This window comes from Aliiroseovarius sp. PrR006 (genome assembly GCF_010500215.1).
In the GTDB taxonomy this organism is placed as follows: domain Bacteria; phylum Pseudomonadota; class Alphaproteobacteria; order Rhodobacterales; family Rhodobacteraceae; genus Aliiroseovarius.
This window is the reverse complement of sequence record NZ_JAAGOY010000007.1, coordinates 765,771-879,945: the sequence shown is the minus strand read 5'-3', so window position 1 is coordinate 879,945 and position 114,175 is coordinate 765,771. Positions and strand designations below refer to the sequence as shown.

Sequence of the window (114,175 nt, the reverse complement as noted above, 5' to 3'; positions counted from 1 at the left end):
TCTGTTGCCGGGTCTGCTGCTAACAGGTGTGATGGTGGTCTATTCCTTGTGGAGGAACCGGAACATCGAGCTGCAACCGCAACAGGGTAAATCCCTTGGACAAGCGATTAAGGTCGGCGGACCCGCGCTGTTCATGCCGATCCTGCTGTTGGGCGGTATTTATTCGGGCTTCTTCACCCCTACGGAATCCGCCGCCGTTGCACTGGCTTACGCGCTCGTTATCGAGGCCTTCGTTCATCGCGAGATCGGGTTTCGTGATCTGTACAACATTGTTCAGGAAACCCTTGCCCTTCTCGGAAGCCTGATCCCGATCATCGCGATTGCCGTCAGCGTGAATATCTTCCTTGCCGCCGAAGGCGTGCCAACAGCGATCTCTGACTGGATGCAGGCAAACATGAACAACGTGATTTTGTTCATCCTCTGCCTCAACATCTTGCTGTTGTTTGTGGGCACAATCATGGACACAATTTCGGCTTTGCTGATCCTTGGTCCGCTTTTGTTGCCGATTGCGAACTCGTTCGGGATCGATCCAGTTCATCTGGGTATCATCATGGTTCTCAACCTTGAGATCGGTCTGCTGACCCCACCGATGGGGCTCAATCTTCTGGTTGCTTCGGGCGCATTCAAAGAGTCATTCGGCGCCGTCGCAAAATCGGTGCTGCCGTTTATCGCCCTGATGATTGCCGTGTTGATGATTGTCAGCTTTGTCCCGTGGCTGTCGCTGGCATTCTTGTAGGGAATGGAAGTCTTATGAACAGAAAAGGCGCGTATGCTAGTCGTCCGCGCCTTCAACATAGGGTGACCACTGGATCTCGGCCCGTTCTAAGTGAAGCCTCATCGCGGCTTCGGCGTCGTCAGGCGAACGATGGCGAATGGCGTCCAACACTGCCTTATGCCCTTCTAGACTGCGCTTGTTAAACTCTTCTCGGTCACCCTCTACGATGCGACGCACTACGACCCATTCGACAAGTGCTTCGTGAACCGCAAGGTAAATCGGATTATTGGGAATCTCGGCGAGATGACGATGGAACGCTATGTCAAGCTTGCGGAACTTCGCGACGTTTGCCGAAGCTTGAGCGCTGAGGTCAAGAATGCCTTGCATAGCTTCGATATCATCGTTGCTGGCAGTTTCTGCCGCTGTTCGCGCAAGTGCACACTCGAAGAGCAGCCGCGCTTCGTTAAAGTGCCGGACGCCCTGAGGTTTGTTCAGTAGGCTTTGTGCGACTTGGCTTAGGCTTTTGAAAAGAACGACTGGATCCTGTTCGATGACGCGTGGTCGGTCGCCGCGCCCCAGTTGGACCAACCCCATACGTTCGAGAGAAAAAAGCGCCTCGCGGATCGAGGGGCGCCCCACGTCAAACAAGTCCATAAGATCACGCTCTGAAGGAAGCCGATCACCAGGCGCGTATTCTCCGCTTGTGATCATGCGGACCAGTTCATCTTCCACAAGTTCCGAGAGCCGTTTTCTTGCAAGTGTCTTCAACGCATCACCCCTTCAGCATGTCTTGCCATTCAAAGCTCTGGATTTTCCCAGTATCCCATGTCGGTTGACGGAGCTTTACCCCAAATGTCTAGGGCCGGGAAAACCTTTCTGTTGACAAATTGGTATAATAACTAAAAAAGAATACCAGTATTGCAAGCTCTGTCCAGTCTGGAGGCATCGGAAAGCCGTTCATGTTGCGGTCCTGGCCTTGCAAGCAAACTCTGGTTCCCACACTCGCATCTTTTGGAAACTCTCATGAACGCATTATATCCCGACTTCACATCGCCGGGCTTCCTCAACGATCACATCTCGCAGACACTTGCGTTCTACGAAGATCGCGCTGTGGATCCCGCGGGTGGCTTTTTCCACTGCTTTGAAGATGACGGGCGAATTTACGATCGAGACTTGCGCCATCTGGTCAGTTCATGCCGATTTGTGTTCGACTATGCGCTTGCATATCGAGAACGTGGCGCGCCCCAGCATCGCCAGAAAGCCAAACACGGACTTGCCTTTCTAGAGCAGGCCCATCGGCAGTCCAATGGCGCGTATGCTTGGCAATTGCACAAGGGCACAGTGATCGACGGTCAGGTGATGGCCTATGGTCATGCCTTCGTATTGATTGCTTCAAGCTTCGCCTTGGAGGCTGGGATCGAAGAGGCCAGAGCAACGCTCGAACACGTGTGGGCGTTCATGGAGACTCATTTCTGGGACCCCAAACACAACGCTTATGCCGACGAGTTTAACGCCGACATGAGCATTCTAAGTCCCTATCGCGGCCAGAACGCCAACATGCACAGTTGCGAAGGATGCATCGCTGCGTACCGCGCCACAGGTGAAGCCCGCTTTTTGGAGCGGGCAGAGCTTCTGGCTCGAAAATTCGCGCGCGAGCTCGCCGATAAGACACATGGCCTAATCTGGGAACACTACGATACGGACTGGAACCCGGACTACGACTATCACCGCGACAAGCCCAATGACCTTTTCAAGCCATGGGGTATTCAGCCGGGCCATCTGGTCGAATGGGCGCGTCTCTTGCTGACGCTTGATGCGATCCGACCGCAATCTTGGTACTTGCAGCGCGCCGTGGATCTCTACGGTGCCGCGGTAAAGTTTGGACGAGACCAAGAGCATGGCGGGTTGGTCTATGGCTTTGCGCCAGATGGGGCCGTGTGCGCGCGCGAAAAATACTACTGGGTGCACAGTGAAACCGCAGCGACCGCTTGGCGTCTTTACAAGCGCACAGGTGATAACACCTACCTTGAGGATTACTTGGACTGTTGGCGCTATGCTTGGGATCATCTGATTGACCACGAGCATGGTGCATGGTTCCGGGTCCTGACGCCCGATGGCAAGAAGATCGACAACCAGAAATCCCCGCCCGGCAAGACCGACTACCATACGCTTGGCGTGTGCTGGGATATTCTGTCTGTATCCGACGCTGATTAGAAGGTGACTGCTAGATGACGATCCTATGTTGTGGAGAGGCACTTATCGACATGATCCCTACGCCGTCGGTCGAGGGTCGAGATGGCTTTGTCCCACATTCAGGTGGCGCGGTATTCAACACCGCCGTTGCGCTGGGCAGGCTAGGAGCCGGGGCAGGGCTGCTTACGGGTCTTTCAACTGACATGTTCGGTCAACAACTGAAAGCCAGCCTCGAGGCCAGCCATGTTGACACCTCCAAGATCATCACATCATCGCGCCCATCGACGCTTGCTTTCGTGCAGCTAACGGATGGACACGCGTCGTATTCGTTCTTTGACGAGAATTCTGCGGGACGAATGCTGACGCTTAAGGAAATGCCAAAGCTTTCGCCTGAAGTGACAGCGCTATATTTCGGAGGGATCAGTCTGGCGTGCGAACCGGGCGCTGATGCCTATGCCGACTTCTTGGAGCAAGAAGGCCAGACGCGTGCGGTCATGCTTGATCCAAACATCCGGACCGGCTTCATCCAGGACGAAGCTCGTTACCGGGCGCGACTGGACAAGATGATCGCGCGATCGGACATTCTTAAAGTCTCGGACGAGGATCTGAACTGGATGATCCCGAAGCCCCTGTCGCTACACGAGAAAGTCGACCTTATTCTTACAAAAGGCCCATCATTCGTCATTTTGACGCGCGGCGGGCAGGGCGCCACGGGCTTTTTCGCGGATGGTAGATCGGTCAATGTCCCGGCGCGCAGGGTCGAGGTCGTCGATACCGTTGGCGCAGGTGATACATTCAATGCGGGCGTCATGGCAAAACTGTCGGAATTGGGGCTGCTGACCAAGTCGGCGATCAGGGATATGACCGTAGAGGCAGCGACAGACAGTTTAGCCCATGGAGCCGCTGTCGCTGCTGTGACTGTGTCGCGTGCTGGTGCCAATCCCCCTTGGGCGGACGAACTTCCGAGCACACTCTAAGACGCTAGCTCAAGATGACACCTATATTGAGAAACGTAGACGGCTCTACGCGTCGACTAGCCACGGGCGCACCTCTGGCCCGGACAAGAAAGCGCTTAGCCGTTCTTCAGCGTCACTTACTTTCTCAACCAGCGGGGCTCGGGCGTAACCTGCATCTACTCCCAACGATCTAAGCGCAGCTTTCACTCCGGGCATGACACCGGTCTCAAGCAGGACTTCAACAAACTTTTGAGATGTTTGTTGGAGTTGTTGCGCGGTTTCCAGATCAGATGCCTGAACGCTCTTGTTCAGCTGTGTATAGAGGCGCCCCAATACGTTGTATGTGGTGCCAATGCCGCCATCACATCCCATCGCGGCTGCACCCGTGAACACTTCATCAAACCCAAAGAAGAAGATCTTGTCGGGACGGCTTCTTTGTAGCATCGACAGTTTGAACAGGTCGGTGGACGTGAATTTCAGGCCGGCCACGTTCGGGATGTCAAGAATGCGTACAAGCAGCTCAACGGGCAATGGGCGCCCCGTCCGAATGGGAACCTCGTAGACAATAAGCGGCAGATCCGTCGCAGCGGCCAATCCAACATAGTATTGGTAGATCTCCTCGTCCGAGAATGGATAGGAATGGGGCGGCAGGGCAGAAAGAGCTTCGAACCCGAGAGCTTTTGCTTGCTTTGCTAACGCAATCGAATCGCGCAGGTTCGGCTGTCCAACATGCGCAATGACGCGGGATTGTTGGGCCGACGGCAGTTCTGCGATGACACGCTGCTGCTCAAGCAGTTCATCAGTAGACATCAGCCCAGATTCGCCACTGCTCCCTCCGATATAGATGCCGTCCAGCCCTTGGCGAAGGACATAGTCTGTGATCGCGATCTGGCGACTCGGGTCAAATGCTCCATCATCTGAGAACCCAGTCAATAACGCTGCGTACATTCCTGAAAGTGATTTTGCCATTGATTCCTCATGTTCTTTTGGGGGTTGGCGCGATGTTGCAGGTAGGTATGCACGTCAGCCATTCCCCATAATGCTAAGTCAAATCTTCGGTTTGGTAAAGTATGGTTTGACAACTTTTTAATTTGGATATACCAAAACTGAGGAGATGATAGATCATCTGGACCTCACGATGCCGTTTGGTAAGGTTTTTCAGAAGATCATCAGCAGGAGGAGGGCACACATGACGCCCGAAAATGTAACGACCAACGAAGAGCCCAAGCGCGTCTCTGACAAGATTGCGGATGCTTTGGTTGGCCAAATCAAAAGCGGAGCTTTGAGCGCCGGCGATGCCATGCCGACCGAACGTGAGCTTTGTGAGCAGTTTTCAACGTCGCGGCCAACGGTGCGCGAGGCGCTCTCTCAACTCCAGTTGCGTGGATACGTCGCGACGGGTGGCGGAAAGCGCCCAAGGGTGACGGCGCCGTCCATTGAGAATGTTCTGTTATCTGCGGCAGATCACATCCGCGAAATCCTTGGGAACGCAGAAAGTGCCGCGCATCTTGAGCAGATGCGCCAGTTCATCGAGGCCGGTGCAGTTCGTGTTGCGGCCGAGCATTCAAGCAACATTCAAGTTGCGAAAATGCAAACGGCGCTTGAAGCAAATCTGGCTGCCATCGGCACCGAGGATTTCCCAGCAACGGACATTGCCTTTCACCGTTCGATCGTAGCGGTCGTTGGCAACCCGATCATCCTTAAGCTTCACGACATGTTTGTAAGCACAATGCTTGCTCAACGGCCTGACGTTAGCAACCGGAAGCCCCACGACGAGCTGGTCTACGAAGAACATAGGGCCATCTACGAGGCGGTTCTGGGCGGAGACGTTGTGGCAGCGACAAACCTTATCGACGGCCATCTTGAGCGGTCATACCGATCTCGACTTGCGGCACCTAAGTCGCTCAACGCGAGTTCAATCCCAGTTGGGGAAACCTGACACAACGCGGATTTGGGACCGCACCATAACAGCACGGAGGAAAATTGATGCTGAAGAAACTTGTAACCGGGACAGTGGTTTCCCTGATGTTGTCGAGTGCGGCCTACGCTGAAAGAACACTTACGTTTGGCATGCAGGACAACGAAGTCTCCAATATCTACAAGGGTGCACAAGCATTCGCCGAAAAACTGAACGAGATTTCCGGCGGAGAGATGAGTGTTGAGCTGTTCCCCTCGTCCTCGCTGGGCGACTTCAAGGCAATGGTGGCTCAAGTTCAAGCTGGTGAACTTGACATGGTCATGACCGGTTACCCGGACATGTCTTACATCATCCCCGAGCTGAAGCTGGTCGGTGCCCCCTATGTTGTGGACGATTTCGCGCATCTGCAAGAAATCGTTGCAGGTCCGTGGGGGCAGGAAATGGCCGCCAAGATGAACGAGCAGAATGTCCATCTGCTGGACGTCTGGTACTACGGCACACGCCAGACCACGTCGAACCGCGCCATCAATTCCTTGGATGACATGGCAGGGCTTCGCCTGCGCACTCCGAACGTTCCCTTCCTGATTGCCTTCGCTGAAAACACAGGTGCGACTCCTGCCCCGGTGGCTTTTGCAGAAGTGTATCTGGCCCTGCAAACCAACCAGGTTGACGCCGAAGAGAACCCGCTTCCGACGATCGAAGCGATGAAGTTCTACGAAGTTCAAAGCCACATCGCGATGACGAACCACTTCATCGCGTCTGGCGCGATGCAGATTGGTACATCGACCTGGGGCTCGTTGTCTGACGAGGAAAAAGGCTGGATTCAGGAAGCAATCGCCCATGGTGGTGATGTTTCGGATGGCCTGACCTTTGACGCAGAAGCCGCACTGGTGGACACTTTCAAAGGACGTGGCCTGACCATCACCGAGCCGGACACTGGACCGTTCCGTGAGGCGATGAAGCCTTACTATGACGAACTCGAAGCAGAGTTTGGCGAAGGCGCGATCGCAAAGGTCCGCGGCCGCTGATGAAACAACTCGGAGGGGTATCGCACCCCTCCGAGTATTGCGTCTTGGGAGGGATCTGCAATGAACAAGAAATACGGCTTTGAAGCCTCAATCGCTTCAGTTCTATTCATCATACTTTTCTTCGTGATGGTTTTGCAGATTTTCGGGCGCACTCCCCTAATTTCGGGACCTATTTGGACGGAAGAGCTTGCGCGCTGGATTTGGGTCTGGATGGCGCTGATCGGGATTGGCACGGTCGAACGCGACAGGGCCCATCTGAGCATGGGATTTCTTGTCGAGTACCTTCCTAGCAGTGTTCAGAAGATCTGGGCCGTGATTGTGGACCTAGTTTACATCGCGATTGCATGCCACCTCGTTTGGATTGCCTACAAGTCCATCCTTAGAACGTGGAACAACGAGACCGTCACGCTGCCGACGACCGACGCCGTTCTGTATGCGTCAGCATTTGTAGCGATGATTTTGATCGTCCACCGCGTTGCAAGACGTCTTGTCGAAAACATCTCTAATCTTACCGGAACGAGGGCGTAATCATGGAACTCCTGTTTGTCGTCGTCGGATGGCTCCTTCTGGTCCTCATGAACGTTCCCATTGGTATCGGCATGATCTTGGTGTCGATGGGATATTTTTACTATTCGGGTTTGGGTTTGTCCTTCGCGACCCAGCGCATGGTAGATGGGCTTAACAGCTTTCCCATGTTGGCGGTTCCCCTGTTCATTCTTGCCGCTGCAATCTTGAATTCAGCCGGAATCACACACCATCTGTTTGGATTTGCGCGCGCGTTGGTCGGTCATATCACTGGTGGCCTTGGACACGTTAACGTCCTTGCATCACTGTTCTTTTCAGGAATGTCTGGTTCAGCCATGGCTGACGCTGGTGGTCTTGGAAAGATGGAGATCGAGGCCATGCGCGAGGCTGGCTATGATGATGAATTTGCCGGTTCCGTAACGGCTGCATCGTCGATGATCGGCCCCTTGGTTCCGCCCTCCATCACCATGGTGCTTTATGGCGTCATCTCGAACACGTCGATTGGGCAATTGTTCCTTGGAGGAATTATTCCAGGTGTTCTTTGCGCTGTCGCGCTTATGTGCATGGTCTATTTCATTGCGCGGAAACGCGAGTATCCGAAAGACGAACTAACTCCCGCTGGCGAAATCGCTGGGTTGTTTGTGAAGTCCCTCCCAGCTTTGCTGACGCCCGTGGTTATCGTCGGCGGTATTTTTTCGGGTTTCTTCTCTCCGACCGAAGCTGCAGCGATTACGGTCCTCTATGCGATCATTATCGACCTTGTGTTCTATCGCGAGCTCACCTTCCGGCGCCTTTGGGACGCGATCTATGAAACGGTCGTAACCTCATCTGCAATCGCCACGATCATTGCCGGTGTCGGTCTTCTTGGCTGGGTCTTGGCGCGCGAGCAGGCTCCGCAACAGATCGCCAACCTCTTCCTTGCGATCGCAGATGACAAGCTGACGTTCTTGATCGCGGTCAATCTGATGATCTTTGTGCTTGGGGCCTTTATCGAGTCCCTCGTCATTCTGCTGGTTGTGGTGCCGATCTTGGTTCCCGTCGCATTAGGGTTCGGGGTCGATCCAGTGCACTTTGGTATTATCGTGGTGCTCAACCTGATGATCTCGATCCTAACGCCTCCAATGGGCATGGCGTTGTTCGTGGTTGCGCAAGTCGGCGATATTCCGTTCCAGCGTCTGGCGAAAGCCATTCTTCCTTGGCTTGTGCCGCCTCTTGTTGTCCTCGTTCTAGTTTGCACCTTCCCGATCCTGGCAACAGGGCTGCCCAGCCTAATGAGATAGAGGAAAGCATCCACATGCTTGAAGTGTTACGCAATGGTTTGGTGGTGTCCTGCCAGCCTGTTGACGATGGTCCGATGGACCGCCCCGACATAATCACCGCGATGGCACAAGCCGCGATCGCGGGGGGTGCGGATGGGGTTCGCATTCAGGGAGCCGACAACCTGCGGCATGCGCGAAAATCCATAACCGTTCCGATTGTCGGCATCGTAAAGCGCGACCTTCCAGATAGCCCGGTTCGGATCACTCCTTTTTTGGATGACGTGGCCGCACTGGCCCAAGCCGGTGCCGACATCATTGCTTACGATGCCACTTCACGCGCAAGGCCGGTCCCTTACGCCGCGATCGTTGAGGAAATTGCGAAGCATGGGTGCCTCGCTATGGCTGACTGTTCTAATATGGATGACGCAAAAAGCGCTGTACAAGATGGCGCGCAGATCGTTGGTTCAACACTGTCCGGATATACGGATGAGACCGTGCATCTGGGTCCGGAACCGGACCTTGAATTCGTCAAAGAGCTTTCCGGCCTAGGGGCGTTCGTGATGGCCGAGGGAAGATATGCAAGTCCAAGCCTTGCCAAAGCCGCGATCAAAGCAGGCGCAGATTGCGTAACGGTTGGCACACCTCTGACCCGACTAGAGGTGAACACTGCTGCCTTTCGGAATGCCATTTCACAAGTGACTTAAGAACATGTCGACACATACGATTGATGAACTGACCGGATTTGCCGTTGATCTTGGCGGTACAAAAATTGCGGCTGCGGCGATTGAAAATGGCAAAGTGGCGGACGTCCTTGTCCGTCGCACGGATGGAAATGCCGGGCCCCTGAAACTGGTCGCTGAACTTGCGGATATTGCACGGCAGATCGGTTTCAAGGATGGTGACCCGATCGGTGTTGCTGTTGCAGGAAGATTGGATTCAGAGGGCTTATGGTCTGCCGTCAACACGAGCATTCTTGCCGATCTGAATGAACAACCGCTTGCAAGTGAGCTTGGCAAATACTTGGGATCCGGAGTTGTCGCTCTTAACGATACGCGGGCCGCTGTGATTGGTGAGTACAGGTTTGGGGCAGCACAGAACACGGGTGCAGCCGCGTATCTGACCGTGTCGACAGGCGTATCTGCGGGTATCGTCCTGAACGGTGTCCCGCTGCAGTCACCTAATGGGCTGCTCGGTCATGTTGGTTTCATGACAAGCAGACACGGCACCCGCAGCTGCGGGTCGGGTCGCACGGGGACTTTCGAAAGCATCGCGTCGGGTCGTGCGATCGAGGCGAAAGCAACTGAACTGGGGTTCGGGGGTACAACCTGTGAGCAGGTGTTCGATCACGCCGCTTCAGGAGAGAAATGGGCCCAACAGCTCATTCAGGACTCAAGCGCGGCGATCGCCGAGCTTTGCGCAAATCTTGCAGCCAGTTTGGGCATTGAGCGTGTCGTTATTGGAGGCGGTGTTGGGCTTGCCCCCGGCTACCTCGACCGGGTCAAGACACACCTTCTTGACGAGCCGGAACTGTTCCGCCCCGAGATCGTTGGATCAAGCCTCGGAAAACATAGCGCGCTTTTTGGCGCGCTCTCGGTGGCTGTCGAAAGGAAAGCGAAACAATGAAAGTGCTGATCTTTGAAACCGAAGAAGAAGCAAAACGGAATGCCGCGAGCCGCCTGCTGAGACAAGTCCAGCTTTCTCCATCAAGCGTTCTGGGCCTTGCGACCGGCGGAACGATGGAGGCGGTTTATGCCCATCTCATCCAGATGTCGTTGGACCAGTCCGTATCGTGGTCTGGCGTGGCGACGTTCAACCTTGATGAATACTGGGGGGTGCCAGCCGACAGCCCCGCATCCTACCGCACCTATATGAATGCGCATCTGTTCGATCATATTGATATCGTTCGCAGCGCGACGCACGTGCCTGCTTCTGATGGGCGCGATCCGCGTGATGCGGCGCAGCTTTATGAAGATGCCATTTCGGCCGCTGGGGGCATCGATCTGCAGTTGCTCGGGATCGGCAAAAACGGGCATATCGGCTTTAACGAACCGACATCCAGCCTGTCGTCGACCACCAGGATCAAGACCCTGACAGACGATACGCGTCGCGCCAATCGGCGATACTTCGATCGGCTGGAAGATGTTCCGAAATATGCATTGACCGTCGGTATTGGAACCATTCTGGCTTCAAAGGAATGTCTGATTGTCGGGACGGGTCAAGACAAGGCTGCAGCAGTCAAAGCGATGATCGAAGGGCCGGTATCTGCGGTTTGTCCTGCCAGCGCTCTGCAAATGCACCGGAATGTGACTGTTGTGATCGACGAGCAGGCCGCGCGCGACCTCGAACTCATCGACTATTACCAGCACGTACATCCTGCGGGCCAAGAAGCGGACCTTTTTGATGTCTGAAGTGGTTGTGTCACAGATCTATGCAGATGTGCTCTATGACGGCGAGGCGACTTACCCGAGATACAATGCTCTGATTTCCGTAGAGGCTGGGACCATAGCCTCTATTGCCGACGGGATTGATCCCAAGGATCTTCCGACAGGAACGATCCGTGTGCCTGTCGCTACGCCGGGCCTTATTGATCTTCAGATCAACGGAGCAGGTGACGTTCAGTTCAACTTCGACCTCTCTCAATCGGGTCTTCAGACGATGGTTGATGCGTCTGCACGAGGTGGAGCCGCCTACATCTTCCCCACGTTCACCACAGCGCCCGGAAGCGACTATCGCGAGGCTGTCGAAGTTGTACGGTCCGCAGTTGCGAATGGCGTGAAGGGCATTGCCGGTATTCATTTGGAGGGGCCGTTCATCTCGGACGAGCGGCCGGGAATTCATCGGCCCGAGTTTATTCGACCGTTGAACGAAGATGACGTTCAGTATCTTTGCAACGCGGCGAAGGATATCACGATCATTCTGACCATTGCGCCAGAGAAGCAAGATCAGGACTGTCTGCGGCGCTTAAATGCCAGCGGTGTCATTCTTTTTGCAGGTCATAGCAATGCAGATATTGGTGACATGAAAACCGCAGCCCGTAGCGGAGTGAGGGGGGTCACACATCTGTTTAATGCGATGAGCCAAACAACCGGCAGGCAACCGGGTGTCGTTGGTGCAGTTTTGGGGGACGGCGATTTCTATGCAGGCATCATCGCTGACGGCTACCATGTTCACCCGACGAACCTTTCTGCCGCAGCTCGCGCAATTCCAGATCGGCTTTGTCTGGTCACAGATGCTATGCAAACCATGAATGGCAATACCACATCCTTCGACCTCTATGGCAAACGGATTTCGCTTCGGGACGGTATGCTGACCGGCGAAGACGGCACTCTTGGGGGCGCTCACCTGTCCATGGACGAGGCGATACAAAACATGAGCGGTCTGACGCATGTGTCCATCGGCGAAGCAATCAGAATGGCGAGCAAAAACCCGGCCAACGCGGTCGGATTGGGCGAACAACTTGGGACATTGGACGAAGGCAAAGAGGCCGCACTGTCATTCTTTGACAATGATCTGAACTGCATCGGGATCGTCAGGGAAGGAGCGCATATCGCATTTTAGCCACTAGCCAGGAAAACGACTTCTTCTTGCTTTCGGACTGAAGTCTCAATCCCGATCAGTAGGTCTTCTGGCCAGTAGATCTGCACGCTTTGTCCGCATGGCTCTGTGATCTCCAGTCTCACCACATCAGGTTTCTGGTGTTCTTTCCAAGTGATCAGAAACGGCGCGAAGCGCTTGATCCAAGTCGCGTGTCGCAATCGCAGGCACTACCTCTTTCCACCACTCATTCCCCGACGTTCCTTTCGTCGAATTGCGAACATCATGACGTTTTAAACATCTCCGATGAGGAGAAGAAAACAATACCCGCTCAGTGAAACAGGGCATGTTGCACGCGATTCTGAGCGTCAAGAGCGTGAGGGTGCAGAATTTCATCAGGGCGGAAATCCGTCAGTCGCTGCAACCCAAGGAGGTTGTGTGAGGACTTCAATACATGGGTTTTTGCCTTAGCCTAGTTTAGCTGCTTTCGGTCTAAACGCATCGCATAGTGCAGGGTCGGTTTCGATCCGAGCGGCGCCAATAAGGTCAAGACAGTAGGGAACCGCCGCGAAGACAGAGGTCAGACACGTCGCGATTGCCGAAGGTTTGCCCGGCAAGGTGATTATCAATGTCTGGCCGCGAACACCTGCATCCTGTCGTGACAGGATTGCCGTCGGGACCTCCTTCAGGCTGGCCAGCCGCATAGCCTCGCCAAAGCCGGGTAAGCGCTTGTCGATCACGTCATCCAAGGCTTCCGGCGTTTGGTCGCGTGGCGCCGGTCCTGTGCCACCTGTCACTAGGATCAGGTCAGCCTTGTCCACATCTGAAAGTTCGCGCAGGGCCGTTGCAACGGTTTCGCGCCCGTCTGAAACGATCTGACGCTTATAGGCAAGCTTTGTGGTCACGACTTTACGCAGCCAGTCCTCGGCTGCGGGACCACCCAGATCTTCATATTCCCCGCGCGAGGCCCGATCCGAGGCCACAAGGATTGCAATCAAAGGCGCGTCAATCGACATCGTGTTTCTCCTGTTTGTCAGGGGCGTCATATCGGCCTGATTTGCCGCCCTCTTTGCTGAGAAGACGCAGCCCGGTAATAGACATACCCTTCTCGGCCGCCTTGAGCATGTCATAAATTGTAAGTGCTGTGACTGAGGCTGCGGTCAGGGCCTCCATTTCGACCCCAGTCTGTCCCGAGGTGCCGACGGTGGCGCAGATATGAATGCGGGCGTTTTTCGGGTCAGGTGTCAGTTCCACAGCGACGCGTGTCAGCGCCAGCGGATGACAGAGGGGTATAAGATCAGAGGTGCGCTTTGCCGCCATGATCCCCGCGATCCGCGCCACCCCCAGAACGTCACCCTTTGCTGCACTTCCGGCCAGCACGAGGTCCAGTGTTTCAGGGCACATATTCACATAGGCTTCAGCCGAGGCCACTCGATGGCTGTCAGGCTTGCCCGATACATCCACCATATGCGCATGTCCTGAAGCGTCGAAATGGGTCAGCATTCAGCAGCCCTCCTGATGGATGCCGCCACACACGGGGCAGGCGGGATCTTTTGCAACGTTCAGCAGCCGCTGTTCGTTCCACAATGTATCAATCAACAGCAGCTTCCCCTGCAGAGAGGCACCTGCGCCGGTGATGTGCTTGATCGCGTTCAACGCCATTGTTGCGCCGACCACGCCGGGTAGCGCACCGACCACACCCTTGTTCTGAAGCGGTCGTTCTTCAGCTGCTTCGGGGAATACGCATGCAAAACATGGTCCCCCTTGCGCGGGGCTATACAGCCCGACATGGCCCTCCCATCCGGAAATCGCACCGGATAGCAGAGGGACGCGGGCCTTTACGCAGGCGTGGTTCAGAACATAACGGCCGTCCAGATTGTCGGTGCAGTCAATGACAAGGTCATGCTGACCAACAAGCGACACGGCTTCGTCATCCCCAATCCGAATGGGATAGGCCTCGATCTCGATTTCAGGATTAAGGTCGCGCAATCGCGCCAGCGCGGATTGCGTCTTGGGTTGGTCCAGCCAGCTTGTCGAATGCAACACCTGTCGTTGCAGATTAGACAGCGAAACGACATCGTCATCGGCGATGCTGATATGGCCAATCCCCGCGGCAGCAAGGTACAGCAGAACAGGCGCGCCCAGCCCGCCCGCGCCGACGACTAGAACGCGGGCTGCGCCAAGGCGGTCCTGTCCCTCGTGCCCGATCTCGGGGAGGATGTGATGGCGCGCGTAGCGGTCTTCGGAAACGGGGGCGTCCAGCATCTCAACCTCCCGTCATCGGGGGGAAAAGCGCCACCTCGCGCACGCCTTCGAGCGGGGCATCAAATTGTGCAAGATCCTGGTCTAGCGCGACACGAATGGCCGAAAGATCTGAGAAGGCCGCGGCATAGCGGGGTTCGCGCGCAGAAAGCTCGGTGATCAGGTCTGATACGTTCTGCGCTGTGCTCTCAACTTTTTCGCTTGGCAGGCCGATCCGTTCGCGAACCCACGCAAAGTATACAACATCATAAACGGCCATCTTAGCCTCCTGTGTGGTTCATGCCGCGCGAGACACCGCCCGAGACTTCATCCGCGCCATAAGAAAAATTGTGGCCCTTTGGTTTGCACGACAGGGCACCGCGGATCGCCCGGTGGACGTCCGACACATCATTAGACTCGCGTAGCGCAGGCCGCAGATCGCAGGATCCTTCGCGGCCGAGGCAGGTGAACAGCTCTCCGCGGCAGTTCACCCGAATCCGGTTGCAGCTTGCACAGAAATTGTGGCTCATTGGTGTGATGAAACCGATGCGTTGCTGGGTGCCAAGCACATCGCAATAACGCGAGGGTCCGCCGGTGCTGAAGGGGGTGTCGCGCAGGGTGAAACGTTCCTCAAGCACCGAGCGCAGCTCGCCAAGGGGCCAGTATTGTCCCAGCCGGCCTTCGGTGTCGACATCGCCCATTGGCATCACTTCGATGAAGGACACGTCGCAGCCACGTTCCAATGCCCAGTCAACAAGATCCGGGATCTCGGTGTCGTTGAAGCCACGCAGCGCCATCGTGTTGAGCTTGACGTGAAGCCCTGATGCGCGGGCGGCCTCGATCCCTTGCAGAACTTGATGCAGACGGCCACGGCGCGTGACCTGAGCAAACTTTTCAGGGTCGAGCGTATCAAGCGAGACATTGATCCGGCGCACGCCGTTGGCCGCAAGCGCCGGCGCAAACCGTGATAGCTGCGTTCCATTGGTCGTCAGTGTCAGTTCCCCCAACCGACCCGTTGCCACCTCTTGGCCCAGCGTTTCGATCAGCGACATGATCCCGTGACGGACAAGCGGTTCGCCACCGGTTAGCCGCACTTTGCGCACGCCAAGATCGATGAATGCGCCCACCAGTTTTTCAAGCTCTTCAATCGAAAGAAGCTCGCGTTTGGGAAGGAACGTCATGCGTTCCGCCATGCAATAGGTGCACCGCAGATCGCAGCGATCCGTCACCGAAAGACGTAGGTAGTTTACCTTGCGTCCGAAGCTATCGGACAGGGTTTGAGGGGGGCGGGCATCAAGCGGCATGGCGGGCCCCAATCACGTGGTCGAACCACGTCAAAACGGTGCTTTGATCCATCGGAAGGTCACAGGACAGACCTTCGCCGAACGCACGCCATTCGTCTTCATATGTCGGGCGCACTGCGGTCAACACGGGCACACCCCGCATCATGGCCTGACCGATCAGATCACGAAACCCACGGCCTTCGCTTTCACCGCGCCCGAACCGGTTGAGGATCAGAAGATCCGTACCGAAATCCATTTCCGTTTCCAAATAGGCGGCGCATTCGGCAAGCGCGCCGGGGTGTAGTCGGCATCCGTGCGAACCGTTGCCAAGAGGTTGCGAGATTCGGAACGTCCGTAACTGTCCGATGGCATGCAGATCCATATCTGCACAGTGGCATTCACCACGCATCTCGCCGCGCGATTGCAGCACGCCTCGCACGCGGTAGCCATCATTTAACAGGGCCGCTGCGATGTCAGACAGAAGGCCGTCAATATCGCCCGTTTCAAAACGGATTGCGGCAAGCATGGGATAGGTCATTGGACATCTCCTGCAGAACAGATTGGTTGCCAGTACAGGCAATCCCCCGGCGCGACGCTGTCGGTTTCAGCAGGGACGATTGCCAAACCGTCAGCGTCGGCCAGGGGAAAGAGCGTGGCCGATACGCTGGCGCCAAGGCGCTTTAGGATCGGCAGTCCTTCGGGACTGTGTTTCGTGAGTTTCACAGGAAAGACTTCTGCACGCCCTGCTTTGCGCGCCCACCCAAAGCCCGAGCTGGCGCGATTGGTTGCGAATTTTGCGGGTGTTACACCTGAAAGCCGGGCAATCTGAGGTGCCGCAAACAGATGGAAGCCCACAAAGCTCGCGAAGGGGTTGCCGGGCAGGCCGGTGACAATGGTGTGCCCCAGTCGCCCGAAAGCAATGGGTTTGCCCGGTTTGATCGCCACACGCCAGCCGTCCAGCGTACCGCCAGCTGCGATAAGCGCCTCGCGGATGTGGTCACGTCCGCCGATCGAAACTGCACCCGAAGTCAGTACAAGGTCGAACTTGTCTCGGATGCTCTCGAAAGCGTCGGTGGTTTTTTCCAGATCATCGGGCAAGGTTCCAAGATCTGTCACCTCGGCGCCCATCTGCGCACAAAGAGACATCAGCATCGGCCGGTTCGCGTCGTGGATCTGACCCGGACGGCGCTTGCGCGTTGCCAGTTCGTCACCTGTTGAGAAGACGCCAACCCGGATGCGCCTGCGCACCGTACAGGTGTCGATGCCATTGGCGGCAAGCAATCCAACATGACGCGCGGCGATGCGCTGACCCGGGTGCAACAGAACGGCCCCTACAGGCTGGTCGCTTCCGGCGCGGCGAATGTTGTCGCCATCGCGTGGGGCGATGGAAAATTCTACGGCTTCACCAGTCACGGTGGACATTTCGAACATGACTACGGCATTCGCCCCGGATGGGATCGGCGCGCCGGTGTAGATACGTGCGGCGGTGCCGGGTGTCAGATCGGAGGGTGCATCGCCTGCTGCAATCTCGGACGAGATCGGCAGGCGGCTTGAAATCAAAAGATCCGCTGTATTGACGGCAAAGCCATCCATGGCGGAGTTGTCGAAGAAGGGCATCGCCTCGGCTGCCACCACTGTGTCAGCGGCAACGCGCCCGGCGCAATGGAAGATGGTCACGTCCTCGGTTTCGGCAACAGATGTAATCCCTTCGACGGCCAGCGAAATCGCGGTATAAAGCGGCATGAGGCGTTGCTTGATGCTGTCGCATCCACACCCCGTATCTTGCATCTTGTCCAGCATCGCTTCCTCCGGCGCTTTCAATCTCATTCTGCTCTTGGCAGGTGTAGGAATGAGAGGGCGGCAGGGCCGCCCTCTCGGGGTTCGTTACTTGGCATCCGACGCGTTCAGCATCAGGTATTCCATGACAAGCTCGCGTTCGCTGTCTTCCAGACCGGCGCGTTCGAACATCGAGGGCACGATGCCTTTCCACTGCTGCTGGGTGTAGTGGGTGACTTCACGCGGAGCGTGGCAGACCGTGCAGCGTTCGAAGAACATCTTCTCACCCGGTGTCATGTCGGCATAAAGCGCAGCCGTCAGGTCTTCGAGACGTTCAAGGCCAAGCTTGTCGTCATCAATCGCGGCGATTTCCATGTCATCGATGGTTGCTGGCGGGTGATACGCCATGTTCGGACCTTCGGGGTCTTCACATTTGCGCATCTCGATCAGCGTGGTGTTCGCCGTGGTTGCTTCCGACAGGCCCGAGGCACGCTGGGTCGAAGTCAGGAAGTTTGCCAGACCCGAGTTGTCGCGACCTTTGCTGTCCAGTTGCGGCCAGCCACCTTCATAGATCGAGACCACGCCCGGCATAATGTCTTCCGACACAACCGCGCCTGCGATGACCGTGCCGCGCTTGTTGTAAAGCTCGACCAGATCGCCATCTGCGATGCCACGTTTGGCGGCGTCTTCCGCGTTGATCCGCACCGGTTCACGACCCTGGACCATGTAGAGGTCACGCAGCCGTTCCGAGTTCGCCATCTGGCTGTGCAGACGGAACCACGGGTGGGGCGACACGACGTGCAGTTGGCCTTCCTTGGCGTTGCCCAGGAACTCATGTTTTTCCATCCACATCGGCATGCCGGGACAGTCTTCCAGCTCGAAGTCTGCGATGGTGTTGCAGAACATCTCGATCTTGCCGGACGAGGTGTGCAGCGGGTTTGCCTCCGGGTCTTCGAAGAAGGCGCCGTGGCGGGTCCACTTGCGGGCCTCAGTAGGCACCGGCATGCGGGCATAGCCTTTTTCCCAGAACTCTTCGAAGGGGACTTCTTTCGCGGCACCGGATGCTTCGTAGGCAAGCTTGATGTGGTACATCTTGTCTTCGCCGTCGGTGAACTGTGCCCAAAGTCCCAGCTTGTCGGCCAGACCTTCGAAGATCTCGTAGTCCGGTTTACTGTCTGCGACCGGTTCGATCACCTTCTTCATCGCATAGACGCGGTCGTTCGAATACGTCCCACCCGAGGTGATGTCGTCCTGTTCCAGCGTCGAAGATGCCGGGAACACGATGTCGGCCCAACGGGTTGCGGCGGTCCACCAGACGTCCACGCAGACGATGGTTTCAACCTTTTGCAGTGCACGGATCAGCCGGTTGGTATCCTGCTGGTGCGACATGAAGTTGTTGCCGGCGTTGAAGATCATCTTGATGTCGGGGTAGACGTTGTTCTGTCCGTTATAGAAGAACTCCATTCCCGGGTTTTCAAGCGCTTCGGTGATACGCGATGCCGGAACAATCTTCTTCACGAAGTTGCGGCCCTGGCTCATGCCAACCGGAGTCGAGTTGCCACCTTGGGGCATACCGCCGTTACCATAGTGCCAGCTGAAGCCAACGCCTTGACCCGGCTTACCGATTTTACCTAGCAGTGCCTGGAAGTTGACGATCGACCAGTATGCCATTTCACCGTGCTGTGCACGTTGGATGGCCCACGAACCCGCAATAGCGGTTTTCGATGTGGCGATGAGTTCGCACAGATCCTTGATCTGCTGTTCTTCAATGCCAGTGATCTTCGAGGCCCAAGCAGGTGTCTTCGGCGTGCCGTCGGTTTCACCTTTCACATAGGCAATCCACTTGTCGGCACCGACGGTGTATTTGGCCATGTACTCTTTATCATCCCAGCCGTTTTCCAGCGCGTGATAGGCCATAGCCAGGAACAGTGCAGTGTCGGTGTTCGGGATAATCCGGGTCAGCTCGGCGCCCAGATATTCGTCCGACGCGGTGCGCTGCGGGTTGATCGAGATGAATTTCACGCCGTTGTCGCGGATTTCTTCCCAGTGGGCATACATGCCGTGATCCGCAACGCGGTATTCGATCCGGTTGTTCTTGATCGGGTCACAGCCGACCAGCACGAAGACTTCGGTGTTGTCGCGGATGGTTTCCCATGCGGACTGTGCAGAGTAGACCTCCATGTCACCGATAATGTGCGGCATGACAACCTGACCGGCACCGGCCGACCAGTCACCAGCGGTGTTGGTACAGCCGCCCATCAAGTTGATCAGGCGACCCTGAAGCACGTTGGGGCGGAACACGCCCGCATTCGACCAGCCGCCATAGGACGAGCTGAAGATGGCTTCGTTGCCGTGGTTGGTCGCGGTGTCCAGAAGTGCCTTGGCCGCAAGCGACCATGCGGTATCCCAGTCGACGCGGACCCATTCTTCTTTGCCGCGAAGCTCAGGCTTGATATCGCCGGTTTCCCAGCCTTCCAGATAGGATTTACGCACCATGGGATAGTTGACGCGGGTCTTGTCATAGGTCCGGTCCATGACGCCATAGGTCAGCATCTCGGTCGGACGGGCATCCAACTCCATCATGGTGTTGATGCCAACAAGTTTTCCGTCACGCACGACGGCCTCGAACGGGCCATAGTGGCTGGCGTGGAATGTACGACCCGAGAACGAGTTCGGGTCAATCGATGCAAGCGCGGTGGTTCCGAACAGGGATGTCGCGCCGAATGCAGCAGCGCCCCCTTGAAGGAACGCACGGCGGGTTGGGTTCTGGAGTGTCATTGGGTTTCCTCCTTGGACAATCTCGGGATGACATTGCGCTCAAGAAGGTTCCGTCACGTTGACTCCACGCAATTTGCTTTGTGCAAATTTGTAAATGAATGTAACTTGGGTGCATGACTCAGCACATCGTCATTGTCGAAGACGACCGGGTGTCGCGAATGAGGTTGGCAGGATATCTGCGCCAGCTGGGCTATCGCGTATCCGAAACCGAAGACGCAGAGCAGATGGAGCACCTGCTGGAATACGATCCGGCCGAGCTGCTGCTGGTGGATATCAATCTGGATGGCAAAGATGGGTTGACGATCACCCGCGAGCAACGCGCCTTGTCCAAGGTTGGCATCATCCTTTTGACCGCGCGCGACGATCAGGTCGACAAGATCGTTGGCCTAGAGATGGGCGCGGATGACTATGTTACCAAGCCTTTCGATAAGCGCGAGCTTGCGGCGCGCGTTAAAAATCTGCTGATCCGGATCGGTGATATCGGACAGGCGCCCGAGGGTGCGCCGCCGATCGACACGTTCGGGCCTTGGCGGTTTGATCGCATTCGCCGCCGCCTGATCAGTCAGTCCCGCACCGAGACGTTGACCGGGATCGAGTTCGGCGTCTTGAAGGCGCTCACCGACAACCCAGGTGTCACCCTCAGCCGGGTTCGCATCGACGAACTGCTCGGTCGTCAGCATACACGCGCCAGCGACCGGACCATTGATGTGGTGGTTGGTCGACTGCGTAAGAAGATAGAAGAAGACCCGACCAATCCCGATTGGCTTCTAACCGTCCACGGGAAAGGTTATCGCTTCGTCGACCCCGAAGCTGTCTGAACGCCAGCCTGTTCCATCGCGGCGCTCAGTACATCTTCCGCATCCTTCGCGGTTTGACACAGGCGCTCCCACTGTTCGGACGAGATGTCGCCTTCGGTGTTTTCGAGGTCAGCAAGCGCATCGCGAAGTGCCTCTAGCCGATAGTTGGACACGGCGCCCTTCAGACGGTGCGCCAACCTTTTCTTCTCGTCTGTCTCCGCCGCTGCAATCTGGTCGATGGCGCGCGGGATGTCGGCCTGAAGTTCCGACAACACCTGCGTTGTCGTTTCAATTCCAAGGTCGGAGATATCGTCCAGAATGCTTTTCAATACCGCGTCGAACATGGCGCCCCCGGCGTTTTCAGCTTCTGGTTCCCGCGGCAGTAACTCGATCAAATCCACCAGTCGTCGTGGAGAGATTGGTTTTGCCAGAATGCGGCGCACGCCCAGCCGGTTGCGTTCAGTGGGGCTGTCGTCAATGACATGGGCCGTCAACGCAGCCACCACTGTTGCCTCAGGAAGCGGACCAAACCGCTTGATAACCTCTTCGCCGCTGATGTCGGGCAAACCCAAGTCCACGAGGATCAGGTCAAACTGATTTTCCTTTACAGCAGCAAGAGCGGCCCGTCCGGTTTCGGCCTCGGTTACATGACATCCCAAACGCTCTAGATAGCCGCGCGCAACGATCCGATTGACCGGGTGATCCTCGATCACCAGAACTGACTTTCCGATATCACTCGCGGGCAGATGCGCATGTTTCTCGATCTTGTCGGGATCCCCCACCTCGACGGGCAGGCTAAGAGTGAAGCGGCTTCCGACACCGGGTTCGCTTTCCACCCGCAGGGCGCCCCCCATCGCTTCCGTCAGGTTGCGCGAAATCGGCAGTCCCAGTCCGGCACCTTCGGTCCAGCTGCTTTTGGCTTCGTCGGTGCGCGCATAGGGATCAAAAGCCCGCATCAGGAAATCCTTGGACATGCCGACGCCTGTATCCTGCAATACAAAGGACAGAAGCATCTGACCATCATCCCCCGTCGGCACACATTCGATCGACAGCGAGATTGCCCCTTCGTTTGTGTACTTAACCGCGTTGGAGATCAGATTGGTCAGGACCTGCCTGATCTTAACAACGTCACCGAACAGAACCGGCGGACCATCGGCTGAAAGATCAACCGAGGCAGCAAGGCCTTTGGCTTTCGCATCCCCGGTCAAGTGGTGGCTAAGCTGCCCCGCGAAGTCACGTAGGTTGAAGTGAACCGGGCTTGTGCGGGCAGCCAACGGTTCGCTTCCGGAATAGACCAGAATGTCATTGCTAAGTTCCAAAAGCTCGCGTGCCGACACAAGCGCGGTGTTGATACGCGCTTTCTGCGCTTCGTCATCCACCTCGCCCAAGAGCAAATCCAGCATCCCGATCACGCCGTTAAGCGGTGTGCGAATTTCATGGCTCATCCGTGCCAGGAACTCGGACTTTCCACGGTTTGCTGACTCGGCCTCGGTGCGGGCCGCGTCCGAGGCCTTCATCTCTTGAACCACTTCCCCGGTGCGGGCCAGTACGGCCTCTTCCAGCGAACTGCGCAGTTCAGCGGCCTGCATCGTGCGACGGCGCAACACGTTGATGGCTTTTTCCATGCGCCCAATCTCGTCATGCCGGGTGATTTCAATCGGCGCGTCGAAACGCTCGCGCGCAAGATCGATCACGCGATTGGCGACCAAGCGCAGGCGCGTGACCAGCTCGCGCCGTGCATAACCCCAGCCTAGCGCAGCCACCAACCCGGACAGCAGCACCAGAACCAAAAGCCCATTGGCCAGACGTGCCGTAAGCGTATTGCTGTGTTTGATCCTTTGATGGCTTGCGGCTTGCACATCACTTCGGACGATTTGCGCGTGCCGCGAGAGGTCATCGACTGCATCGAGCAAACGTGTGCTCTCGGTTTCGACCGTCGCACGCAGGTTTAGCCGACGTGTCGAAAGATCAAGCAACCCACCGGCTTCAAGCACGTCACTTTGCATCTGCAATAGCCGGCGCGCTTCTTCGCGGCCCCCTTTCGTTGGAAGGAAGGGAATGCGGCGCAAGAAAAGCGCTTGGTTTTGTCTGACGAGATTGCCAGCTTCGATAACATCCACAGGAGTGTTCAGAAGCGGAACTTCCTGCAATGTAAGGCGTGTTGCTTCCGATGCTCGCAAGAGCTCGGTCATTCTGTCAAACGCGAAGAATTCCCGATCTGCCAATCGATCAAGTTCGGCGCGCCCATCCACTTGATCTGCGGAATACAGATCGGTGATTGTGGCGGTGATTTTTAGCCGTGCAAGATCAAGCTCGGTCTCCAGCAAAGCGGCAAGTTCCTGCCCCGTTTGGCCAGACGTCGCCGTGATCTCTTGAACCAAAGTGCTCAACTCAAGCGCTTCGCGTGCATTTCGCGCCATACTGTCAACGATTGCGACGATATCGGGCCGTTCCCCAGCTGGCGACGGTTTTGTGACGATGGTTTCTAACGAGCGCATCCCATCTTGGATGCGCACGACCGTTTGTCGCAGCGCATCGGCAAGCTCTTCCTGTGTCGCTTGTGTGTCTGCCTGCACGAATGACGACGCAAGCGAGCGTACAAGGCCAGCCTCGGCTGCGACCCTGCCGGAAAGCTCCATCACCGGTCCATTCTCTTCAATGAGACGGGTGTTGGATTGAATAAGATAGCGGTTGACGCCTACAGCCGCGATGCCCACCATGACGGCCAGAAAGCCCATGAGCGAGAAAACGAGCATTAATTTCTTGTCAAAAGACTGGCGTCGCATAGCGCGACCCTACGCGCGGCGGATTGCAACTGCAATCGTCGGCCTCTTCTTTGCGGCCAACCTGTATGTTGAGGATGCTCAAGCTCAGGCCGGTGATACGGGTCTTTCAATTTGCGTGCTGGTCCCGCATTTCAAGGACGAATACTGGCTTAGTGTGGGCTATGGGCTTGAGCATGAAGCGCAAGGTCACACGCTGGATTTGCTGTTCTACGAAGCGGGTGGGTATCAATCTCTGGACAGCCAGATCTCGCAGCTGAACGAATGTGCCGCGCGGCAGGTCGATGCCATTCTCATCGGCGCTGTTTCCTCTGACCATCCAGATTTGCTGTCTGCAATCCATGATGTTTCTGAGAAGTTACCTGTCTTCGGATTGGTGAACGAATTGCATAGTAAAGATCTCTCGGGACGGATTGGTGTAGATTGGCGGCAAATGGGTCAGGTTCTGGGTGATTACCTGGCTTCCAAGCACCCCACTGGCTCGGCGCCGAAACGCGCCGTCTTGATCTCGGGTCCAGTGGAATCGGGATGGGCCCCTCCGCTTGAGCTGGGACTGCGCGCAGGACTGTCGGACAGCAGCATCGAGATTGTCGGTGTGTTCAGTGCAGATACAGGCCTGCGTCAGCAGCTCAAAGCGGTAGAGGACGCCTTCGCAACCATTCCTGACATTGGCCTGTTGATTGGCAGCGCTCCAGCGGTAGAGGCAACAATAGGATTAAGCGACGTCACGGATCTGGGCGACGGTGTGGACTTGGTCTCGACTTATATCAGCCACACAATCAAACGTAGCATAATGAATGGAAGTGTATTGGCGGTTCCATTTGACGACCCTGTACAACAGGGAGAGCTTGCTCTTAAGCAGGCCCTAAGGTTCCTGCGAACTGGTCACAAAGGTGGTCTCGATGGGCCGAAGATTGCACTTTATAGCCACCAGGAAAGCAGTGACCGTTCAGTCCAACTTTCTCCATCGGGCTATTTTCCGGAAATTCAGTAAGTGCTGAGCAAGCTGGAGCTTGCTCGGATGCTCGATCTACAAGTCAGCAAGTGTTTTCAGGACTCCACGGCTTATTGGTAAGCGCTGCCCCGATCACAGGATTGGTTGATAATCCCACGGCATGGGCTTGTCGATCTGGGATTGTTTAAAGGACACAGGCGTAGAGTGCGGATTTGTCCGTGAATAGTCCATCAAAACAGGATCAACAAAAGCCTCAGCGGATTGCTGAAGCTTGTAACCTATCGATTTTAAGGAGGTTCAGTGGTGAGCCGTGAAGGATTCGAACCTTCGACCCACTGATTAAAAGAACGCCCAGAGCGGTTTCTCTGTATTTCTCCAAAGTTCGCCACACTGACAAAAGCGCATTAAAAACAATGATTTATGTTGACCCTCTATGCGCCGAGGACTCATGACTAACGCCAGAATTCGCCGTCATTTGCTTCCGTATAGCTTCCGGAAGCAAACCGGAAGCAGGGAGTGTTCTGGCAATGTTCAAACTGACCAAGCGCAGTGTCGAGGGATTGGCCGTTGAGGCAAAAGACTATCTCGTTTGGGATCGTGACATGCGCGGGTTCGGGGTCCGGGTTTATCCATCCGGAAAGAAGGCCTACCTGGTTCAGTACCGGATTGGGCGACGGACCCGGCGGATCACCATAGGCCAGCATGGGGTTCTGACTGCCGAGGCGGCGCGGATTCTGGCAACGCAGCTCCTAGGCGACGTGGCTCGTGGGGAAGACCCGTCCGCCACAAAACAGGCCAAGCGTCGTGCGCCGACCGTTGCGGGCCTCTGTGATCGCTTCCTGGAAGAATACGTGGAGCAGCACTGCAAACCGACAACAGCGCGCGACTATCATAGCATCATCCGCCGATTTATCCGGCCCCGACTTGGTCCCATCCCAATTGCTGAGGTCACGCGGGCCGATGTGGTCGCCTTCCACCACGCTTTGCGGGAGACACCCTATCAGGCCAACCGTGCCGCCAGCATGTTGTCGAAGCTGTTCAACTTGGCAGAGGACTGGGGCTTGCGTCAGGCCGGATCGAACCCGGCGCGGCGGATCAAGAAGTTTCGTGAGGAAGAAAAGAAACGCTACCTCTCGGATGACGAACAGGTGCGACTTGGCGAAGTGCTTGCAGAGGCGCTGGAAGAGGGCACAGAGTCCATCTACGTGGTTTCGGCCATCCTCCTGCTGATTTACACCGGATGCCGCCTCAGCGAGATTCTGACGCTCCGTTGGGACTATGTGACAAGCCACCATTTAGAATTGCCTGACAGTAAGACGGGGAGGCGGCGTATCCCGCTACCTAGAGAGGCCTATGACATTCTCATGGAGCTTCCCAGGGAAGAGAATAATCCATTTGTGATACTGGGAGATGTTGACGGCCAGCCGCTTGTGAACCTGCAAAAGCCCTGGCGACGAATTCGCACGAAGGCTGGATTGGAGGATGTGCGCATTCACGACCTGCGGCACACCTATGCGTCGGTAGCGATGAAGGATGGGATCGATCCGTTTACCCTGAAAGAAATTATGGGGCACAAAAACCTGACCACCACCCTGCGCTATGCTCACCTGGCAGATGATGCGGTGCAGCGCGCGGCTGGGTCGGTGGCGGCGCGTCTAGCTAGAGCGGTCAAAAAGGATACGCGCGCGCCCTTGCGCTTAGTTAAGTAGTTAGGTGGAGGGGCCGTTCAGAAGACTTTACGTCTATTAGTTAGTTAAGGCGCTTCTGCCTCCAGTTAGTTATTAAGCGCAAAGAGTACCGTGAGAAGAGAGATTCTAGCCAGCAATGAACACTCGAGAAGAAATCGCTGCGACGGTTCCGGATGAGCTTGTTGAAAGGCTCCACCAACTGATTGAAGGGCAGAGAGAAACCTATCTTTTCAAAGACAGGTTGGTGCATTTTCTGATCCGATATGAGCGCTATTTGGCAAACACCCCTAAAGTCACCCGCAAAGAGCGACGCGCGCAGGTTTCTCGGCTGCGAGATAAAACCTCAGGGTTTTTAAATGCGCTGGCTGATCTTCATGATGACGTAGAAAGCGATATCAAGTTCCAACTGAACGAGCTTACCCACGAAGAAAGATGGGAAGGTTTCGATTTTTTTGACAGTGATCAGGGTTTGCCTCCAGATGACGAAACTCTGGAGCAAGTTAGGCTTACTTGCGAGAGGATTCTCGAAGTTTGTCAGGATGAAATAGATCACCTAGACACAACCAAAGGTGTGAAAAAAGGAAGCCTGAACCCATCCTTGGATCAGATGCTCATTGACTTAGCAGCGCTATACGAAACGGAAACAGGACACTCGGCAAAATCCCATTGCTATCGGGATGAAACTGTCGAGGACGAGTTCAATGGTAAGTTCTTTCAAATGTCAAAAGCGTTCTTGGAAGAGTTCGCGCCAGATAGTTTTAGTACACCAGTTGCTCTGGGAAGGCGCATCGATCGAGTGCTTCAAGGGCACTGAATTGTTGCACACCACTTAGGGTACGAAAAAAACCTTATGTGGTGTTACATCGTAGTTTGAGTACGCTGCATGGTCCCCTCAACGCAACCAAATGCAGCGAGGTGAACATGCTAACTCAACCGCACCCAGACTACCTTGATCAGCTGATCGACGAAAAAGAAGCCGCTAGCTATCTCTGTTATTCCGTACGCGCCTTGCAGAATTGGCGAGTTCGTGGCGGTGGCCCTCTATTCATCAAAGTTTCTGGTCGTTCGGTTCGTTACACGCGCCGCGATTTGCAAAAGTGGATCGCTGAAAAGCGCGTGGCCAATACTAGCGTCGCACCTTCCTAAAATCAGAGTTTTGCCCCGCAACAGTTGGTAGCGGTTGTGGGGATTTTGGGGCCGATAGGCTTTCAAACGGGGCGCGGGGTGTCGCCACCCTGCGCCCTTTCTATGTCTGCCGCCAACACAAATCCTCGAAGGGAAAACCATGTCTAACCAACCAGCATTCAAGTTCCGGGTTGGGCTGATCACAGCCACGATTTGGAAGAATGACAGCTTCTACTCTGTCGACTTCACGCGTTCTTACAAGGACGCACAAGGCGATTGGCACAGCACACAGAGCTTTGCCCATGCCGACCTTCTGAATCTCTCAAAATGCGCTGAGCGCGCCGAAAACTGGATTGCGAAAAAGACCCATGAACAAGCCTGATCTGAACACCGAATTCAACCCTCGGCCCCAAAACAAAAGCTACCCCGCCGGAGGCTCCCGCGCGTCCAGCGAAAGCAGCTGTTCAAATGGGCCGCGCCCCAAGAGGGGGGTGATAGTAGCACCCCCCTCTGGAAATACAGGAACCCCGGAAGACTACACCGTATTGCATCGGGGCTTTGACACTCTGGCCCTGTCTATTCAGGCCAATATCGGCCCGGAACTGTTTGAATATCTGGAAGCGCAGAAAGCGATTGCCGAGGAAGAACAGAAAGATGTTCTGATCTCCTATGGTGGCGCAGAGTTCCTGCTGAAGCCCTACGGCGGCAAAGGCTATCGCTTCTTGCTGGACGGCGGGCCGGAAGGCGCAAGCTGGTCGATCAAGAAACCGAACTCACGGGACAAATGGGGCATCCGCCTGTCGTTTGGATCGTTCTTCATGTCCATCTATGGCCTAGGAGCCGCCAAGGCCCATTGTGAGCGCGTCCTGGACGCCTTTGGGGTGCGCTATGGCCCGGAGGATGTCAGCATCTCTCGTGCGGACTTCTGCGTCGATGTGCTGGTGAATGATCTGGCGCTGGATCCGAACAACCTGATCGCGCATAGCGCCGCTGGTCGTCGTGACCAGATCACCTATGAGGATGTGGCCGTGCATGGAAAATCCGGATGGGTGTCGTCTGTCACGTCTGGCAGCATCGCCAACCGGCAAGTGATCATCTACAACAAACGGTCCGAGGTGATCGCCCACGGCAAGCACCACTGGTGGGACATCTGGAACCATACGTTACGTCGTGGGGTTGGGAACACCAACGCGCCCTATACGGTACGTAGGGGCCGCGTTCCCGGCCCACTGACGCCAGACAAGATCCAAGCCGCCCAGAACCAAATCTGGCGGGTCGAGTTCCGGGCAGGAAAGAACCTCCTGAAAGACACTTGGGGCATCCGCACATGGGAACAGTTTTTTGACCAGTTCGGAGACCTCTGCCGGTCCTCTGGTGAGCGTATCCGCTATACCGAACCCGACCCCAACGACACCAACCGCGCCCGCTGGCCCAACCATCCGCTTTGGGATGTGGTCTGTGCTGAAATGAATGACGGCTTGATCGAAATGCGCAGCGGGGCTGACCCGAACCCCATGAAGGAAGTTCACCGCGAGGAACACATTGCGAGCCTGCTGAAACAAGTCACGGGGACCTGCATCACCATGGCCGCGCTTGAGGGCTGGGAGCATGAGGAATTGCCAACCGCGTTCCAAGGTTTTGCCGACCGTATGACGGAAGCGGTCGAGGCCGACCCAGAGCGGTCCGCCAAGCAGTTACAGGATGCCAAGGACCGGTATGTGTTCTTACGAACGTAAGGTACGTATCCTACGTAGCGTATACGTATCGTACGCTACGTAGGGAAGATGCGGAGTAACGAAGCACATTTACATATCGCATCCGTACGGAATTCTGGTCGCGCAGAAGTCCATTGATGCACTAGCCACTGGTTTTAACCCTGCAAGTTTAATCACCGTCCATCAAGCATTGCTTCGATAAGGTAAACAAGAGTGGATCAGACGACCTCCGACCATCACCCACTTGGTTAGGGTCTACATGGAGGCTGTAATGGCATAACAAGCTAAGCCAACCCGGCAACGCGGAGTGCGCTCGCAATATCTCCCCTGTGACGGACAAGTTTGCTGGCGACATTCAAATACGTATGCCCCTTCGGTTTGCCCGATATGACGGGAAAACCACAGGAATCCTCATCAGGCTTTCTTGACCAAGCGTCACTTTCGCAAATAACATTCAAATTTTGATATGTGTCAAACTCGTAGCAACCATAACAGGTTATCAAGAGTGAGTGTTGATTAAAGGGTTACGTGTGGGATCGTTTAGAGAGGGTGAAGAGAAGACAATGAAATCTGGAAAATTTTATTTTAGCACGGTTGCGCCGACAGCCTTGCTGCTAACTTGTGCACCGCTGTTGGCAGACACGTTGGGCGACGATTTTTTCGTCGGCACTTATGGTAACGGACTGATCTTTGCTGACCCTGATGAGGGTGTGGAAGAACCGGGCATGAAGGCTATTACTTTCACGCGCACGCGCGAGGATGATGGTACCTTCGTCGATCCGTACGAAGTGATTATAACAGACTTCACTGGCCTCACCTCACGTGGCGAGGTGACCAACTGCTTGATGGCCAGTACCCCCGGTGTTTACTGCGATTCTGCAGAAGGATCTGGCAAGCGGATCAAAACGCAAATAACTGGCCGCGACCCCTTTGGGATTACCATGCGAACCACGGCGAGCGATGAGTATCCATCGGTCGATTATTTCACCTTCGCCAAGACCTCGAATTACACAGGTGCCCGTATGACCGGCTTCTCGGTCGAACTGATTGATGAGAATGGCACCTCGATGGGTGAGCTGACACCAGAAAACGCGGTGCTGTTCAATCTGGATGCAACGGCAATCGGTCTGGGCTCGAAGATGCCCGAAGGCCTGTTTGGTGAAGGCGGGCACGAAGGCGAAATCGGGTTCTTCTCAGATACAAGTGCGGGCTTGACGAAGGTTTCCCTAACGGAAGACGCTTTGATTTTCGGCGCACTTACCAATCCGGATTTCACCACGCGCTTCGGTGAAGCGTTGCTGGACAACACCATGACGCCCGACGGGCTGTTCTGGGATGACAACGGCGATCCCAGCGATGAATCCGCGCTAGTTGCTTGGAACAATCTGGCCGGTGGCGGCTGGACCTATGGCACCTTGGCGTTGCCTGCAAATGAAAGCGCACGACTGGCTGAACTTGCGGATGCTTTGGGCGTCGATGTGGCCGATCTGGACTATGCACCCGGGGCGCTTGTTCCGGATGACATTGTGGCGGCTGTCGAAGCCAATGGCCTGTTCGAAACAGCCGAGATTGAAGACATCCGCAACGCCAACCTGAACTTCACAATGACGGTGGGCAGCTTGGATGGTGGCGAATTTACGCTGCTGGTTACTCCGTCCTTTGCACCGATCGTTGAACAGACCACGACGCCTTATCAATTCAAGGTCGCCGGGCATTTGGATGCTGCCGCCAACGTCCCGTACATGGATCTTGGAAATGCCGCGGCCTATCAAACTGCAATCTCGGATCTTTTGGCGATGAGCGAGGATGATCGTGCGGCCAGCTTAGAAGAAATGGGTTTCAGCTTCCTGCCCGCATACTCGAGCCTTACTTTCGATTTCTCGCGCAACCAGATCAACACCATCACGGGTGTTCTTCCGCAAACGGGAGATACCTGGGTTGTCATGTCAAGCGCTGGCGCTGCCAGCAGTTGGGGGCTGGGCGAGGACACCAATTGGCTTCTCAATGTCGGGGGCGGTCAGTCGTCCTTTGACACCACGCTGTACAACATTGGATATGACACCGAGTTCACCGTATTCTCTGTCGGTGCGGAAAAACAGCTGGACAACGGACGTTCGTTTGGGGTGCTGATCGGCAGTGCACAAGGCACAGCCGACGCCTATGACGCGCGGGGCAGCATTGATGCCGATGCTCTTTCAATCGCAGCTTTCGGTCGCGCCAAGGTTGGCGATCAAGGTATGATCCAAGGTGTCATTGGTTATCAAAACCTGTCCTTCGACTCTATCCGAAGTGTGATGGGGCAAACCGCAACAGGAAGCACCGACGGGTCGCAGATTTTTGCTGCCCTTAAAGGTGAGTATATGCAATCGCGTGGAAATCTCCGGTTCGGTCCGATGGCATCGGTTGAATACTACAACCTGTCCGTGGATGCCTTCACGGAAACGGGTGCCGGTATCTGGAACTTGGACGTTGGCGAGCAGTCGGGAAGCATGTTGCTTGGTTCGATGGGGGTGCGCGGTGAATACATGCTGCCACAGGGGGCAGGGAACACCATGTTGACCGGTAGCCTTGCCTTCACCTTGGCAGATGGCGGCGACATGATGGTCGAAAGTGGCTTTGCTGGCTTGCCCGGTGCCCTTCACCCCGTTTCTGGGGTAGATGGAAGCTGGGTGGATGTTCAAGTCGGCTTCGAGAGCGTTCTCGTCGATCAAGGTACAACACGCACCACGTTTACCGGGGGATATTTTGGGTCATTCGGTAGTGATTATGAAAGTCACAAGATCCAACTTGGCCTCAACGCATCGTTCTAAACGCCTGCAATTTGGATGAGACAAGAGCGGCCCCGAAAGGGGCCGTTTTTTGTTTGTTGGCTATGTTGTCAATTTAGGCAAAATTTCGCGCATTATCCTTATACTTAAGGGATTTGCGTCCATGTGCCACGCAGACACGGCTGACAAATGGTGGTTGAGTATTGTCAGCAAAAGATATGAGAAACGCGCCTAATTGAGGAAAAGAGAATGACGAAAACAGGTATCCTAAGTGCTCTTGCTGTCGCCGCTTGTATGGCGATGCCGCTTCAGGCCGCAACAAAGACTTTGTCGCCCGAGGCCGAGGCAGCACTTCTTGAGGCACTAAATGACGAGTATCATGCGCAGGCCTTCTATGCGGAGCTGGTAGACGAATACGGTACGAATACGCCCTTCGCCAACATCATGCTTGCAGAAGAACGGCATGCCGAAAAACTGATCGATCTTCTGGAGAAGTACGGTGTTGAAGTTCCCGAGAACGGCTATCTTGATGGAAGTTTGCCGATCGCTCCGATCCCCTCGACCATTGTCGAGGCGTACGAGACTGGCGTTCAGGGCGAAATCGATAACATCGCCATGTATGAAGACGATCTGTTGCCCGCCGTCGCGGACTATAAAGACATCACGCGTGTCTTCACGGCGTTGATGACGGCATCTGAAACCAAGCACCTGCCTACCTTCGAGCGATGCAGTGCAGGTGATTGTCAGAAAGTAGCATCGGGTGCGGGAAGAGGCAAACAAGTTGGTAAGAACGCCAAAGAGATGCCCGCTCAGAAAAGTAAAGGCCAGAAAGATAGGCCGCGAAATGGTCAAGGGAAGCAAAAGGGGCGTAGTTAAAGCTGAGTGTATACCTGTCTCTTGTGGTTTGATTGTATGTTTCACGACGTTGTTGTGATCCAGACAGCGACAAGGCTGGGTCAGTGCCCGTTCCGGTTGGTTGCCAATTGGAGTTTTGTTGCTATCGAGCCACATGCGAATCCCAGTCACACTGCTTCCGTATAGCTTCCGGTAATCAGAAACACGAAAGCCGCGTCTTTCGACGCGGCTCGCAACATCTTGATATTTAAGATGAAAGTGGTGAGCCGTGAAGGATTCGAACCTTCGACCCACTGATTAAAAGTCAGTTGCTCTACCAACTGAGCTAACGGCCCACTCTGTGAGCGCGGTGACTAAAGGGAGTGGCGGGTGGGGTCAACCCCATTTTCGAATGAATCTGCACGATCTCTGGCAAAAGTTTTGCCAAGGGCTTATATCGCGGCTTATGGCGAATGCGCAGATACATATGAATGGCCTTGAGTTCATGAAATGGCATGGGGCGGGCAATGACTTCGTGATGATTGATTCACGGGGGCGCGATGCTGTGGTGACTCGTGAACTTGCCGCTGGGCTGGGCGATCGCAATCGCGGCGTTGGCTTTGATCAGCTGGCCGAGATTCGCAGTTCGGACGTGGCGGATATTGATCTGGATTTTTGGAATTCGGATGGCAGTCGGGCCGGGGCGTGTGGAAACGCGACCCGCTGCGTGGCGCGCTATATGATGGATCAGACCGGCAAGGATGTTTTGACCATCCGCACCTCGCGCGGGGTGCTTGAGGCGCGCGCCGATGGCGATCTGGTCGCGGTGAACATGGGGCAGCCTCAGCTGACGTGGCAAGAGGTGCCCTTGTCTCAGGACGTGGATCTACAGCACCTTCCGCTGGACGGGGATCCCGTCGCTGTCGGCATGGGCAACCCGCATTGTGTGTTCTTTGTGGAGGATGCCGAAGCTGTAGATGTGGCCGGGATTGGTCCGGGCTTTGAAACCGACCCGCTGTTCCCCGAAGCCACCAACGTAGAATTCGCTGAAATCCGGTCGCGTGACGAGATTCGTATGCGCGTTTGGGAGCGCGGCACGGGGATCACGCTGGCCTGTGGCTCGGGTGCGTGCGCGACGGCCGTTGCCGCCCATCAGCGCGGCTTGACCGACAAGCGTGTGCGGATGGAGTTGGATGGCGGCTGGCTGACCTTGGATTGGCGCGAGGATGGCGTCTGGATGACCGGCCCCACCGCCTTTGTTTATAGTGGCCAGCTGACGCAAGCCTTTCTGAAGGGTCTGTAAGATGGGCGCGACACCCCCGATTTTCGCGACGCTTGGCTGTCGCCTGAACGCCTATGAGACCGAGGCGATGAAACGTCTGGCCGACGAGGCTGGCGTCGAAGGCGCTGTGGTGGTGAACACCTGCGCCGTCACCGCCGAGGCCGTGCGCAAAGCGCGTCAGGAAATCCGCAAGTTGCGGCGGGAAAATCCCGACGCCAAGGTGATCGTCACCGGCTGCGCGGCACAGACAGAGCCCGAGACCTTCGCCAACATGGACGAGGTCGACGCGGTCATCGGCAATCACGAAAAGATGTCGCCCGAGACATGGGCGGGCCTTGCCCCCGACCTGATCGGCGACACCGAGCGTGTGCAGGTCAATGACATCATGTCCGTGACCGAAACCGCCAGCCACCTGATCGACGGGTTCGGCACGCGGTCGCGCGCTTACGTGCAAGTCCAGAACGGCTGCGATCATCGCTGCACCTTCTGCATTATTCCATACGGCCGCGGAAATTCCCGGTCCGTCCCAGCAGGTGTCGTGGTCGATCAGATCAAGCGCCTTGTGGATCGCGGCTTTAACGAGGTCGTCTTGACCGGCGTAGACCTGACCAGCTGGGGCGCGGACCTGCCCGGAGAGCCGCGCTTGGGCGATCTGGTCATGCGTATCCTGCGTCTGGTGCCGGACCTGCCGCGCCTGCGCATCAGTTCGATCGATTCGATTGAAGCGGATGAGAACCTGATGCTGGCGATTGCGTCCGAGCCGCGCCTGATGCCGCATCTTCACCTCAGCCTTCAGCACGGGGACGACCTGATTCTGAAGCGGATGAAGCGTCGCCATTTGCGTGATGATGCAATTGCTTTCTGCGAAGAGGCCCGCAAACTGCGCCCTGGCATCACCTTCGGCGCCGACATCATCGCGGGCTTCCCGACCGAAACCGACGCGCATTTTGAGAACAGCGTGAAGCTGGTGGAAGATTGCGACCTAACGTGGCTGCACGTTTTCCCGTACTCGAAACGTGAAGGCACGCCAGCGGCGAAAATCCCCAACACCGTGGATGGCAACGTGATCAAGGCACGTGCGGCGCGTTTGCGAGCGGCCGGAGACGCTCAGGTCCAGCGGCATCTGGAAGCGCAAGTGGGGCAGGAACATCAGATTCTGATGGAGAACCCCACGATGGGCCGCACCGCCCATTTCGCCGAGGTGATCTTCACCACGCCGCAAGAAGAGGGCGCTCTAATCACCGCCACGCCCACGCGCATTGTAGACAAACAGCTGGTTGTCTGATCACCTGTTGGCAGTACAGCCAGAGGATCCGCCATGCACCCGAACCCTGTTTTTCGACGCAGCCAACGCGACCAGAACATCGCTTTCGCCCAGACCCGCGCCTTTGGAACGCTCTGCGTGGCGGGCGACACGCCGCTTTTGTCCCATATCCCGTTTCTGCTGTCCGATGACGGGTCGCTGGCCGAGTTCCATCTGGTCCGCTCGAACCCCATCGCGCGGGTGGGCGAGACCAATGCAGTGATCGCGGTGACCGGGCCCGACGGCTATGTCTCGCCTGATTGGTATGAGTCGGAGCAACAAGTGCCCACATGGAACTATGTCGCCGTGCATCTGCGCGGGCGCTTGGTGCCGCTGGAACACGACGCGCTGCACGACATTCTGGTCCGTCAATCCGCCGCCTATGAAGCACGGATCGACGGCAAAGCCCCCTGGACCTTTGATAAGATGACACCCGAGGTCGTGACCAAGATGGAACGCATGATCGTCCCCATGCGGCTTGAGGTTGAGGAGATCGACGGCACATGGAAGCTGGGTCAGAACAAGGACGATGCAGCGCGCGAAGCTGCCGCCGCGCAGATGCATACGGGCATTGGGCAAGAGCTTGCCGAAATCGCCAAACTGATGGGTGATCCACCTGCGTAAGTGGACATAAGCCCCCGGCCCACCTACATTTCTATACAAGGAGGATCCTATGGCCTTACCGCTTGCCCCAATTGCCGCCGTTGCGTTGCGCTATGGCGCTGTCGCCCTGACCACCTATGCCATCGCCCGTTCGGTTGAACGAGGGCGGCGGGATCAGCGTATGGAAGACGCGTTCGACGAGATGCCCGAGGGGCTGACCGCGCGGCGCGAGAAGACGGCAGACAGCGAACAGGTGAACGCCACCGCGCGGATGCGCCGGGTGATCCGTCTTGGGGAAAACGGGCCGGGGGTCGAGATTGACGCCGTCGGACTGACCCGCATTCGCTTTCGGAAGGTATAAGATATGCAACTGATCTCGGCCGGGCCATCGCCCTTTGCCCGCAAAGTGCGAGTTTTGATCCATGAAACCGGGCAGGTGGATGACATCGAACGGATCGACGTGATGTCTTCGCCCACCGCGCCACATCCGACGATTACGGCGGCCAATCCCCTATCAAAGATCCCCGCGCTGATCCGCCCGGATGGTCCGACGCTTTATGATAGCCGAGTGATCACCCGCTTTTTGGACGCGCGCGCGCATGGGACGCTCTATCCCGAGGCCCGCATCTGGGAGGTTCTGACCTTGGAAGCGACAGCAGATGCGATCATGGATGCGGGTGTGTTGATGGTCTACGAAAACCGCTGCCGCCCCGAGGATATGCAGTTTGGTGGCTGGCTGGACGCCCAATGGGGCAAGATCGAAGGCGCGCTGGACGCGCTCAACACTCGCTGGATGAGCCACCTGTCCGGTCCGCTGGACATGGGCCAGATCGCCGTCGGCTGCGCGCTGGGCTATCTGGACTTCCGCCACGACGCCCGCGGCTGGCGCAAAGGCCGCGACGCGCTGGACGACTGGTTCGCGGTGTTCTGCGAGCGCGAAAGCATGAAGGCGACGAAGCCGGTTTAACCGGCTAGCGCCGGGCGTCACGTGCCCGGATTTATCCACAAACGACTCACGCGCCAAATTGTCGCGCGCCGTTTGACTTAAGTCATGGGCGTGGGGCCAGGTTTGCGCAAAATTATCCGGGACATTTTAGATGTTCGCGCCAACAGTGCAGCTGCAGCATGTTTTCCGGGTACCATATCCTTGAAAACCGCCCTCTGTGCCCTAATGACTTCTGGACTGAGCGCGTTTCCTTAGATAAACAGCCGCGAAACGGACCGCTTGCAAAGGCGGTCTTCAGTCGTGTCGGTTGCCATATTGCAACCTAGCTAGGGAGATGCGCTCGTGTCACACGCCGACGACCACGAAGGAACCCGCCGGGATTTCCTTTACTATGCGACCGGTGGCGCCGCAGCCGTAACGGCTGGTGCTGCTGTTTGGCCGCTCGTCAATCAAATGAACCCCTCTGCCGATGTTCGGGCGCTCAGCTCGATCCGCGTTGATATTGCTGACGTTGCCGTCGGCAGCCAGATCACCGTGAAATGGCTGGGCAAGCCGGTATTCATTCGCCGCCGTACTCAGGAAGAAATCGATGTTGCTCGTGCAGACAACACCGCCGACAACCTGATCGACGCGTTTGCGCGTAACGACAACCGCGATGCGGCCCTGTCGGCTGACGACCAGAACCGTGCGATGGACGAAGCTGGCGAATGGCTGGTGATGATGGGTGTGTGTACCCACCTTGGCTGTGTGCCTCTGGGCGACGGCGCTGGCGAATTCGGCGGCTGGTACTGCCCCTGCCACGGTTCGCACTACGACACTTCGGGCCGTATCCGCAAAGGTCCGGCACCTGAAAACCTGCCCGTTCCCGTCGCCGTGTTCGTCGACGAAACGACGATCAAACTGGGATAAGGGAGGCTTACATGTCTGGAATTCCTCACGATCACTACGAGCCCAAGTCGGGCTTTGAAAAGTGGCTGGACGAGCGTCTGCCCATCGTTGGCCTTGCCTATGGCACGCTGATGATCCCCACCCCGAAAAACCTGAACTGGTGGTGGATCTGGGGCATCGTACTGGCGTTCTGCCTGGTGATGCAGATTGTCACCGGTATCATTCTGGTGATGCACTACACCCCGCATGTTGATCTGGCGTTTGCCTCGGTCGAACACATCATGCGTAACGTGAACGGCGGTCACATGATCCGCTACATTCACATGAACGGCGCATCGCTGTTCTTCCTGGCTGTGTACATCCACATCTTCCGTGGCCTGTTCTACGGTTCGTACAAGGCCCCCCGCGAGATCACATGGATCGTCGGCATGATCATCTATCTTCTGATGATGGCCACCGGCTTCATGGGTTACGTTCTGCCTTGGGGCCAGATGTCGTTCTGGGGCGCTACGGTTATCACTGGCCTGTTCGGTGCGATCCCGTTCATCGGCGAGCCGCTGCAGACCTTCCTTCTGGGCGGACCTGCTGTGGACAACGCCACGCTGAACCGCTTCTTCTCGCTGCACTACCTGCTGCCCTTCGTGATCGCCGCGCTTGTCGCCGTTCACATCTGGGCCTTCCACACCACGGGCAACAACAACCCGACCGGTGTTGAGGTTCGCCGTGGTTCGAAAGAAGAAGCCAAGAAAGACACCCTGCCGTTCTGGCCTTACTTCGTGATCAAAGATCTGTTCGCGCTGGGTCTGATCCTGATCGGTTTCTTCGCAATCGTCGGTTTCATGCCCAACTATCTGGGTCACCCCGACAACTACATCGAGGCAAACGCTCTGGCGACGCCCGCACACATCGTTCCGGAATGGTACTTCCTGCCGTTCTACGCGATCCTGCGTGCTTTCACCGCGGACGTTTGGGTTGTGCAGCTGGTCAGCTTCGTGACCGGTGGCATCATTGACGCCAAGTTCTTCGGCGTGCTGGCCATGTTCGGCGCCATCATCGTGATGGCTCTGGCACCGTGGCTGGACACCTCGTCGGTACGTTCGGGTCAGTATCGCCCGGCCTTCAAATGGTGGTACCGCCTGCTGCTGATCGACTTCGTCGTTCTGATGTGGGTTGGCGCTCGTGACACGAACTTCCCGCATGACTGGATTTCGCTGATCGGCTCCACCTATTGGTTCGCCTACTTCCTGGTCATCCTGCCGCTGCTGGGTCTGTTCGAGAAACCGAGCACGCCTCCGGCAACGATCGAGGAAGACTTCAACGCCCACTATCCCGGCGCAGCCGAGTGAGAGGATTGAGAACAATGATCAAACAACTCACAGCATCCGCGATCGTCGCTCTGGGTCTCGCCACTGGCGCGGCTCAGGCCGCAGGCGCCGGCGGTGAAGTCCATGACGTTGCCTTCTCGTTCGAAGGTCCGTTCGGCAAGTACGACAAAGAACAGCTGCGTCGTGGCCTGAAAGTGTACACCGAGGTCTGCTCGGCCTGTCACGGTCTGCGCTACGTCCCGCTGCGTACCCTGTCGGACAAAGGTGGCCCCGAGTACACCGAGGACGAAGTACGCGCTTATGCAGCCGAAAACTTCACCATCTACGATCCGGAACTGGATGACGACCGCGCCCGCGTGCCGGCTGACTTCTTCCCGACCGTATCGGGTGAAGGCATGGGTCCCGACCTGTCGCTGATGGCCAAAGCCCGCGCTGGCTTCCACGGTCCTGCTGGCACCGGCATCAACCAGCTGGTTAAAGGTATGGGTGGCGCTGAATACATCGCAGCCTTCCTGACCAGCTTTAACGGCAAAGAGCAGGAAGTTGCTGGCCAGTACCTGAACGGCAACGACGTGTTCCCGGGTGGCTGGACTTCGATGCCTCCGCAGTTGGAAGATGGCTCGGTCGAGTATGACGACGGCCACAACAACTCGGCTCATCACCTGGCCGAAGATGTGTCTGCCTTCCTGATGTGGACTGCTGAACCCAAGATGATGGCCCGCAAACAAGCTGGCTTTATCTCGGTCTTGATGCTGGTCCTGCTGACCTCGCTTCTGTACCTGACCAACAAGAAGCTTTGGGCGCCGCACAAGGGCAAGAAATTCGACGCGTAAGCGTTGGGTTTGATGGAATAGAGAAGGGCGCCGCAGGGCGCCCTTTTTTGTGGTCAGTTTAGGGCCGAGAAATATCCGCTCTGCGGGACGATCCGGTACCCATTTGCCTGAATTTGCGCTAACCCAGTATCTGGGCGTAGAATGAGAGCATGACGCCTCAAGCCAATGCATCCCGCAAGAATAACCCAGTATCTTCAGCAAAGCTCTGCCGCATCAAAGTTCTGCTCGCTTTTCTGGTAGCATTTGCAGCAGCCCCCGCCACAGCAGCCGAGGCTATTAAAACATTCAAAAAATGGTCGGTTTTCGTTGAAGTCAAACCCAAACCAAAGACCTGCTGGGCTGCAACAAGGATATTGCATGATCCAGAGACCGATCAAAACTACTTCCTAGCAGTGACGAGGTTTCGTGGAATAAGGGACCCTCAAGTATCGATTTACTCGGACAAGCGAATGCGGAAGTCTTCCGCGATTTACATAGAAGTTGCTGGCCGAAATTATCGTATGCGCTCTGACGGGGTGAGTGCTTGGCCACCACCAAATGCCGACAAGAGGATAATCTCGGAACTGTTGAAAGTTTCGCAAGCAAAGCAACCGAGTGAACGAATTGTTTTTGCAGGTCGGAAAGGCCAAATTCGTGTCAAGATTCGAGTCGATGGATTTGCTCAAGCAATGAGCCTCGTAACGAATGAGTGTGCCCGCCCATAGTCTTCGCAGACGTTATCGATTCCAGCATTGCTGAACGCCGAAAAGGGCTCTTAGCGACCTTTCCTTCATCCCCCCAAATACCTCTGGCGGGTTCGCAAACATCCCTCCATCGTGCGGGGGCCTGAGCCAGCCCATCCGCCACCAGAACCACCTAATCGCAGAGCGCGCGGGCGTGTGCCGCGTTGTGAAGGCGTACCTGTCTTGGCATGGGGTGTGATGACACAAAAAAGGGCACCCGTGGGCGCCCTTCTTGTATCGAGGCAAAGAGAGGAATATCCCCATGCCCTCATGCGCTTAACTCAATTTGTCCAGTTGGCGATCACGTCATATCCGTTGGGCGACGGGGTAGCCTCAAGGAGATCCGAAAACTGCGCCCATGCGGCGGCGACGGCTTCTGCATTGGCGTTGGATACCTCTTCGCTTTCGACAAGTGCGACGACATAGCCTGTTCCGTCCTCGTTCATCACATTGACGAATTGCAGCATACCGGGCATCGCCATGATCTGAGACTTCATCGCGTTTAGTTTCTCGGTTGCGGCGTCGCGGGAACCCGATTTCATTTTATATTCAGTAACACGTGCAAACATAACTCCCTCCAAATATGTGAGCGGGCCAAAGGCCCTGAAGGGGCGGAGGATACCACAAACGGGGGATTCTCTCAAAATGCGCGGGTTTGCAGACTTTGGCTGGGATTGGATTGACGCTTCCGCACCTGATAACGTTGCTCGTATCCATTGATCTAGGAGCCTTGATGCCCAGGTACCGCTTCACAACACAACGCCTTTCGGTTTTCAGCTGGCATGACGTGCTTGCAGATCCGGCGATGCGCGCATCGCTGGAAGCTGAGCTAAGTGGACTTCTAACCCCAAAGGTTCTCGAGCATTTGCCACCGCCCCTTCAGTTAGAGGGTGGCAAGGCCTCTATCTCGGACTGGATTGATGCCAGATCGGCAGAAAGCGAGGTGCATCTTGTAGAGGACCTGCGGACGTCGGACCTTCTGGGGCTGTTGATCCTTGCAGAGGGGGCAAGCGATCCAGATCAAACCGTGCTGCATATTGGCTATTTGTTTGCGCAACATGCGTGGGGGCAGGGGTATGCCTCGGAGATGCTGGTCGGTCTGTGTTCTGTCGTCGAGCAAGACAGACCGGCGCGTCTGGCTGGCGGTGTTGATCGGCAAAACCAAGCATCTGCGCGTGTTCTGCAGAAAGCGGGATTTGAGTTGAACCCAGAGCTCTCGTCTTCAGACACCGATATGTATGTGCGTGAGTTTCCCTAGGCGTCGTTGGATGGCGTGGACTTTAGATCACGCGCCCAAATATTCCCGCATCACCTCCGGCGGGTTTGCGAACATTTCATCCGTCGCGACGGGCGCATGGGTCGTTCCATCCGCCACCAGCACCACCTGATCGCAGAGTACACGGGCGTCTTCGGGGTCGTGGCTGACCATCAGAAGGGTGGCACTGGTCTCGTCCAGCAATTCCCGGACCAGCGCCAGCATTTCGGCTTTCAGCGCGGGGCCAAGCGCGCCGAAAGGTTCGTCCAGCAGCAGCACCGGGCGGTCGCGCAGTAGCACGCGGGCCAGCGCCACACGGGCGATTTGGCCACCGGACAGCTGGGCGGGCTTGCGGTCTCCCATACCCTCCAGACCCACGCGCGTCAGGGCGTGGGCGACGCGGGTGTGATCCTCGTCCGACAGGCGCAGGTTCGGGCGCAGGCCAAGGCCGACGTTCTGTGCGACAGTGAGGTGGGGGAACAGGTTGTTGTCCTGAAACACCATGCTGATCGGGCGCGCAGCGGGATCTTTGGGCATGGGCTGGGCGTCCCAGAGGATCTGTCCAGCATCCAACGGTTGGAACCCTGCGATGGCCGCCAGAAGCGTGGATTTTCCTGCGCCCGAGGGGCCAAGCACGGCGACGCGTGCGCCTTGGGGGATCGTCAGGTCGCCAGCAAGGCTGAAATCGCCCATTTCGATACGCAGTTGGTCAACGGTCAGCATTCACGCGACCTCCTTTATCAAACAGCCAGAACAGGCCCAGCGAGAGGGTCAGCAGTAGCAGCGCGGCGGCGGCGGCGTCCTCCATCCGATAGGCGGCCATCAGGCGGAACAGCTGCAAGGGCAGGGTGGCGTTGTCGCCGTCGGCAAACAGCGCAATGACGCCAAGATCTCCCATCGACAGCGCAGCGGCCAGCCCCAGTGCGAACCCCATTGGGCGGCGCAGGCGGGGAAGCCACAGGTGGCGTAGACGCGTCCAGCCGGTCATGCCCAGCCCGTCTGCCAGCGGGCCGAAGTCACGTTCCACAGTGGCCAAGGCAGGCACCAGCGCGCGCAGGGTAAAGGGCAGACTCAGCGCCGCGTTCACCACGGCGGTGATGGGCAGCGCAAGGTCCGAGGGCTTAACGAAGGGAAAGGTGATGATGAACAGCCCTGTGCCGATCACTAGCGGCGAGGCGGCGATGGTCAAATAGCCCAACGCCTCGACCACGCGCGAGTTATGGCGCACGGCAAGTGCTGCGATGGGGAGCGACAGGGCCAGCGTCAGCGCAGCGGAGACAAGCGCAACGATGACAGACCGCAGGGCCGCGCCAAAGACGACCTCGGGCAGGTGCAAAAGGCGCGGGAAGCCATCGAGAACGACCATGCACAGCGGCAGAAGCAAGAACAGCGTGGCGAGCGTGATGGCGGCGATGTCCTGCCCCAACAGCGCAGGGCGGTCATCCCAGCGTGTCACGGCGCGGTCCAGACCTGCGCCCATGTCGGACGGCATAGCGACGCGCAAAGCGATCAGAGCCAGCGCCGCGCCCAAGCCAAACTGCACCAGCGCTAGCAGCGAGGCGCGGCCAAGGTCGAAATCGAAACGGAATGCTTCATAGATGGCGAGCTCTACGGTGGTGGCTTTTGGTCCGCCGCCAAGGGCCAGCGCGACGGCGAAGGATGTCAGGCAGATCAGGAAGATGACAAGGAACGCGCCCGGCACGACCTCGCGCAGCATGGGGCGTTCCAAGGTGCGGGCAATGTCGGATGGTCCCATGCCAAGGGATGCGGCAAGTCGGAAACGTTCCGATGGGATGGCCAGCCAGCCTTGCAGGATCAGGCGGGTTGCGAGCGGCAGGTTAAAGAACACATGGGCGAGGATGACGCCGTGATAGCCGTAGACGGATATTGGCTCGATCCCGAACAGGCCCAGAAGCTGCGAGATCAGCCCGGTGCGGCCAAATACGGCGATCAGACCCAGAATGGCGACGATCACCGGCAGAATGAACGGGGCACCCAGAAGGGTGATCAACACGGAACGACCCGGGAAGCTGCGCCGTGCCAGCGCGCGGGCCACAGGGATCGCCAGAAGGATGCTAAGCGTGGCCGACGCGGCGGCCTGCCACAGGGTAAAGCGAATGGCGGCCCAATCGGCCGGGCCAAGCCTGCCCGCACCCTCGGCCCGCATCGCAACTGCGATCAACGTGCCAAGGGTCAGGCAGACCACCACCCCAAGCGCCAGAACGCCAAGGATGGTGGTAGAGCTTATTTGGACGCGGCTGCGAGCCATTCATCCAGAGCCGGCTTGCGGATTGCTTCGGCCTCTTCTTCCGAGAACACCAGTGCTTTTGCGGGCACGGGCAAGTTCTGGAAGCCTTCCGGCAGCTTCTCAGTCGCCAGTTTCGACGGGAACGACCAGTTGGTGGTCGCGATGCCCGACTGGAACTCTTCGCTCAGCACGTATGCCATGAAGGCGTCAGCCAGTTCGGGCTGGTCGGTGTTCGCGATTTTGCCCACGAGGTCGACGAACAGGTAGTGGCCTTCGTCGAAGATCGCGGCGGACTTGGTCATGTCCTCTTCCGCGATGATGTGGTAGGCGGGCGAGGTGACGTAGGACAGCACCATGTCGGCTTCGCCATCGGTGAACATGCCGTAAGCCTCGGACCAGCCTTTGGTGACGGTCAGGATCTTCGGGTTCAGCTTGGCCCAAGCCTCGTCCGCCTTGTCGCCATAGACCGATTTCACCCACAGAAGCAGCGCCAGACCCGAGATTGAGCTACGCGGATCCTGAATGACGATCTTGGTGTCGTCGGGCATCGCCAGAAGCGCGTCAAAGCTGGTCGGCGCGTCGGTGATCTTGGTGTTGTCATAGATGAAGGCGGTGTAGCTGTAGTCGAACGGCACGAATACGTCGTCGGTCCAATCGACGGGCAGGGTCAGGCCGCTGACATCCAGACCGTGCGGGGCAAACAGGCCCGAGGCACGGGCGCGGGCGGTCACGTCGGTGTTCAAGCCGATCACGACGTCCGCTTCGGTACGTTCACCTTCTAGCATAAGGCGGGGCATGACATCGCCGGTGACGAATTCCAGATCGCAACCGCACTGGGCTTCAAAACCCGCCTCGATGGAGGGGCCGGGCCCCCACTCGGATGCGAAATAGTCAGGAGCATAAACTTGCAGCACGGGTTTATCCGCAGCAACGGCTGCGGTCGTGGTCAGTGCAAGTCCTGCGACAAATGAAAGGGCTGTCTTCATTGGGTCCTCCATATGCGCCGAACGGATGGGGGCATTTGGGGATGTCCAAACCACCTTCCCTCCGCCGGTGTGAGCCGGTTCAGGTTCTACGGGTCCGCGCGTGTGCGCATCTCAGCTGTGGGATCACAGCACCCCGAGGTGCCCCGTTCGTGCACAATGCGCAGAGGCTTGGCAAGCAGATTTGACCGTAGGTTCTGCTGCAATAGAGTACTTCCCGCGCAACCCCATGAAAAGAAACCCTATTTGACCTAAGGCCTGATTTGCGAATTCGTAGGGCCAGCAATGACACGATCGAATGCACGCGCGAACGCATAGCGGACATGCCCTTGACCCACGCGCAACAATCAGCAATGTGAGCGATAACATCTTCAGCATTGGAGCGGTCCATGTCGGACACATCTTCATCCCCTCTGCGCGGGCTTGGTTTCGCATTTGCTGCCTTTGGGCTGTTTGCCACCCATGACGCGGTGATCAAGCTGCTGGGCATGCAATTTGCCGTGTTCCAGATCATCTTTTTCGCGATGCTGTTTGCCTTCGTGCCGATGTCGATCATGATGCTGGCGGATCGTCAGGTGGACAATTTCCGCCCGCATCACCCGTGGCTGATCCTAATCCGGTCAACGACCACAGTGATCGCCATGTCGACGGCCTTCTACGCCTTCACCGTGCTGCCGCTGGCCGAGGTCTATGCCTTGCTCTTCGCCACACCGCTGCTGATCACGGCCATGTCGGCGTGGCTGCTGGGAGAACCCGTGCGCGGTCAGCGTTGGGCGGCGGTGATCGTCGGTCTGATCGGCGTTCTGATCGTTCTACGCCCCGGTGTGACCGAAATCACCTTCGGCCATATCTGCGCGTTGATCGCCGCCTTCTGCTCGGCACTTGGCTCGATCATCATGCGCAAGATCGGGGGCGAGGAGCGCACCGCCGTGATGATCCTCTACCCGATGCTGTCGTCGATCCTTGCGATGGGGCTGATCCTGCCCTTCGTCTATGTGCCAATGCAGATCGTGGATCTTGGCCTGTCCGCCAGTGTGGGCGTCATGTCCGTGTTTGCGCAGATGATGATCATTGCCGCCTACCGCGTCGCGCCAGCTGCCGTGGTTGCGCCCACGCAATACAGTCAGATCCTGTGGGCGACCGCCTTCGGCGCGCTGTTCTTTGACGAACTACCTGACATGTGGGTGGGCGTCGGTGCGGCGGTGATCATTGCCTCGGGCGTGTTCATTGTCTGGCGGGAAAGCCGCCCGTCCGTGTCGGTCCGCAACCCCATCCTGCGCAACCCGAACCCGCGCTACGATGCTGGCCCATCGCCGAAGCCGAAACATCGCAGGCCGCAACAAAGCGAAAGCTAGGCCCTTGGGGCGCTTCCCTTTCGTTTCCCCCTTCGCTATCACGCTTGGGAATGAAGGAGCGCGCCCATGTCGATGAACAGCTTTGGTCATATTTTCCGTGTCACCACGTGGGGTGAAAGCCACGGGCCTGCCTTGGGCGCGACAGTCGACGGGTGCCCCCCCGGCGTGCCGCTTGAGGCCGAGATGCTGCAGGTCTGGCTGGACAAGCGCCGTCCCGGTCAGAACAAGAACACCACTGCCCGGAATGAGCCCGATCAGGTGCGCATCCTGTCGGGTGTCTATGAAGGACAGACCACCGGCACGCCCATCCAGCTGATGATCGAGAATACGGATCAGCGCTCGAAAGACTATGGCGAGATCGAAAAGACCTTCCGTCCGGGTCACGCTGACATCACTTATTGGCAGAAATACGGGATCCGCGATCCGCGTGGCGGAGGCCGGTCGTCGGCCCGCGAAACGGCTGCGCGTGTGGCCGCTGGTGGCGTTGCCCGCGAGGCGCTGAAGGCGCTGGTGCCGGGGCTGGAAATCAAAGGCTACATGACCCAGATGGGCGAGAAACATCTGGATCGCTCGAAATTCGATTGGGATGCTATCGACAACAACGCCTTCTGGCTGCCGGATGCTAGCGCGGTGCAGGAATGGGAAGACTATCTGCAATTCCTGCGCGTAAAAGAAAATGACAGCGTCGGCGCCGCGGTCGAGGTCGTGGTGCGTGGCGCCCCCGTCGGGCTGGGCGCGCCGGTTTATGCCAAGTTAGACACTGATTTAGCCGCTGCGATGATGTCGATCAACGCCGTGAAAGGCGTCGAGATTGGCGAGGGCATGGCCGCTGCCGGTCTGCGCGGCACGACGAATGCGGACGAAATCTCGATGGGTCCGGACGGGCCGGTTTATGCGTCGAACCACGCGGGTGGTATTCTGGGCGGCATCTCGACCGGGCAGGATATTGTTGTGCGGTTTGCGGTGAAACCGACCAGCTCGATCCTGACGCCACGCAAGTCGATCACCAAATCGGGCGAGCCGATCGAGGTGATCACCAAGGGCCGTCACGACCCCTGCGTCGGCATCCGTGCGGTTCCGGTGGGCGAGGCGATGGCCGCCTGCGTGATCCTTGATCACCTGATGCTGCACCGCGCGCAGATTGGTGAAGGCCCGCGCGGTCAGATCGGTTAAGGCTCCCGCCCCATCAGGCGCATCTTCGATGATCCCTCTGGGTTGGGGGTGGCCGCGCTGATGCGCGGCAGATTCAATGCCTTCGGCGAGGATATTTGGGACAAGAAAAAGTCGTTAGGCGGTCGCGGCCGACAGCGCTGTGTCCATCAGCGCTTTGATGTCGGCTTTCGACGTGCCTGCTACGAGGCGGCCCAGCTCGTCTTCGCCTTTCAGGACCACCAATGTCGAGCGGCGCGGGATGCGCAGGGATCGGGACAGTTTCGACTTTCCATACTTGTCCCAGTCGACATTGATGAAGGTAATGTTCTCGTCATAAGCGGGATTTTCGGCCTTCAGGGCGTTGATCACGCGTCCTTGCGCTGCGCAGGTCGAGCACCAGCTGGCTTTGAAGTCCAGAAACACGGTTTCGCCATTCGCCAGCGCCTGTTCGACAACGCCTCGGCTATAGTCCATCGCACCCGCTCGGGCCAAGGCGGGCACAAGCGATACGGCGGCGGTGAGGGACAGGAAATCTCGGCGGTTCATGATGGTCTCCTTTTTCAGAGGGATACAGAGAAATCGTTGAGCCATGCGGGCAGGATTTGAACTGCCCAGGCTTCGAGTGTGTGGTGAAAGCGGAACAGGATGGCGGTGCCGACCGCGACAAAGATCGCGCCCATGATCGGGCGGGATTTCTGCGCAATTCGCCGCATTAGTGCCTGTCTGCGCATGATCGCGGACCGTGCGCCATAGCCCAGAACGATGATGATCGTAGACACGCCCAGTGCGAAGGTCACCATGATGGCTGCTGCCCACGGGATCGATTTGCCTTGTGATGCCAGTGAGATCGCGCCGCCCAACGTGGGGCCGATGCAGGGGCTCCAGACCGCGCCAAGCAACATGCCGCCAAGGAATTGGCCGGATAGGCCGCTGCGGTTCACATCATCAAGCGAGTTGTCGGCCTGAGCCGAGAATCCGGCTGTGGCTGTGGCGAACCGTTCGGACAGGACCGGGGTCATCAGAATCAGGCCAAAGCCGACCATCAAGATGGCGCCTGCCTGCGCGACCATGTCCTCGGTCAGGCCGATCGTATAGCCCAGTACGGTGACCAGCAGGCCCAGCGTCACGAAGGATAGGCTCATGCCCGCGGCAACGGCCAAGGGGCCAAACCGGCTGGCTTGCAATGCGGTGGCCAGCACGATGGGCAGCACCGGCAGGACGCAGGGGTTGATCAGGGTCAGAAGCCCGGCAAGGTATCCAAAGACAAGTTCCATGCTTGGAATGTGTTGGAAATCGCAGCGAAAGTCATCTCACGAAGCGGGCAAGCGCCTTCACGTTGCTGTGGGATTTTGTTTCGAAAGCTGCACCGCAAGGATGCCGATCGTAATTATCGCGACGCCGATGAAATCCACGACGCTTAGCGCTTCGCCCAGCAAGAGCCACGCGATGGCGACGCCGAAAAACGGGTTCAGAAAGTGGAACGTGGCCGCTTTGACCGCGCCGATGCGCCCGACCAGGGCGAACCAGATCCACGTGGCGATCAGCCCGGGCACCAGCACGGTGTAGGTAAAGGCCATGCCAAGGCGCAGGCTGGGGGTGAAGGCCGGGCTTTCCAAAAACAGGGCGGCGACAAATAGCGCGCCGGAGCCTACGAACATTTGCAGCCCGACGATCATCATCAGATTGCCGCCCGAGGACGCTGTGCGGACCGACAAGGTGGCCGCGGTCAACGCGGCGGCGGCGACGAAGCACAGGATGACGCCGGTGATGTCGACGCCGCCAGATAGGCGCGAGCCCATGATCAGCGTCACGCCGACGACGCCTGCAAACAATCCTGTGACGGCCATCGGACGCAGGCGGTCACCCAACAGGCTCCAGCCCGCGAAGGCCACCATCAGCGGCATGGTCGACGCGATGATCGAAGCCAGACCTGCCTCGACCCACTGCATGGCGACGAAATTTAGACCCAAATACAGCGCATTTTGGCAAAATCCGAAGATGATCACAGCTCGCCACTGGTTCCGGGTCAGACGCCAGCTTTGCCCCAAGGCGCGCGCGATGATCACGCCCAGAAGCCCTGAAATCAGGAACCGGAGAGACAACGAATAGAGCGGCGGCGCATCCGCGACGATGATCCGGGCCGAGGTGAAGGCCGAGCTCCACATCAGGGCAAAGGCCAGCCCCATGAAGATTGCGCGCAGGTCCATGTCACCTCCAAATGAAAAGGGCCGCCAATCTGGCGACCCTTTCCGAATTCTGGCAGCGGGGCAAGGCCCCTTGTGACCAGATCAGCCGTTTACGCTGTCTTTCAGCGCTTTGGCGATGGTCATCTTGACGACCTTGTCGGCTTCTTTCTGGATCTGCTCGCCGGTGGCGGGGTTGCGCACCATACGTGCCGGACGCTCACGGCAATAGATTTTGCCAACGCCGGGCAGGGTCACAGCGCCACCGCCCGAAACTTCGCGGGTGATGATGTTGATGATACCTTCCAGGGCACCAGCTGCGGACTTCTTGTCCGAACCCATTTCTTCAGCCAGAGCGGCCACCAGCTGGGTCTTGGTCATCGGTTTCGACATGTATAACACTCCTCACAATTGCCCATTTCTTGGGCTTCATTGCGGGCATTTAACTGTATGTAGCAGGGCGACACAATCGTTAGTTACCCCTATTTTCCTAGGAAATAGCGCTTTTTCGCCAAAAAATAGCGTGCCTTCCCCAAGGGCAGGTTTGAATTCACCATCATCAGGCTGATTGTCCCTGATTTACAGGAATGCGGTTTCTTCGAAGCTGCGCAGTTTCCGGCTGTGGATGCGTTCGATCGGCATGTCGCGTAGGGTCTCCATCGCGTGGATCCCGATCTGCAAATGGCGCGCCACCTGCGTCTTGTAGAAATCGGACGCCATGCCGGGCAATTTCAGCTCTCCGTGCAGCGGTTTGTCGGACACACATAGAAGCGTTCCATAGGGCACACGAAAGCGGAAACCGTTCGCGGCGATGGTGGCACTTTCCATGTCCAGCGCGATGGCGCGGGATTGGGACAGGCGTTGAACCGGCCCGCGCTGGTCGCGCAGTTCCCAGTTGCGGTTATCAAGCGTCGCAACGGTGCCGGTTCGCATGATGCGCTTCAGATCATAGCCTTCATATTCGGTGATCTGTGCCACGGCCTTTTCCAATGCAATCTGGATTTCCGCCAGCGGTGGGATCGGCACCCAGATCGGCAGATCGTCATCCAGCACCTTGTCTTCGCGCAGATAGGCATGGGCCAGCACGAAGTCGCCAAGACGTTGGCTATTACGCAGGCCCGCGCAGTGGCCAACCATCAGCCACGCATGGGGGCGCAAGACAGCGATGTGGTCCGTTGCGGTCTTCGCATTTGACGGCCCAACGCCGATGTTGACCAACGTGATACCCGACCCATCCGCGCGCGTCAGGTGATAGCTGGGCATTTGCGGTAGTTTCGCCGGGGTCGGCAGATCTTCGTCTGCTTTCGTAATCCGGTGATGCCCCGGACCGACAAAGGCCTCATACCCGCTGTCCGGATCGGCCAGCATCTGGCGGGCGTAAGCCTCGAATTCTTCGACATAGAATTGGTAGTTGGTGAACAGCACGTGGTTCTGGAAATCCTCGGGCATGGTCGCGGTGTAATGCGACAGGCGCGCCAAGGAATAGTCCACGCGTTGCGCGGTAAACGGGGCGAGGGGGGCCGCGCCGCTGTCATCCAGCTCGGCCACGCCATTTACAATGTCATCATTCGTGGTCGACAGATCCGGCACATCAAAGACATCGCGCAGCGGATAGGTCATCGCGCCTTCCTGCGGGACGGTGATGTTCGGATTGCGCGACACCGCGAAATGCACGGGGATCGGTGTCGTCGAGTACCCAATCTGAACTGGAACGCCGTGGTTCTGCATCAGCAGCGCGATCTGCTGTTCCAGATAGTTCGCAAACAGGTCCGGGCGCGTGATGGTGCTGGCATAGGTGCCGGGGGCGGACACGTGGCCGAAGCTCAGCCGGCTGTCCTTTTGTGCGTGGCTGGTCGTGGTCAGGCGGATCTCGGGGTAAAAGGCGCGAAAGCGGCTGGGCGGCTGGGCACCGCTGGCGTTCTGCTCGAACGTTTCGCACAGAAAGGTGCAGGCCTTTTCATAAAGCGATTTCAACTCGTCCACTGCCGCCTTGGGGTCGGTAAACACCTGATAGGCGCCGCCACCGGGGCTGACCACGGGGATAGAGGGTGCGCTGGGGGTCATTAATTTTCCTTCAACAAATCGGTCAGTTCGAATTTCGTTACATCCACCAATCCCAGATCAGAGATCCGTAACTCGGGGATGACAACCAAGGCCAAGAAGCTGTGTTGGATCGAGGCATTATTCAAGGTGCAGCCGCAGGTCTCCATCGCGTCAATGATGCTTTTGGCCTTCTCAGCAACCTCGGTTGCGGGGGCGTCGGACATCAGGCCCGCGACGGGAAGCTCGACCAACGCGAGCTCTTTTCCGCCTTGATAGACACACATACCGCCGCCGACCTCGGCCAGACGATTGGCGGCCAGCGCCATGTCGTCATGCGAGGTGCCGACCACGATCATATGGTGGCTGTCATGCGCCACGGTGGACGCCATCGCCATTTGACCTTTGTAGCCAAAACCGTTCACGAACCCGTTCACCACGCCGCCGGTGCCTTTGTGTCGTTCCACCAAAGCCACCTGCGCAACGTCTTGTGCTTCGTCGGTTTGTACGATGCCGTCAGACACAGAAAGATCCCGAGTTAGAGACTTTGTGGGTGCCTGATTCTCCACAATCCCGATGACTTTGGCAGTGACTGAATTCGCCCCTTCAGGCGCTTTCACGATGAAATCCTCGGGCACAATGGTCTTGCCCATATGCATGGTGGCCTTCGCATGCGCGGGCCAGTCCAGATGCGGGCAATCCACGGTGATCTTGCCGCCCTCGGCAACGCTGACACCACGGGCAAAGACGCGGTTGATCGGCAGAGTGGCCAAATCATCGGTCAGGATCACATCAGCGCGTCTTCCCGGTGTAATAGAGCCTAACTCACGCTCTAACCCAAAATGCGTCGCCGTGTTGATCGTCGCCATTTGCAGCGCGATCAGCGGGTCACAGCCATAGCTGATCGCATAGCGCAGGGCGCGGTTCACGTGGCCTTCCTCGACCAGCGTGCCGGAATGGCAATCATCGGTGCAGATGATGAAGTTGCGCGGGTCCAGACCCTTTTCGGTTACGGCGGTGATCTGCTTTTCCACGTCAAACCACGCGGACCCTAGCCGCATCATCGACCGCATCCCCTGACGGACACGCGCGATCGCATCGGCCTCGCAGGTGCCCTCGTGATCATCGGCCGGCCCGCCCGCCGCATAGGCGTGGAAATTCGGGCCAAGATCAGGGCTGGCATAGTGCCCGCCGATGGTTTTGCCCGCGTTCTGGGTCGCGGCCATTTCTGCCAGCATCTTGGGGTCCGAGTTGATCACACCGGGGAAGTTCATCATCTCGCCCAGCCCGATGATGCCGGGCCAAGTCATCGCCTCGGCCACGTCCTCGGGCGTGATTTCGAAGCCTGTCGTCTCAAGCCCCGGCGCAGAAGGCGCGCAGGAGGGCATCTGCGTGTAGATGTTCACGGGCTGGATCAGAGCCTCGTCATGCATCAAGCGCACACCTTCCAGCCCCAGCACGTTCGCGATCTCATGCGGGTCTACGAACATTGTGGTGCTGCCGTGCGGAATGACCGCGCGGGCGAATTCAGCGGGCGTCAGCATGCCGCTTTCGATATGCATATGCCCATCGCACAGACCGGGGATCAGGTACTGCCCGCCCGCGTCGATGATGTCGGTGTCTGGCCCAATGCAATGGCTGGCATCCGGCCCGACATAGGCAAAGCGCCCATCTGCGATGGCGACCTGCCAATCCAGCACCTCGCGCGTGTGGACATTCACCACGCGGCCGCCTTGGATCACTGTGTCTGCTGCGTCGCGCCCGGCGGCGACAGCGATCAATCGCGCCGCACTTTCGGGCCATGATTTAAGAATTGGTCTTTCCATGGATCAATTGTTCCGAAATCCTCTGTTAGCGCAACCCCCTATCCGGGCCCGGCGATTTTGCGCTTTCAAATCGCGCGCTGGCGGCGATACTGCGCGCATGAAAAAGACACTGTTTGTATTCGGATATGGCTATTCAGCGCGTGCACTGGCCGCAGAATTGCCCGGCGACTTCACCGTGATCGGCACCTCGCGCGAAGCGGGGCCGGATGTGATCCAATGGCCGGGCGCGGAGATATCGGAGCCGCTTTCACAGGCGACGCATCTTCTGATTTCCGCCGGGCCGGACGGGGATGGAGACCCCGTTTTGCGGAAGGTTAGAGACGAAATCGCAGCCCTCGCCCCGCAGTTAGAGTGGGTTGGCTACCTGTCGACCACCGGGGTCTATGGTGACCATCAGGGCGGATGGGTGGACGAAGACACACCTCTTGCGCCGTCGACCCGCAGGGGCAAGTGGCGTGTTCAGGCTGAAGCCGATTGGCAGGCACTGGCCGAAGAGGCTGGGTTGCCGCTGCACATCTTCCGCTTGGCCGGGATCTATGGCCCCGGACGCGGGCCGTTTGCCAAGGTGCGTAAAGGCACCGCGCGGCGGATCATCAAGAACGATCAGGTCTTTTCCCGCATCCATGTCGCAGATATCGCGCAGGTGCTAGCAGCCTCGATCGCACAGCCCAATCCGGGGCGGATCTATAATGTCTGCGACGACAACGCCGCCCCACCCGAGGACGTTCTGGCCCATGCCGCCGAGCTTCTGAACCTGCCCATCCCCCCCGCCGAGGATTTTGAAACCGCCGAGATGACCCCAATGGCGCGTAGTTTCTATGCAGAATCCAAACGGGTGCGGAACGACCGGATCAAGGAAGAGCTGGGGGTCAAGCTGCGCTACCCGACCTATCAGGACGGGCTGCAAGCGCTGCTAAAAGCCGAGAGTTAGGCCCGCTTTTCACCGATTTGCGCGACACCCAGAACATCCAGTACCTTGGCTTCGATGTCCTTGGCGGACAGCTTCGCTTCCTCGTACATCTTGGCGGGTGATGCGTGGTCGATGAATGTGTCCGGCAGCACCATCGAGCGGAATTTGAGACCGGTGTCGAACACGCCTTCCTCGGCCAGCAGCTGAGCCACATGGCTTCCGAACCCGCCAACGGCACCTTCTTCGATGGTGATCAGGGCTTCGTGATTTTCCGCCAGTGACAGGATCAAATCGCGATCCAAGGGTTTGGCGAACCGGGCGTCGGCGACAGTGGGGGTGATGCCGCGAGCAGACAGCGCCTCGGCTGCGGATTCAGCTTCGGCCAAACGCGTGCCGAAAGACAGGATGGCCACACGCGAGCCTTCGCGGATCATGCGGCCTTTGCCGATTTCCAGCACTTCGCCCTTTTCGGGCAGTTCAACGCCGACACCTTCGCCGCGCGGATAGCGGAAGGCCGAAGGGCGGTCGTTGATCGAGTGCGCGGTGGCGATCATGTGCATCAACTCGGCTTCGTCCGCGGCGGCCATCAGGACGATGTCGGGCAGGTTGGCCAAAAAGGCAATGTCGAAGGACCCTGCATGGGTCGCACCATCGGCGCCGACCAGACCGGCGCGGTCGATGGCGAAGCGGACGGGCAGGCGTTGCACGGCCACGTCATGCACGACTTGGTCGTAGCCACGTTGCAGGAAGGTCGAATACATCGCGCAGAAGGGCTTCATGCCGCCAGCGGCCAGCGCGGCGGTGAAGGTGACGCCGTGTTGCTCTGCAATGCCGACGTCAAAACAGCGCGAGGGATAGCGTTCTGCCATCAGGTTCAGCCCAGTCCCATCCGGCATCGCGGCGGTGACGGCGCAAACCTTGTCGTCTTCGGTCGCGAGCCGCACCAGCTCTTTCCCGAAGACCGAGGTATAGCTGGGCGCGTTCGACGGAGCCTTGTGCTGCTTGCCGCTGGCCACGTCGAATTTCGCGGTGGCGTGACCGCGGTCGCGGGCAGCCTCGGCAGGTGCATAGCCTTTGCCCTTTTTGGTGATCACGTGGATCAGCATCGGGCCGGTGGCGCGGTCGTGGACGGTGCGCAGGACGGACAGAAGGCTGTCCATGTCATGCCCGTCGATGGGGCCGACATAAGAGAAACCAAGCTCTTCAAACAGGGTGCCGCCGACGGTCATGGATTTCACCATTTCCTTAGCGCGGCGCGCACCTTCCTGGAAGGGTTCGGGCAGCAGGCTGACCGCGCCTTTGGCGGCGGCTTTCAGCTCTTGAAACGGTTCTTCGGCGTAAAGGCGGCTGAGATAGCTGGACAGCGCGCCAACAGGCGGCGCAATCGACATGTCGTTGTCGTTCAGAATGACGAACAGGCGGCGGTTCAGGTGGCCTGCGTTGTTCATCGCCTCGAACGCCATGCCGGCTGACATGGATCCGTCACCGATTACGGCCACCGCGTCGCCAATCCCGTGCTCGGGCGCGCCGCCCAGATCGCGGGCAACCGAGAAGCCAAGTGCTGCGGAAATCGAGGTCGAGCTATGTCCCGCGCCAAACGGATCAAACGGGCTTTCCGAGCGTTTGGTGAAGCCAGACAGGCCCCCTTCACAACGCAAGGTGCGGATACGATCGCGGCGTCCGGTCAGGATCTTATGCGGATAACATTGGTGGCCCACGTCCCAGACGATCCGGTCCTTCGGCGCGTCAAAGACCGCGTGCAGCGCCACGGTCAGTTCAACAACACCCAGACCAGCACCCAAATGCCCGCCGGTCTCCGACACCGCCGAGATCGTCTCGGCCCGGACTTCATGCGCCAGCTGCTCAAGCTCGCGGTCCGACAGGGTTTTCATGTCGGCGGGGACTGCTACGCGGTCCAGAAGGGGGGTCTCGGGTCGATCGGCCATGTAAATCTCGGTTGGCTTTAGGGGCTACCTGTCACGCTGGATAACGAAGCGGGCGGCCTCTCGCAAGGTATCGGCGTCCTCACCATAGGGGGAAAGTGCGTCACAAGCTTGATTTACAAGCTCTTTTGCGCGGGTCTTTGCCGCTTCCAGCCCCAAAAGAGAAACGAAGGTGGCTTTGCCTGCATCGGCATCCTTGCCCACGGCTTTACCGACGGCGGCGGCGTCGCCTTCGACGTCCAGAATGTCATCGGCAATCTGGAAGGCCAGCCCAAGTGCGCTGGAATAGTCTCGCATCGGGGCGATATCTGCCCCGGCCAGCACGGCACCTGCTTCGCCAGACCAGCGGATCAAAGCGCCGGTCTTTCCTGCCTGAAGCTCGGTAATCTGGTCCAAATTCAGCGGGGTTTCGGCGGTTTCGGCAGCGATATCCAGCGCTTGCCCATGCACCATGCCCAGCTGCCCAGCTGCAACCGCCATGGAGCGGACCAGAGGCACGCGTGCGTCGCTCACGTCTTCATGGGTCAGCAGCTCGAACGCGAGTGTTTGCAGGGCATCTCCCACCAGAACGGCGGTCGCGTCGTCCCATTTCTTATGCACAGTCGGCAGACCACGGCGCAGGTCGTCGTCATCCATGCAAGGCATGTCATCATGGACCAGCGAATAGGCGTGGATTGCTTCGATCGCGGCGGCAGGCCACAACGCGCGGGCCTCGGCCACACCGTGAAGGCGTGCACCTTCCATTACCAGAAAGGCGCGCAGCCCTTTGCCGCCCGCGGTGGCATAGCGCATGGGTTCGGCCAAGGCGCCTTTATCGGAAATCGCTGCGTGCAGATGCGCCCGCGCGGCGCGCGCCGTGTCGTCCAGACGGGTCTTGAACATTTACAGCCCTTCGGCCGGGGCTGTCCCCGTGGGGGTGCCGTTCTGATCCAGCGTGATGGCAGCGACCTTTTCTTCGGCCTCTTTCAACTTGGTTTCGCAGCGCGCCTTCAGCTCGGCTCCGCGTTCATACAGCTTGATCGAATCCTCAAGCGCCACGTCACCGCGTTCCAGCTGGCCCACGACGGTTTCAAGTTCCCGCATGGCCTCTTCAAAGGACATTTCGCTTACCGGTCTGTCGCTCATGCGCCACGCTCCATCATCACGTTGATATAGGCCCCGACGCTGTCGCCGAGGGCTTCCAGATCATAGCCGCCCTCAAGCGACGATACCACCCGCCCATCGCAGCATTTATCCGCCAGATCGCAGATGCGATGCGCCAGCCATGCGAAATCTTCGGTTTCCCAGTGCAGATTGGCCAGAGGATCACGCCGATGGGCATCAAACCCGGCGGAAACCAGCACAAGTTGGGGGTTATAGGGCTCGATCTCGTCACTCAACACGCGCTCCCACACGTCGCGCATTTCTTCCCCACCGGTGCCGCTTTTCAAGGGGAGGTTCAGCACCTGCCCAAAGGCACCTTTTTGGTGGATGCCACCCGAGCCGGGATAAAGCGGCATCTGGTGGGACGAGACGAACCGCACCCGGCTTTCGTGCCACAAAACGTCTTGCGTGCCATTGCCGTGATGGACGTCGAAATCCAGCACAGCGATGCGATCCAGCCCATGCGCGTTGGCCGCGTGAATGGCGGCAATCGCGACGGTGGAAAACAGGCAGAACCCCATCGGGGTGGCTTTCTCGGCGTGGTGGCCGGGGGGGCGGCAGGCGATGAAGGCGTTTTGCGCTTCGCCCGCCATCACGCGGTTCACGGCGTCGATGTTGCCGCCGATTGCGCGCAGGGCGGCTTCAAACGATCCGGGGGCCATGAAGGTGTCGCCATCCAGCTGCGCCCAGCCCTCCACAGGTTGCGCGTTTTCGATCCGCTCGAAATAAGCACGGGAATGGCCAAGGCGTACGTGGTCCAGTGACGCAACGGGCGGTTCGGGCCGGATTAGAGACTGAAAGTGGGGGGCGGAGAGGGCGGTTTCGATGGCTTCCAGACGCGCCACCTGCTCGGGGTGGCCGGGCGGGGTGATGTGGTCGAAGCTGACCGGATGGGTATAAAGCAGCGTTGTCATGGCGCGACGCTAGGGCAATAGTGACCCAACAACAAGAGAGGTTCCGATGCGCTGGATCATCCCGTTTCTATTGGTCGCATCCCCGGCGTGGGCAGAGGGGTTTTCCATGCAGATCAGCGGTGATTTCACAGGGGATGGGGTCGAAGATCACGCCGCCTTGATGGATTTCGGACAAAGCGGAGATGCGGACCTTCTGTTGAAACTGGGCAGCGGCGAAACCCACTGGGTGCAGGATGTCGTCTGGGTCGGCGGGATAGGGCAGCAACCGTCGCTGACTGTCACGCCACATGGCTCGCTTCAGGTGATGTCCCACAACAGCGCCATTGGCCGGAATAGGTGGGAGCAGATTCATACGCTGTCGTGGCGCGATGCGGATCGCCGGCTATACCTATCGTTGGTACGACACGTTGGACCTTGACGATATCGGCAGTTGTGATCTGAACCTGTTGACCGGAAAAGGCGAGGTTGAGACCGGGCAAGACACCGCGCCGCGCGTCGTTTCAGTCTCTACCCCTACCTATTTGGTGCAAAACTGGCCCGAAGACATGCCGTCAGAATGCGCAGATTTGTTCGACTAGGCGGATTTAGTCGGGCGCCAGCATGTACCCCGCCCCGCGTACAGTTTGCAGGTAGCGCGGCTGCTTCGGATCGGCTTCCAACTTGCGGCGCAGACGGGTGATCTGCACATCCACAGCACGTTCCTGCGCCTGCCCCTGATCGCGGCCCAGTTGCTCGACCAAGGACGCCCGGCTAACCGGCTCGGAAGGCGTGGCCGAGAAGATCTTCATCAGCTGGTTCTCGGTCGCTGTCAGGCGCACCAATTCCTCACCGCACCACAGCTCGCCCCGCTCTATGTCATAGGTTTTGTCACCCAATGTCAGCGATTTCGGGCTCGCGTCTTCGGTGGCGGCTGGCATGCGCCGCAGGATGGCGTTGATCCGCAGCAGCAGCTCTTTTGGCTCAAATGGTTTCGCCAAATAGTCATCAGCTCCTGCCTCAAGCCCTTTGATCCGGTCCTCGGCCTCGCCCTTGGCGGTCAGAAGCAGGATCGGCGTGGTCAGCGTCTCGCGCAGGGAGCGGGTCAGGCTGATCCCGTCCTCGCCCGGCATCATGACGTCAGTGACGATCAGGTCGAAATCCAGCCCAGCCAGCAGGCGGCGGGCGTGGGCGGCGTCGCGTGCAGCGCTGACCCAGAAGCCATTACGCACCAAGAACTTCTGAAGCAGTCCGCGAATGCGTTCGTCGTCGTCGATGATCAGCAGATGTGCTTCGGGCGCGTCAGTCATGTCTGCCTTCCTTCATCCGGGTGAAATGGCGCTGCATGTCATTGTCCATCATGGCCTCAAGCACGGTGCGGAAACCCTGTACGGCCTCGGGTCCGGCTTCACGATAGGCCTGACGCATCCGCTCGCGCTGGGCGTCTGACAGCTCTTGTTCCAGCGCGGTGCCGTTGTCCGTCAGAAAAAGGTGCCGCTCGCGCTTGTCGCGAGTGCCAACGCGGCTTTCGACCAGCTCGTCTTCGATCAACGTCCGCAGCACGCGGTTCAGCGATTGCTTGGTGACACCCAGAATGGACAGCAGATTGTTCACTGTCGTGCCCGGCGCGCGGCTGATAAAGTGCAGCGCGCGGTGGTGGGCGCGGCCATAACCATACTTATTCAGGATGCGATCGGGATCCGCCGTAAAGCCGCGATAGGCAAAGAACATCGCCTCGATGCCCTTGCGCAGCTGCTCGTCCGTAAGAAACAGAAGGCTTTGCCCGCCGGGGGACTGCCGTTCACTCATGACGTCCTCATCACAAATCATGTTACAGTTTCCAGTTTTATGTCAGTGTTGTTGACTTTCCAAGAATCAATTGTTAGCGATTTGCGGATTTCGCGAAATATTATGTCCGAAGCGGACCAATATTGCGCAACAATTGCAAAAACACTGCGGGGCGGTCCCGTGGCACAAAACTGGAAAGGACGGAAACATGAGCGGATATGATGATCGCGACGGCAAGATCTGGATGGACGGCCAATTGGTCGATTGGCGCGATGCGAACGTCCACATTCTGACCCACGCGCTGCACTATGCCTCGTCGGTTTTTGAAGGCGAGCGCCTGTATGACGGCAAGATCTTCCTCAGCCGCAAGCACTCGGAACGCCTGCTGAAATCGGGCGAGATGATGGACATGCCCATCCCCTATTCGGTGGATGAAATCGAAGCCGCCAAGCAGGCTGTGGTTGAGGCGAACGGCCTGACCAATGCCTATGTGCGTGTTGTTGCATGGCGCGGTGCGGGTGAAGACATGGGTGTCAGTTCTGCCAAGAACCCGGTGCGTATGGCTGTGGCTGCGTGGGCCTGGGGCGACTACTACGGTGACGCCAAGATGAAGGGCGCCAAGCTGGATATCGCCAAGTGGAAGCGTCCGTCGCCCGAGACCATCCCGACCGCCGCGAAGGCCGCTGGTCTTTACATGATCTGCACCATGTCCAAGCACGCTGCCGAGGCCAAAGGCTGCTCGGATGCGCTGTTCATGGATTACCGTGGGTATGTGGCCGAAGCGACCGGCGCCAACGTCTTCTTCGTGAAGGACGGCGAAGTTCACACGCCGCTCCCGGACGCGATCCTGAACGGTCTGACCCGTCAGACGGTCATCGGTATGCTGAAGGAAAAAGGCATCACCGTGCATGAACGTCACATCATGCCCGAGGAACTGGCTGATTTCGAACAGTGCTGGCTGACCGGTTCAGCGGCCGAGGTCACTCCAGTTGGGCAGATCGGCGACTACACGTTCGAAGTGGGCGCGCTGACTCGCGACATCGCGGAAAGCTATGAAAAGCTGGTCCGCAGCTAACGCCGCTTAACGCTTTTTGAACGCCCGTCCCCTAGGCTGATGCCATTCAAAGGGGGCGGGCGTTTTGCTGTCCAGAAATCTCAAAATCCTGATCGCGATCATTGTCGTCGTGGTGCTGCCCACCGCAGTGGCCCTGACGTGGTATTGGGTGACCAAAGATCCGACGATTCGTCCCTTGGGCATCACCAAGCGCGCGCTGGTCGAGCGGACCGCCGAAGATGGGGGCCTGCTGACCATTGTGATCCGCTTCGACCCTGCCCTAGACACCAAAGCCAGCGAGGTGCTGGGCGAGAAAATCTCGTATGCGTTCGAGGCGAAGGGGGTTGTTGCCAGCGTCAAAAGCCTGCCCGCACCAGGACAAGACATGACAGTGACTTATCTGATCGGCGCGTCGATTATTGGGCCTTATTCAGCGTCGCACGCCTCGTCTGGCATCAACGCGGCTGTGGGGGCTTATCGCATGGTCGTACCGGCTGCGACGCCCGACAATTAGATCGTTAGAAGTCGCGCTTCGGCCCAGTGCGCGGCATCTGCCACCACAGGGTCCGGGTCGCGCAGATGCTGCTCTAACGCTGGCAAAAACGTGGGATCATTCGAGTTCCCCACGGCGTAAAGCACGTTGCGCAGGAACCGATCCCGCCCAATCCGCTTGATCGGACTGCCCGAGAACTTCGCGCGGAACGCGGCGTCATCCAGCCCCATCAGCTCGGCCAGTTTCGGAGCCACTAGATCCTCACGCGCGGCATAGCGGATTTCCTGCGCCTCAGCGGCGAACTTGTTCCAAGGGCAGGCGGCAAGGCAGTCGTCGCAACCATAAATTCGGTTGCCCAGCTTCGCGCGCAGCTCCTCGTCGACCGGACCTTTATGCTCGATGGTCAGATAGGAAATGCAGCGCCGCGCATCCAGCTGGAACGGGGCGGGGAACGCATCGGTTGGGCAGGCGTCCAGACAGGCGGTGCAGGACCCGCAATTTTCGCGCCCCGGCGCGTCCGCAGGCAGCTCCAATGTTGTGAAGATCGCCCCCAGAAAGAACCAATTTCCCAGCTCGCGTGACAAAAGATTGGTGTGTTTGCCCTGCCAGCCCAGACCTGACGCCGCGCCAAGGGGCTTCTCCATCACCGGGGCGGTGTCGACGAAGACTTTGATCTCGCCCCCGAAGCGCTCGATCATCCAGCGCCCCACGCGCTTTAGCCGCTTCTTCACGATGTCATGATAGTCTTTGTTCTGCGCATAGACGCTGATTGCCGCGCGATCCGGGCGCCCAATGACCTCCATTGGGTCATGATCCGGTGAATAGGGTTCGGCCAGCATTATCACCGACCGCGCTTCAGGCCACAGGGCCGCCGGGTTGCCGCGCCAGTTCATCCGTTCGCCCATCCACGCCATGTCCCCATGCCGTCCTTCGGCCACGAATTGTTCAAGCCGTGCAGCGATGTCGGGCACTGCATCGGGCCGACAGACACGCGCCAAGGCAAAGCCCTCGGCCTGCGCCTGTGCAACAATTTCGTTTTTCTTGTCAGAAATATCCTCGGGGGGAGAGCCGGGTTTACCCGGATCGGGGGGCAGACGGCCCCCCTGCGGCGGATTGCGGCTCAAAAGTCCAGATCCGCGTAATGCGCGGGCTGGGGAAAGCCGGGGATCTGGTCGGCCAGAATCGACCTGAATGCCGGTCGAGATTTGATCTTGGCATACCAATCGCGCACATTCTCGTTCCGGTTCCAGTCCACGTCACTAATGTAGTCCAGCGACGACAGATGCGCGGCGGCGGCAAAATCCGCCAGCGACAATTCGTTGCCCGCCAGCCAGCGGCGCTGATCCAACAGCCAACCCATGTAATCCAGATGGTACTTGATCGCCTTGGCCCCCGCTTTCACGTTCTTGCTTTCGGGGTATCCGGTGCCCATGACCTTCTTGTTCACCCGCTCATACAGCAGATTCGAGGTCACTTCGTTATGGAACTTATCGTCAAACCAGCTGACCAGCCGACGGACCTCGTAACGGTTTTCGGGATCGCGGGGCAGAAGCGCGGGGTCGGGGAATTTCTCTTCTAGATACTCGCAGATCGCCGCGCTTTCAGTCAGAAGTCGCCCATCTATTTTCAGGATAGGCACTTTGCCCGCCGGGTTGCGGCGCAGAAACTCGGGGTTCCGCTCCCAATAGCGTTCTTCGACAAGCTCGACCTCGACCTTCTTTTCGGCAAGGGACAGCCGCACTTTGCGGCAGAACGGGGACAGGGGAACGTGAAAAAGGCGGTTCATGTGTAACTTCTGGTCTTGGAGTATGCCCCGTATTGCCCCGAACGCGTCACGGGATCAATCCTCGAAGCACTCCGCGCGGCCATCCGCGCGGATCGTGGCCGCTCCGTCCGCGATAGATTGCGCTCGTTTGCGCACGAAGGGCGACGGACGCGAGGCCGAGCGTTCCTTGGGATTGGGCAGCAGGGCGGCCAGTCGGGCGGCCTGCGTGGCGGTCAGTTCCTCGGGCCCGACGCCGAAATAGTGGCGGGCGGCGGCCTCGACACCGAAGACGCCTTCGTCGAATTCGGCGATGTTCAGATAGACCTCGACAATCCGGCGCTTGGTCCAGACCAGTTCGACTGCGGGGGTCAGCCCGGCTTCAAGTGCTTTACGCAGCCACGACCGCCCATGCCACAGGAAGGTGTTTTTCACGACCTGTTGGGTCAAAGTGGACGCCCCGCGATTTCCGCCATCCTCGATCGCGGCACGAATCGCGCCCATGTCGAACCCCCAATGCTGACAGAAATTCGCGTCTTCGGCGGCCACGACGGACCGCGCCATGACCGGGGCGACCTCGTCCAGATCGACCCATTGCCGGTCCACATCCCCCAGCCGCATCTTTTCCGCGACGATATAGGGCGTCGTAAGCGGATTGATCACTGTGCAAGAGGTAACGGTCAGGCCAACAAGAATCACGACAGCCAAGGCTACACGACGCAACCAGCGGAGCGGTTTGGACCACTTGCGGGGTTTGGACGTGCCTGTCTTCGCCTTAGGCGCCTTTTTGGCGCTGGTTTTCTTTGTTGTCTTGCTCTTTGCCACGCCGGATGTTCCCACAAGGGGGGTAGGGGGTCAACGTCTGGAACAGAGGCCCAGCAACGAAAAAGACGCCCGCAAGGCAGGCGTCTTTCATGTTCTTTCCAGACAGAGGTTACTCTGCCGGGATGGCGTCAGCTTCCAGCGACAGGGGCGCAGGCAATTTGTTCAGCATTTCTTTCGGGCAGATCTGCAGGAAATTGCCTTTTTCGCTGTCCCAGTGACGCAGGATTTCCGTGGCCTTCTGGCTGCGGGTTTCCTCGACATGGCGCTCGATCAGGCCTTTCAACTGGGCTTCCCAGTGATCGACTGTGACCGGGCAGGTCACAAGGCTTTCCATGTTCATGTGGTCCTGTGCCTCGCCATCCGGGTCGTACAGATAGGCCATTCCGCCCGTCATGCCGGCGCCGAAGTTCGAACCGATCGAGCCCAAGATCACGGCGATACCGCCGGTCATATACTCACACCCGTTCGAGCCACAGCCCTCGATCACCACTTTGGCGCCCGAGTTCCGCACCGCGAAACGCTCGCCCGCGCGGCCTGCTGCAAACAGGTAACCGTCGGTCGCACCGTACAGCACAGTGTTGCCGATGATCGTGTTGTTGGCGGCGACCAGCGGGCTGACCAGCGGCGGACGCACAACCACGGTGCCGCCGGAAATACCCTTGGCCACATAGTCGTTTGCGTCGCCCGACACTTCGATCTTCAGACCCGGGGCCGCAAACGCACCCAGCGACTGACCGGCAGAGCCCTGCAGCTTCACCGTTAGGTGATCGGGCTGCAGCGAGTTGCGCATGCCGAAGCGCTTGACGATGTGCGAGGAAATCCGCGTGCCGACCGTCCGGTGCGTGTTCTGCACCGTGTAGGACAGCTGCATTTTCTCGCCATCTTCCAAGAAGCGCTGCGCATCGCGCACGATCTCGGCGTCCAGAGTGTCTGGCACGGCATTGCGATCACGGTCGCGGTTGTAGACGATCTTGTCCGCACCATCGACCACCAGCAGAAGCGGGTTCAGGTCGAGGTCATCCAGATGCGCCGACCCACGCGAGACTTGCGACAGCAGATCGGCGCGGCCAATCACGTCGTCCAGCGAACGCGCGCCCAGCTCGGCCAGGATTTCACGGACTTCCTGAGCGTAGAAGGTGATCAGGTTCACAACCTTGTCGGCGTTGCCGGTGAACTTGCCACGCAGGTCTTCGTCTTGGGTGCAGACGCCAACGGGGCAGGTGTTCGACTGACACTGGCGGACCATGATACAGCCCATCGCGATCAGGGCGGCGGTGCCGATGCCATATTCCTCGGCACCCATCATCGCAGCCATGACGATGTCACGACCAGTGCGCAGACCACCATCGGTCCGCAGCGTAATACGGTCGCGCAGGTTGTTCATGGCCAGCACTTGGTGTGCCTCGGTCAGGCCCATCTCCCACGGAAGACCAGCGAACTTGATCGAGGTCGCGGGCGATGCGCCCGTGCCGCCATTGTGGCCCGAGATCAGGATCACGTCGGCTTTCGCCTTCGCAACACCAGCCGCAATCGTACCAACACCGGACGACGCCACCAGCTTCACTGTCACTTTACAGCGCGGGTTGATCTGCTTCAGGTCATAGATCAGCTGCGCCAGATCCTCGATCGAATAGATGTCGTGGTGCGGCGGCGGCGAGATCAGCGTCACGCCTTTGGTCGAGTGGCGCAGACGGGCGATCAGGTCGGTGACCTTCATGCCGGGCAGCTGGCCACCTTCGCCGGGCTTGGCGCCTTGGGCGACCTTGATCTCAAGCTCTTCACACTGGTTCAGGTATTCGGCGGTCACACCGAAACGGCCCGACGCCACCTGTTTGATCTTGGCCGACGGGTTGTCGCCGTTGGGTTCCGGGTGGAAGTGTGCGGGATCTTCACCGCCTTCACCCGAGTCCGACTTGGCACCAATGCGGTTCATCGCGACGTTCAGGGTCTTGTGAGCCTCGGGCGACAGCGCCCCCAGCGACATGCCCGGCGTCACGAAACGCTTGCGGATCGCGTTGATGCTTTCCACTTCCTCGATCGGAACCGGCTTGCCCATCGGTTTGATGTCCAACAGGTCACGCAAATGGATTGGCGGGTTCGACTGCATACGTGCCGAATACTGCTTCCACATCTCAAACGAGGCACGGTCACAGGCCGACTGCATCAGGTGCATGGTCTGGGCTTCCCAGGCGTGCGTCTCGCCCGAGCGGCGCGCCTTGTAGAAACCACCCACCGGCAGCACTTTGTCGCCACCACCAAAGCCAGCGGCGTGGATGTTTTCCAGTTTCTTCTGGATGCCACCGACACCGATGCCCGAGATGCGCGAGGTCATGCCCGGGAAGTATTCCGCGACCATGGCACGCGACAGGCCGACGGCCTCGAAGTTCAGGCCACCGCGATAGGACGAAATGACCGAGATACCCATCTTCGCCATGATCTTCAGAAGACCCTGGTCGATGGCTTCGCGATAGCGGCTGACCGCTTCGGTCAGCGAACAATCCAGCAGTCCACGCTCGATACGATCGGCCAGCGAATCCTCGGCCAGATAGGCGTTGACGGTGGTCGCACCACAGCCCACCAGAACCGCGAAGTAATGCGGGTCGATACATTCAGCCGAACGTACGTTGATCGAGCAGAAGGTCCGCAGACCTTTCTTCACCAGCCAGCTGTGCACCGCCGAGGTCGCAAGGATCATCGGCATCGCCACGCGGTCTTCGCCCTGTGCCTGATCGGTCAGGACAAGGTGGCCAGCACCCGAGCGCACGGCCTCTTCCGCTTGGGCGCGGATATCTTCCAGCGCAATACGCAGCGCGCTTTCGTCGCCGCCTGCCGGGAAGGTACAGTTGATCTCGGTCACCGAGGACTCGAAGGATTCGATTAGTTTCACGAACTGCTCGTTGCCCACAAACGGGCTTTCCAGCACGACGATCTCGGTCTGTGCGCCGCTTTCATCCAGTACGTTCTTCAGGTTGCCGAAACGCGTCTTCAGCGACATCACGCGGTATTCACGCAGGCTGTCGATGGGCGGGTTCGTCACCTGGCTGAAGTTCTGACGGAAGAAGTGGCTGAGCGGACGATACTTGTTCGACAGAACAGCCGACGGGGTGTCGTCGCCCATCGAGGCCAGCGTTTCTTTGCCGTCTTCAGCCATCGGGGCCAGAATCTGCTCCAGCTCTTCCAGCGTATAGCCGGCAGCAACTTGACGGCGGCGGAGTTCGTCACCCGTGAAAAGCGGCTTTTCTTCGATCTGCGACAGGCTTTCTTCCATGTCGTTGATCTTGCCAACCCACTCGCCGAACGGCTGAGCTGCGGCCAGTTTGTCTTTGATTTCAACGTCGTGGTAGAGCTTGCCTTCTTTGGTATCCACGGCCAGCAGCTGACCCGGACCAAGCGCGCCTTTTTCCACAACCGTGGCTTCGTCGGTCGGGACCATGCCCGCTTCCGAACCCGCGATGACCAGACCGTCACCGGTCACGACATAGCGCATCGGGCGCAGACCGTTGCGGTCCAGACCGGCGCAGACCCAGCGGCCATCGGTCATGGCAAGGGCGGCGGGGCCGTCCCACGGTTCCATCACCGAGTTGCAATAGGAATACATGTCCTTCCACGCTTGCGGCAGGTCGATGGCCTGCTTGGACCAGCTTTCCGGGACCAGCATGGTTTTCGCCATCGGGGCCGAGCGGCCCGCGCGCACCATCACCTCGAACACCGCGTCAAGCGCGGCCGAGTCCGACGAGCCGCCGGGAACGATCGGTTTGATGTCTTCGGCAAGGTCGCCAAAGAAGGACGAGGCCATGCGGATCTCGTGCGATTTCATCCAGTTCAGGTTGCCCTTCAGCGTGTTGATCTCGCCGTTATGGGCCAGCATGCGGAAGGGCTGAGCCAGCCACCACTGCGGGAAGGTGTTGGTCGAGTAGCGCTGGTGATAGATCGCGAAGGTCGACTTGAAACGTTCGTCCATCAGGTCGGGATAGAAAACTGCAACCTGTTCAGCCAGCATCATGCCCTTATAGATGATCGAGCGGCAGGACAGCGACGCGATATACAGGTCGTTGATCTGCGCGGCGTTGGCGGCTTTTTCGATCCGGCGACGGATCACATAAAGCTCGCGCTCGAACTGCTCTTCATCGACGCCCTTGGAGTTCGAGATCAGGATCTGCTCGATCTCAGGGCGCGTGGCGTTTGCTTTGTCGCCAAGGCACTCGATGTCGACCGGCACGTGGCGCCAGCCATAAATCGAGTAGCCCATTCTCAGGACTTCGGTTTCCACGATCGTCCGGCAGGTTTCCTGTGCGCCGAAATCAGTGCGGGGCAGGAAGACCTGACCAACGGCGATCAGCTGATCCTGACGCGGCTCGTGGCCCGTGCGACGGATCTGGTCATAGAAGAACGGAACCGGGATCTGCACGTGGATGCCCGCGCCGTCACCGGTTTTGCCGTCAGCGTCCACAGCACCACGGTGCCAGATGGCCTTCAGCGCGTCGATGCCGGCTTCGACCACTTTGCGCGACGGGTTGCCGTCTACGGCGACGACAAGACCCACACCGCAGGACGAGTGCTCTTCTTCTTCACGGTACAGGCCGTGCTCGTTCATGAAGGCGCGCTTGGCTTCTTCGCGGCGGACCCAGTTTTCATCATATTTCGTCATTTCGGTTCTCCTTGCGGATGGGCGCGGGCCATGTGGCCCGGCATGCCCTTGAATGGGGATTATTCTGCTGCGACTGCGGCGGTTGCGTTCAGGCTGTCCAGAATGTTGGCGCCTGCTTCGCGACCGTCACGGATGGCCCAGACCACCAGCGATGCACCGCGCACGATGTCACCTACGGCCCAGACACCGTCCAGGTCGGTCTTGTGGGTGCCGAACGAGGCCTTCACGGTGCCCCAGCGGGTCACGGGCAGATCCTGTTCGCCCCACAGGGTCGGCAGGTCTTCGGGCTCGAAACCCAGTGCCTTGATGACCAGATCGGCGTCTTCTGTATAATCCGAGCCTTCGATTACTTCCGGGCTGCGACGACCCGAAGCATCCGGTGCGCCAAGGCGCATCTTCTGCACGATCACGCCATTGACGGGATCGCCCGAGAAGCCTTTCGGGGCCGACAGCCACACGAATTCCACGCCTTCTTCCTCGGCGTTCTGCGTTTCACGCTGCGAGCCGGGCATGTTGGCGCGGTCGCGGCGATAGAGACATTTCACCGACTTGGCACCCTGACGGATCGCGGTACGCACACAGTCCATCGCGGTGTCACCACCGCCGATAACCACGACGTTCTTTCCCTCGGCGTTCAGCTCGCCGCTTTCGAATTCCGGCACGGTGTCGCCAAAGCTCAGCTTGTTCGAGCAGGTTAGATAATCCAGAGCCGCCACGATGCCATTGGCACCTGCGCCCGGACCCGACAGGTCACGGCCTTTGTAGACGCCGGTGGCCAACAGGACCGCGTCATTTTGTGCACGGATGTCTTGGAAGGTGATGTCTTCGCCGACATTGCAGTTCAGAACGAACTCGACGCCCGCATCTTCCAGCAGTTTCACGCGGCGCATGACCACGTCTTTTTCAAGCTTGAAGCCGGGGATGCCGTAGGTCAGCAGCCCGCCCGCGCGGTCATTGCGGTCATAGATGGTGACTTTTACGCCAGCGCGTACCAGCACGTCAGCAGCGGCCAAACCACCAGGGCCCGCGCCGATGATGGCGACTTTTTCCGAGCGGTCTGCAACCGGGGTGATGTCTTCGACCCAGCCGTTTTCCCACGCTGTGTCGGTGATGTATTTCTCGACCGCGCCGATGGTGACGGTGCCGTGGCCCGACTGTTCGATCACGCAGTTGCCTTCGCACAGACGGTCCTGCGGGCAGATGCGGCCACAGATCTCGGGGAAGGTGTTGGTGGCCTGGCTAAGGGCATAGGCTTCCTTCAGGCGACCAGTGGCGGTCATGCGCAGCCAATCGGGGATGTTGTTGTGCAGCGGGCAATGCGACTGACAATAGGGTACACCGCACTGGCTGCAGCGGCTGGCCTGTTCGGCGGCCTTCTGCGCGGCGAACTCGGCGTAGATCTCGTTGAAGTCTTCTTTACGGGTTTCGGCGGTGCGCTTTTCGGGCATATCCCGGTCGACCGACACGAATTTCAACATAGGCTGCTTTGCCATCCTGGCTCTCCCTCGGCTGGCCCGTTTTCGGGCAGACTCTTGGCTTGGAGTCTGGCTTGTAAGGGGACTCGTTAGAAATGAAAAGTCAATAGTGCTTACCTAAATGCAAAAATTTAGGCCGGAATGAGGGAAATTCGCGCCGCATCGCCAAAAAATAGGTCAGTACAGCATACCTATAAAGCCTCTTCCCTTTCCGGACCGCTGCTTTAGCTTGCCGATGAGCTTATTTCCAAGGAACCGCGCATGTCGCTTGCCCACATTCTTCTGGTCGCCATCATACAGGGAATCACCGAGTTTTTGCCGGTTTCGTCCTCGGGTCATCTGGTTCTGGTGCCCCATCTGACCGGGTTGCCGGATCAGGGTCTAGCGATTGATGTGGCGGTGCATGTTGGCACGCTGGGCGCGGTGATGCTGTATTTCTGGCGCGATGTGCAGATCGGTTTGGCCGGTATCCCGCGGATGTTGATAGGGCGGATCGACACGCCGGGTGCGAAGCTGGCGTTTCTTTTGCTGATTGCCACCATTCCCGCCGTGATCCTTGGCGTGATCTTCAAGATGACGGGTCTTAGCGACCAGATGCGGTCGATCAAGGTTATCGCCTGGACGATGATCCTGTTTGGCTTGGTGCTGTATTGGGTCGACCAGAAGGGGAGCGTGCAGAAACGCGCGGATGATTGGGGCCTGCGGGACGCTGTCATCATGGGGCTATGGCAAGCGCTGGCCTTGATCCCCGGCACGTCGCGGTCAGGCGCCACGATCTCGGGTGCGCGAGCGTTGGGGTATGAGCGGTCGGACGGCGCGAAGCTGGCGATGCTGATGTCGATCCCGACGATCATTGCCTCGGGCGTTTTGCTGGGGGCCGAAGTTGCGGCCACCGCGGATGCACAGATTGCGAAAGATGGTGCGATCGCCGCGGTGTTTTCCTTCGTCGCCGCGCTTCTGGCGCTGAGCCTGATGATGCGGCTGCTGCGCTCGGTCAGTTTCACGCCTTACGTGATCTACCGCATCGCGCTGGGTGTGGTGCTGCTGGGAATTGCCTATCTCTAACGAAAAAAGGCGCGGAAGACCGCGCCCTTTTCTAACGGATGATCCGTCGGCTCAGCCGTCGGTGCGCAGGTTTTTGGCTGAGCTCTGGATGGCGGCATATTGCCCGCCCGCGCGGAAGCGCCACAGGTAGTCCGGCAGGATCGCGGCCATCGCGCGCGGGGTGATGCCCAGATCAGCAAAGCCCTTGGCGCCCTCGGCAACCACGTTGTCATTGGCAAGGTTGATCACCTGATCGCGGGTCAGCGGCGCTGCAATCAGCCCGCCCGAGATCCACTGGATCATGTCAAAGATACCGGCCTGAATGCGCGCGATGCCGAAGGGCAGGTTCAGAACCAGACGACGGCGCTGAGTCACTTTCAGCATCCGGTCAATCGACTCGCGCAGGGTTTCCACATCGGGGCCGCCCAGCTCGTAAATGCCGGCCTCGACCTGACCCAGAACGGCCATCTCGGCCGCTTTGGCTACGTCGTCGACGTGAACCGGCTGGAACTTGGTGTTGCCACCGGTGATCGGCAGGATCGGCCCGAAGCGGGTCATGTTGGCGAAGCGATTGAAGAACTGGTCGTCGGTTCCGAAAATGACCGAGGGGCGCAGGATCACGGCGCCGGGGAAGGCGGCCTGAACGTCTGCTTCGCCTTGCGCCTTGGTGCGGGCGTATTCGCTGTCGCTGTCTGCATTCGCGCCAATGGCCGAGATCTGAACCAACTGGGCCACGCCTTCCTCGGACGCAATACGTGCCACGCGGCCTGCGCCGTCATGGTGTACCGCATCAAAGCTGTTCTTCCCGATCGAGTTCAGAACACCCACGCAGTTCACAACTGCATCCGCACCTTGCATCGCCGCACGGACCGAATTGTCATCGCGGATGTTGCACAGGATCGGCTCGACCTGACCGACGGCACCATAGGGTTTTACGAACAGCGCTTCGTTCGGACGGCGCACGGCAACGCGGACGCGCCACCCCTGCTTGGCCATGCGGCGGGCGATATAGCGCCCGACAAAACCCGAACCGCCATAAATCGTGACCAGCTTGGACATGGAAGCTCTCCTTGAATTCCTTGGCTTTTGAATAGCTTTCAAAGCGCGTTTGAGCAAGGCGCAAACGGATTCGCAGAAAAGCGCAGAAATGTTGTTGACACTCCCAGCCGGTCACACTAAATCCCCCTCACCAACCCGTGCCCAGATGGCGGAATTGGTAGACGCGCTAGCTTCAGGTGCTAGTGTCCGTATGGACGTGGAGGTTCGAGTCCTCTTCTGGGCACCATTATTCTCAGTTAAGACACTGAAAATAAAAGACATCCCACCCAGATGACCCCATTTCGCTACACTCCTAACCACACACGGCGGGTGATTTTGTGCGGAAAGTAATTGTGGAATACCTTCAACAAGCGAAGAGCGGGAGCTGGCAATACTCATCCCAGTTCCCGATCAATGCTGTCCAATCAGCTCTGCAGTCAACCGAGCAGAACGGCGTTTGAAGTTGAGGACTTTGTTGGATTCTGATTGATTGCTGACGTGGAAATTCCCACCTAAATCAAGGTATTGAAGCGATTCGTATCCGTTCATTTGATGGGCGTAAATGTGGCATCGATTGGCCGGTGATTTTCTTCTTTGTGGCGGGCGCGACACAACAACCTGCCCAAAAGTATAGGTGATGGGGTGAATTGCCACATTTTGCACACAATCCCGGCCCTTTTTTCCTTCTTACCGGCAAAGTTGCCCGTTAGGGTTTAAGGCGTATCGAGTTTTCTTAATCTTGAGCAGGTGAGATGAATAAACGGACCAAAAACAAAATTATGAATGAAGACGGAACAGCAACCGTGGAAACGGTTCTGTGGTTGCCCGCGCTGTTCATGATTTTCATTCTGATCGTCAATGCGTCCTTCGTGTTCTATAAACAATCGATCATGATGCGCGTTATTCAGGATGCGAACCGCGCTTTATCGGTGGGACGTATCGGACCAGTGGACGATCTTGCGGCCGCTGCGGTCAACACTCAGGCCTATGTCGAAGAACGGATTTCGGGCTTTGCCAGCAACGGGACTGTCAAGACCACCGTTAACCCGACGACAAGGGTGATCACCACAACCGCGTCTGTTCCGATATCGGATCTGATCTTCAACGGTAAGTTTAACCTCCTTACAGGCTTCTCGATCACTGCTCAGTCTCAACATTTTGTAGAGTATTAATGTGACCGCCATGACCCACACCTCGTTCTTCTTCAGCCGTATCCGGCACTTCAGAAAAAACGAAAACGGAGCCATCACGATTTTCGGATTGTTCCTTTTCGCTGCGATCGTTCTGGTCGGAGGCCTGGCGATCGACATGCACAAACTGATGACTGCGCGCACGCAGTTGCAGGTCTCGGCTGACATGACCGCCCACGCGGCGCTGTATCGGCGTGATTTCGAAAGTGATCCCGCGACGGCGAAGACACAGGCTTTGGCGTTGGTCGAGGCAAGTATGCCGAATTCGGTCTATGGCAAAGTTATCGAGTCATCGGACATCACCTTCGGCAAATATGACGCAACGACCGAGACGTTTACGCCCAGTGCGAACTCGAAATCGGCGGTGCATGTGTATTCGACGCGCCTGAACTCGAAGTCGAACCCGGTGTCGACTTTTGTTCTGCGCATTCTGGGCTATGTGGACTATGATATGTCGGTCCAATCGGTGTTCGTCACCTACCGCCCCACGTGTTTCCGTGAAGGGTTCGTATCAAACGAACCCGTCGATATTCAGTCGAACAATGCGTTCACAAACGGATTCTGCATCCACTCGAATAGCCATGTGTCTTTGAACAACAACAACGAGTTCGAGGCTGGCACCATCGTGTCCATGCCGGATAGTGAGAATTTGGATATGCCCACGTCAGGGTGGGTATCCAACGACGGTATTGCAGCCGCGATACGCCCGGGGCCTTATCGCCTGCGCATTGTAGCCAAGATTCCCGCGATCATTCAGGGCTTGAAAGATCGTGATCCCGAACACTTGCCAGATTACATTGATCCGTTGAAACCAACCGTGTCGATCACCCCGAAAAGCGGTAAAGGAATCACTATGGCAGATCTGACACCGGGTCGGGTTCACTTGGCTGGATGCCATGCCAACGGCGTTCTGACGATTGATGAGCCGACGGCTATTAATAATGTGGTTATCGTGACCGATTGTAAGGTGAAGTTTGGTCAGGCATTGAAGATTGAAGATGCAATCATCGCAACCACCCTTACCGACACCAAGTCCATAACCTCGAGCGCGAGCCTGACGTTGGGTAAAGATGATGGTTGTGCCGCCGACGGTGGGTCTGTGTTGATAACAATGGGCGGTATGGAGTTCTCCTCTGATCTGAGCATCTATGGCAGCCAGTTGCTTGCAAAAGGAGACATTGTGTTTTCAGCAAACGCAAATGGTGTTGAAGGTGCGTCGATTGTCGCCGGGGGTGAAATCAGCGGCACCTCGAACATGGATATGGGCTTTTGTGGCTCGGGCATGACCAACATCTTCGAAGCCGAATACTTCCGTCTGGCTTACTAAGAACATGCTTTAAAGAAACCGGCCGGGCGCGTGTCGTCTGGCCGGTTTTTGTGCCTAGACAGAACCCTTTGGCGCAGGGCCGCGATAGGCAGCTGTCAGCTCGTCCGGCACTTCAGACCCGTCTTTCAGGAAGGGCAGGATGCCACGGCGCATCGACCGGCCACGCCCGGCCTCGATCTGGGCGTCAGACTTGGTGACGCGCTGGCTCATCCGGCGGCCCCATTGGCCGAGCATATCGTACAGGTGGGCGATCTGGTCCTGATGCGTATTGCCACGCGCCAGATCGTTCAGCTCGTCCGGGTCGTTGTCCAGGTCAAACAGCATCGGGCGCAAGCCGCCTTCGGCATGCATCAGCTTATAACGCCCATCGAAGACCATAAACAGCCGAGCGTCTCGGGGACTGACGCCCAGCTTTTCGCAGACGGGGGTGGACGAATAGTCGTATTCGCTGATCGCATACTGGCGCCAATCCGGCGTCTCGCCGCGCAGCCATGGCATCAGGCTGTGACCTTCAAGGATGTGATCGGCTACGTTGCCGCCTGCGACTTCGACAAAGGTGGGGGCAAGGTCGATCGCTTCGACCAGCGCGTCACAGGTGGTGCCGCGGGTCGTGTCCGCCGCCGGGCGCGGATCGGCGATGATCAGCGGCACTTTGACGGACGGTTCGTGGAACAAATCCTTCTCACCCAGCCAGTGATCGCCCAGATAATCCCCGTGGTCCGAGGTCAGCACGATCATCGTGTCATCCGCCTGCCCGGTGGCGTCAAGATGATCCAAAATGCGCCCCAGATGATCGTCGCACTGCTTGATCAGCCCCATATAGGCGGGGATTACCTTGCGGCGGACTTCGTCCTGCTGGAAGGCGGCGGCGATTTTGTTCTGCATGAAGGCGTTGAACACGGGCTGCGCGTCTTCGCGTTCCGCGTCCGAACGTACGGCAGGCGGCACATCTTCTGGCCCGAACATGTCGTGATAGGGGGCGGGCACGATATAGGGCCAGTGCGGCTTGATATAGCTAACATGCGCACACCACGGCCCCTTGGCCTGATCCATGAAACGCAGGGTTTCCGATGTCAGCCACGCGGTTTCGCTGTCTTCCTCGCGGATATTGGCGGGTTTGTCGGCATTGTCGAACATCCAGCCGCTGGCGATATCGCCATCCTCGACGCCTGCATTGGCATTGACCGACCACGGGTTCTCGGCCTCGTAACCCTTTGATTTCAGGTAGGCATTATAGGGCGAGTGTTTTTCATCATAGAACCCATCCGGACCCTCGGCCCACAGACCGTCGTCACGAACCCAAACGTCGAAGCCGCATTCGGCCTGACGTGCACCGATCACGCTGTCAGGCGCAATGCCAAGGCGTTTCATCCCTTCGGCATCGACCTTCATGTGGGTCTTGCCCAGAAGCCAGCAATCCATCCCGGCCTCGCGTAAGTGATCGCCCATGGTGTGCTCGCCCACGCGCAGGGGGAAGCCGTTCCACTGCGCCCCGTGGGACGAGGCATAGCGCCCGGTGTAGGTGCTCATCCGGCTGGCGCCACAGATCGGCGATTGCACATAGCAGTTGGTAAAGCGCACCCCACGCGCCGCCACACGGTCGAAGTTAGGAGTCTTCAGCGTCGGGTGACCGGCACAGCTGAGGTAATCAAACCGCAGCTGATCATACATGATGAAAAGAATGTTCATGCCTGTCCTCCCATGACGTTTACGGCACGGTAGGGCAGGGGAGGCCGATCAGCAATGGCCGATCAGATCTGGCGGCCCTGCAAAAGGCGCGGCAGGTCGCCGGTCAGGCCAGCGGCCTCGCGGATGAAGTTGCGGCGCAGACCGGGCATGGCGTTCACCGCCCCCAGCCCGATGTCGCGGGCGACGCGCAGGATCGGATTGTCGTTCGAGAACAGACGGTTGGTCGCCTCGGTCATCATCACCATCTGCGACACGTCCCAGCGGCGCCACTGTTGATAGCGCTCCAGCACATCAAGGCGGCCGATGTCTTCACCGCGACGACGGGCAAGTGTCAGAACCTCGGCCAGCGCAGCCACGTCTTTCAGACCAGCATTCAGACCTTGTCCTGCAATCGGGTGCATTCCGTGTGCCGCGTCGCCCACCAAGGCCAGCCGATCAGCGATGAAGCTGTTCGCCACCGTCAGGTTCAGCGGATAGGTGAAGCGCTTGCCTGCCAGGCTGATCTCACCCAGGAACGAGCCAAAGCGCGGGCGAAGTTCTTCCAGATAGCCTTCGTCGTCCAGCGCGTGAATCCGCGCGGCCTCGTCATGGGTTTCGGTCCAGACGATCGAGCATTGGTTGCCCGGAAGCGGCAGGATCGCCAAGGGGCCAGCGGGCATGAAGAACTGATGCGCCACACCATTATGCGGTAACTCGTGATCAATTGCGCAAACCAACGAGGTCTGCCCGTAATCATGCCCGTGCCGTTTGATGCCCGCGCGTTCGCCGGTGCCGGATCTGCGCCCGTCGCAACCCACGACCATGCGACCGGTCAGAGTTTTGCCTGAGGCCAGCTCTAACGTGACCGAGGCCGGTTCGATGGTCTGATCCACCACCGTATCCTGATCAATCAGAGTGACATTTGGGTGCGCCTCGACCGCGTCCAAGAAGGCGCGGGACAGGAAGCGATCCTCGACCATATACCCCATCGGGCCTTCGTCGATCTCGGCGTGGTCAAATTCCAACACGAACGGGCCGGGGCCTTCGCCGGGGCGGCCATCGGAAATGCGGATGTCCAGAAGCGGCTGCGCGTGTTCCGAGACTTGCGGCCAGACGCCAAGGGCAACCAGCAACCGTTGCGACGCCAAGGCCAGCGCATAACCGCGCCCGTCAAAGTCATCGCCCCCGCGTGCGCCCTTCGGCAACGCGTCTATCATGGTCACCTTGAACCCAGTGTCCCCTAAGGCCAGCGCAAGGGCCGGGCCGTTCAGGCCTCCGCCCACGATCAGGATATCGGCATCATGTTTCATACCCTCTTTCTGCCCCCGCTGTTTGGGATTGTCCATGCGTCGTCCTGTCGTTACCGTCCATCGAACACGAAAAACGGAGGCTGGGATGAGCAACGCGTGGCTGACCATGAGCATGGCCGATCTGGGCCGGGGCATCGCCAAAGGCGAGATTGATCCGGTGGACCTGACGCGCACCTATCTGGACGCCATCAAGGCGCATCCGTTTGGCGACCGCATCTATGCCCGACTGACCGAAGAACGTGCCCTGTCCGAGGCCCGCGCGGCGTCCGAGCGTGCCCGTATTGGGCAACGTTTGGGTCTTCTTGACGGTGTGCCAATCAGCTGGAAAGACTTGTTCGACACAGCTGGCACGGCGACCGAAGCCGGTTCGGCATTGCTAAAAGACCGCGTTCCGGATCAAGACGCCGAGGTTCTGCGCAACGCCACCGCAGCCGGGATGATTTGTCTGGGCAAGACGCATATGAGCGAGCTTGCCTTTTCGGGCCTTGGCTTGAACCCCATCACCGCGACCAGCCCTTGTGTAAACGACCATGACGCCGTGTCGGGCGGAAGCTCGTCCGGGGCGGCGACCTCGGTGGCGTTTGGATTGGCTCCGTGTGGGATCGGCTCGGACACGGGGGGATCGGTACGGATCCCGTCCGCGTGGAATGATCTTGTGGGGTTGAAGACAACCTCGGGCCGGGTGTCGCTGAAAGGCGTGGTGCCCTTGGTGGACAGCTTTGACACGGTCGGCCCCCTGTGCCGCACCGTCGAAGACGCGGCCCTAATGCTGGCCACGCTAGAAGGCGGCGCACCCGCCGATCTGCGCGGGGCATCCTTGAAGGGCACCCGCCTTCTGGTGCTGGAAAACGGGTTCGAGGGCTGCCGGGACGAACCGCTGGCAGGATTCGACAGCGCGTTGGGCCGCATCATGGACGGCGGCGCGACGGTCAAACGTCTGCACCTTCCGATCGTGGACGAGGCGCTGGCCATGTCTGGCGTTCTGTTCACCACCGAGGCCTACGCCACGTGGCGCGCCGAAATCGACGCCCAGCCCGAGTTGATGTTCGACGAAATCCGCGAGCGGTTCATGGCGGGGGCGAGTTTCTCGGGCATAGATTTTGTTGCGGCGTGGCAGCGGCTTGACGAAATCCGCGCCGAATTCCTGTCGGAAATCGCCGGGTATGACGCGGTGGTCCTGCCGACCTCGGCCATTATGCCGCCCAATGTGGATCGGCTGATGTCGGACCATGACTATTACGTCGAAGAAAACCTCTGGGCGCTGCGCAACACGCGGATTGGTAACCTGCTGGGCCTCTGTGGGCTGAGCCTGCCAACAGGCCTGCCCTCGACCGGGATCATGCTTCTGGGCGCACCGATGGGCGAAGAACGTCTGCTGCGCCTTGGCGCTGCCTGCGAAGCCGTGTTGTCCTAAAAGCCACAACTGCACCCTCCAAGCGTCGATTTTTACGGCGAATTTCTGGACCAGCCGGGATTTGCAGGCTATCGTCATCGGTAACGGGGCGACATGATCCCGAAAACTGAGGCAGTATAAAGACGTTCCAATGACGTTTCCCGAGCGGTATTCCGGCTTGCCCGAGTATGCATTCCCGCGTTTGCGGACCCTTCTCGACGCTCATGCGCCGGGGGGTGAAGTCATGCATATGACCATTGGCGAGCCCAAGCATCCTTTCCCCAGCTGGGTTCCTGAAATTCTGGCCCAAGCCGTTGATGGATTTGCAAAATATCCACCCAATGACGGTGCGCCCGAGCTGCTGGATGCGATTTCCGGCTGGCTGGATCGGCGCTATGGCGTGGATGTCCCCAACGATCAAATCATGGCGCTGAACGGCACCCGCGAAGGTCTGTTCAATGCGTTGATCGCGCTCTGCCCCGAACAGACGTCGCGCGGCGAAAAGCCTGTCGTTTTGATCCCGAACCCGTTTTATCAGGTCTACGCCGTTGCCGCCGTGACCGTCGGTGCGGAACCCGTGTTTCTGCCCGCGACGCCAGATAACAACTTCCTGCCCGACTATTCGAAACTTCCGCCCGAGATCCTGAACCGGACCGAGGTCGCTTTCATCTGTTCCCCCACTAACCCGCAAGGCGCCGTGGCGGATCGCGACTACTGGGCGAACCTGATCGCGCTGGCCGAGAAGTATGATTTCAAGATTTTCGCGGATGAGTGTTACTCTGAGATCTATCGCGACACGCCGCCCCCCGGCGCGCTTGAGGTTGCGCGCGAAGGCGGTGCAGATCCGGAACGCGTGACGATTTTCCATTCGCTGTCGAAGCGCTCGAACCTGCCGGGCCTACGCTCTGGCTTTGTGGCGGGTGGCCCCGAAAGCATCAAACGGGTGCGCCAGCTGCGCGCCTATGCCGGCGCGCCTTTACCTCTGCCGCTGCAGCGCGTGGCCGAGCGGGCGTGGACCGACGAAGACCACGTGATCGAGAACCGCCGACTGTACCAAGAGAAGTACGCCATCGCGGACGAGATCTTTGCAGGCGTTCCGGGGTACAGGCCCCCGGAAGCTGGCTTTTTCCTATGGTTGCCCGTCGAGGACGGTGAAGCGGCCGCAATGAAAATGTGGACCGAGACTGGCGTGCGGGTTTTGCCCGGCGCGTATCTGTCGCGGGACGTGAATGAAGAAAACCCCGGCAAGGGGTTCATCCGGGTCGCAATGGTGGCCCCAAAAGAAGACATGACGCGTGGTCTGATCCAGATCCGCGACGGTCTGTACAAGTAAGGACGAGGTGGTATGGCGTATCAGGCGAAACAACGGGATCCGATCTTTGACAGCACCACGCAAGCGGTGTTGGAACGACGCGGCAAAGAACTTTTGGGCATCGGACTGATCGCCCTTGGCATCGTGATCGCGCTGATCCTTGGAAGCTATTCGCCCGAAGATCCGGGCTGGATGTCGGCGACCGATACGCCTGCGCAGAACGCGCTAGGCCGGATTGGTGCCTTTATCGCCTCGCCCCTGTCTGTCATTGCGGGCCTTGGGTCGTGGGCGCTGCCGTTGATCCTTGTGGTCTGGGGCTTGCGCATGACCTTCCATTTCGGGGAAGAGCGCGCCGTTGGGCGCCTGATTTTCGCGCCGATCGCTGTGGCGCTGTGTTCGGTCTATGCATCGACTTTGGTGCCGGGCGCGGGTTGGACTCATTCCTTTGGTCTGGGCGGTCTGTTCGGCGACACCGTGCTGGGTGCGCTGCTGTCGGCCCTGCCGGTCAGCGCCGGCGCCGGCTTGAAAGCCATGTCGGTGATCGCCGCTATCGCCGCTATCGCAATGACCATGTTCGTCGTTGGACTGGACCGGGTCGAACTGAAACGCATCGGCCATTTCTTAGTCGTGGGTGTCATCATGACCTATGCGGGCGTCGTGTCCCTGATGGGGAAGGGTGCCAAAGGTGCGGCCACTGGCGCAGCCGCCACGGCACGCCACATGCAGGACCGGTACGCGGCCCGCAAGGAGCAGCAGCAAGCGCAGGAAGAATACCAAGAACTGTTCGAGGAAGAATTCTCGTCCCCGCCGCCCCTGCGCACCGCGCGTGTGCTGCGCCCAGAACCGCCAATGCACGGCGCACCTGAAGCTGTTATTCACGACGAACCCGCCCCCGCGCCGCAAAAGCAGGGCCTGCTGGCATCCCTGATGCGCCGTAATGTCGAGCCCGAGCCAGAACTGGTAGAGCCCGCCGTTTTTGAGGGCGAGATCCCGGACGAATTGGGCGGTGAAGATCGTATTCGCGCCAAGATCGCCTCGGCCTTGAAGAACCGTTCGCGTGATATGCCTATTGCCAACCCAATGCGCGCCGAGCCTCCGTTGGAGCGTGCCGTATCGCGTCACCGTCGCAGCCCCGATCCGATGATCTTGGACACGTCGATGCCCGCCGAGCCGGACATGGCGGTGCCGATGGAAGACCCGTATATGGCCCCGATGGTCGAAGCGCCGATGGCTGAGCTGGCCGAGGATGACGACATGATCGTCGAGGATCTGATGGCCCCGTCCGCAGAACCCGAGGCCCGCGTTTATACTCCGCAGCACTCGGGCTTTACCCAGCCTGCCAAGAAGGTTGTGCAGCATCCGCCGAAGAAACCGACTCAGCCGTCGACCCGCGCGAAGGCCGAAGCCCAGCCCGCGCTGAAATTCGACGATTCCCATCCGGGATACGAGCTTCCGCCGCTGAACCTGCTGGCCAACCCAGCCACGATCGAGCGTCATGTTCTGTCTGATGAAGCGCTGGAAGAAAACGCGCGGATGCTGGAAACCGTTCTGGATGACTATGGCGTGAAGGGCGAAATCGTATCGGTCCGCCCCGGCCCCGTCGTCACCATGTACGAACTTGAGCCCGCGCCCGGCCTGAAAGCCAGCCGCGTCATCGGTCTGGCTGACGACATCGCCCGTTCAATGTCGGCCCTGTCGGCCCGTGTGTCGACCGTGCCCGGCCGCTCGGTCATCGGGATCGAACTGCCAAACGAGCGCCGAGAAATGGTGTCCTTCCGCGAGATCCTCTCGACCCGCGATTTCGGCGACGGCAACCACCGCCTTCCGCTGGCGCTGGGCAAGGATATCGGCGGTGAACCCGTAGTGGCGAACCTTGCCAAGATGCCTCACTTGCTGATCGCAGGGACCACCGGCTCGGGTAAATCCGTGGCCATCAACACCATGATCATGTCATTGCTTTACAAACTGACGCCGGAAGACTGCCGGATGATCATGATTGACCCGAAGATGCTGGAACTGTCCGTCTATGACGGCATCCCGCACCTGCTATCGCCTGTTGTGACCGACCCGAAAAAGGCGGTCGTTGCCCTGAAATGGGTCGTGGGCGAGATGGAAGAGCGGTATCGCAAGATGTCCAAAATGGGCGTGCGCAACATCGAAGGCTATAACAGCCGCGTCGCCGACACACTGGCCAAAGGCGAGATGTTCGAGCGCACCGTTCAGACGGGCTTTGACGACGATACCGGCGAACCCATCTTTGAGACCGAGGAATTCGCCCCCGAAAAACTGCCCTTCATCGTCGTCGTGGTCGATGAAATGGCCGACCTGATGATGGTCGCCGGCAAGGAAATCGAGGCCTGTATTCAGCGTCTGGCCCAGATGGCGCGTGCATCCGGCATTCACATCATCATGGCCACGCAGCGCCCGTCGGTTGACGTGATCACCGGCACGATCAAGGCCAACTTCCCCACCCGGATTTCGTTCCAGGTGACCTCGAAAGTCGACAGTCGCACCATTCTGGGCGAGCAAGGCGCCGAGCAGCTTCTGGGCATGGGCGACATGCTGTATATGGCGGGCGGCTCCAAGATCACCCGCGTCCACGGCCCGTTCGTGTCGGACGAGGAAGTCGAAGAAATCGTCACCTATCTGAAAAGCTTCGGTCCACCCGAATATGTGGGCGGCGTGTCGGATGGCCCGTCGGAAGACAAGGCCGACAATATCGACGCGGTTCTGGGGCTGAACACCGGCGGCAACACCAACGGCGAAGATGCGCTGTACGATCAGGCCGTGGGAATTGTGATCAAGGATCGCAAATGCTCGACGTCCTACATCCAGCGCAAACTGGGCATCGGCTATAACAAGGCCGCGCGTTTGGTCGAACAGATGGAAGACGAAGGTCTTGTTTCCGCATCAAACCATGTTGGAAAACGCGAAATTCTGATCCCCGAACAGCAGTAAACCAAACCCGGACAACGATCCGGTCTGCGTCGTCCCGTGCGGGGCGGCGTGTTCCTTCAACGACAATAAAACTGAGGCAAACCCATGATTCAACGTCGTCACACAACCGACCGAATGAGCCAAAGCGTCACCCATAAGGGCGTCGTCTATCTGGCCGGTCAGGTCGGCACGCCCGGCAACAGCGTGGCCGAGCAGACCCGCGAATGTCTTGAGCAGGTCGAAAAGCTGCTGGACGAAGCAGGATCCTCGACCAAGCACATGCTGCAGGCGATCATCTGGATGGCCGACATGAAAGACTTCGCCGAGATGAATTCGGCCTGGGACGCTTGGGTGCCCAAGGGTCACGCGCCTGCCCGCGCCACCGGCTCGGCTGAACTGGCTACCCCGGGCCACAAGGTCGAAGTGATCGTGACCGCCGCGGTTATCGAGTAACCGCCCATCTTGAAAGGCGCGTTATCGCCTATCATCTACTGTTCGGGCTTAATATCCTCGTATCAAACGGGATAGAGTACGCCCGAGCAGTAAAGGTAGGATGAATGACCCCCTTGCGTATGACTTTCGCCGCATTGGCCCTAATGGCCACGGCGCTTCCGGCTCAGGCCGAAAAGATCAGCCTGAACGCGATTTCCAATTATCTGAACGGTCTCAGCACCGCGAAATCGCAGTTCACCCAGATCAATGATGACGGCACGATTTCGACCGGGACGATCTATCTGAAGCGTCCCGGGCGCGCGCGCTTTGAATATAACCCTCCGATGGATGCGCTGGTCGTGGCGGGCGGATCGCAGGTCGCGATCTTTGATGGGAAGTCCAACGCAGGCCCGCAGCAATATCCGCTGAAACGCACGCCGTTGAACCTGATTCTGGCGCGCAATGTGAATTTGGGTCAGGCCAATATGGTGGTGGGTCACAACTATGATGGGACGGCCACAACGGTTGTGGCGCAAGATCCCGAGAACCCCGAGGTCGGGACGATCGAGCTGAAGTTCACCGCAAACCCGACCGAGCTGCGCCAGTGGGTAATCACGGACAATGCCGGGTCGCAAACGACCGTTCTTTTGGGCGGGCTTGAGAAGGGTATGGACCTTCGCGCATCGCTGTTTTCGATCACCGCTGCGATCAACAAACGGTCGCGCAACTAAGCGCAAAACGGAAAATCTGACCCGGGAATGCCGGGTCAGACGCTGTCTTAGCGGCAGTTTGCCAGCTGGATTTGATACATGATCGACCGGCTTGCGACCTCGTCCGCTACACGTACCAACCAGGATTTCGACTTGTAGCTGCCACGCAGATAGCCGGTGCGGCCCTCGTGATAGGCCAGATACTGGTTGCGCGCATCATGTAGCGGGATGCCCGTGACCTCGTTCGTTTTGGTCATGTACCAGCCCATGAAATCCGTCGCGTCCTGAATGCTGGTCCGCTTGGCACCGCGGCCACCTTCGGCCCGCTGGTATTCTTTCCATGTGCCGTCCAACGCCTGCGCATAGCCATAGGCCGAGCTTTGGCGTCCCATCGGTAGCACACCCAACACGTATTTTACCGGCGTGCGTGCATCATGCACGAATTTCGATTCCTGATAGACGATCGCCATCTGGACGTGAACGGGGATATTCCATTTCCGTTCGGTCTTTTTCATGGCACGCAAAATCTTGGGCTGCTGGCGCACGATACTGCACGCATTGTCCAGATTGCGCGGAGCCTTGGAGCCACCGCCACATGACGCCACGAACGCCACGACCATGGTCGCGAGAATGAGTTTTTTCATCTGCCTACTGCTCGTATGTTTTTCACCATTCTAACGGATTTTGGGGGCTGTGGGAATCACCTGATCGGCCTTTTTCGAACCCGCGGCGCATCTTCGCTGATCCGGCGAAAACAGGGCTGGGCGAGCCAACGATGTCCAAACTGTTTCCAAAAAATCCGGTCAGATTGCATGGACAATCAGAGGCGTTCGGCGTTAGTGATGGGACAAGGTTGGAGCAATGTTGAAGACACACGCGAAATATCATCTGGGCCAAGTTTTACGCCACCGGAAGCATCCCTTCCGGGGGGTGGTTTTTGACGTGGATGCGATTTTTTCCAACACCGATGAGTGGTACGATGCCATTCCTGAAGATAGCCGTCCGTCCAAGGACCAGCCGTTCTATCATCTGCTGGCTGAGAATGACCAAAGCTATTACGTGGCATATGTGTCCGAGCAGAATTTGGTTGAAGATCACTCGGGCGAACCGATTGAACATCCTGATCTGCCTGATCTTTTTGGCGATTTTGAAGACGGTCAGTATCCGCTTCAGGTTCAGTTGAACTAACCGGATTCTTGTGAAGCGGATCGCGGTCGGCCACGTGGCCGACGCGGGTTTCTTTATCTCTCACAGCGACCCGAAAATACCGCGTGCAGGCCGGTTTCAGGCCTGTTCCTCTGCGGGTTTTCGGATTCGGAAGGACAGGATATTCCGTCCGTCGCGCCGCTCGTACTGAAGCTCTTGAGTCAACTCGCGGACCAAAAGCCAGCCGAATCCCCCCTCTGGAAAATCACTGCTGTCGCAGTTTAGATCATAGTCGACCGGCTTGTTGGTCAGATCTTCCGGCAAGGGCCGCCCTTCGTCCTGTACCAAAACGCGCAATCCGGCATCGCTTTGTTCGACAGACAAGTCGATCTGGCCCGTTGGATCTTCCTGATAGGCGTGTTCGACAATGTTGTTCAGAACCTCAGCCAGAACAATTTCGACCACCGATTTCTCGTCTGCGGACAGGGTCAAGGAAAGCACCTTCCCCAAGGCCTGCCGCACAGAGAGGTTGTCGCTTGGAAAATCCAGCTTCAGGGTCTGATCCGAATGTTGCGTCGCCGCATTCTGCAAGGTCTGTGCACTCCTTTAGCGCGGGTGTGTCAGCTTGCGTTGGCAAGACCGCCATCAAGGGCAGCGTCCACGCTGTCATGGATGGTAAAGACCGTATCCATACGAGTCAGGGCAAAAACCTTTGCAACGGTGTTGGACAGTGCTGCCAGCTCAAAGCTGCGCCCGTCCGACACCTGCTTCATGGCGGCGACAATCGCGCCAAGGCCGCTTGAGTCGATGAAGTCGACTTTTGCCATGTCCACGACCACGCGTTGCGGGCCATCCGACGTCACGTCGCGCATCTGATCTTTGAACTTGATGGCGATGGCGGCATCAATTCGACTGTTGTCTACGGTGATCACTCGGGCCGCAGGCCCGTCTTGATAGGTAAGCTGCACAGGGTCGCTCCTTCCTCGCGGTTAGTAGAACTACAGTCTAGACGGCGATCCTTACCATTCGGTAAGCGAGTACCGGAAAAGCATTGGTTGGAGGCTATGATGAAAAACGTGGTTATCGCAGGGGCGGCGCGCACCCCCATGGGCGGATTTCAGGGCGCATTTTCGGGTGTGACGGCTTCCGAGCTGGGCGGCGCGGCGATCAAGGCGGCACTGGAAGATGCAGGCGCGGACGCCAGCCAGATCGAAGAGCTGCTGATGGGCTGCGTTCTGCCCGCGGGTCAGGGTCAGGCCCCGGCGCGTCAGGCAGGCTTTGCTGCCGGTCTGGGTAAAGAGGTTCCCGCCACCACGCTGAACAAGATGTGTGGCTCGGGCATGAAGACCGCGATGATCGCCTATGATCAGGTCGCGCTGGGCGGCACCGACATCATGGTTGCTGGCGGCATGGAGAGCATGACCGAGGCCCCGTACATCCTGCCCAAAATGCGCAGCGGTGCCCGGATTGGCCACGGCGCGGTTGTGGACCACATGTTTCTGGACGGTCTGGAAGACGCCTATGACAAGGGTCGCCTGATGGGCACCTTTGCCGAGGATTGCGCCGAAAGCTTCCAGTTCACCCGCGAAGCGCAGGACGAATACGCGCTAAAATCGCTGGCAAACTCGCTGGAAGCCCAGAAGACAGGTGCGTTCGAAGGCGAGATAGCCGCCGTCAGCATCAAGACCCGCAAGGGCGATGTCGTCGTGGGTGAGGATGAACAGCCCGGCAATGCGCGCCCCGACAAGATCCCAACCCTGAAGCCAGCCTTCCGCAAGGATGGCACGGTGACGCCCGCCAACAGCTCGTCGATTTCGGACGGCGCGGCGGCCTTGGTTGTGGCTTCGGAAGACGCGGCCAATGCGGCAGGGCTGAAGATCCGCGCGCGCATCATGGGTCACGCCAGCCATGCGCAGGAACCGAACCTGTTCACCACAGCCCCCGTGCCTGCCGCGCAAAAGCTGCTGGATCGTCTGGGCTGGACCAAAGACGACGTGGATCTGTGGGAAGTTAACGAGGCCTTCGCCGTCGTCCCCATGGCCTTCATGCATGAAATGGGCCTGTCGCGTGACATCGTGAACGTGAATGGCGGCGCTTGCGCGCTGGGTCACCCGATCGGTGCTTCGGGCACGCGCATCATGGTGACGCTCTTGAACGCGCTGGAAAAGCGTGGTCTGAAACGCGGTGTGGCTGCGATCTGCATCGGGGGTGGCGAAGGCACTGCCATCGCGATCGAACGCGTGTAAGGTCACTTGAGACCTGCTAGATCAAGGGCGCGGGTTTCCGCGCCCTTTTCATTTGGAAGACAGTATGAAGATCAACTACGCCGAGACCGCCCAGATCATCGCATCCTTGACGGAAGGAGAGACCGACGAGGTCGCCCTGATGGCCACTGTCACGTGTGAGCTGCATCACGCCGATGATCGGTTCGACTGGACAGGTTTCTATCGCGTGACGGAACCCGAGATGCTGAAGATCGGACCCTATCAGGGCGGGCATGGATGTCTGCAAATCCCGTTTTCGCGCGGGGTGTGTGGTGCGGCGGCGCGCACCGGCGAGGTGCAGTTGGTCGCTGATGTCGACGCCTTTCCCGGGCACATCGCCTGTGCATCTTCGACGCGATCCGAAGTCGTGTTGCCGGTCTGGAACGCCGATGGCGTGCTGATTGCGGTGCTGGATATCGATAGCGACCAGCCCGCCGCATTCACGCAAGATGACGCTGACGCGTTGGCGAAAATCCTGTCGGACACCTTCGCGCGTTAGACCGTGCGATCACTGCAAAACATCTCTGGCTGACCCGTTTGGCGGCCTGAACACGACATTTCCTCGTCGTAATCAGGCTTGCCACGAATCACTATTTTGCCCCAGCATGAAAAAAAGCGTGAAAATTTCACGATAACATTCATGCGGAGGTCACATGCTACACAGCGATCCACAGAACCTGCACCGGACAAGTCTGGGGGCTGATCTGCGGGCCTTGCGCAAATCGCGTGGCATGACGATCTCGGATCTGGCGGACGCCTTGGGCCGGTCCATCGGGTGGCTCAGCCAAGTCGAGCGTGACAAATCCGAACCCTCGATTTCCGACCTGCGCGCGATCGCCGAAGCGCTAGGCGTGCCCATGTCGCTTCTCTTCGCGCACAAATCCTCGCCCGCGGGCGAGCAGGGGCGGATCGTGCGGGCGGGCAATCGCCGCCCAATGGGTGCGGGCCACGAAGGGCTGATCGAGGAGCTTTTGTCCCCCGACCTGACCGACGATTTCGAGATGGTGCACTCGACCTTCGAGCCACATTCAAAGATGCAAACCCCTGCTAGCCGTCCCACGCAAGAGGTCGGCTATATAGTGTCCGGCAAGCTGGACCTAACCATCGGCGGGCGCAGCTTCACGGTCCAAACTGGCGACAGTTTCCGCATCAAGCACGAAACCTATGACTGGGCGAACCCCTATGACGAACCGGCCGTTGCGATCTGGGTGATCGCGCCGCCGGTCTATTAAGGGGGCGATGATGATCAAAGGAAACTGCCTGTGCGGAGCCATCACGTTTTCGACCGACGCGACGCCGGAAGGTGCCTCGATGTGCCATTGCAGCCAATGCCGCAAGCAATCGGGCGGCATCTGGTCCTCGGCCTTCGTACCGGAAGCCGAACTGACCATCACAGGCGACGTGTCGTGGTACGCGGCCAGCGACACGGCCAAGCGCGGGTCGTGCCCGACCTGCGGGTCCTTCCTATTCTGGAAAGCCCATGACGAGGATACGATCAGTTTTGCATTGGGCGCGGTCGATGGCCCCACTGGGCTGACCTTGGAAAAGCACATCTTTGTCGCTGACAAGGGCGACTATTACGAAATTGCCGATGGCCTGCCGCAAAGCGCGCAGTAACACCAAGAAAGACGGAGACCTTAATGTCTGATTTTCCCACCAAAGCACGCGTCGTTATCATCGGCGGCGGTGTTGTCGGCGCCTCGACGCTGTATCACCTTGGCCTGAAGGGCTGGACCGATTGTGTGCTGCTTGAAAAGAACGAGCTGACGGCAGGGTCCACCTGGCACGCGGCGGGCAACGTGCCGACGTTCTCGACCAGCTGGGCGATCATGAATATGCAGCGCTATTCGACCGAGCTGTATTCGCGTCTGGGCGAAGAGGTCGACTATCCAATGAACTACCATCAGACCGGCTCGATCCGTCTGGCCCACACCGAAGAGCGGATGCAGGAATTTGAACGCGCGTGCTCGATGGGCCGGTATCAGGGCATCGAGATGGAGATGTGGACGCCCGAACAAGCGAAAGAACGTTATCCGTTCCTTGAAACGCATGATCTGGCCGGTGTGCTGTGGGATCCGTCGGACGGTGACATCGATCCGGCTCAGGTCACCCAAGCGATGGCCAAAGGCGCGCGCGATCTGGGGCAGAAAATCCTGCGTTTCACCCCGGCGACAGGCGTCACCCAGAAGGAAGACAAGACGTGGATCGTGCACACCGAGAAGGGCGATATCGAATGTGACTATGTGGTGAACGCCGCCGGTTATTATGCCCAGCGTGTCGGTGAGTGGTTCAAGCCTTATGGTGGCCGCACCGTGCCGATGATGGTGATGGAGCACCAGTATCTGCTGACCGAACAGATCCCCGAGATCGAAGCGTGGTCCAAAGAGCACGGCGGCAAGCTGCCCCTGATCCGCGACGTGGACGTGTCTTATTACCTGCGTCAGGAAAAGCACGGCTATAACCTTGGCCCGTACGAGCCGAACTGTAAGGCCCACTGGATCGGCGATGAAGACAAGATGCCCGACGATTTCAGCTTCCAGCTGTGGCAGGAAGATCTGGACCGGATCGAGGATATCGTCGTCGACGCCATGGCCCGCGTACCACTGATGGAGACCTCGGGTGTGTCCAGCGTGATCAACGGCCCGATCCCCTATGCCCCTGACGGTCTGCCCCTAATGGGTCCGATGCCCGGCGTCGAAAACGCGTTCGAGGCATGTGTCTTCACCTTCGGCATCGCCCAAGGTGGTGGCGCTGGGAAGGTCATGGCGGAATGGATCGTCGATGGCGCGACCGAGTGGGATATGTGGGCGGTCGATCCGCGCCGCTACACCGACTACACCGATCAGGAATATTGCGACCAGAAAGGGATGGAGGTCTATGGCAACGAATACGCCATGCACTTCCCCCACCACGAATGGCCCGCCGCGCGCGACAAGAAACTGTCACCCGTGCATGATCGCGTGATTGCTGCTGGCGGCGTCATGGGGGCCTATAACGGTTGGGAACGTGCCAACTGGTTTGCGCAAGACGGCGACGATACCTCGGAAGAAGGCACGCACACTTGGGGCCGCTCTGGCCCGTGGGAGCAACGCATCAAGGAAGAATGCGAAGCGGTGCGGGATGGCGTAGGCGTTCTGGACCTGCCGGGCTTCTCGCGCTTTGTCGTGAAGGGCGAGGGTGCCGCCGAGGCACTGCGTGGTCTGGTCACCGGTGGCCTGCCAAAGATCGGTCGCATCAATCTGGTCTACATAGCCGACAATCGCGGCCGCATCCTGACCGAGATGTCGTGCATGCGTCTGGGCGAAGATGATTTTGTCATGATCACCGCTGCCACCGCGCAGTGGCATGACCGCGACATTCTGGTGCAAGCGATGCCCGCGACTGTCTCGGTCGAGGATTTCACCACCACCCGCGACACGCTGATCGTAACCGGACCGAAGTCGCGCGATCTGCTGGCTGGCATGTCGGATGCGGACCTAAGCCTCGGTTGGCTGACCCATCAGGCGGCGACCGTCGCTGGCAAACCCGCGCATCTGGTGCGCGTGTCCTTCGCAGGCGAACTGGGCTGGGAGGTCCACGCGCTGAACGAAGACATGCCCGCGATCTATGACGCGATCGTCGCTGGTGGCGCCAAGCCGTTCGGCATGTATGCCCTGAACAGCCTGCGTCTGGAAAAAGGCTATCGCGCGTGGAAGGGCGATCTGTCGACGGATTACTCGCTGCTGGAAGGCGGGCTTGGCCGTTTCGTCAAGCTGGACAAGCCACAGGACTTCCCGGGCAAGGCCGCAATCCAGAACGAGATGCAGCAGGGCGTGAAGAAATCCTTCGTTACCCTGACGGTCGAGGCTGGCGACGCAGACGCGCCCTATATGTCCTGCATCTGGTCGGGCGACGAAATCGTCGGCGAAACCACCTCGGGCGGGTGGGGCCATCGCGTGAACAAGTCGATCGCGCTGGGCATGGTCCGCACCGAACTGGCCACCCCCGGCACCGAGCTTGAGGTCGAAATCTACGGCGAGAAGTTCAAAGCCGTGGTGCAGGAAGATCAACCGCTGTGGGATCCGGCAAACGAGCGTTTGCGCGCCTGATCGCATGAAAAACCGCCCCGCGCGCGCCAAGATGCGCGGGGCCACCAACAGGGAAGGAACAGACGATGAAGGACATGATCCAACATCCCGTTCAGGTCGACATCCTGATGTCAGACGGTTTCGTCTTGACCGAATTGTCCGCCATTCTTGAACTTCTGCGCATCGCCAACCGCGTCACCGCGCGCGAGGTGTTTCGCTGGCAAAACCTGTCACGCCATGGCGGAGATATCCGTTGCCGCGCGGGGATCGACGTGGCCACACAGCCCTTCCGCGCAAGGCCGTCGGCGCACTACGTCTTCGTGCTGGGCAATTCTGACCCGGACGCGAAAGAGCTGTCGCTGCAAAAGGAAATCAAGGCTTATCAATGGGCCGGCGCCCGCGTAATCCTGCTCTCCGAAGCCGCCAGCCGCCACATCGCCGAAACGGGCGAGCAAACGATGAGCCACACCACCCACTGGGAAAACCGCGCCGTTCTGAACGAACGCGGCACGCCCGGCGTCGGGTCTTATGCGCTGGTGGCTGATGATGGACGGATCATCACCTCCGCCGGGATGGGATCGACCCATGATCTTGTGCTGGCGCTGTTGGGCAGCCACCTGTCCGCGGCCTCGGTCGCAACGGTGGCGGACATCATGCTGCACGAGAAAATCCGCACATTCTCGACCCTGCAGCCCTTTGGTGGGAAAGAGCTTTCTTTGACCGGGAACCGCGCACTGGACCAATGTGTAGAGTTGATGCAGGCCAATCTGGAAGAGCCTCTGCGCATCTCGGAATTGGTCGCGCTGCTGGGGATCTCCGAACGTTCGCTGGAGCGCCATTTCCGCGCGCATTTCCACACCACACCCAACGCCTATTATCGTGAGCTGCGCCTCAATCACGCCAATACCCTACTTATGAAAACCGCGATGAGCGTGCGCGACGTCGGGCTGGCCTGTGGTTTTCCCAACGGGTTCTCGTCGCTGTTCCGTCGCCATTTCGGCGTGACTCCCATGTCGCTGCGCAAGACCGGAAACTTGCCCGCCTATAATAGCTAATTTCCGTCAATTCTGGCGGAAACAAGATGTTTGGTCGCCGCGCCGCGTGCAAGTTTCGACCCGAATCCATCAAGGAGTGATGTCATGTCCCTGCCCATACAAGCCCGCGTTGTCATTATCGGTGGCGGCGTTATCGGCTGCTCTGTCGCTTATCACCTGACCAAGCTTGGCTGGAAAGATGTGGTGCTGCTTGAACGCAAGCAGCTGACATCCGGCACCACATGGCATGCCGCCGGTCTGATTGCCCAGCTGCGCGCGACGGCGAACATGACGAAGCTGGCGAAATACTCGCAGGAGCTCTATGGCGATCTTGAGGCTGAAACGGGTGTCGCCACCGGCTTCAAACGTGTGGGTTCGATCAGCGTGGCGCTGACCACTGAGCGGATGGAAGAACTGGCCCGTCAGGCCGCCATGGCCCGCGCCTTTGGCGTGGACGTGGAAGAAATCACCGCCGAAGAAGCGCTGTCGCGTTATGAACACCTGAACATCGACGGTGTTGTCGGCGGCGTCTGGCTGCCGAAAGACGGGCAAGGCGACCCGGCCAACATCGCGCTGGCTTTGGCCAAGGGTGCGCGCCAAAAGGGTGCGATCGTCAAAGAGCGCACCAAAGTCACAGGCATCCAGCGCGACGGGCGAAAGGTGACGGGTGTCGATTGGGCCTCGGACGACGGGAAAGAACAAGGCCACATCGCCTGCGACATGATCGTGAACTGCGCGGGTATGTGGGGCCACGAGGTAGGTCGCATGGCAGGCGTCAACGTGCCCCTTCACGCGTGTGAGCACTTCTATATCGTGACCGAAGCCATTCCGAACCTGACACAAATGCCGGTGCTGCGCGTGCCGGACGAATGCGCCTATTACAAGGAAGACGCGGGCAAGATGCTGCTGGGCGCGTTTGAACCCAACGCCAAGCCGTGGGGCATGAACGGCATTGCCGACACGTTCGAGTTCGACCAGCTGCCCGAGGATTTCGACCATTTTGAGCCGATCTTGGAAAACGCCTGTAATCGTATGCCCATGCTGGCCGAGGCTGGCATCCACACCTTCTTCAACGGCCCGGAAAGCTTCACGCCGGACGACGCCTATCACCTTGGCCTCGCGCCCGAGATGGACAATGTCTGGGTCGCGGCGGGCTTCAACTCGATCGGCATTCAGTCGGCGGGTGGCGCGGGCATGGCGCTGGCGCAGTGGATGGAGGACGGCGACAAACCCTTCGATCTAGGCGACGTCGACATCAGCCGGATGCAGCCGTTCCAGGGCAACAAGCACTACCTGTTTGAGCGCTCGAAAGAGACGTTGGGCCTGCTCTATGCCGACCACTTCCCGTTCCGCCAGAAAGCCACCGCACGTGGCGTCCGCCGGACCCCATTCCATCATCACCTGAAGGAACAGGGCGCAGTCTTTGGCGAACTCGCAGGTTGGGAGCGCGCCAACTGGTTTGCCAATGAAGGTCAGAAACCCGAGTACGAATACACGTGGGGCCGTCCGAACTGGTTCGAAAACTCGGCAGCCGAACACAAGGCCATCCGCGAGAATGTGGGCATGTATGACATGTCCTCCTTCGGCAAAATCCGTGTCGAAGGCCCGGATGCCGAAGCGTTTATGAACTATGTCGGCGGCGGCGATTACTCGGTGCCGAATGGCAAGATCGTCTATACCCAATTCCTGAACCGTCGCGGCGGGATCGAGGCCGACGTGACCGTCACCCGCCTGACCGAGACCGCCTATCTGGTCGTCACCCCCGCTGCCACGCGTCTGGCCGACCAGACATGGATGCAGCGCCATGTGGGCGACTTCAGCGTTGTGATCACCGATGTGACCGCGGGCGAAGGTGTCTTGGCCGTGATGGGGCCGAACGCACGGAAATTGCTGGAAAAAGTCAGCCCGAACGACTTCACCAACGCCACCAACCCCTTCGGCACCGCGCAGGAAATCGAGATTGGCATGGGCCTAGCCCGCGCCCACCGCGTAACCTATGTCGGCGAACTTGGGTGGGAGATCTATGCATCTGCCGATATGACGGGGCATGTCTTTGAGACACTGCATGAAGCCGGGCAGGACATGGGGCTGAAGCTGTGCGGAATGCATATGATGGACAGCTGCCGGATCGAAAAGGGCTTTCGCCACTTCGGCCACGACATCACCTGTGAAGATCACGTGCTGGAAGCCGGGCTTGGCTTTGCGGTGAAGACCGATAAACCGGATTTCGTCGGGCGCGACGCCGTGCTGGCCAAGAAGGAAAGCGGGCTGGAAAACCGCATGGTCCAGTTCAAGCTGACCGATCCCGAGCCACTACTCTATCACAACGAACCCGTCATTCGTGATGGCGAGATCGTGGGCTTCCTCAGCTCGGGGTCCTACGGGCACCATCTGGGGGCCGCGATGGGCATGGGTTACGTGCCGTGTAAGGGCGAAACGGCTGCGGATGTACTAGCGTCGAGCTACGAGATCGACGTGGCGGGCACCCGCGTGAAAGCCGAAGCATCCTTGAAGCCGATGTACGACCCGAAAGGTGAGCGCGCCAAGGTCTGATGCCATCACGAAACGTGATACATCGCGTCACGACATTCACGCTATCCAACCTCTCATCCGGCCTGCATAAAGGCTGGGTGAGGAGCGCGATATGGCAGTGACATCAAAACCGGAAAATGTGGATACGCCGCAAGGGCTTGCCTTTGCGATCACCGCCTATGTGCTGTGGGGATTCCTGCCGCTCTACCTGAAGCTTCTGATCCACATGCCCGCGACCGAGGTGCTGGCGCATCGCGTGATCTGGTCCGTGCCCGTTGCCGGCGCGGTGCTGATCGCCATGGGGCGCACGCGTGACATTAAAGCCGTTCTAACCGACCGTCGCAGCCTGCTGCTGGCCTTGGTGACGGCAACGCTGATTTCGGTCAATTGGGGCATTTATATCTGGGCGATTGGTGCCGAGCAGACGGTCGAGGCCGCGCTGGGCTATTACATCAACCCGCTTTTTTCGATCGTGATGGGGGCTGTCCTGTTGGGCGAGCGTCTGTCGCGCGCGCAGTGGGTGGCGGTGTTTCTGGCGGCTTTGGCTGTGATCGTCCTGACCGTGGATGCGGGTCGGCTGCCCATGGTTGCGCTGGGCCTGATGTTGACTTGGGGGTTCTACGCCTATTTCAAAAAATCACTCCCTATCGGTCCCAATCAGGGTTTCCTTCTTGAGGTTCTGATCCTGACGCCACCTGCGTTGGCCTATGTTATCTGGCTTGGGGCCACCGGGCAGGGGCATCTGTTCACCTCGACCGGCGACACGCTGCTGTTGATGGGTTGCGGACTGGTCACTGCCGTGCCGCTGATGGTCTATGCCAACGGTGCGAAACTGCTGCGCCTATCGACCATTGGCATCCTGCAATACATCGCACCGACGATGATCTTCCTTGTGGCGGTCTTTATCTTCCGCGAGCCGTTTGGAGGCGCCAAGCTGATCGCGTTCCCGCTGATCTGGCTGGCGCTGATCGTCTACACCACCGCGCTGTTTCGGCAGATGCGGCGCAAGCGTTGACTTGCGGTGCTGGGGCGCAGCCGCTATCCCGCACGCATGTCGTCTGAATACAACCCGCCTCAGGATCCGCTGGTTATCCTGCACCACGATCACGAGCTTCTATTCGTGGACAAGCCCTCGGGTCTGTTGTCAGTGCCGGGCAAGGGCGAGCATTTGGCTGACTGCCTGATTGCGCGAGTTCAGGCCGTCTTTCCCGAGGCGCTTCTGGTGCATCGGTTGGATCGCGATACCTCGGGCGTGATGGTATTCGCGTTGACACCCCATGCGCAGCGCCATCTGGGGCTTCAGTTCGAGAAGCGGCAGACCAAGAAAACCTATCTGGCGCGTGTCTTTGGACGGGTTGAGGAACGCGAAGGCACCGTCGATCTGCCCTTGATCGTTGACTGGCCCAACCGCCCCAAGCAGCATGTGGATTTTGAGAACGGCAAACCTGCCGTGACCGACTGGAAAGTCCTGCGTTACGAGGAAAACGCGACCCGGATGCGGCTGTTTCCGCAGACAGGCCGCAGTCACCAGCTGCGCGTGCATATGTTGGAACTGGGCCATCCCATTCTGGGCGATCCGTTCTATGCAACCGGCGAGGCGTTGAATGCCCCGCGCTTGATGCTGCATGCCGAAAGCCTGCGCTTGCGCCACCCGGACGGCGGAAAAGGGATCACCATCAAGGCGAAATGCCCGTTCTGACGGCTTGACCTTGGGGCAGGAAGTCTTGCCGCCCGGCGCGCTTCCTGATTGACTGGCACGACCTGCGAAGGAGGCCCCAATGCATCAGCCCGTCATTTCCGGCACCGGCGTTTTCACGCCCGAACAGATCATCACGAACGCAGAACTGGTGAAGGCGTTCAACGCCTATGCCGAGAAGTTCAATGCAGCGAATGCAGATGGCATCGCGGCGGGCGACGTGGCCGAGATGGGCCTTTCGTCCGAGGAATTCATCGTTTCGGCCTCGGGTATTCATCAACGGTACGTCATGGATAAAACTGGGGTTCTTGACCCTGATGTGATGCATCCAACCCTGCGCGAGCGTGCCGATGATGAGCCGGGGATCATGACCGAAATGGGTGTGGATGCCTGCCGCAAAGCCTTGGCGCAGGCGGGGTGTGACGCGGCGGATGTAGATTTGGTGATCTGCGCTGCCTCGAACCACGAACGTGCCTATCCGGCGATCGCGATTGAAATCCAACAGGCGCTGGGCGCGGGCGGGTTTGCGTTTGATATGAACGTGGCGTGCTCCTCGGCGACCTTCGGTATTCAGGCCGCGGCCGACATGATCCGTTCTGGGTCGGTTAAACGCGCATTGGTGGTCAACCCCGAGATCTGCTCGGCCCATTTGGAATGGCGCGACCGCGATTGCCACTTCATCTTCGGGGACGTGGCCACAGCGACGCTGATCGAGCGTAAGGAAGACGCCCAAGGCGGGTATTTCGAGATCCTATCAACCCGCTGTCTGACGCAATTCTCGAATAACATCCGCAACAACAACGGCTTCCTGCGCCGCACTCGGGAAGAGACCGCGGATCTGCCCGACCGGCGCGACATGCAATTCATGCAGAACGGCCGCAAAGTGTTCAAAGAGGTGTTGCCGATCGTGTCGAAACACATTCTGGGACACATCGCGGACATCGGTGTTGGGCAGGATGATTTGAAACGGCTGTGGCTGCATCAGGCCAACAAATCCATGAATGACTTCATCGGAAAGAAGGTGCTTGGCCGGACGCCTGAGGCCGACGAGCAGCCCAATATCCTGCAGGACTACGCCAACACCTCGTCCGCCGGATCGATCATTGCCTTCTCGAAATACTCGGATGACTTGGCACTGGGAGATACCGGCGTGATCTGTTCCTTCGGCGCAGGCTACTCGGTCGGGTCGGTTGTGGTGCGCCGCGCCTGATGAAAGGCGCTAGCGCACGATGAACTCGGCATGAAGCGCCCCGGCGGCCTTGATGCTTTTCAAGATATCGATCATGTCGCGCGGCGCCACGCCTAACGCGTTTAGCCCTGCGACGAGTTCGGACAGAGACGCCCCTCCACTAACCTCGGCCAGTCCGATGCCCGGCTCTTCCTCGATCGCGGCATTGGTGCGCGGCACCACGATGGCCTCGCCGTCCGAGAACGGGTTGGGCTGCACCACGATGGGCTGCTCTTGAATGCGCAAGGTAAGGTTGCCTTGCGACACAGCTACCCGGCTGATCCGTACATCTTCTCCCATTACGATGGTTCCTGACCGCTGATCGACCACCACCTTGGCGCGCCTTTCCGGTTCGACCCCGATGTTTTCTATGGTGCCCAACGCATGCGCGGGAGAGATCGCACGCGTTGCAGTGATGTCGACCACAACAGTGCCGCTGTCCAGCATGCGCGACACGACACGGCCATACTTTCCGTTAATGGCCCGCTCGATCCGTTCGGCGGTGGTGAAATCAGGTGTGCGCAGGGCCAGCCGGATGGATTTCAGCTTGGTGAAATCAAAGTCAATTTCTTGCTCAACGCGCGCGCCGCTGGGGATCACGCCGCTGGTGGGCACGCCCCGGGTAACTTTGGCCCCATCGCCTTCGGCGGTTGCTCCACCCGCGATCACGGTTCCCTGTCCGACGGCATAGATCTCGCCATCTGCGGCATTCAGCGGGGTCATGATCAATGTGCCGCCCAGCAGACTTTTCGCGTCCCCAATTGCCGATACCGTCACGTCGATCCGAGACCCAGAACGTGCGAACGGTGGAAGCGATGCCGTGACGAACACCGCAGCGACATTCTTGGGGCGGAACTGTTCGCCGGTGATGTTCACACCCAGCCGTTCCAGAATATTCGACATGATGTCTTCGGTGAAAGGCGCGTTGCGGATACCGTCGCCCGTGCCATTCAGTCCGACAACCAGCCCGTAGCCGACAAGGTCGTTGCCGCGCACGCCGTCGAATTCCACCAGATCCTTGATGCGGATCGAGTTCGCATGGGCGGCGGCGGTTAGGGCAAAAAGCGCAATCAGGCAGGCAAACAGGTGTTTCATCGCATGTAATCCGTGAAGCTGAGTTTCGAGAGATGCGCGGTGGTGGTGTAGAGCGCCTCGAGCTGGCTATAGAGCTCTTCCAGCCGTGCGGCAGTATCGAAGGGGTCTGCGGCGGTCAGTTCATTATAGGACAGCTCCAACGAATGCTGTTCGGCTGTGTTATGCGCCACCGCATTTTCGATCCGCGCCTCCACGGCGCCGACCCGCGCTTGCAGCATCGTGGTGTCATCGACCGCGCTGAGAAGGGCGTTTGACGACATTTCGGCCAGGGATTTCTGTTGGTCCAGATCACCGGAAAGCGCGCCTTCAGCCAGCACTACTGTTTTGGCGACGGCAGCCAGAAGGGTGCGTATCTCGGGGTCATTGGCGCGGACGGGCAGGGTGGCAGTTTCGCCATTGCCCAACCGAATGGGGCCATAGCTTTCGTCCGCCCCCTGATAGCCCAGCGTATCAAATCCGCCGCCGGGCGTGTTGAACCAGTCGTCGATGGCAGACGAAACACCCGCGGCCGTAACTTCGCCCGAGATGGCGGTCATCAGTTCGGTGATGATCGTGTCGGCGTCAGCAAGGGCGGGACCATCGGTTGCAGCCCCTGCGAAAAGCGACCGCCCCCCTGCACCTGCGTTCAGCTTTGAAATGATCGAGGCAAACTTCTGTTCCGCGTCCAGCGCGGTCGTTTGCAGCATGGTCACGTTGTTTGCGCTGCGCGCCGCGATCAACCCGGTTGAGAGGTCCTGCGCCTGTGTGTGAATCGTGGTGAGTGCGACCTGCGTGGTCTCCGCCATCAGCCGCGCCTCGTTCGTGGCTTGCGCATGTGAGGACATCAGCTTGAGGCTGTGTTCAAGCCCAGCGATTGCACCGTAGCCGCCCGTCGTGTTCGCCCCCAGATCGGTTTTGCGCCCGGTAGACAGCTCGGTGCTGAGCCGCGTCATCTCTTGCCGCAATTGCGTGCTGTGTCGCCGGGTCAAGAATGTGCTGGCCAGGTCGCCAAAAGTGGAGATGCTCATCCCGTGCCCCCTACATACCTAACAGAAGTTGCAGCATTTCATCGGCGGCAGTGACCACCTGAGCGTTGGCGGCGAAGGCCTGTTCGATGATCATTAGCTTTTGCATTTCGGCATCGGTATCCACGCCTTGCGCCAGCTCCATCTCTCTCAGGCTGTCATTCTGAGCGAGGTCAAAGCTGAGCTGTGCCTCGCTGTGCTCAAGATTCGCGGCGACTGTGTTCAGTAAATCTGACGCCAAGCCCGCCGAGGATCGCGCCGCGCCCGAGAATCCACCTGAAGAGGCAACTTTCGGAGCGTCCAACGCGTCGACCAGCTGGCCAAGAAGCGTGGCGTTGCCGACATTGCCCGGCACCGCGGCGCCAAGTCCGTCACGCAGCCGCCAAACCGCGCCGCCTTGTGTTGGATCCACAGCGGCGTTCAGGGATAATCGGCTGCTGAGGGCAACCTCATCTGCCGGATCGAATGCCGCCCCGGCATCTGTAAACAGGCCTGGGGCTCCCGGCGCACGTGTCGCGTCAAGAGCTGGATCCTGAAATCGTTCAACAAAATCGCGGGCAAAGGCATCAAGCTGTTCCTGTGCGGTCACCGCCAGATCGTCGCGGATCTGAAAATGAGCCGCCAGTGAACCGCCCGAGATCGCGTTGCGGTCGGTTGTGGTGTCAATCGGCCGGCCGTTAATGGTCAGCCCAGACAAGGCACCACTGCCCAGCGTCATCTCGGGGACGATTGTGTTGACGGGCGAGAACCCAAGCTCAGCCGCGCGTCCATCCAGCAGAATGGCTCCGCCACTTGAAATCAGGGCGACCTGCCCCCCATCGCGCGGAACCTGTTTAATCGGGATGATCGAAGACAGTGCGTCGATGGCCTGCTGCCGCTGGTCCATCAGCCCCGAGGGATCCGCGCCGCGCACGATTGCGGCCTGAATCTTGGTGTTCAGGTCCTGTACGTCCTTCAGGCCCTGATTAAGCTGATCGACCTCTTGCGCAATCGCCTGATCTGCAGACAGACGCGCGTTCTGTATGTGATCGGACGTGGCTTTCAGGTGTGACACGACGTTGCGGGCTGCGTTCAGGCTGGCATTCAGGGTCGCTTCACTGTCGGGACGGGCGGCGGCTTCGATCAGGGCGGCCTCGAATTGCGCCATTCGACCGGTGAGCGAACCTGGCTGATCTGGGGTGCCTATCGCCTTTTCCAACCCTTCCAGAAAACTCGACCGCGCGCTTCCGTGCCCCAGCGCGGCGTCCGAAAGGCGGCGGTCGCCCAAAAGGCGCTCGTCCACATGGCGGGTGACACCCTCGATCACAACGCCTGATGGCGCGCCGCCCAGCGTGCGCGATGACAGGCTGAGCGACCGCACGCCATATCCTTCCGTCGTCGCGTTGGCGACGTTGGACGAGACGACATGGGCCGAGCGCGCGTTGGCGCTGAGGCCGGTCAATGCGTTGTAAAGGGCGCTGTTGAGGGTCATGGGATGCTACTTCACAATGCCGGATCAGCGTTTGATGTTGGTGGTTTCCTGCAGCATCTCGTCGACGGTCTGGATCACCTTCGCATTCGAGCTATAGGCGCGCTGGGTTTGGATCAGGTTGGTCAGCTCGCCCGCGACATCGGTGGTCGATCCCTCGCGCGCAAAGCCGACGACTTCGCCAGTTGGGCCGTCACCAGCGTCCCACATGAAGAACGATCCGCTTTCTGGCGATACCTGATAGGCTTGGTTCGAGATCGATGTCAGGCCATTCGGGTTTGACACGTCCACCAGCGGCACTTGATAGATCGTGCGGATAAACCCGGTGTCATAGGTGGCTTTCAGGAAGCCGTGTTCGTCGATCTGCACTGCGGTCAGGTTGCCCACCGGCGAGCCGTTCTTGGTGATGGCCACCGGAGCAAAGCTGTCAGACAGCTGGGTCAGACCGTTGGGGTCTCCGATCCCGCCGATGGTCAGCGACAAGGGGCCTCCCGCAACGGTCAGGTCCAGCGTACCCGCAGCGGCATCATAGGCACCCCCGGATACGACCGTGACCGAGGCCAGTGTGCCGCCATCGGCGCGGCTGTCATCAAAGACCAGCGTGTACTCTCCGACCACGGCCCCGCCCGAGGCGCTGTCGGTGATTTGCATCGTCCAGGTGTTTGAAGATCCGGTACCTGGAACGGTAGGCGTAAAGCTGAAGTCCAGCGTTTCCGATGTGCCGAGGTTGCCGAAATATTCAACGGATAAGGGAAGCGGGGTGCCAGCAGAACCGGCTTCCGTCTCGACAGCAGGCAGGTTGACGCCAAGCTTCATGTCTGTGGTTGGGTCGCCGGCGGTTTGGTTGGCGTTGATAACGACCGGTTCCAGCCCAACACCGGTGTCGCGCGGATAGGTGGCCACGTTGCCGTCTGCATCTGCGGGCCACCCCAAAAGGACAAGCCCGGTTTCTGTTTTCAGGACACCCTCAGAATCGGTACGGAACGAGCCAGTCGTGGTCATCATCATTGGTCGTTCGCCGGGATTCGAATCGGCATAGACCTCTTGCGTGACGGGCAGCATGCCGCGCCCGCCGACCGCGATGTCCATCGGATTCGAGGTCGAGATCAGGGGGCCGTGTTCGTCGATCAGTCGCTGCGTGGTCGTACGCACGCCACCGGCCGAATAAGTGCCGGATCCGGAATGCCCGCCAATCACGAGGCTCTGAAAGTCAGCGGTGGCCCGTTTGTACCCAAATGTCGAAGAGTTCGCGATGTTATCAGAAATCGTTGCCAATTTCGTCGCATGCGCATTCAGCCCGGACACGCCGGCACTTAGTGAGGAGGAAATCGTCATGGTGCGCCTTTCTGCTGCATCTACCTCTGGTCCGGGACAGAGTGGACCGGGTGTCCTTAACAGCCGCCTAATCGGCGCGAAATTTGCGACGATTTCCCCCTTAGCTTATGATTTCGTTACCTTTTTGAACGAAGCAGGATCAGCTCGATCCGGTTGTTGCGCGCGGCCATCGGGTTTGGAGTGACCGGTTCATGATCCGCGTGGCCGGTAACGCGCTGTATTTTGTCAGGGGATTCGCCCAGCGATTCGTACAGCCTCCGCACCGCGTCGGCCCGGCCCGAGGACAGCTGCCACGCGGTGTTTTCGGCTATGACGACGGGCTGCGTGGCCACGTGGCCCTCGATCGCGACACCGTTCTTAGCCAGGTCGAACACCTCGGCGATGGTCGTCAGGATCTCTTCCAAGATCGGTGCGGGAGTCGTGGTGCCCGCGTGGAACAGTGGGGCATGTTCAAGCGCGAAAATCTCGACCAGCAGGCCTTCGTCTGTAACGCGGGTCACGACATGACGCCGAAGCTGATCGCCCGTCATGCTTTCGCCAGAGCGGCTGAGCAGCATCTTTTCCACCTCTTTCAGCTTGGCGGTTTCCTTTTCGCCTGCCTCTCCTGAACTGTCGGCCTGTTTGCCGTCTTGGGAGCTTGCAGGATCACGCGGAACGCCGCCTGTGCCGGTCTGCGACAGGCTTTCTTCGCTCAGCACGCTGTCGCCGCCGAACGAGCCACTGCCACCGCCCGAAACACGGGTGATTGGAATGGTCGGGCTGAAATAATCCGCGATCCCCTTACGCTGCTTTTCCGTGGTCGCGTTTAGCAGCCACATCAGCAGGAAGAATGCCATCATTGCGGTCACGAAGTCCGCATAGGCCACTTTCCACGCACCGCCGTGGTGACCATCGCCACCACCCTTCTTGATCTTTTTGATAATTACCGGAGCTTGTTCATTCGAACGCATCCCACCACCTCATTATTCACCCAAGGTCAGGGATAGCAGCCGCAAGTTTCCATCGGCTTAACTGTTCAAATTGTTGCGATTTCATTACTTCTCATGTGAAGTATCGCTTTTTCTTGACTTCATTTCACATGCAACGATATTGTTGGGGCGCAACAGGACGGCCCATCTGGGCATTGAAACGGATCGAAATATGAACACGCACACCCCCTCGCGCGAGATGCAGCGCGCGGTGTCAGCCGTTGGCACCGAAACACATTATATGCCCGGTTGGGCGAATGACTTCGAAACCGAGGCTCTGCCCGGTGCGCTGCCGCAAGGCATGAACAGCCCGCAGAAATGCGAATATGGCCTGTATGGCGAGCAGCTGTCCGGCACCGCCTTCACCGCCAACCCGCCCGAGCGTACTTGGTGTTACCGCATCCGCCCGTCGGTGAAGCACTCGGCGCGCTACACGAAGATTGATGTACCCTACTGGAAATCCGCACCTTGCGTGGATCCAGACGTGATTTCGCTGGGCCAGTACCGTTGGGATCCCGTGCCCACCGCCGAAGGTCTGAACTGGATCACCGGCATGCGCACCATGACCACGGCGGGCGACGTGAACACCCAAGTCGGCATGGCCTCGCATGTGTATCTGGTCACCGAGTCGATGGTGGACGACTATTTCTTCTCGGCCGACAGCGAGCTGCTGGTCGTACCGCAAGAAGGCAAGCTGCGCTTTTATACCGAACTGGGTGTCATCGACCTTGCACCACAGGAAATCGGCATCATCCCCCGTGGCCTTGTTTACCGCGTTGAACTGCTGGAAGGTCCCGCGCGCGGCTTCGTCTGTGAAAACTACGGCCAGAAATTCGAGCTTCCGGGTCGCGGTCCGATCGGTGCCAACTGCATGGCCAACCCGCGTGACTTCAAAGCCCCTGTTGCAGCGTTTGAAGACCGCGAAGTGCCGTCGACGATCACCATCAAATGGTGCGGTCAGTTCCACAAAACGGAAATCGGCCAGTCGCCGCTGGACGTGGTCGCATGGCACGGTAACTACGCGCCCTATAAATACGACCTGACCACATACTGCCCGGTTGGCGCGATCCTGTTTGACCACCCGGACCCCTCGATCTTCACCGTGCTGACGGCGCCTTCGGGCCAGCCCGGCACCGCGAATATCGACTTCGTTCTGTTCCGCGAACGCTGGATGGTTGCCGAAAACACTTTCCGTCCACCGTGGTATCACAAGAACATCATGTCCGAGCTGATGGGCAACATTTACGGCCAGTATGACGCCAAACCGCAGGGCTTTGTCCCCGGTGGTGTCAGCTTGCACAACATGATGCTGCCGCACGGTCCGGACCGTGACGCGTTTGAAGGCGCCTCGAACTCGAACCTCGGACCGGAGAAGCTGGACAACACCATGTCCTTCATGTTCGAGACCCGCTTCCCGCAGCACCTGACGGCCTTCGCCGCAAACGAAGCCCCGCTGCAGGACGAGTACATCGACTGCTGGGAGAGCCTTGAGAAGAAATTCGACGGGACGCCCGGCAAGAAATGATGACGCTTTATGGATATTGGCGGTCCACGGCGGCCTATCGCGTGCGTATTGCGCTGAACCTGAAAGGGCTCAGCGCGGAACACGTGTCCGTGCATCTTGTGAAAGATGGCGGGCAGCAGCACGCGGAAGATTACGTTGCCAAGAACCCTACCCATCTGGTGCCCTCGTTGGAGCTGGAGGACGGCACCGTCCTGAGCCAGTCGCTGGCGATCATCGACTATCTTGAGGCGGTGCAGCCCGAGCCTGCTTTGTTGCCTGCCGATCCGGTCGCTCGCGCCAAGGTTCTGGCCGCTGCCCATGTCATCGCGATGGACATCCATCCGGTGAACAACCTGCGCGTGGGCAAACATCTGGGTGACACGTTCGGCGCGGATGCCGAGGCCAAGCGCCTATGGATGGTCCACTGGATGGATACGGGCTTTGCCGCCCTTGAACAGATGGTCGACAAGGACAGCACATTTGCTTTTGGCGACACGCCGACGCTGGCAGACATTTGCCTTGTCGCACAGTACTATAATGCACGGCGCTGGGGGGTGGATCTGACCGCCTATCCGCGTCTGACCGAAATCGAAGAAACCTGTCTGGCCCTGCCCGCCTTCGCCGATGCGCGACCCGAGGCACAGCCGGATGCCGAGTGAGGATCACATGAGCCAATTGAAAAAGTCATGGGTGGACAGCGCGAACTCTGCCGAATCCCCCTTTCCCCTGAACAACCTGCCGTATGGCGTGTTCTCGACCGCTGACAGCGAGCCGCGCTGTGGCGTGGCCATCGGGGACATGATCCTTGATATGCAAGCCGCTGAAGAGGCTGGTCTGATCGAGATCAGCGATGAACCCGTATTCGACGTGCCCTTCTGGAACGAGCTGATGGAACTGGGATCAGACGCATGGGCCGCCCTGCGCGCCCGTCTGGAACAGCTGCTGGCCGAAGGTTCGACCGAACAGGACGCCGTAGCGCCCCTGCTGGTCGCCCAAGCCGATGCCGAACTGCACATGCCGTTCCTTGTGTCGGAATACACCGACTTCTACGCCGGTCGTCAGCACGCGGCGAACATGGGCGCGATCCTGCGTGGCTCGCCTGATCTGCCCGCCAACTGGCTGCACATTCCGATTGGTTATAACGGTCGCGCATCGTCCGTTGTGATCTCGGGCACCCCGATCCACCGCCCGAACGGTCAACGCAAAGCGCCCGACGCCGAGATGCCCAGCTTTGGCCCCTCGATGCGTCTGGATATCGAGCTGGAGATGGGGGCCATCGTTGGCAAATCCTCCGAATTCGGTCAGCCGATCACCGTGGATGAAGCCGACGACATGATCTTTGGCTACGTGCTGCTGAACGACTGGTCCGCGCGCGACATCCAAGGTTGGGAATACCAGCCGCTTGGCCCGTTCCAGGGTAAGGCGTTCGGCACCTCGATCAGCCCGTGGATCGTGACTTCTGCCGCTCTGGAAGAGTTCCGCGCCCCCACGCCGGAACGCGAGAAAGAGCTGCTGCCCTACCTCGACGGGTCGAAAGACGGCCTGTTCAACATCGACCTTCAGGTGCTGATGCAACCCGAGGGCGCCGATAAGGCATCGGTTGTTGGCGAAACCAACTACACCCGCATGTACTACTCGGCCGCCGAACAGCTGTGCCACCACGCAATTGGTGGCTGTGCGATGAATGTGGGTGATCTGCTGGGATCGGGCACGATCTCGGGTCCGACCAAGACCGAATACGGTTCGCTGATGGAGATGAGCTGGGCGGGCCGCGAGCCCTTCACGCTCGACACCGGCGAAACCCGTACCTTCATCGAGGACGGTGACACCCTGACCCTGCGTGGGGCCGCTAAGGGCGACGGCTTCCAGATCGGCTTTGGCGATTGTGTCGGACAGATCCTGCCTGCCGTCAGCTGGCCCAAGTAAGGTACCCCGCGCATGACCGAATACGTTGGATATATCGCCATGAGCCTTGATGGCTACATCGCCACCCCGGACGGTGGCGTGGCATGGCTTGATCCGTTCAACGAGGCGGTCGTGGCCGATGGGGGCGACGGCGGATATGGTGCGTTCATTTCAGAGGTGGACGCGCTGATCACCGGACGTGAAACGCACCAGCAGGTACTTGGCTGGGGCTGGCCGTACGAGGACCGCGCCAGCTATGTGCTGACCCACCAGGAGGGTTATGCTGCGGATCATGTCACCGTTGCGGGCGACATCCAAACCCTGAAGGCCGCCATTGAAAAGGCAGGGCACAAGAAAGTCTGGATCATGGGCGGAGGCGCAACCCAGCGCGCCGCGCTTGACGCAGGCATGTTCGACGCACTGCGTGTCTTCGTGATGCCGACCATCCTTGGCGGTGGCCGGAAGCTGTTCACGGACGGGCAACAACACAACCTCACGTATGTCGCCAGCCAGACCCATGGCGGCGGCATGCTTCAAATCGATTATCTCATCAAGGACTGAAACCATGGCAAAGGCATTCGCGTCGCAAGGCGACATGACCGAAAAGAAAATCACCTTCGACCAGATCGGTGACGGGCTGTATGCCTTCACCGCCGAAGGCGACCCGAACTCTGGTGTGATCATTGGCGACGACAGCGTCATGATCGTCGAGGCGCAGGCCACCCCGCGTCTGGCCAACAAAGTGATCGAGTGCGTGCGCTCGGTGACCGACAAGCCGATCAGCCACGTGGTTCTGACCCACTATCACGCCGTGCGCGTGCTGGGTGCGTCGGCCTATGGTGCGGATCAGATCATCATGGGCGACCAAGCCCGTGCAATGGTCGTGGAACGCGGTCAGGAAGACTGGGACAGCGAATTCCAGCGCTTCCCGCGCCTGTTCGAAGGCCACGAGTCGATCCCCGGCCTGACCTACCCGACCACCACCTTCTCGGACGATATGACCGTTTATCTGGGCAACCGCCGCATCGACCTGATGCATCTGGGCCGCGCCCACACCTCGGGCGATATCGTGATTCACGTGCCGGATCAGAACGTCATGTTCACCGGCGACATCGTTGAAGATCACTCGGCCTGCTATTGCGGCGACGGTCACTTCTCGGATTGGGGTGACACGCTGGACAACATCGCGTCCTTCGACGTGGATGCCATTGCACCGGGCCGTGGTGGTGCGCTGATCGGCAAAGAGGCCGTCGAGCGTGCCATCGAAAGCACCCGTGACTTCGTCTACAGCACCTACGCTCCAGCCGCCAAAGTGGCTGCACGCGGTGGCTCGCTGAAAGAAGCATGGGACGCCGTGCGCGCCGAGTGCGATCCGAAGTTCGCAGACTACGCGATCTACGAGCACTGCCTGCCCTTCAACGTCGCCCGCGCCTATGACGAGGCCCGCGGCATCGATACCCCCCGCATCTGGACCGCACAGCGCGATCTGGACATGTGGGCCGCCCTGCAGGGCTAAGACCTTCGGGGTTCGGCCATGAGGGTCGGACCCCAACCCGAAACGCGCGCAGCCGGAGGAGAACCCGATGTTCGACGATAGATACACGCTTGCCTACAAGCGCTATCCCTATAAGAAATCTGCCGATCAGGATGCGGCGTCGCCCGTGCGCCATCCGGTCGTGGTGATGGGAGGAGGACCCATCGGCATCGCGACCGCGCTGGACCTTGGTCGCCAAGGTATTCCAACGCTGGTGCTGGACGACCACGAAGGCGTCGGCATGGGCTCGCGCGCGATTTGTTTCGCCAAGCGCTGTCTTGAAGTTGCAGGCCGCTATGGCTGCGGCAAGCCGATGGTCGACAAAGGCGTCGTGTGGAACATCGGCAAGGTGTTCAACAAGGACGATCAGGTCTTTGAGTTCAACCTTCTGCCGGAAGAAGGCCACGAATACCCGGCCTTCATCAACATGCAGCAGCCTTACTATGAAAGCTTCCAGCTGGACCGCTTTGAAGAGCTGCAGAAAGACGGCGCGCCGATCGAAATTCGCGGCAAGAATCGCATCGACAACGTCGATGTGCATGACGACTATGTCACGCTTGAGATCATGACGCCGGACGGCCCCTATACGCTGGAGGCGGAATGGCTGATTGGCTGTGATGGTGCCGCGTCTCCGCTGCGCACGATGCTGGATCTGGACTTCACCGGGAAGGTTTTCCAAGACAGCTTCCTGATCGCCGACATCAAGATGAAGAACGACGATTTCCCGACCGAGCGTTGGTTCTGGTTTGAACCGACCCACGGTGGCGGCGCGTCGACGCTTCTGCACAAGCAGCCCGATGATGTCTGGCGCGTGGACTTCCAGATCGGCTGGGATGTCGACCGCAAAGAAGAGATGAAAGAGGAAAACATCCGCCGTCGTCTGGACGCCTTCCTTGGCGAAAACGTGCAGTACGACATGGTCTGGTCCTCGATCTACACCTTCCAGTGCAAACGCATGGACAGCTTCCGCCATGGCCGCGTGTTCTTTGCCGGTGACGCCGCGCACCAAGTATCGCCCTTCGGTGCACGTGGTGCGAACTCGGGCATGCAGGACGTGGACAATCTGGGTTGGAAACTGGGCATGGTCATGCGCGGTGAAGCACCGGACAGCCTGCTGGATACCTATAACTATGAACGGATCCACGGCGCGGACGAGAACATCCTGAACTCGACCCGCTCGACCGACTTCATCACCCCGAAATCGGAAATGAGCCGCCTGCTGCGAGACGCCGTGCTGGACCTGTCGGAAAAGCACGAGTTTGCACGCCCGATGGTGAATTCGGGCCGTCTGTCGGTGCCCTGCACCTATGATGGCTCGCCGCTGAACTCGGCCGATGCGCTGGACGGCCCCGCCCGTTCGCGTCCCGGTTCGGTCTGCCCAGATGCACCGATGGGTGATGACTTCCTACTGAACAAGCTGGGCGACAAGTTCATCCTGCTGACCATCGACGCCGACGCTCCCGACATGATCGAGGAAGCCGGCATCAAGGTCGAGCGTCTGGCCCTGTCGACCGCTGACGACAAGACCGGCGCCCTGCGCGAGCGTTACTTGGGTGACAACGACAAAGCCGTTTATCTGATCCGTCCGGACCAGCACGTCGCGGCCCGTCGCCCCAGCTATGATGAAAACCAGATCCGCGCCGCGATCCGTCGCGCCATCGGTAAGGAGTAAGCCCCATGACTGATCTGATCCTGACCCCGAACATCGACGGTGTGGACGATTTCTATGCCGAGCTTATCGCCGCGCATGAAGGTCTGTCGAAAGAAGACAGCGATGCGCTGAACGCACGCCTTGTGTTGGTTCTGGCCAACCACGTAGGCGACCGCGAGGTGCTGAGCCAAGCGCTGAAAGCTGCCGAAAAGTAAGGCAGAAAGCATCGTCTTCGGACGAAAAAAGGGGGCCCGTGCAGACCTGCGCGGGCCCTTTCTTTTAGAACGAACTTGATTTCCGTCGATAATTTGATCAAATTATGATTCCGCGGGTTGCGCTACCAGCGCCTTGGTGCCACAGTGCCCGCAAACCCGTCCAAGGAGTCAGGAATATGATCGAGAAACGCGACTTTTACATCAACGGCAAATGGGTCGCCCCAGCCGCCGCCAACGATTGCAATGTGATTGACCCTTCGACCGAAGAGGTCTGCGCGGTCATCTCGCTTGGTGATCAGGCGGATACGGATGCCGCCGTGGCCGCCGCCAAGGAAGCCTTCAAGACTTGGGGTTTTTCGTCCAAGGCCGAACGCCTGGAATTGATCGAAAGCATCCTCGAGATCTACAACCGCCGTTCTGAAGATCTGGCGCAAGCCATGAGCCTTGAGATGGGCGCGCCGATTGATCTGTCGCGCAGCTCGCAGGTGGGCGCGGGCAGCTGGCACATCCAAAACTTCATCCGTGCCTTCAAGGATTTCGAATTCGACAAGATGCTGAGCGAGCGTGCCCCGAACGACCGTCTGCTCTATGAACCCATCGGTGTGACCGCGCTGATCACGCCGTGGAACTGGCCGATGAACCAAGTGACGCTGAAGGTTGTGGCTGCGGCCGCTGCGGGCTGCACCATGGTTCTGAAACCGTCCGAGGTCGCGCCGCTGTCTTCGATCGTCTGGTCCGAGATCATGGACGAGGCCGGCACCCCCGCTGGCGTCTACAACATGGTGAATGGCGACGGTATGGGCGTCGGCAGCCAGCTGACCTCGCATCCTGACGTGGACATGGTCAGCTTCACCGGCTCGACCCGTGCAGGCATCGCGATTTCGAAAGCGGCTGCTGACTCGATCAAGCGCGTGGCGCTGGAACTTGGCGGCAAGGGCGCCAACATCCTGTTTGAAGACGCGGACGAGAAAGCCGTGAAACGCGGCGTGCTGCACATGATGCAGAACACTGGTCAAAGTTGTAACGCGCCGTCGCGTATGCTGGTTCAAAGCTCGATCTATGATCGTGTGGTGGAAGAAGCTGCCGAGGTCGCGGGCAAAGTTCAAGTTGGCCCCGCATCGGAAGAAGGCCGCCACATTGGTCCCGTTGTGAACGAACTTCAGTGGAACAAGATCCAGGATCTGATCCAAACGGGTATCGACGAAGGCGCACGCCTTGTGGCGGGTGGCACTGGGCGTCCGGACGGTCTGAACAAAGGTTACTTCGTGAAACCGACCGTCTTTGCCGACGTGACCAATGACATGACCATCGGTCGCGAGGAAATCTTCGGCCCGGTTCTGTCGATCATGAAGTTTGACACCGAAGAAGAAGCCGTCGAGATCGCCAATGACACCGTCTATGGCCTGACCAACTATATCCAGACGCAGGACGGCGCCCGCGCCAATCGCGTGGCCCGCCAGATGCGCTCGGGCATGGTCGAGATGAACGGCACCTCGCGCGCCGCAGGCTCGCCTTTCGGTGGCTACAAGCAGTCCGGCAACGGACGCGAGGGCGGCATTATGGGGATCGAGGACTTCCTGGAAGTCAAAGCCGTGTCGGGCTGGTCGAACGACTGATACACACTACAGACGGAACACACGCACCCCCGGCCCGTCCGGGGGTGTTTTTTTGCCTAACCGGTTTGATTTCAATCATAGCTCGCGCTGTCGCCATGTGGCTGTTACATCATTGGTATGAATGCATAACCCAACGCGCGACACAGGAAGGGGCATATGACCGATACGCTTGGAAAGCTGTTCGGCTATTTGGGCGGGACCGCCCGCGACCTTGCCCCGATCCTTTTGATCGTGGGTTTCTTTCAGCTTGTCGTTCTGCAGCAACCGATTGACAACATTGGACAGTTTGCGCTGGGCTTTTTGTTTGTCCTGCTGGGTCTGACCGTGTTCATCCGTGGCCTCGACATGGCGCTGTTCCCGCTGGGCGAGGCGCTGGCGAATGCGCTGGCCCTGCGTGGCTCGCTTCCCTTGCTGGTCCTCTTTGCCTTCAGCCTTGGCTTCGGGACCACCGTTGCCGAGCCCGCCCTGATTGCCGTCGGGGCCGAGGCCGCGACCGTCATGTCCGAGGCCGGCGTGATTGGACAAAGCGAAGCCGAACTGAGCTTCATGGCCACCGCCCTGCGCTATACTGTGGCCGCGTCTGTTGGCGCATCTCTGGTCTTGGGCGTCTTCCGCATCCTGATGGGCTGGCCGATCCAGTGGTTAATCATCGGGGGATATATCTGCGTTGTGGCCCTGACCCCCATCGCCCCGCGCGAGATCGTGGGGATTGCTTATGACAGCGGGGGCGTCACGACCTCGACCATTACGGTGCCGCTTGTTACGGCGCTGGGCGTCGGTTTGGCATCCGTCATTAAAGGGCGTAA

The 114,175-nt window shown here is 58.9% G+C and carries 108 protein-coding genes, 2 tRNA genes and 1 riboswitch (2 of these 111 only partly in view); of the genes, 65 read left to right on the top strand and 45 right to left on the bottom strand.

Annotated elements, in window-relative coordinates:
• Positions 1-736, top strand: partial view of a TRAP transporter large permease gene (locus G0Q00_RS12770; RefSeq protein ID WP_163039885.1) — the 3' portion only. Its footprint begins 524 nt before the window's first position; the window shows 736 of its 1,260 coding nt (coding positions 525-1,260); the start codon falls outside the window, past its left edge; it ends in the stop codon at positions 734-736.
• A gap of 36 nt (positions 737-772) precedes the next feature.
• Here the strand turns inward: G0Q00_RS12770 and nanR are convergent, their stop codons facing one another.
• Complete coding sequence (nanR, locus tag G0Q00_RS12765) at positions 773-1,483, bottom strand: transcriptional regulator NanR (RefSeq protein ID WP_163039883.1); 711 nt, start codon at positions 1,481-1,483, stop codon at positions 773-775.
• A gap of 255 nt (positions 1,484-1,738) precedes the next feature.
• Here nanR and G0Q00_RS12760 point away from each other — a divergent pair, with 255 nt between their 5' ends.
• Positions 1,739-2,929 carry an AGE family epimerase/isomerase gene (locus tag G0Q00_RS12760; protein ID WP_163039881.1) on the top strand — a complete coding sequence of 397 codons (1,191 nt, stop codon included), beginning with the start codon at positions 1,739-1,741 and terminating at the stop codon, positions 2,927-2,929.
• 14 nt (positions 2,930-2,943) lie between these two features.
• Positions 2,944-3,885: a carbohydrate kinase gene (locus G0Q00_RS12755; protein ID WP_163039879.1), complete on the top strand. Its 942-nt coding sequence runs from the start codon at positions 2,944-2,946 to the stop codon at positions 3,883-3,885.
• Between the two features lie 45 nt (positions 3,886-3,930).
• Here the strand turns inward: G0Q00_RS12755 and G0Q00_RS12750 are convergent, their stop codons facing one another.
• Complete coding sequence (locus G0Q00_RS12750; RefSeq protein WP_163039877.1) at positions 3,931-4,833, bottom strand: dihydrodipicolinate synthase family protein; 903 nt, start codon at positions 4,831-4,833, stop codon at positions 3,931-3,933.
• Between the two features lie 220 nt (positions 4,834-5,053).
• On the opposite strand from G0Q00_RS12750, the gene G0Q00_RS12745 reads away from it, so the two are divergent.
• The 8 genes from G0Q00_RS12745 to nagA are packed head-to-tail and all read left to right on the top strand — an operon-like array spanning position 5,054 to position 12,152.
• Entirely contained in the window at positions 5,054-5,803 is a 750-nt protein-coding gene (locus G0Q00_RS12745; RefSeq protein ID WP_163039875.1) for an FCD domain-containing protein, read from the top strand.
• Between the two features lie 47 nt (positions 5,804-5,850).
• Positions 5,851-6,810, top strand: a complete 960-nt coding sequence (locus G0Q00_RS12740) for a sialic acid TRAP transporter substrate-binding protein SiaP (protein WP_163039873.1) — start codon at positions 5,851-5,853, stop codon at positions 6,808-6,810.
• Between the two features lie 60 nt (positions 6,811-6,870).
• Complete coding sequence (locus tag G0Q00_RS12735) at positions 6,871-7,338, top strand: TRAP transporter small permease (RefSeq protein ID WP_163039871.1); 468 nt, start codon at positions 6,871-6,873, stop codon at positions 7,336-7,338.
• Positions 7,339-7,340: 2 nt separating this feature from the next.
• Positions 7,341-8,615, top strand: a complete 1,275-nt coding sequence (locus G0Q00_RS12730) for a TRAP transporter large permease (protein ID WP_163039869.1) — start codon at positions 7,341-7,343, stop codon at positions 8,613-8,615.
• Positions 8,616-8,629: 14 nt separating this feature from the next.
• Entirely contained in the window at positions 8,630-9,298 is a 669-nt protein-coding gene (locus tag G0Q00_RS12725) for an N-acetylmannosamine-6-phosphate 2-epimerase (RefSeq protein ID WP_163039867.1), read from the top strand.
• 4 nt (positions 9,299-9,302) lie between these two features.
• Positions 9,303-10,217 carry an ROK family protein gene (locus tag G0Q00_RS12720; RefSeq protein ID WP_163039865.1) on the top strand — a complete coding sequence of 305 codons (915 nt, stop codon included), beginning with the start codon at positions 9,303-9,305 and terminating at the stop codon, positions 10,215-10,217.
• Positions 10,214-11,002 (top strand): glucosamine-6-phosphate deaminase, encoded by a 789-nt coding sequence (nagB, locus tag G0Q00_RS12715; RefSeq protein ID WP_163039863.1) that lies wholly within the window; start codon positions 10,214-10,216, stop codon positions 11,000-11,002. The genes G0Q00_RS12720 and nagB overlap by 4 nt, the downstream gene beginning before the upstream one ends.
• A 28-nt stretch (positions 11,003-11,030) precedes the next feature.
• Positions 11,031-12,152, top strand: coding sequence for an N-acetylglucosamine-6-phosphate deacetylase (gene nagA / locus G0Q00_RS12710; RefSeq protein ID WP_163039861.1), 1,122 nt, complete (start codon positions 11,031-11,033; stop codon positions 12,150-12,152).
• A gap of 443 nt (positions 12,153-12,595) precedes the next feature.
• On the opposite strand, the gene mog is transcribed toward nagA, so the two are convergent.
• From mog to G0Q00_RS12670, 8 genes are read right to left on the bottom strand one after another with little or no spacing between them, the layout of a single operon-like run.
• Positions 12,596-13,144 carry a molybdopterin adenylyltransferase gene (mog, locus tag G0Q00_RS12705; protein WP_163039859.1) on the bottom strand — a complete coding sequence of 183 codons (549 nt, stop codon included), beginning with the start codon at positions 13,142-13,144 and terminating at the stop codon, positions 12,596-12,598.
• Positions 13,134-13,631 (bottom strand): cyclic pyranopterin monophosphate synthase MoaC, encoded by a 498-nt coding sequence (gene moaC, locus G0Q00_RS12700; RefSeq protein ID WP_163039857.1) that lies wholly within the window; start codon positions 13,629-13,631, stop codon positions 13,134-13,136. The genes mog and moaC overlap by 11 nt, the downstream gene beginning before the upstream one ends.
• Complete coding sequence (locus G0Q00_RS12695; RefSeq protein ID WP_163039855.1) at positions 13,632-14,393, bottom strand: HesA/MoeB/ThiF family protein; 762 nt, start codon at positions 14,391-14,393, stop codon at positions 13,632-13,634.
• Position 14,394: 1 nt separating this feature from the next.
• On the bottom strand, positions 14,395-14,649 hold the full coding sequence (gene moaD, locus G0Q00_RS12690; RefSeq protein ID WP_163039853.1) for a molybdopterin converting factor subunit 1: 255 nt from the start codon (positions 14,647-14,649) through the stop codon (positions 14,395-14,397).
• Position 14,650: 1 nt separating this feature from the next.
• Positions 14,651-15,673, bottom strand: coding sequence for a GTP 3',8-cyclase MoaA (gene moaA / locus G0Q00_RS12685; RefSeq protein ID WP_163039851.1), 1,023 nt, complete (start codon positions 15,671-15,673; stop codon positions 14,651-14,653).
• Complete coding sequence (locus G0Q00_RS12680) at positions 15,663-16,190, bottom strand: DUF2478 domain-containing protein (RefSeq protein WP_163039849.1); 528 nt, start codon at positions 16,188-16,190, stop codon at positions 15,663-15,665. Before G0Q00_RS12680 ends, moaA begins: the two co-directional genes overlap by 11 nt.
• The gene (glp, locus tag G0Q00_RS12675; protein WP_163039847.1) at positions 16,187-17,479 is read right to left on the bottom strand and encodes a gephyrin-like molybdotransferase Glp; all 1,293 of its coding nucleotides are present in this window, start codon (positions 17,477-17,479) and stop codon (positions 16,187-16,189) included. The genes G0Q00_RS12680 and glp overlap by 4 nt, the downstream gene beginning before the upstream one ends.
• A gap of 57 nt (positions 17,480-17,536) precedes the next feature.
• On the bottom strand, positions 17,537-20,206 hold the full coding sequence (locus G0Q00_RS12670) for a molybdopterin-dependent oxidoreductase (protein WP_163039845.1): 2,670 nt from the start codon (positions 20,204-20,206) through the stop codon (positions 17,537-17,539).
• A gap of 113 nt (positions 20,207-20,319) precedes the next feature.
• Between G0Q00_RS12670 and G0Q00_RS12665 the strand changes: the two genes are divergently transcribed.
• Positions 20,320-21,024 (top strand): response regulator, encoded by a 705-nt coding sequence (locus G0Q00_RS12665; RefSeq protein ID WP_163039843.1) that lies wholly within the window; start codon positions 20,320-20,322, stop codon positions 21,022-21,024.
• Here G0Q00_RS12665 and G0Q00_RS12660 read toward each other — a convergent pair.
• Complete coding sequence (locus tag G0Q00_RS12660) at positions 20,994-23,759, bottom strand: ATP-binding protein (protein WP_163039841.1); 2,766 nt, start codon at positions 23,757-23,759, stop codon at positions 20,994-20,996. The genes G0Q00_RS12665 and G0Q00_RS12660 overlap by 31 nt on opposite strands.
• Here G0Q00_RS12660 and torT point away from each other — a divergent pair.
• The 8 genes from torT (at position 23,740) to G0Q00_RS12620 (ending at position 32,913) form a co-directional block, all read left to right on the top strand.
• On the top strand, positions 23,740-24,780 hold the full coding sequence (gene torT / locus G0Q00_RS12655) for a TMAO reductase system periplasmic protein TorT (RefSeq protein WP_163039839.1): 1,041 nt from the start codon (positions 23,740-23,742) through the stop codon (positions 24,778-24,780). The two genes, G0Q00_RS12660 and torT, sit on opposite strands and share 20 nt — an antisense overlap.
• Before the next feature lie 488 nt (positions 24,781-25,268).
• Positions 25,269-26,450 carry a site-specific integrase gene (locus G0Q00_RS12650; protein WP_163039837.1) on the top strand — a complete coding sequence of 394 codons (1,182 nt, stop codon included), beginning with the start codon at positions 25,269-25,271 and terminating at the stop codon, positions 26,448-26,450.
• A 115-nt stretch (positions 26,451-26,565) separates the two neighbouring features.
• Positions 26,566-27,243: a hypothetical protein gene (locus G0Q00_RS12645; protein ID WP_163039835.1), complete on the top strand. Its 678-nt coding sequence runs from the start codon at positions 26,566-26,568 to the stop codon at positions 27,241-27,243.
• A 107-nt stretch (positions 27,244-27,350) separates the two neighbouring features.
• On the top strand, positions 27,351-27,575 hold the full coding sequence (locus G0Q00_RS12640) for an AlpA family transcriptional regulator (protein WP_163039833.1): 225 nt from the start codon (positions 27,351-27,353) through the stop codon (positions 27,573-27,575).
• Positions 27,576-27,714: 139 nt separating this feature from the next.
• Positions 27,715-27,936: a hypothetical protein gene (locus tag G0Q00_RS12635; RefSeq protein WP_163039831.1), complete on the top strand. Its 222-nt coding sequence runs from the start codon at positions 27,715-27,717 to the stop codon at positions 27,934-27,936.
• A gap of 109 nt (positions 27,937-28,045) precedes the next feature.
• Positions 28,046-29,290: a hypothetical protein gene (locus G0Q00_RS12630; RefSeq protein WP_163039829.1), complete on the top strand. Its 1,245-nt coding sequence runs from the start codon at positions 28,046-28,048 to the stop codon at positions 29,288-29,290.
• Positions 29,291-29,877: 587 nt separating this feature from the next.
• Positions 29,878-32,079: a choice-of-anchor F family protein gene (locus tag G0Q00_RS12625; protein ID WP_163039827.1), complete on the top strand. Its 2,202-nt coding sequence runs from the start codon at positions 29,878-29,880 to the stop codon at positions 32,077-32,079.
• A gap of 207 nt (positions 32,080-32,286) precedes the next feature.
• Positions 32,287-32,913 carry a DUF2202 domain-containing protein gene (locus tag G0Q00_RS12620; RefSeq protein ID WP_163039825.1) on the top strand — a complete coding sequence of 209 codons (627 nt, stop codon included), beginning with the start codon at positions 32,287-32,289 and terminating at the stop codon, positions 32,911-32,913.
• A gap of 238 nt (positions 32,914-33,151) precedes the next feature.
• On the opposite strand, the gene G0Q00_RS12615 is transcribed toward G0Q00_RS12620, so the two are convergent.
• A tRNA-Lys gene (locus tag G0Q00_RS12615) sits at positions 33,152-33,227 on the bottom strand.
• 131 nt (positions 33,228-33,358) lie between these two features.
• Here G0Q00_RS12615 and dapF point away from each other — a divergent pair.
• From dapF to G0Q00_RS12570, 9 genes are all read left to right on the top strand, one after another.
• On the top strand, positions 33,359-34,174 hold the full coding sequence (dapF, locus tag G0Q00_RS12610) for a diaminopimelate epimerase (RefSeq protein WP_239058433.1): 816 nt from the start codon (positions 33,359-33,361) through the stop codon (positions 34,172-34,174).
• Between the two features lies 1 nt (position 34,175).
• Positions 34,176-35,438, top strand: a complete 1,263-nt coding sequence (gene mtaB, locus G0Q00_RS12605; RefSeq protein WP_163039821.1) for a tRNA (N(6)-L-threonylcarbamoyladenosine(37)-C(2))-methylthiotransferase MtaB — start codon at positions 34,176-34,178, stop codon at positions 35,436-35,438.
• Between the two features lie 33 nt (positions 35,439-35,471).
• Positions 35,472-36,080: an FMN-binding negative transcriptional regulator gene (locus G0Q00_RS12600; protein ID WP_163039819.1), complete on the top strand. Its 609-nt coding sequence runs from the start codon at positions 35,472-35,474 to the stop codon at positions 36,078-36,080.
• A 49-nt stretch (positions 36,081-36,129) separates the two neighbouring features.
• Positions 36,130-36,420, top strand: a complete 291-nt coding sequence (locus G0Q00_RS12595) for a hypothetical protein (RefSeq protein ID WP_163039817.1) — start codon at positions 36,130-36,132, stop codon at positions 36,418-36,420.
• A 3-nt stretch (positions 36,421-36,423) separates the two neighbouring features.
• Positions 36,424-37,026, top strand: a complete 603-nt coding sequence (locus tag G0Q00_RS12590; protein WP_163039815.1) for a glutathione S-transferase — start codon at positions 36,424-36,426, stop codon at positions 37,024-37,026.
• Positions 37,027-37,347: 321 nt separating this feature from the next.
• Positions 37,348-37,914 (top strand): ubiquinol-cytochrome c reductase iron-sulfur subunit, encoded by a 567-nt coding sequence (gene petA, locus G0Q00_RS12585; RefSeq protein ID WP_163039813.1) that lies wholly within the window; start codon positions 37,348-37,350, stop codon positions 37,912-37,914.
• A gap of 11 nt (positions 37,915-37,925) precedes the next feature.
• Positions 37,926-39,239, top strand: coding sequence for a cytochrome b (gene petB, locus G0Q00_RS12580; protein ID WP_163039811.1), 1,314 nt, complete (start codon positions 37,926-37,928; stop codon positions 39,237-39,239).
• Positions 39,240-39,253: 14 nt separating this feature from the next.
• A complete protein-coding gene (locus G0Q00_RS12575) occupies positions 39,254-40,051 on the top strand; it encodes a cytochrome c1 (protein ID WP_163039809.1) in 798 nt (265 codons plus the stop codon).
• A 149-nt stretch (positions 40,052-40,200) separates the two neighbouring features.
• Entirely contained in the window at positions 40,201-40,755 is a 555-nt protein-coding gene (locus G0Q00_RS12570) for a hypothetical protein (RefSeq protein ID WP_163039808.1), read from the top strand.
• A gap of 299 nt (positions 40,756-41,054) precedes the next feature.
• Here G0Q00_RS12570 and G0Q00_RS12565 read toward each other — a convergent pair whose 3' ends face one another.
• On the bottom strand, positions 41,055-41,315 hold the full coding sequence (locus G0Q00_RS12565; RefSeq protein WP_239058432.1) for a hypothetical protein: 261 nt from the start codon (positions 41,313-41,315) through the stop codon (positions 41,055-41,057).
• Positions 41,316-41,506: 191 nt separating this feature from the next.
• On the opposite strand from G0Q00_RS12565, the gene G0Q00_RS12560 reads away from it, so the two are divergent.
• Positions 41,507-42,031 (top strand): GNAT family N-acetyltransferase, encoded by a 525-nt coding sequence (locus tag G0Q00_RS12560; protein WP_163039804.1) that lies wholly within the window; start codon positions 41,507-41,509, stop codon positions 42,029-42,031.
• A 27-nt stretch (positions 42,032-42,058) separates the two neighbouring features.
• Here the strand turns inward: G0Q00_RS12560 and G0Q00_RS12555 are convergent, their stop codons facing one another.
• The 3 genes from G0Q00_RS12555 to G0Q00_RS12545 are packed head-to-tail and all read right to left on the bottom strand — an operon-like array spanning position 42,059 to position 45,262.
• Complete coding sequence (locus G0Q00_RS12555; RefSeq protein WP_163039802.1) at positions 42,059-42,751, bottom strand: ATP-binding cassette domain-containing protein; 693 nt, start codon at positions 42,749-42,751, stop codon at positions 42,059-42,061.
• Complete coding sequence (locus G0Q00_RS12550) at positions 42,738-44,297, bottom strand: thiamine/thiamine pyrophosphate ABC transporter permease ThiP (RefSeq protein ID WP_163039800.1); 1,560 nt, start codon at positions 44,295-44,297, stop codon at positions 42,738-42,740. Before G0Q00_RS12550 ends, G0Q00_RS12555 begins: the two co-directional genes overlap by 14 nt.
• A complete protein-coding gene (locus G0Q00_RS12545) occupies positions 44,273-45,262 on the bottom strand; it encodes a thiamine ABC transporter substrate binding subunit (protein ID WP_163039799.1) in 990 nt (329 codons plus the stop codon). The genes G0Q00_RS12550 and G0Q00_RS12545 overlap by 25 nt, the downstream gene beginning before the upstream one ends.
• Positions 45,263-45,301: 39 nt before the next feature.
• Positions 45,302-45,408: riboswitch (TPP riboswitch) on the bottom strand.
• Between the two features lie 240 nt (positions 45,409-45,648).
• Here G0Q00_RS12545 and G0Q00_RS12540 point away from each other — a divergent pair.
• Positions 45,649-46,614: a DMT family transporter gene (locus tag G0Q00_RS12540; protein WP_163039797.1), complete on the top strand. Its 966-nt coding sequence runs from the start codon at positions 45,649-45,651 to the stop codon at positions 46,612-46,614.
• A 66-nt stretch (positions 46,615-46,680) separates the two neighbouring features.
• Complete coding sequence (aroC, locus tag G0Q00_RS12535; RefSeq protein WP_163039795.1) at positions 46,681-47,787, top strand: chorismate synthase; 1,107 nt, start codon at positions 46,681-46,683, stop codon at positions 47,785-47,787.
• Between the two features lie 114 nt (positions 47,788-47,901).
• On the opposite strand, the gene G0Q00_RS12530 is transcribed toward aroC, so the two are convergent.
• The 6 genes from G0Q00_RS12530 to ade form a co-directional block, all read right to left on the bottom strand.
• Positions 47,902-48,312, bottom strand: a complete 411-nt coding sequence (locus tag G0Q00_RS12530) for a thioredoxin family protein (protein WP_163039793.1) — start codon at positions 48,310-48,312, stop codon at positions 47,902-47,904.
• A 14-nt stretch (positions 48,313-48,326) separates the two neighbouring features.
• Entirely contained in the window at positions 48,327-49,040 is a 714-nt protein-coding gene (locus G0Q00_RS12525) for a cytochrome c biogenesis CcdA family protein (protein ID WP_163039791.1), read from the bottom strand.
• 57 nt (positions 49,041-49,097) lie between these two features.
• Positions 49,098-49,973: a DMT family transporter gene (locus tag G0Q00_RS12520; protein WP_163039789.1), complete on the bottom strand. Its 876-nt coding sequence runs from the start codon at positions 49,971-49,973 to the stop codon at positions 49,098-49,100.
• Between the two features lie 81 nt (positions 49,974-50,054).
• Positions 50,055-50,342 (bottom strand): HU family DNA-binding protein, encoded by a 288-nt coding sequence (locus tag G0Q00_RS12515; protein WP_108858109.1) that lies wholly within the window; start codon positions 50,340-50,342, stop codon positions 50,055-50,057.
• A gap of 186 nt (positions 50,343-50,528) precedes the next feature.
• Positions 50,529-52,013 (bottom strand): AMP nucleosidase, encoded by a 1,485-nt coding sequence (locus tag G0Q00_RS12510; protein ID WP_163039787.1) that lies wholly within the window; start codon positions 52,011-52,013, stop codon positions 50,529-50,531.
• The gene (gene ade, locus G0Q00_RS12505) at positions 52,013-53,815 is read right to left on the bottom strand and encodes an adenine deaminase (protein ID WP_163039785.1); all 1,803 of its coding nucleotides are present in this window, start codon (positions 53,813-53,815) and stop codon (positions 52,013-52,015) included. The genes G0Q00_RS12510 and ade overlap by 1 nt, the downstream gene beginning before the upstream one ends.
• Before the next feature lie 97 nt (positions 53,816-53,912).
• Here ade and G0Q00_RS12500 point away from each other — a divergent pair, with 97 nt between their 5' ends.
• The gene (locus G0Q00_RS12500; RefSeq protein WP_163039783.1) at positions 53,913-54,746 is read left to right on the top strand and encodes an SDR family oxidoreductase; all 834 of its coding nucleotides are present in this window, start codon (positions 53,913-53,915) and stop codon (positions 54,744-54,746) included.
• On the opposite strand, the gene dxs is transcribed toward G0Q00_RS12500, so the two are convergent.
• The 4 genes from dxs to G0Q00_RS12480 are packed head-to-tail and all read right to left on the bottom strand — an operon-like array spanning position 54,743 to position 58,725.
• Positions 54,743-56,671 (bottom strand): 1-deoxy-D-xylulose-5-phosphate synthase, encoded by a 1,929-nt coding sequence (gene dxs / locus G0Q00_RS12495; RefSeq protein ID WP_163039782.1) that lies wholly within the window; start codon positions 56,669-56,671, stop codon positions 54,743-54,745. The genes G0Q00_RS12500 and dxs overlap by 4 nt on opposite strands.
• A 24-nt stretch (positions 56,672-56,695) precedes the next feature.
• Positions 56,696-57,550, bottom strand: coding sequence for a polyprenyl synthetase family protein (locus G0Q00_RS12490; RefSeq protein WP_163039781.1), 855 nt, complete (start codon positions 57,548-57,550; stop codon positions 56,696-56,698).
• Positions 57,551-57,793, bottom strand: coding sequence for an exodeoxyribonuclease VII small subunit (locus tag G0Q00_RS12485; protein WP_163039780.1), 243 nt, complete (start codon positions 57,791-57,793; stop codon positions 57,551-57,553). It abuts the gene before it with no gap.
• Positions 57,790-58,725 carry a histone deacetylase family protein gene (locus G0Q00_RS12480; RefSeq protein WP_163039779.1) on the bottom strand — a complete coding sequence of 312 codons (936 nt, stop codon included), beginning with the start codon at positions 58,723-58,725 and terminating at the stop codon, positions 57,790-57,792. The genes G0Q00_RS12485 and G0Q00_RS12480 overlap by 4 nt, the downstream gene beginning before the upstream one ends.
• A gap of 106 nt (positions 58,726-58,831) precedes the next feature.
• On the opposite strand from G0Q00_RS12480, the gene G0Q00_RS12475 reads away from it, so the two are divergent.
• Positions 58,832-59,143 (top strand): hypothetical protein, encoded by a 312-nt coding sequence (locus G0Q00_RS12475; RefSeq protein ID WP_163039778.1) that lies wholly within the window; start codon positions 58,832-58,834, stop codon positions 59,141-59,143.
• Positions 59,144-59,309: 166 nt separating this feature from the next.
• On the opposite strand, the gene G0Q00_RS12470 is transcribed toward G0Q00_RS12475, so the two are convergent.
• Entirely contained in the window at positions 59,310-60,011 is a 702-nt protein-coding gene (locus G0Q00_RS12470; RefSeq protein ID WP_163039777.1) for a response regulator, read from the bottom strand.
• On the bottom strand, positions 60,004-60,510 hold the full coding sequence (locus G0Q00_RS12465; protein ID WP_163039776.1) for a MarR family winged helix-turn-helix transcriptional regulator: 507 nt from the start codon (positions 60,508-60,510) through the stop codon (positions 60,004-60,006). The genes G0Q00_RS12470 and G0Q00_RS12465 overlap by 8 nt, the downstream gene beginning before the upstream one ends.
• Positions 60,511-60,697: 187 nt before the next feature.
• On the opposite strand from G0Q00_RS12465, the gene G0Q00_RS12460 reads away from it, so the two are divergent.
• Positions 60,698-61,564 carry a branched-chain amino acid aminotransferase gene (locus G0Q00_RS12460; RefSeq protein ID WP_163039774.1) on the top strand — a complete coding sequence of 289 codons (867 nt, stop codon included), beginning with the start codon at positions 60,698-60,700 and terminating at the stop codon, positions 61,562-61,564.
• A 64-nt stretch (positions 61,565-61,628) separates the two neighbouring features.
• Positions 61,629-62,057 (top strand): hypothetical protein, encoded by a 429-nt coding sequence (locus G0Q00_RS12455; RefSeq protein ID WP_163039772.1) that lies wholly within the window; start codon positions 61,629-61,631, stop codon positions 62,055-62,057.
• On the opposite strand, the gene queG is transcribed toward G0Q00_RS12455, so the two are convergent.
• From queG to G0Q00_RS12430, 5 genes are all read right to left on the bottom strand, one after another.
• Positions 62,054-63,088: a tRNA epoxyqueuosine(34) reductase QueG gene (queG, locus tag G0Q00_RS12450; protein WP_163040394.1), complete on the bottom strand. Its 1,035-nt coding sequence runs from the start codon at positions 63,086-63,088 to the stop codon at positions 62,054-62,056. The two genes, G0Q00_RS12455 and queG, sit on opposite strands and share 4 nt — an antisense overlap.
• A 68-nt stretch (positions 63,089-63,156) precedes the next feature.
• On the bottom strand, positions 63,157-63,822 hold the full coding sequence (locus G0Q00_RS12445; protein ID WP_163039770.1) for a glutathione S-transferase family protein: 666 nt from the start codon (positions 63,820-63,822) through the stop codon (positions 63,157-63,159).
• A 54-nt stretch (positions 63,823-63,876) separates the two neighbouring features.
• Entirely contained in the window at positions 63,877-64,623 is a 747-nt protein-coding gene (gene mtgA / locus G0Q00_RS12440; RefSeq protein WP_163039769.1) for a monofunctional biosynthetic peptidoglycan transglycosylase, read from the bottom strand.
• Between the two features lie 109 nt (positions 64,624-64,732).
• Positions 64,733-69,271, bottom strand: coding sequence for a glutamate synthase large subunit (gene gltB / locus G0Q00_RS12435; RefSeq protein ID WP_163039767.1), 4,539 nt, complete (start codon positions 69,269-69,271; stop codon positions 64,733-64,735).
• Between the two features lie 59 nt (positions 69,272-69,330).
• Positions 69,331-70,764 (bottom strand): NAD(P)-dependent oxidoreductase, encoded by a 1,434-nt coding sequence (locus G0Q00_RS12430; RefSeq protein ID WP_163039765.1) that lies wholly within the window; start codon positions 70,762-70,764, stop codon positions 69,331-69,333.
• A 243-nt stretch (positions 70,765-71,007) separates the two neighbouring features.
• Between G0Q00_RS12430 and G0Q00_RS12425 the strand changes: the two genes are divergently transcribed.
• A complete protein-coding gene (locus G0Q00_RS12425; RefSeq protein WP_163039764.1) occupies positions 71,008-71,811 on the top strand; it encodes an undecaprenyl-diphosphate phosphatase in 804 nt (267 codons plus the stop codon).
• 51 nt (positions 71,812-71,862) lie between these two features.
• Here the strand turns inward: G0Q00_RS12425 and G0Q00_RS12420 are convergent, their stop codons facing one another.
• Positions 71,863-72,849, bottom strand: coding sequence for a complex I NDUFA9 subunit family protein (locus tag G0Q00_RS12420; protein ID WP_163039762.1), 987 nt, complete (start codon positions 72,847-72,849; stop codon positions 71,863-71,865).
• Between the two features lie 139 nt (positions 72,850-72,988).
• Here G0Q00_RS12420 and G0Q00_RS12415 point away from each other — a divergent pair.
• Positions 72,989-73,075: transfer RNA gene (locus tag G0Q00_RS12415), tRNA-Leu, on the top strand.
• A gap of 164 nt (positions 73,076-73,239) precedes the next feature.
• On the opposite strand, the gene G0Q00_RS12410 is transcribed toward G0Q00_RS12415, so the two are convergent.
• On the bottom strand, positions 73,240-73,482 hold the full coding sequence (locus tag G0Q00_RS12410; RefSeq protein WP_163039760.1) for a hypothetical protein: 243 nt from the start codon (positions 73,480-73,482) through the stop codon (positions 73,240-73,242).
• Positions 73,483-73,607: 125 nt separating this feature from the next.
• Between G0Q00_RS12410 and G0Q00_RS12405 the strand changes: the two genes are divergently transcribed.
• Together G0Q00_RS12405 and G0Q00_RS12400 are read left to right on the top strand one after the other, a co-directional pair.
• The gene (locus tag G0Q00_RS12405) at positions 73,608-74,000 is read left to right on the top strand and encodes a TadE/TadG family type IV pilus assembly protein (RefSeq protein WP_163039758.1); all 393 of its coding nucleotides are present in this window, start codon (positions 73,608-73,610) and stop codon (positions 73,998-74,000) included.
• 10 nt (positions 74,001-74,010) lie between these two features.
• Positions 74,011-75,345 carry a TadE/TadG family type IV pilus assembly protein gene (locus G0Q00_RS12400; protein WP_163039756.1) on the top strand — a complete coding sequence of 445 codons (1,335 nt, stop codon included), beginning with the start codon at positions 74,011-74,013 and terminating at the stop codon, positions 75,343-75,345.
• 54 nt (positions 75,346-75,399) lie between these two features.
• Here the strand turns inward: G0Q00_RS12400 and G0Q00_RS12395 are convergent, their stop codons facing one another.
• Complete coding sequence (locus G0Q00_RS12395) at positions 75,400-77,034, bottom strand: sulfatase-like hydrolase/transferase (protein WP_163039754.1); 1,635 nt, start codon at positions 77,032-77,034, stop codon at positions 75,400-75,402.
• 62 nt (positions 77,035-77,096) lie between these two features.
• A complete protein-coding gene (locus G0Q00_RS12390; protein WP_239058431.1) occupies positions 77,097-78,359 on the bottom strand; it encodes an FAD-dependent monooxygenase in 1,263 nt (420 codons plus the stop codon).
• Between the two features lie 49 nt (positions 78,360-78,408).
• Between G0Q00_RS12390 and G0Q00_RS12385 the strand changes: the two genes are divergently transcribed.
• The 5 genes from G0Q00_RS12385 (at position 78,409) to G0Q00_RS12365 (ending at position 85,128) form a co-directional block, all read left to right on the top strand.
• Positions 78,409-79,737: an amidase gene (locus G0Q00_RS12385; protein ID WP_163039752.1), complete on the top strand. Its 1,329-nt coding sequence runs from the start codon at positions 78,409-78,411 to the stop codon at positions 79,735-79,737.
• Between the two features lie 130 nt (positions 79,738-79,867).
• A complete protein-coding gene (locus tag G0Q00_RS12380; protein WP_163039750.1) occupies positions 79,868-81,049 on the top strand; it encodes an aminotransferase class I/II-fold pyridoxal phosphate-dependent enzyme in 1,182 nt (393 codons plus the stop codon).
• A 12-nt stretch (positions 81,050-81,061) separates the two neighbouring features.
• The gene (locus G0Q00_RS12375; protein WP_163039748.1) at positions 81,062-83,986 is read left to right on the top strand and encodes a DNA translocase FtsK; all 2,925 of its coding nucleotides are present in this window, start codon (positions 81,062-81,064) and stop codon (positions 83,984-83,986) included.
• An 84-nt stretch (positions 83,987-84,070) separates the two neighbouring features.
• Complete coding sequence (locus G0Q00_RS12370) at positions 84,071-84,418, top strand: RidA family protein (RefSeq protein WP_163039747.1); 348 nt, start codon at positions 84,071-84,073, stop codon at positions 84,416-84,418.
• A gap of 104 nt (positions 84,419-84,522) precedes the next feature.
• Complete coding sequence (locus G0Q00_RS12365; protein ID WP_163039745.1) at positions 84,523-85,128, top strand: outer membrane lipoprotein carrier protein LolA; 606 nt, start codon at positions 84,523-84,525, stop codon at positions 85,126-85,128.
• Positions 85,129-85,175: 47 nt separating this feature from the next.
• Here the strand turns inward: G0Q00_RS12365 and G0Q00_RS12360 are convergent, their stop codons facing one another.
• Entirely contained in the window at positions 85,176-85,751 is a 576-nt protein-coding gene (locus G0Q00_RS12360) for a transglycosylase SLT domain-containing protein (protein ID WP_163039743.1), read from the bottom strand.
• A gap of 217 nt (positions 85,752-85,968) precedes the next feature.
• Here G0Q00_RS12360 and hspQ point away from each other — a divergent pair, with 217 nt between their 5' ends.
• Positions 85,969-86,295 carry a heat shock protein HspQ gene (gene hspQ, locus G0Q00_RS12355; RefSeq protein WP_163039741.1) on the top strand — a complete coding sequence of 109 codons (327 nt, stop codon included), beginning with the start codon at positions 85,969-85,971 and terminating at the stop codon, positions 86,293-86,295.
• Between the two features lie 96 nt (positions 86,296-86,391).
• Here hspQ and G0Q00_RS12350 read toward each other — a convergent pair whose 3' ends face one another.
• Together G0Q00_RS12350 and G0Q00_RS12345 are read right to left on the bottom strand one after the other, a co-directional pair.
• On the bottom strand, positions 86,392-86,775 hold the full coding sequence (locus tag G0Q00_RS12350) for an ATP-binding protein (RefSeq protein WP_370458579.1): 384 nt from the start codon (positions 86,773-86,775) through the stop codon (positions 86,392-86,394).
• Between the two features lie 98 nt (positions 86,776-86,873).
• On the bottom strand, positions 86,874-87,221 hold the full coding sequence (locus tag G0Q00_RS12345; protein WP_163039737.1) for an STAS domain-containing protein: 348 nt from the start codon (positions 87,219-87,221) through the stop codon (positions 86,874-86,876).
• A 99-nt stretch (positions 87,222-87,320) separates the two neighbouring features.
• On the opposite strand from G0Q00_RS12345, the gene G0Q00_RS12340 reads away from it, so the two are divergent.
• The 10 genes from G0Q00_RS12340 (at position 87,321) to G0Q00_RS12295 (ending at position 99,056) form a co-directional block, all read left to right on the top strand.
• On the top strand, positions 87,321-88,499 hold the full coding sequence (locus G0Q00_RS12340; protein WP_163039735.1) for an acetyl-CoA C-acyltransferase: 1,179 nt from the start codon (positions 87,321-87,323) through the stop codon (positions 88,497-88,499).
• Positions 88,500-88,563: 64 nt separating this feature from the next.
• Positions 88,564-89,016, top strand: coding sequence for a GAF domain-containing protein (locus G0Q00_RS12335; protein WP_163039733.1), 453 nt, complete (start codon positions 88,564-88,566; stop codon positions 89,014-89,016).
• Positions 89,017-89,170: 154 nt separating this feature from the next.
• Positions 89,171-89,749, top strand: coding sequence for a helix-turn-helix domain-containing protein (locus G0Q00_RS12330; protein ID WP_163039731.1), 579 nt, complete (start codon positions 89,171-89,173; stop codon positions 89,747-89,749).
• Between the two features lie 10 nt (positions 89,750-89,759).
• Positions 89,760-90,134: a GFA family protein gene (locus tag G0Q00_RS12325; protein ID WP_203564981.1), complete on the top strand. Its 375-nt coding sequence runs from the start codon at positions 89,760-89,762 to the stop codon at positions 90,132-90,134.
• 23 nt (positions 90,135-90,157) lie between these two features.
• Positions 90,158-92,605 (top strand): FAD-dependent oxidoreductase, encoded by a 2,448-nt coding sequence (locus tag G0Q00_RS12320; protein WP_163039727.1) that lies wholly within the window; start codon positions 90,158-90,160, stop codon positions 92,603-92,605.
• 65 nt (positions 92,606-92,670) lie between these two features.
• Positions 92,671-93,639 carry a GlxA family transcriptional regulator gene (locus G0Q00_RS12315; RefSeq protein ID WP_163039725.1) on the top strand — a complete coding sequence of 323 codons (969 nt, stop codon included), beginning with the start codon at positions 92,671-92,673 and terminating at the stop codon, positions 93,637-93,639.
• Positions 93,640-93,723: 84 nt separating this feature from the next.
• A complete protein-coding gene (locus tag G0Q00_RS12310) occupies positions 93,724-96,171 on the top strand; it encodes an FAD-dependent oxidoreductase (RefSeq protein ID WP_163039723.1) in 2,448 nt (815 codons plus the stop codon).
• Positions 96,172-96,262: 91 nt separating this feature from the next.
• Positions 96,263-97,165 (top strand): EamA family transporter RarD, encoded by a 903-nt coding sequence (gene rarD, locus G0Q00_RS12305; protein WP_163039721.1) that lies wholly within the window; start codon positions 96,263-96,265, stop codon positions 97,163-97,165.
• Between the two features lie 36 nt (positions 97,166-97,201).
• Positions 97,202-97,849 (top strand): RluA family pseudouridine synthase, encoded by a 648-nt coding sequence (locus G0Q00_RS12300; protein ID WP_163039719.1) that lies wholly within the window; start codon positions 97,202-97,204, stop codon positions 97,847-97,849.
• A 79-nt stretch (positions 97,850-97,928) separates the two neighbouring features.
• The gene (locus G0Q00_RS12295) at positions 97,929-99,056 is read left to right on the top strand and encodes a beta-ketoacyl-ACP synthase III (protein WP_163039718.1); all 1,128 of its coding nucleotides are present in this window, start codon (positions 97,929-97,931) and stop codon (positions 99,054-99,056) included.
• Positions 99,057-99,065: 9 nt separating this feature from the next.
• Here G0Q00_RS12295 and G0Q00_RS12290 read toward each other — a convergent pair whose 3' ends face one another.
• The 5 genes from G0Q00_RS12290 to G0Q00_RS12270 form a co-directional block, all read right to left on the bottom strand.
• Positions 99,066-100,169 (bottom strand): flagellar basal body P-ring protein FlgI, encoded by a 1,104-nt coding sequence (locus G0Q00_RS12290; RefSeq protein WP_163039716.1) that lies wholly within the window; start codon positions 100,167-100,169, stop codon positions 99,066-99,068.
• Complete coding sequence (locus G0Q00_RS12285) at positions 100,166-101,176, bottom strand: flagellin (RefSeq protein ID WP_163039714.1); 1,011 nt, start codon at positions 101,174-101,176, stop codon at positions 100,166-100,168. Before G0Q00_RS12285 ends, G0Q00_RS12290 begins: the two co-directional genes overlap by 4 nt.
• Before the next feature lie 10 nt (positions 101,177-101,186).
• Positions 101,187-102,644 (bottom strand): flagellar hook-associated protein FlgK, encoded by a 1,458-nt coding sequence (gene flgK, locus G0Q00_RS12280; RefSeq protein ID WP_163039712.1) that lies wholly within the window; start codon positions 102,642-102,644, stop codon positions 101,187-101,189.
• Between the two features lie 24 nt (positions 102,645-102,668).
• Positions 102,669-103,976, bottom strand: a complete 1,308-nt coding sequence (locus tag G0Q00_RS12275) for a flagellar hook protein FlgE (protein ID WP_163039710.1) — start codon at positions 103,974-103,976, stop codon at positions 102,669-102,671.
• Between the two features lie 116 nt (positions 103,977-104,092).
• The gene (locus tag G0Q00_RS12270) at positions 104,093-104,926 is read right to left on the bottom strand and encodes a flagellar motor protein MotB (protein ID WP_163039708.1); all 834 of its coding nucleotides are present in this window, start codon (positions 104,924-104,926) and stop codon (positions 104,093-104,095) included.
• Positions 104,927-105,116: 190 nt separating this feature from the next.
• Between G0Q00_RS12270 and hmgA the strand changes: the two genes are divergently transcribed.
• The 9 genes from hmgA to G0Q00_RS12225 form a co-directional block, all read left to right on the top strand.
• The gene (gene hmgA / locus G0Q00_RS12265) at positions 105,117-106,469 is read left to right on the top strand and encodes a homogentisate 1,2-dioxygenase (protein ID WP_163039706.1); all 1,353 of its coding nucleotides are present in this window, start codon (positions 105,117-105,119) and stop codon (positions 106,467-106,469) included.
• Positions 106,469-107,107, top strand: a complete 639-nt coding sequence (gene maiA, locus G0Q00_RS12260) for a maleylacetoacetate isomerase (protein WP_163039704.1) — start codon at positions 106,469-106,471, stop codon at positions 107,105-107,107. Before hmgA ends, maiA begins: the two co-directional genes overlap by 1 nt.
• A gap of 7 nt (positions 107,108-107,114) precedes the next feature.
• Complete coding sequence (fahA, locus tag G0Q00_RS12255; RefSeq protein WP_163039702.1) at positions 107,115-108,374, top strand: fumarylacetoacetase; 1,260 nt, start codon at positions 107,115-107,117, stop codon at positions 108,372-108,374.
• Between the two features lie 12 nt (positions 108,375-108,386).
• Positions 108,387-108,914: a dihydrofolate reductase family protein gene (locus G0Q00_RS12250; protein ID WP_163039700.1), complete on the top strand. Its 528-nt coding sequence runs from the start codon at positions 108,387-108,389 to the stop codon at positions 108,912-108,914.
• Positions 108,915-108,918: 4 nt separating this feature from the next.
• A complete protein-coding gene (locus tag G0Q00_RS12245; protein ID WP_163039698.1) occupies positions 108,919-109,869 on the top strand; it encodes an MBL fold metallo-hydrolase in 951 nt (316 codons plus the stop codon).
• A 67-nt stretch (positions 109,870-109,936) separates the two neighbouring features.
• Complete coding sequence (locus G0Q00_RS12240) at positions 109,937-111,559, top strand: FAD-dependent oxidoreductase (protein ID WP_163039696.1); 1,623 nt, start codon at positions 109,937-109,939, stop codon at positions 111,557-111,559.
• A gap of 5 nt (positions 111,560-111,564) precedes the next feature.
• The gene (locus G0Q00_RS12235; protein ID WP_133485070.1) at positions 111,565-111,753 is read left to right on the top strand and encodes a DUF2783 domain-containing protein; all 189 of its coding nucleotides are present in this window, start codon (positions 111,565-111,567) and stop codon (positions 111,751-111,753) included.
• Positions 111,754-111,929: 176 nt separating this feature from the next.
• Entirely contained in the window at positions 111,930-113,369 is a 1,440-nt protein-coding gene (locus G0Q00_RS12230) for an aldehyde dehydrogenase family protein (protein WP_163039694.1), read from the top strand.
• Positions 113,370-113,525: 156 nt separating this feature from the next.
• On the top strand, positions 113,526-114,175 hold the 5' portion of the coding sequence (locus G0Q00_RS12225) for a DUF1538 domain-containing protein (RefSeq protein ID WP_163039692.1). The gene runs 91 nt beyond the window's last position; only the first 650 of its 741 coding nucleotides appear in the window; it begins with the start codon at positions 113,526-113,528; its stop codon lies off the right edge, out of view.

Excerpts from the sequence above, each read along its gene's own strand:
- G0Q00_RS12760 (WP_163039881.1), top strand. The coding sequence starts at position 1,739 with ATGAACGCATTATATCCCGACTTCACATCGCCGGGCTTCCTCAACGAT.
- G0Q00_RS12755 (WP_163039879.1), top strand. The coding sequence starts at position 2,944 with ATGACGATCCTATGTTGTGGAGAGGCACTTATCGACATGATCCCTACG.
- G0Q00_RS12750 (WP_163039877.1), bottom strand. The coding sequence starts at position 4,833 with ATGGCAAAATCACTTTCAGGAATGTACGCAGCGTTATTGACTGGGTTC.
- G0Q00_RS12745 (WP_163039875.1), top strand. The coding sequence starts at position 5,054 with ATGACGCCCGAAAATGTAACGACCAACGAAGAGCCCAAGCGCGTCTCT.
- G0Q00_RS12740 (WP_163039873.1), top strand. The coding sequence starts at position 5,851 with ATGCTGAAGAAACTTGTAACCGGGACAGTGGTTTCCCTGATGTTGTCG.
- G0Q00_RS12735 (WP_163039871.1), top strand. The coding sequence starts at position 6,871 with ATGAACAAGAAATACGGCTTTGAAGCCTCAATCGCTTCAGTTCTATTC.
- G0Q00_RS12730 (WP_163039869.1), top strand. The coding sequence starts at position 7,341 with ATGGAACTCCTGTTTGTCGTCGTCGGATGGCTCCTTCTGGTCCTCATG.
- G0Q00_RS12725 (WP_163039867.1), top strand. The coding sequence starts at position 8,630 with ATGCTTGAAGTGTTACGCAATGGTTTGGTGGTGTCCTGCCAGCCTGTT.
- G0Q00_RS12720 (WP_163039865.1), top strand. The coding sequence starts at position 9,303 with ATGTCGACACATACGATTGATGAACTGACCGGATTTGCCGTTGATCTT.
- nagB (WP_163039863.1), top strand. The coding sequence starts at position 10,214 with ATGAAAGTGCTGATCTTTGAAACCGAAGAAGAAGCAAAACGGAATGCC.
- mog (WP_163039859.1), bottom strand. The coding sequence starts at position 13,144 with ATGTCGATTGACGCGCCTTTGATTGCAATCCTTGTGGCCTCGGATCGG.
- moaC (WP_163039857.1), bottom strand. The coding sequence starts at position 13,631 with ATGCTGACCCATTTCGACGCTTCAGGACATGCGCATATGGTGGATGTA.
- G0Q00_RS12695 (WP_163039855.1), bottom strand. The coding sequence starts at position 14,393 with ATGCTGGACGCCCCCGTTTCCGAAGACCGCTACGCGCGCCATCACATC.
- moaD (WP_163039853.1), bottom strand. The coding sequence starts at position 14,649 with ATGGCCGTTTATGATGTTGTATACTTTGCGTGGGTTCGCGAACGGATC.
- moaA (WP_163039851.1), bottom strand. The coding sequence starts at position 15,673 with ATGCCGCTTGATGCCCGCCCCCCTCAAACCCTGTCCGATAGCTTCGGA.
- G0Q00_RS12680 (WP_163039849.1), bottom strand. The coding sequence starts at position 16,190 with ATGACCTATCCCATGCTTGCCGCAATCCGTTTTGAAACGGGCGATATT.
- glp (WP_163039847.1), bottom strand. The coding sequence starts at position 17,479 with ATGAGATTGAAAGCGCCGGAGGAAGCGATGCTGGACAAGATGCAAGAT.
- G0Q00_RS12670 (WP_163039845.1), bottom strand. The coding sequence starts at position 20,206 with ATGACACTCCAGAACCCAACCCGCCGTGCGTTCCTTCAAGGGGGCGCT.
- G0Q00_RS12665 (WP_163039843.1), top strand. The coding sequence starts at position 20,320 with ATGACTCAGCACATCGTCATTGTCGAAGACGACCGGGTGTCGCGAATG.
- torT (WP_163039839.1), top strand. The coding sequence starts at position 23,740 with ATGAGCGAGAAAACGAGCATTAATTTCTTGTCAAAAGACTGGCGTCGC.
- G0Q00_RS12660 (WP_163039841.1), bottom strand. The coding sequence starts at position 23,759 with ATGCTCGTTTTCTCGCTCATGGGCTTTCTGGCCGTCATGGTGGGCATC.
- G0Q00_RS12650 (WP_163039837.1), top strand. The coding sequence starts at position 25,269 with ATGTTCAAACTGACCAAGCGCAGTGTCGAGGGATTGGCCGTTGAGGCA.
- G0Q00_RS12645 (WP_163039835.1), top strand. The coding sequence starts at position 26,566 with ATGAACACTCGAGAAGAAATCGCTGCGACGGTTCCGGATGAGCTTGTT.
- G0Q00_RS12640 (WP_163039833.1), top strand. The coding sequence starts at position 27,351 with ATGCTAACTCAACCGCACCCAGACTACCTTGATCAGCTGATCGACGAA.
- G0Q00_RS12635 (WP_163039831.1), top strand. The coding sequence starts at position 27,715 with ATGTCTAACCAACCAGCATTCAAGTTCCGGGTTGGGCTGATCACAGCC.
- G0Q00_RS12620 (WP_163039825.1), top strand. The coding sequence starts at position 32,287 with ATGACGAAAACAGGTATCCTAAGTGCTCTTGCTGTCGCCGCTTGTATG.
- dapF (WP_239058433.1), top strand. The coding sequence starts at position 33,359 with ATGAATGGCCTTGAGTTCATGAAATGGCATGGGGCGGGCAATGACTTC.
- mtaB (WP_163039821.1), top strand. The coding sequence starts at position 34,176 with ATGGGCGCGACACCCCCGATTTTCGCGACGCTTGGCTGTCGCCTGAAC.
- G0Q00_RS12600 (WP_163039819.1), top strand. The coding sequence starts at position 35,472 with ATGCACCCGAACCCTGTTTTTCGACGCAGCCAACGCGACCAGAACATC.
- G0Q00_RS12595 (WP_163039817.1), top strand. The coding sequence starts at position 36,130 with ATGGCCTTACCGCTTGCCCCAATTGCCGCCGTTGCGTTGCGCTATGGC.
- G0Q00_RS12590 (WP_163039815.1), top strand. The coding sequence starts at position 36,424 with ATGCAACTGATCTCGGCCGGGCCATCGCCCTTTGCCCGCAAAGTGCGA.
- petB (WP_163039811.1), top strand. The coding sequence starts at position 37,926 with ATGTCTGGAATTCCTCACGATCACTACGAGCCCAAGTCGGGCTTTGAA.
- G0Q00_RS12575 (WP_163039809.1), top strand. The coding sequence starts at position 39,254 with ATGATCAAACAACTCACAGCATCCGCGATCGTCGCTCTGGGTCTCGCC.
- G0Q00_RS12570 (WP_163039808.1), top strand. The coding sequence starts at position 40,201 with ATGACGCCTCAAGCCAATGCATCCCGCAAGAATAACCCAGTATCTTCA.
- G0Q00_RS12565 (WP_239058432.1), bottom strand. The coding sequence starts at position 41,315 with ATGAAATCGGGTTCCCGCGACGCCGCAACCGAGAAACTAAACGCGATG.
- G0Q00_RS12560 (WP_163039804.1), top strand. The coding sequence starts at position 41,507 with ATGCCCAGGTACCGCTTCACAACACAACGCCTTTCGGTTTTCAGCTGG.
- G0Q00_RS12555 (WP_163039802.1), bottom strand. The coding sequence starts at position 42,751 with ATGCTGACCGTTGACCAACTGCGTATCGAAATGGGCGATTTCAGCCTT.
- G0Q00_RS12550 (WP_163039800.1), bottom strand. The coding sequence starts at position 44,297 with ATGGCTCGCAGCCGCGTCCAAATAAGCTCTACCACCATCCTTGGCGTT.
- G0Q00_RS12545 (WP_163039799.1), bottom strand. The coding sequence starts at position 45,262 with ATGAAGACAGCCCTTTCATTTGTCGCAGGACTTGCACTGACCACGACC.
- G0Q00_RS12540 (WP_163039797.1), top strand. The coding sequence starts at position 45,649 with ATGTCGGACACATCTTCATCCCCTCTGCGCGGGCTTGGTTTCGCATTT.
- aroC (WP_163039795.1), top strand. The coding sequence starts at position 46,681 with ATGTCGATGAACAGCTTTGGTCATATTTTCCGTGTCACCACGTGGGGT.
- G0Q00_RS12530 (WP_163039793.1), bottom strand. The coding sequence starts at position 48,312 with ATGAACCGCCGAGATTTCCTGTCCCTCACCGCCGCCGTATCGCTTGTG.
- G0Q00_RS12525 (WP_163039791.1), bottom strand. The coding sequence starts at position 49,040 with ATGGAACTTGTCTTTGGATACCTTGCCGGGCTTCTGACCCTGATCAAC.
- G0Q00_RS12520 (WP_163039789.1), bottom strand. The coding sequence starts at position 49,973 with ATGGACCTGCGCGCAATCTTCATGGGGCTGGCCTTTGCCCTGATGTGG.
- G0Q00_RS12515 (WP_108858109.1), bottom strand. The coding sequence starts at position 50,342 with ATGTCGAAACCGATGACCAAGACCCAGCTGGTGGCCGCTCTGGCTGAA.
- G0Q00_RS12510 (WP_163039787.1), bottom strand. The coding sequence starts at position 52,013 with ATGACCCCCAGCGCACCCTCTATCCCCGTGGTCAGCCCCGGTGGCGGC.
- ade (WP_163039785.1), bottom strand. The coding sequence starts at position 53,815 with ATGGAAAGACCAATTCTTAAATCATGGCCCGAAAGTGCGGCGCGATTG.
- G0Q00_RS12500 (WP_163039783.1), top strand. The coding sequence starts at position 53,913 with ATGAAAAAGACACTGTTTGTATTCGGATATGGCTATTCAGCGCGTGCA.
- dxs (WP_163039782.1), bottom strand. The coding sequence starts at position 56,671 with ATGGCCGATCGACCCGAGACCCCCCTTCTGGACCGCGTAGCAGTCCCC.
- G0Q00_RS12490 (WP_163039781.1), bottom strand. The coding sequence starts at position 57,550 with ATGTTCAAGACCCGTCTGGACGACACGGCGCGCGCCGCGCGGGCGCAT.
- G0Q00_RS12485 (WP_163039780.1), bottom strand. The coding sequence starts at position 57,793 with ATGAGCGACAGACCGGTAAGCGAAATGTCCTTTGAAGAGGCCATGCGG.
- G0Q00_RS12480 (WP_163039779.1), bottom strand. The coding sequence starts at position 58,725 with ATGACAACGCTGCTTTATACCCATCCGGTCAGCTTCGACCACATCACC.
- G0Q00_RS12475 (WP_163039778.1), top strand. The coding sequence starts at position 58,832 with ATGCAGATCAGCGGTGATTTCACAGGGGATGGGGTCGAAGATCACGCC.
- G0Q00_RS12470 (WP_163039777.1), bottom strand. The coding sequence starts at position 60,011 with ATGACTGACGCGCCCGAAGCACATCTGCTGATCATCGACGACGACGAA.
- G0Q00_RS12465 (WP_163039776.1), bottom strand. The coding sequence starts at position 60,510 with ATGAGTGAACGGCAGTCCCCCGGCGGGCAAAGCCTTCTGTTTCTTACG.
- G0Q00_RS12460 (WP_163039774.1), top strand. The coding sequence starts at position 60,698 with ATGAGCGGATATGATGATCGCGACGGCAAGATCTGGATGGACGGCCAA.
- G0Q00_RS12445 (WP_163039770.1), bottom strand. The coding sequence starts at position 63,822 with ATGAACCGCCTTTTTCACGTTCCCCTGTCCCCGTTCTGCCGCAAAGTG.
- gltB (WP_163039767.1), bottom strand. The coding sequence starts at position 69,271 with ATGACGAAATATGATGAAAACTGGGTCCGCCGCGAAGAAGCCAAGCGC.
- G0Q00_RS12430 (WP_163039765.1), bottom strand. The coding sequence starts at position 70,764 with ATGGCAAAGCAGCCTATGTTGAAATTCGTGTCGGTCGACCGGGATATG.
- G0Q00_RS12425 (WP_163039764.1), top strand. The coding sequence starts at position 71,008 with ATGTCGCTTGCCCACATTCTTCTGGTCGCCATCATACAGGGAATCACC.
- G0Q00_RS12420 (WP_163039762.1), bottom strand. The coding sequence starts at position 72,849 with ATGTCCAAGCTGGTCACGATTTATGGCGGTTCGGGTTTTGTCGGGCGC.
- G0Q00_RS12405 (WP_163039758.1), top strand. The coding sequence starts at position 73,608 with ATGAATGAAGACGGAACAGCAACCGTGGAAACGGTTCTGTGGTTGCCC.
- G0Q00_RS12400 (WP_163039756.1), top strand. The coding sequence starts at position 74,011 with ATGACCCACACCTCGTTCTTCTTCAGCCGTATCCGGCACTTCAGAAAA.
- G0Q00_RS12395 (WP_163039754.1), bottom strand. The coding sequence starts at position 77,034 with ATGAACATTCTTTTCATCATGTATGATCAGCTGCGGTTTGATTACCTC.
- G0Q00_RS12390 (WP_239058431.1), bottom strand. The coding sequence starts at position 78,359 with ATGGACAATCCCAAACAGCGGGGGCAGAAAGAGGGTATGAAACATGAT.
- G0Q00_RS12385 (WP_163039752.1), top strand. The coding sequence starts at position 78,409 with ATGAGCAACGCGTGGCTGACCATGAGCATGGCCGATCTGGGCCGGGGC.
- G0Q00_RS12380 (WP_163039750.1), top strand. The coding sequence starts at position 79,868 with ATGACGTTTCCCGAGCGGTATTCCGGCTTGCCCGAGTATGCATTCCCG.
- G0Q00_RS12375 (WP_163039748.1), top strand. The coding sequence starts at position 81,062 with ATGGCGTATCAGGCGAAACAACGGGATCCGATCTTTGACAGCACCACG.
- G0Q00_RS12370 (WP_163039747.1), top strand. The coding sequence starts at position 84,071 with ATGATTCAACGTCGTCACACAACCGACCGAATGAGCCAAAGCGTCACC.
- G0Q00_RS12365 (WP_163039745.1), top strand. The coding sequence starts at position 84,523 with ATGACCCCCTTGCGTATGACTTTCGCCGCATTGGCCCTAATGGCCACG.
- G0Q00_RS12360 (WP_163039743.1), bottom strand. The coding sequence starts at position 85,751 with ATGAAAAAACTCATTCTCGCGACCATGGTCGTGGCGTTCGTGGCGTCA.
- hspQ (WP_163039741.1), top strand. The coding sequence starts at position 85,969 with ATGTTGAAGACACACGCGAAATATCATCTGGGCCAAGTTTTACGCCAC.
- G0Q00_RS12340 (WP_163039735.1), top strand. The coding sequence starts at position 87,321 with ATGAAAAACGTGGTTATCGCAGGGGCGGCGCGCACCCCCATGGGCGGA.
- G0Q00_RS12335 (WP_163039733.1), top strand. The coding sequence starts at position 88,564 with ATGAAGATCAACTACGCCGAGACCGCCCAGATCATCGCATCCTTGACG.
- G0Q00_RS12330 (WP_163039731.1), top strand. The coding sequence starts at position 89,171 with ATGCTACACAGCGATCCACAGAACCTGCACCGGACAAGTCTGGGGGCT.
- G0Q00_RS12325 (WP_203564981.1), top strand. The coding sequence starts at position 89,760 with ATGATCAAAGGAAACTGCCTGTGCGGAGCCATCACGTTTTCGACCGAC.
- G0Q00_RS12320 (WP_163039727.1), top strand. The coding sequence starts at position 90,158 with ATGTCTGATTTTCCCACCAAAGCACGCGTCGTTATCATCGGCGGCGGT.
- G0Q00_RS12315 (WP_163039725.1), top strand. The coding sequence starts at position 92,671 with ATGAAGGACATGATCCAACATCCCGTTCAGGTCGACATCCTGATGTCA.
- G0Q00_RS12310 (WP_163039723.1), top strand. The coding sequence starts at position 93,724 with ATGTCCCTGCCCATACAAGCCCGCGTTGTCATTATCGGTGGCGGCGTT.
- rarD (WP_163039721.1), top strand. The coding sequence starts at position 96,263 with ATGGCAGTGACATCAAAACCGGAAAATGTGGATACGCCGCAAGGGCTT.
- G0Q00_RS12300 (WP_163039719.1), top strand. The coding sequence starts at position 97,202 with ATGTCGTCTGAATACAACCCGCCTCAGGATCCGCTGGTTATCCTGCAC.
- G0Q00_RS12295 (WP_163039718.1), top strand. The coding sequence starts at position 97,929 with ATGCATCAGCCCGTCATTTCCGGCACCGGCGTTTTCACGCCCGAACAG.
- G0Q00_RS12290 (WP_163039716.1), bottom strand. The coding sequence starts at position 100,169 with ATGAAACACCTGTTTGCCTGCCTGATTGCGCTTTTTGCCCTAACCGCC.
- G0Q00_RS12285 (WP_163039714.1), bottom strand. The coding sequence starts at position 101,176 with ATGAGCATCTCCACTTTTGGCGACCTGGCCAGCACATTCTTGACCCGG.
- flgK (WP_163039712.1), bottom strand. The coding sequence starts at position 102,644 with ATGACCCTCAACAGCGCCCTTTACAACGCATTGACCGGCCTCAGCGCC.
- G0Q00_RS12275 (WP_163039710.1), bottom strand. The coding sequence starts at position 103,976 with ATGACGATTTCCTCCTCACTAAGTGCCGGCGTGTCCGGGCTGAATGCG.
- G0Q00_RS12270 (WP_163039708.1), bottom strand. The coding sequence starts at position 104,926 with ATGCGTTCGAATGAACAAGCTCCGGTAATTATCAAAAAGATCAAGAAG.
- hmgA (WP_163039706.1), top strand. The coding sequence starts at position 105,117 with ATGAACACGCACACCCCCTCGCGCGAGATGCAGCGCGCGGTGTCAGCC.
- maiA (WP_163039704.1), top strand. The coding sequence starts at position 106,469 with ATGACGCTTTATGGATATTGGCGGTCCACGGCGGCCTATCGCGTGCGT.
- fahA (WP_163039702.1), top strand. The coding sequence starts at position 107,115 with ATGAGCCAATTGAAAAAGTCATGGGTGGACAGCGCGAACTCTGCCGAA.
- G0Q00_RS12250 (WP_163039700.1), top strand. The coding sequence starts at position 108,387 with ATGACCGAATACGTTGGATATATCGCCATGAGCCTTGATGGCTACATC.
- G0Q00_RS12245 (WP_163039698.1), top strand. The coding sequence starts at position 108,919 with ATGGCAAAGGCATTCGCGTCGCAAGGCGACATGACCGAAAAGAAAATC.
- G0Q00_RS12240 (WP_163039696.1), top strand. The coding sequence starts at position 109,937 with ATGTTCGACGATAGATACACGCTTGCCTACAAGCGCTATCCCTATAAG.
- G0Q00_RS12235 (WP_133485070.1), top strand. The coding sequence starts at position 111,565 with ATGACTGATCTGATCCTGACCCCGAACATCGACGGTGTGGACGATTTC.
- G0Q00_RS12230 (WP_163039694.1), top strand. The coding sequence starts at position 111,930 with ATGATCGAGAAACGCGACTTTTACATCAACGGCAAATGGGTCGCCCCA.